Genomic DNA, 113,916 nt, shown 5'->3' on the forward strand with positions numbered 1-113,916 from the left:
GCCATTGCCGACGCGGCGTCGCCGCGGCGGACGCCACGATCAGGCCCAGCGCCCAGATCGCGCCGCGATGCGTGTTCACACCGTTGGTGGCCTGCATCATCGCCGCCTCGGCCTCGCGGCCGGCCACGCCCAGCGCCGCGCGCAGGGCCGCCGCATCCGCCTCCCCGGCCGCGGCGGTCGCGATCGCGGCGAAGCCCGGTTCCAGTGCCAGCGCCGAGGTCGTCATCAAGGCGTGATCCATATCGCGATGCGCGCCGGTCGTCGTCCGATCCACCAGCCCCGGCTTGGGCGTGAGATCGAGTTCGTCGCGCAGCGCGGCCACGGCCATGCCGGCCAGATCCAGTGCCGATGAGCGCGACCCGGCAGCGCCGGCGGCATCGAAATCCAGACGCCGCATCACCAGCTCCTGAAGCGCGGCGGCGGATCGTAGAGCCCGCCCGACCAGTCGACCAGGTCGGCGATGCTGGAGGCGGCGAGCTGCGACCGCGTGGCCTCGGCGCGCGCCACGCCCAGATCCTCGGGCAGGCGGATCTTGTCCTGCTGGCGCAGCCGCGCGCTGACCCGCGGATCGGCCGACCGCCCCAGCGGGGTGACCCCGGCCACGGCCGCGATCATCGCGCGCCGCTCTTCCAGCGATTCGGCCTTGTACAGATACGCCAGCCCTTCTTCGGTGAGCAAATGGGTAGTGTCGTCGCCGTAGACCATGACCGGGGCCACCGCCAGATGGGCTTTCTCGGCGACTTTCACCGCATCGAGCTGGTCGACGAACGTCGGTTTCAGGCCGGCCTGGAAGGTCTCGACCATCTGCACCACCAGCTTGCGGCCGCGGCCGAGCTTGTCGTCCGGCGCCGCGAGATGGGCCCAGGCCGGTGTGGCGTGTCGCCGGCCGCGGGCATCGCTGCCCAGATTCGGCGCCCCGCCGAAGCCGGACACGCGCGACTCGGTCACGGTCGAGGAATTGCCGTCGGGGTCGATCTGCAGCGTGGCGCCGATGAACATGTCGGCCGCGTACTGGCCGGCGAGCTGACAGAACGCGCGGTTGGATCGCAGCGAGCCATCGGCACCGGTAAAGAACACGTCGGGCCGGGCCGCGACATAGCGCTCCATGCCGAGTTCGGTGCCAAAGCAGTGCACGGACTCGACCCAACCCGATTCGATCGCCGGGATGAGCGTCGGATGCGGGTTCAGCACCCAGTTCTTCGCGATGCGCCCGCGCAGGCCGAGCTTTTCGCCGAAGGTGGGCAGCAACAGCTCGATGGCGGCGGTATTGAAGCCGATGCCATGGTTGAGCGAAGTCACGCCATGCTCGGCATAGATGCCCTTGATGGCCATCATCGCCATGAAGATCTGCACCGGCGTGATGTTGCGCGGGTCGCGCGTGAACAGCGGCTCGATGTAGAACGGCCGGTCGGCCTCGACCACGATATCGACCCAGGAGCCCGGGATATCCACCCGGTCGAGATCCGATACGTCGTCGACGATCTCGTTGGCCTGGGCGATCACGATACCGTCAGAGAACGCCGCGGCCTCGACCAGCGCGGGCGTATCCTCGGTCGACGGGCCGGTATAGAGATTGCCCTGGCGGTCGGCCTTGAAGGCCGCGGTGAGCACCACGCGCGGCGTGAGATCGACGAACAGCCGGGCGTACAGCTCGATGTAGGTATGGATGGCGCCGACCTCGATCGTGCCGTCCATCATGAGCGCGCCGATGCGGTGGCTCTGGGTGCCGGAGAAGGCGAAATCCAGTTTTTTCGCGATGCCCTTTTCGAACACCGCCAGATGCTCCGGCCGGCCCACGCTCGGCTGGATCATGTGCAGGTTGTTCACGCGCGCCGGGTCGAGCTCGGCCAACGCGCGCGACAGGAAATCGGCCTGTTTCTGGTTGTTGCCTTCCGCGATGATGCGGTCGCCCGAGCGGATGCAGGCGTAGAGAATATCGGCGATGGCCTCGCGCCGGGCCAGCTTGCCCTCGAGGTGGCCGGCGGCCGCCGCCAGGCGCTCGGCCTTGTCCTCACCGCGGGTGTTCCAGTTGCGTGTATCGTTGTTTTGAATCATGCCACCGCATCGCCTGAGCCGGGATGGCCGACGATAGAATCGGCCCAGCGGTCGATCAATCAAGCTCGCGTTAGCTTCGTTAACGTCGGGCAAAGCCCAGCGCCGGTCGCCGCGCATGCCGCGGTCACCGCCCCGGGTCTGGAGGAGCCATCATTTGAGCGGCAGCGACGAAATCACCCTGCGCAAGCTGGAGATCTTTCTGGTCTTCATGCGCGAACGCAATCTCGCCCGGGCCGCCGAGGCCCTGGGGCTGTCGAGTGTGTCGGTACACAAGGCAATTCATTCGCTGGAGACCGCCGTCGGCGCGCCATTGTTCGCCCATCGCGGCCGGGCGCCGGAACCGCTGGCCTCGGCCACCGTGCTGGAATCCCACGCCGCCGACATCATCGACGGCATCCAGCGCAGCGTGGACGCCACGCGCCAGGCCGCGGGCATCTCGCCCCGCACCTTCCGGATCGGCTCGCTGTATTCGCTGACCATCGAGGTGGTGCCGCGCATCATCACCGCCATCCAGACCTCGCTGCCGGGTTGCAACATCGAACTGGTGCTGGGCTCGAATACCGATCTCGAGGACAAGCTCGCCGCCGGCGAGGTCGATGCCGCGGTCATGTGCGTACACGATATGGACAGCTCGCGCAGCCGGCGCGTCATTGCCCTGTTCGGGGACGAAATGTATCTGGCCAGCCGGAAGGACGACGCGCCCTCGCGGACCCCGGTGGATCTGCGCGACTGGGCGGATCGGTCGTTCGTGATGCTGTCGCAGGAATTCTCTTCCGGCCGCGATGCCTACCGCATGTTCGACCAGGCCGGGGTGACGCCGAAGGTCGCGCTGCGCGCCAACGACATCTTTTCGCTGTCGTCGCTGGTACGCGGCGGCGTCGGCCTGGCCCTGCTGCCCGGCCGCATCGGCCAGCTCTACCCCGGCGCCCTGCAATACTCGCGCGTGCGCCGCGAGCAACGCGTGTCCCAGACTCTCGGTCTGTGCTATCTCGCCTCGCGCGCCGAGGACGAGGCGATCGTGGCGCTCGAGGCCGCGGCGCGCAGCGCCACGGCCCAGCCCCGGCCAGCCTGACGTGGCGCGGCGATGCGGGGTGCCGTTAAGCGCGTCGCCGTCAACGAAATTCGTCTGTTCCCGAAAATCCTGCGATGGCGCGCACCCGCGCTCGACACGCAGCGACCCGTGTCACGCGCGAAGCAGGGCCGGGCTGTGCCGACCACGCGAAACAAGCCCGCATGGCGCGCTCGCCGGCGGTTCTTGCGGCGATCACGCGGCAACGCCCGAGCGGGCCGCACTGGCCTTCGCTCCGAAGCTATGGCTTCATATGCGGCGTTTCGCATCCCAGTCGAGTCGCGCCCATGTTCGATAAACCCCGTGTTGGTCTTGCCGGTGATCCGGACAGCTCGTGGCGGCTCGTCGCCGATGTCGGCGGCACCAATGCGCGCTTCGCCCTGGCCGACGACTACGGCGCGCTACAGGGTCAGGAGACGCTGCGCTGCGAGGATTTTTCCGGCCTGGCCGAGGCCACCCGACATTATCTGTCGAACCGCAATGTGGGCAGCATTCGCGCGGCCGCGGTGGCCGTCGCGACCGCCGTCTACGAAGACCATGTCGCGTTCACCAACTCGCCGTGGTCATTCTCGATCCGGGACCTGGGTCGCCAGCTCGGGGTCAAGGATTTTCACGTCGTCAACGACTTTACCGCACTCGCGCTGTCGATCCCGCGACTGGATCGCGAGTGGCTGGTACCGGTGACACCGCATGGCGGGGGGACACCGAACGCGCCGCGCGCGGTGATCGGCCCGGGCACCGGGCTGGGTGTGTCGGGCGTTTTCCACTTCGGTGGCCGATGGCGCGCTCTCGACAGCGAGGGCGGCCATGTCACGCTCGCCCCCGCCGATGCGCGTGAAGTCGAATTGCTGGGCATTCTCACCCGGCAGTTCGATCATGTGTCGGCCGAGCGCGTGCTTTCGGGGCCGGGGCTGGTCAATCTGTATCGCGCCAACTGCGAGCTCGACGGCGTGGATGCCGAGGCGCTGGAACCGTCGGACATCACCGAGCGCGGCCTCGCCGGGGAATGTGCCATCTGCGTGAAGGTGCTCGACGACTTCTGCGCCATGCTGGGCACGGCTGCCGGAAATCTGGTGCTCACCCTGGGCGCGCGCGGCGGGGCCTATATCGGCGGTGGCATCGCGCCGCGGCTGCAGCCGTTTCTGGCGCAAAGCCGTTTCCGCGAGCGGTTCGAAGCGCACGGGCGGCTGTCCGAGTACCTTGCCGATGTCCCCTGCTACATCGTGACGGCCAAATATCCGGCGCTGGAAGGCGCGCTGGCCGCCCTCGACGACTTGTAGCCGACCCCGAATAAAATACCTGGAAACAAAAAGTTAAGTTATTTCGGCTTGACTGTGGGCACGGTCCCAGAATGGTCTATTAGACCTTCGTTCCGTTGTGATCCCCGAACGTTTGCTCGATCCTTGAACAAATGCGTCCGCTGTGGCGCACGCGTCAATCGTAGCCAAACGAACACGCCGTGGCCCCAAGGGCCGGATACGGTATCAGGGAGGAGCCCATGAGGAACCAGAGTATTTTGCGCAAGAGCGTCACAATCGGCCTGTCGGTCGCGGCCATGACGGTCGGTGGTGTGGCCCTGGCCGCACCCAACAAGGGCAGTGTCAGCGTGCTGAACTGGTGGACATCGGGCTCCGAGGCCAAGTCCATGAATGTTCTGCAGCAGATGATGGCCGACAATGGCTACAAGATGATCAACGACGCCGTCTCTGGCGGCGGCGGCTCCAACGCCCGTACCGTGCTCAAGTCGCGCATCCAATCGAACAACCTGCCGGGCGCGGCCCAGATCAAGGGTCCGGAAATTCAGCAGTGGTGCACCACCGGCCTGACGATGAACATCGACAAGGTCGCCAAGCAGCAGCACTGGTCCAAGATCCTGCCCGGCCCCGTGGCCAAGGGCATGCAGTGCAACGGTCACTATGTGGCCGTACCGTTCAACCTGCATCGCATCAACTGGCTGTGGATCAACAAGTCGGTGATGGAAAAGGCCGGCGCCCAGATGCCGACCGACTGGGATTCGCTGGTGGCCGCGCTCAAGAAGCTGAAATCGGCGGGTATCACCCCGATCGCCGGCGGCGGCGACACCTGGCAGGTGGCGACCGAGTTCGATGCCATCGCGATCGCCACCGGCGGCGCCGACTTCTATCGCAAGGCTTTCGTCGACCTCGACCAGAGTGCGCTGTCCGGCGACACCATGGCCAAGGTCTTCAAGCGTCTGCGTACGATCGAGCAGTACGAGGATCCGAACGGTCAGGGGCTGTCGTGGAACCATGACACCGGCGAAGTGGTCCAGGGCAAGGCCGCGATGCAGATCATGGGCGACTGGGCCAAGGGCGAAATCACCAACGACAACGCCACACCGGGCAAGGAAATCGCCTGCATGGCGTTCCCGGGGGAACACAACGGCTTCGTTTACAACACCGACTCGTTCGAGATGTTCAAGAGCTCGCACTCGGACAAGAATGCCCAGTACGCGTTCGCGCGCACGGCGTTGTCGCCGAAGTTCCAGCGCCGGTTCAACATGGCCAAGGGCTCGATTCCGGTGCGTGAGGGCGTCTCGCTCAAGGGCTTCGATGCCTGTGCGAAGCAGTCCAAGAAGGACTTCACCGCCGCCGAGAAGAACAATGCGCTCGTGCCGAGCTTCTCGCAGGACATGGCCGAGAACGGCGCGGTCAAGGGCGCCATCTTCGACGTCATCGCCAAGTTCTACAACGACAAGAGCATGACGCCGGAAGCGGCAGCCAAGGCCATGGCGAGCCAGGCCAAGCAGGCCAAGATGATGTCCCAGATGTAGTAGCGGGCGGCATCCTCCGCCTTCCTTCAAGCCGGCGCCTGGGCGCCGGCTTTTCTCTGATGCGCCGACAAGCACAACGGATAATCCTACATGGCTGAATCATCGCCTCGGGCCGCCCGGGCCGCGGCCACGCCGTGGCGACGCCGGCTCGACCGCTGGCTGCCCAAGTTTTCGCTGCTACCCAGCGGTCTTGCTTCGCTGATCTTCGTCTATGGCTTCATTGCCTGGACGATCTGGCTGTCGCTGACCAGCTCGAGCCTTCTCCCCACCAACAACTTCGCGGGCCTGCGCGAATACAAGGTACTGTTTCAGCTCGATATCTGGTGGGTATCGGTGATCAATCTGGCGATCTTCGGCATTCTCTATGTCGCGATCTGTCTGGCTATCGGCCTCTTTCTGGCCATCATGCTCGATCAGAAGATCCGCGCCGAAGGCTGGTTGCGCACGATCTATCTCTATCCGCTGGCCCTGTCGCTGATCGTGACCGGTGTCGTCTGGAAATGGCTGCTCAATCCGAGTCTCGGTCTGCAGCATGTGGTGCAGTCACTGGGCTGGACGGGTTTTTCCTTCGATTGGCTGGTGAATCCGAACATGGCGATCTATACCGTGGTGATCGCCGCGGTCTGGCAGGCGTCGGGCTTTGTCACCGCCCTGTTCCTGGCCGGCCTGCGCGGTATCGACAGTTCCATAATCAAGGCGGCCCAGATCGATGGCGCCAGTCTTCCGCGCGTGTATTTCTCGATCATCATCCCGAGTCTGCGGCCGGTGTTCTTCTCGGCAATCATTCTGCTGGTCAGCCTCGCCATCAAGAGCTTTGACCTGGTCATCGCCCTGACCGGCGGTGGCCCCGGCTACTCGACCTGGCTGCCCGCCATTTTCATGTACAACTTCGGCTTCAATCGGGGCCAGATCGGCCTGGGTGCGGCCGCCGCAACACTCATGATGGCCGCCGTTGCGCTCGCCATGCTGCCAATGCTCATTGCCGAACTGAAGGAGCGCCGTGATGGCCGGACCCACTGAAGACGGCATTCAGCGTGGCGGGCCGATCGCCCGCGCGCTGGTCTACGCCGTGCTGATTTTCGCGGCCCTCTATTTTCTGATGCCGCTGTACGTGATGCTGACGACGTCGTTCAAGACACTGCCGCAGATCAGCCACGGTAACCTGTTCGCCCTGCCATCGCCGTTCTCGACCGAAGGCTGGACGGCCGCCTGGTCCAATGCCTGTACCGGCGCCGACTGCTCCGGCCTGCACGGCTACTTCTGGAACTCCGTACGCTTTACGATCCCGGCCGTGGCGTTGTCGACCCTGTTCGGCGCGATCAACGGCTATGTCCTGACCAAGTGGCGCTTCAAGGGCTCCGAACTGGCATTCGGCCTGCTTCTGGGCGGCACCTTCGTGCCTTTCCAGATGTTCCTGCTGCCGATGGCCGGCGTACTCGGCAAGATCGGGCTGGCGAATTCCCTGACCGGCCTGGCGCTGGTGCATACCGTCTACGGTATCGCTTTCACGACCCTGTTCTGTCGCAATTACTACGTCACCATCCCGGACGAGCTGGTCAAGGCGGCGCGCATCGACGGCGCCGGCTTCGTGTCGACCTTCTTCTATGTGATCCTGCCGATCTCGACACCCATTCTCATGGTTTGCGTGATCTGGCAGTTCACCCAGATCTGGAACGACTTCCTGTTCGGCGTGGTGTTCACCTCGGGCAGCGAGCATCCGATCACAGTGGCGCTCAACAACCTGGTCAACACCTCGTCGACCGGGGTCAAGCGCTACAACGTGGACATGGCCGGCGCGATCATCACCGCCCTGCCCACGCTTATCGTGTACGTGGTGGCCGGGCGCTACTTCATGCGCGGGCTGACTGCGGGCGCAGTGAAAGGCTGACGCCAGTTCAAATCGGGGGCGGGCCAGCCGCGCGGCCGCATGGGCGACCGCGCGCATCCCGCGAACCAACGCCATAACGAGAAGCGAATTACATGGCTGTACTGAAAATCGATAACGTATCCAAGACCTTTGGCGAAACCCGTGTCCTCGAAGACATCAACATCGCCATGGCCGAGGGCGAATTCCTGATCCTGGTCGGCCCGTCCGGCTGCGGCAAATCCACGCTGCTGAACATGATCGCCGGCCTGGAGACCATCAGTTCCGGCACGATCACGCTGGACGGCACACCAGTCAACGATCGCAGCCCGCGCGAGCGCGACATCGCCATGGTGTTCCAGTTCTATGCGCTGTATCCGAACATGAACGTGCGCAAGAACATCGAGTTCGGCCTGAAAATGCGCGGCGTCGACAAGACCGAGCGGGGCAAGACGGTCGAACGCGTGGCCAAGATGCTGCAGATCGAGAACCTCCTCGACCGCAAGCCGGCCCAGCTATCCGGCGGGCAGCGCCAGCGCGTGGCCATCGGCCGCGCCCTGGCCCGCGACCCGGCGCTGTTCCTGTTCGACGAACCGCTGTCCAACCTCGACGCCAAGTTGCGTGTCGAAATGCGCACCGAGCTCAAGCAACTCCATCAGCGCCTGAAGACCGCCATGGTCTACGTAACCCACGATCAGATTGAGGCCATGACGCTGGGCGACCGGATTGCGGTGATGAACGAAGGCCGCGTGCAGCAACTCGGCACACCGCACGAGATCTACGACAATCCGGCCAATCGCTATGTCGCCGGTTTCATCGGCTCGCCGGCGATGAACTTCATCGAGTGCGAGTTCTCGGGCGGCGAGAACGGCACAATCCGGTTAACCTCTGGACAGGCCAGCATTGACCTCATGCTGCCACAAGCCGCCGCGAGCCGGCTTGCGGCGCACGGGCAGTCAAGGGTCATCATGGGCATGCGACCGGAGCATCTGGCACCGGCCGAGCCCAGCGAAGAGAACGCGCTGACCTGCCGCATCGAGATCGTGGAACCGACCGGGCCGGATACCTATCTGCTCACCCATATCAACGACATCGAGGTCACCGCGCGCTGCACGCCATCGGCGGCACCGGAAGTCGGCGCGAATATGGCCCTGTCGTTCGATACCGCGCGTGCCGTATTCTTCGACTGCGACAGCGACGAGCGGATCGCCTAGCAGGCTACCCCGGCAGCAAAAAAGCCGGGCTCGAGCCCGGCTTTTTTTCTTACCTGCCATGCGTTGGCGGGCGGTTCCGCGCCGAGGCGGCCCGCCACGGCGTCAACGCCCGAGCCGCGCGGCGCGCTCCGCGGCTGCACGGGTTGGCGACTGACCTGTCGGCTCATCCCCGGTCGCCGGCTTGGCGAGCCAACTGCCGCCGACGCAGGGAATGCTGGGCAGCTTGAGATAATCCGGCGCGCTCTGCTCGGTGATGCCGCCCGTCGGGCAGAAGCGGACATCCGGAAACACGGCCGCATACGCCTTGATTGCGGAAGGGCCGCCGATCACCGACGCCGGAAACAGCTTGACCTGCTGCCAGCCCTGGCGCACCAGATGGGCAACCTCGCTGACCGTCTGCGCCCCCGGCAGATAGGGCAGATCCGCCTCGCGGCAGACCGCGCCGACATCGTCGGCAATGCCCGGCGAAACGATGAACTGGGCACCGGCATCCAGTGCTTCGTGCGCCTGCGCCGCGGTCCACACGGTGCCCACGCCGAGGCATAGATCAGGCACGGCCTGGGCGATCGCACGCACGGCATCGAGTGCGACCTGGGTGCGCCGCGTGATCTCGATCGTCTTCAAGCCGCCGTCGTACAAATCGCGCGCCATGGCGACCGCGTCATCGACCGAATGGATGGTGACCACCGGGATCACCGGCGACATTTTCATGATGGCGAGTGTATCGGCCATGGTTACCTCTTGATTATCGACGGATCGCGTTCAGTCATGGAGCACCGGACCGGCGCCTTCTTCGGCCGGCGCGGCATGGTGGCGAAACAGCGCGAACAGCTCGCGACCGAAACCGTATTCGGTCGGCGGCGGATCGGCGAAGGAGACCGGCTCGCGGGCGTCGAGTTCGGCCTGATCGACCTGCACCGACAACTCGCCCGTCTCGCTGTCCACGACCACCATGTCGCCGTCCCGGATTCGGCCGATGGCCCCGCCGAGCTTCGCTTCAGGGGTGACCTGAATCGCCGCCGGCACCTTGCCCGAGGCGCCCGACATGCGCCCATCGGTAACCAGGGCGACCTGATAACCACGCTGCAGCAGCACCGACAGGCTCGGCGTCAGCTTGTGCAGTTCGGGCATGCCGTTGGCCCGCGGGCCCTGGTACGGCACCACCACCACCACGTCCTTGTTCAGCTCATTGGCCTTGAACGCGTCGAGCACCGCCTGCTGGGTTGAAAACACCTGTGCCGGCGCCTCGATACGGCGATATTTCTTGTCCACCGCCGAGGTCTTGATGATGGCGCGGCCCAGATTGCCATCCAGTACGTTGATGCCCCCGGTCGACGCAAACGGGGTGTCGACCGTGCGCATGACGTCTTCGTCGTGGCTGGTCATCGCACCCTCGCGCCAGGCGAGTTCGCCATTGTCCAGGAACGGTTCACGCGTGTAATTGTGCAGGCCGTAGCCCTCGACCGTCATGACGTCGTCATGCAGCAGGCCGGCATCGAGCAGACTGCGAATCATCAACTGAATGCCGCCCGCGGCGCGCATATGGTTGACGTCCGCGACCCCGTTCGGGTAGACACGGGCCAACAGCGGCACCGCCGATGACAATTCCGAGAAATCGTCCCAGTTGATCTTGATGCCGGCGGCGCGTGCCACCGCCACATAGTGCATGGTGTGGTTGGTCGATCCGCCCGAGGACAACAATCCGACCAGGCCATTGACCAGGGATTTCTCGTCCACGATGTCGCACATCCGCCGGGCCTGGCCGTCGTCGGGCACGGAGGCCATCTCCACGGCGCGCCGGGCGGCCGCTTCGGTCAGCGCATGGCGCAGCGGCGTACCGGGGTTGATGAAAGACGTTCCGGTCAGATGCAGGCCCATGAACTCCATCATGAGCTGGTTCGAATTGGCCGTGCCATAAAAGGTGCAGGTGCCCGGCGAGTGATAGGCCATGGATTCGGCCTTGAGCAGCTCGTCGCGGCCGATCTCGCCCTGGGCGAAACGCTCGCGAACCTTGGCCTTGACCGGGTTCGACATCCCCGAAGTCATGGGTCCGGCCGGCGCGAAGATCACCGGCAGATGACCGAAGGCCAGGCTGCCGATCAGCAGCCCGGGCACGATCTTGTCGCAGACACCGAGGCAGATGGCGGCGTCGAACATGTTGTGCGTCAGAGCCACGCCGGTGGCCAACGCGATGACATCGCGCGAGAACAGGCTGAGCTCCATGCCGGGCTGGCCCTGGGTCACGCCGTCGCACATGGCCGGCGTACCGCCGGCGAACTGTGCCACGCCGCCCGCGTCCCAGGCGGCTTTCTTGATGATATCCGGAAAATCCACGAACGGCTGGTGGGCCGAGAGCATCTCGTTGTAGGCCGAGACGATGCCGACATTGGGCCGGACATCCGAGGCCAGCGCGTCCTTGTCCGGCGCGCCACAGGCGGCAAAGCCGTGGGCCAGATTCGAGCACGACATGGTGCCGCGGTGCGGGCCATGCCGCCCGGCTTCGTTCATGCGTGCGAGATAATCCGCACGGGAATCGCGACTGCGCTCGATGATGCGCTGAGTGACGTCGTGGATGACGGGATTGAGTGCCATGACAGCCTCCGCTCACGGGAGCCCGGCGATAACGCCGGGCGTTTCATTCATTCAGCCCAGTGTGCCTGGGCCACGGGGCGCTCGAGATGCAAGACGCCGCGCACGGGCAGTTCGGCCACCGGGCCGGCCGCCCGGGCGCGTTCGAACACGCGGCGCTTCTCGTCGCCGAAGATCAGAAGATCGATGCTGCGGGCATCGGTCAGGTACGCCAGACTCAGGGACAACCGGGCCGGCGGGCCGACGCTGGGCGCCACGCAGGGCGCCGTCGAGTCGAGACAGGTCTGGATGTCGGGCGCTTGCGGGAACAGCGAGGCGGTGTGCCCGTCGTCTCCCATGCCGAGCAATACCACATCGAGCGGCCGCGGCACGTCGGTCAAGGAAGCCGCGACCGCGTCGAGCGCTTCGCCAGGCGTATCGGTCGGGCGATACAGCCCCACGAACCGCGCCTCGGCCGCCGGCCCGGCCAACAGCGTCTGCCGAACCAGTCGTTCGTTGCTCTGCTCGTCGTCGACCGGCACCCAGCGCTCGTCGGAGGGGACAATCGTCACTCGCGACCAGGCCAGTGCCTCGGCCGAAAGAAACGCGAACAGCTCTTTCGGCGAACTGCCGCCACAGACCACCAGGCTGGCCGCGCCGCGCTCGGCGATTGCGTCGCGCAGGCGTGCGGCAATCGATGCCGCGAGCTTGCGTGCCGCCTCGGTCCGGCTGGGATATTGCGTCAACTCGGCCATGGGAACGGTCCCTCTCGTGGATTGCATTCAGCGCGGGTCTCGACCTGTGCGCGCCCATACGGCGCGGGGACGATCAGCTATCGTGCCACCGCCGTCCATCGCGATCGAGCAATACGAAGGCATCGGTCGGACCCCAGCTGCCGGCCATGTATTCCTGGGCTTCGACCTGTTCCAGACGCCAGCTCTCCAGAATCCGGTCGATCCACTGCCAGCCGGCCTCGACCTCGTCGCGGCGCATGAACAACGCCGGGTTGCCGCGCAGGACTTCCATCAACAAGCGCTCGTAGGCGTCCGGATAAGCCACTTCGAACGCCTGGCTGAAGCTCAGGTTGAGCGGCAGGCTACGCATGCGGAAACCACCGGGGCCCGGTTCCTTGGTCATGATCGACATCTCCACGCCCTCCTCCGGCTGCAGCCGCAGCACGAGGCGATTGGGCTGGAGCGGTTCCTCGCCGAAGATCGAGTGCGGCACCGGCTTGAACTCGAACACGATCTGCGACGACTTGCGCGCCATGCGCTTGCCCGTGCGCAGATAGAAAGGCACGCCCTGCCAGCGCCAGTTGTCGATCTCGGCCTTGATCGCGACGAACGTCTCGGCCGTGGCCTCATCCGCGGGCGCCTGGGCCTTCTTGTTCGCGCTGCCGTAGGCCGGCACCGCCTTGCCGTCGATCATGCCGGCCGCGTATTGCCCGCGCGCCGTGACCTTGTGCACATCCTGCGGCGTAATGGGCTTGAGCGAGCGCAGCACCTTGATCTTTTCGTTGCGCACATCGTCGTGGTTCATGCTCGCCGGCGGCTCCATCGCCGTCAGGCACAGCAGTTGCAGCATGTGGTTCTGCACCATGTCGCGCAGCGCGCCGGTCTGCTCATAGAACTCGAAGCGCTCGTCCACGCCCAGGCTCTCGGCGACGGTGATCTGCACATTGTCCACCGCCTGTCGGCCCCACACCGGCTCGAACAAGGAGTTGCCGAAACGCAGGGCGATCAGGTTCTGGACCGTTTCCTTGCCCAGATAATGATCGATACGATAGATCTGCGATTCGTCGAACCGCGCGCCCACCGCATTGTTGATATCGCGCGCCGATTCGTAATCGTGGCCCACCGGCTTTTCCAGCACGATCCGGGCTCTTGCATCCACCAGCCCGGCATCGGCCACGCCATTGGCGATCTTGCCGAACAGACTGGGCGCGGTGGCCAGATAGAACGTACGAATACGGCCATCGTGGTCGAACCGCTCGGCGAATGCCGTCCAGCCGGCCGCGTCGTCTACGTCGAGTCGCACATGGGCCAGGCGATCATGGAAACGCGAGAACACATCCTCATCGATTTCATTATCCGGGAGATGCTCTTCGAGCACCTTGCGAACCCACGCGGCGTAGTCCTCGTCGCTCATCTCCTGGCGCGATACCGCAATAATGCGACTATCGTCCGAGAACTGCTCGTCGTGGTCGCGGTGATACAGCGCCGGCAGCAGCTTTCGCCGCGCCAGATCACCCGTACCGCCGAATATCACCAGGTCGAACGGATCCACGGGTACGAATTCGGCGGCCATTGTCTCTCTCTTTCTCGCTAACCAATTCAACTCCCGAGTATAACCGCTTCGCCTGGCTCTGTGGCGCGGGCGAACCGCCCCGCGAGCTTTTCACAGCATTAAAAAAGCCCGGCCATCCCGAGGGATGGACCGGGCCGTTGGGCCGTTGCGCGACTAGAAGCTGTAGTAGAAGCGGATACGGTTGTCGTAGAAGTTCGGCGCGTGGTCGAACTTGGTGATGCCCAGATTGTCCCCGATCTTCAGGCCGGCGAGCTGCTTGGAGATGCCGCCCAGGTCGTAGGTCATGCCGATGCCGATACCCTGACTCTTCTGGTTCCGATACTGGGTGCCGGTGAACGAGTCGGGGCTACCGTTGCGCCCATCGCCGATCTGACCATTATTGCCGTTGCTCGCGCCGCTGAAGTAGAAGTCATGCGAGTGACCATACTTGGCTTCATACTGCACGTAGCGTGCATACATCGAGAAGTTGTCGGTCGGGGTGAAGTCGATGCGCGCACCGGCGGCCCAACCCGGGCCCTGCTCCTGGATACCGTCATTCATGGTGTCGGTGTAGATCACGCCCGACAGATCGGTGTACGGATGCAGGAGCTGGCCGTGGTTGAACGAGTTATTGTGCTCCGGCGAGAAATTGGCGAAGACCGAGAAGCCGACCATGCCGCTATCCACACCCAACTTCAGACCGTAGATCTGGCTGTTGATGCCCTGCGGGATGCGGCTCTTGTCCGCATTATAGGCCGCAACCACCTGGGCGCGGACATACGGCGCCCAGGCCGTGGCCCCCGAACCCATCGTCGGCGCCATGTAACCGACCTCGCCGTAGTCGGCCGACTCGGTCTGCTGGAAGTCATAGTGGTAGTACTGCCCGACAACCTGGCCGCCGTTGGACATCACGTTGCGATAGGAGGTACCCAGTGACCAGAAGCCGCTGACGTTGTCGAAATACCGGTTCGCCTTGACGAAGCCATCCGGAGGATTGCCGCGCGGCTCACGCCGCGTGATCTTGGCACCGAAGACCTGCCACTCGGGCTGGTCCATGGCGGACGCATCCAGGCCGAAGAACGGCAGATACTGATTGGTCTCGTAGGTGGCGTTCTGCGACACGCTGGACTGATTGATCTGTGGGCCGGTGTTGCCTTCGGTCTTGGCGGAACCGCCGCCAGTGAACGACATCCGCGTCATGGTATCCAGCGGACGCCAGACCGCGCTCACGCCCTGCATGGCACGCGGCAGGAAGGTGAACTGATCGGCACCGGCCAACGGCGTGTTGATCAGCTGACGGCCGCCACGAAGCTGGAACCCGTACGCATTGAACTGCAGGTAGCCCTGGGTAATCGCGTCCACGGATCCGCATGCCAGATTACAGTTCAGCTTGGTGCCGGCGGCGTTGTTGCCGTAGAGCGCGCCTTCATAGACGAACTCGCCACCCGCGGAAAAGCCGTACAGACGCCCCGTCGTAATACCGATCTGCGCGCCGAAGTTGGTGTTCTCCGTATTGTAGTTATCTCCGGTCTTTGGTTGCCCCGGGTACGGCTGGTTGGTGTCATGCCAGCGACGGAAGTCGTAGAAGCCGATGCGGCCGTGCACTTGCGAACCTTCCACGACCTGCTTCTGGAACATCTCCGGAAAACTGAGCGTCGACGTGTCGTTGCTCGAGTTGCTGGTCTGTGCCTGCGCGGCACCGGCGCACACGAGTGCGGTGGTACCGAGCAGCAATGTCGTATAACGACTTACGCGGCTGTTGAGCGCGGCGCGCCCTTGTATTTTTTGCTTGCCCACAGTGGTTTCTCCTGATTGGCTAGTTTTACGCTATTCGCGGAAGCTATCCGCGCCCCTTCGATAACCGCCGGTCCACAGGCTCTTATCTCGAGCCATCCAGTCCGGCGGACTGGTTCTTTCCATGTTTTCCAAGATCTCATCCGCCGCACCGGCCGACCGGGCCCCGACACGCGCGATCATTCGGTCGCGCGTGTCGATACGGCTTCGGGGACGGATATCACTCGGATCAATCAAGCTTTTCGACCGTGTCTTGCGTCCCCGTAACCTTCGCACTCGCCGGCTTGTTGCCAATTCGCCCCGGCCCGGCGCGATCCAGACCCGCTCGACGCTGTCGCAGCAAGTCCTTGTTGAGCGGATCATAACGTTCAGCCGGCTCATTACCCATTCGCGAAAAGTCGAACATATCGCGCTGCCGGGCCGACTTTCGATGCCAAATTCGCCCATTCGCTGTCGCCCATCCAGGGCGCGCCGCGCCCATCGTAAGCCCCGTTCGCGGCCGCTCACGCAGCACGGGCGCGCACATTCAACAGCGCCTTGGCCGCGGGCTCATCGACGATCAGCCGATCAATCACGCCACTATTGAGCACGGCGTGGATCGCCGGCCCCTTGTCAGCGCCGCCGGTTACCGCGACGATCTCGCGCTCGGCCAGCTCGGCCAGCGACAGGCCGATCGTGCGTTCGTTGATCACCATGGGGATGGGCCGCCCGTTGCAGTCCAGGAAATGCCCGACCAGCTCGCCCACGGCGCCTGCCTCGACCAGCTCCGCCAGCTGGCGCTCGCCCAGCAAACCGCGCTCTTCCATGAACATGGGCTGATCCAGGGCCATGGCACCGATGCCGACCACGCCGAGATCAATCGCCCGGGCCCGGGCGAGGGCATCGGCGACACTGCGCTGGGCCATCAGTACGTTGCGGTCCTCGATACTGTCGGCGATGAACGGCACCGGCAGGAAAAACCCCTGCCCGCCGGTTTTCTCGGCCAACCGATAGACCACATCGAACGGATTGATCGCCGATTGCTGGGTCAGACTGCCCATGAGCGAGACGATGGCCAGGTGGGGAAGCCCCTCACGGGGCAGTTGACGCGTCATCTCGGCCAGCGAACGGCCCCACGACACACCCAGCGACGACACCTCGCCACTCGCGATGCGCCCATGCACGTAGCGCGCCGCCGCCGAGCCGAGCGCGCCCACGTTGCCGTGGCGATCATTGGGATCCTCCACGTCGGGCACGACCAGGCACTGGCTCAGGCCGAAATACTCGGCGATACGATCCTCATAGGAGACCAGGCGCTGGGGCGAGCGATCGATATAGACGTGAACATAGCCCGCCTGATGGGCCTCGCCGATCAGGCGATGAACCTTGGCGCGCGACAACGACAGTCGATCGGCGATTTCAGCCTGGGTATACCCGCCGATGTAAGACAACCAGGCGACATAGATCGCCAGATCATCGGTTTGCCGGTCAGCCATGAACGATGCCGATGAAATAATTTTCAACAATTGAGAAAAATTATTTCAGCGACGACAACGCTGTCATTGCGACCATGGTTGTAGTCGCGGGCCACCGCTCAACAATCAAGTCGAATCATGGCCTTACGGGCCAACCTCAAAGCGGCGTGCGAGCCCGGCCGGCAAATTGCCGACGCTGGCCCGTTGATCGCGCAGCAGGCACCGAATCATGGGCAATAAAAAAGGGATCAGGCGCGGCCTGATCCCTTCGACATGGTGGAGCCGGGCGGAATCGAACCGCCGACCTTCGCATTGCGAACGCGACGCTCTCCCAACTGAGCTACGGCCCCACGAAACCGTCTGTTGCCTCGCAACGAGCGGCGTATGATAGCAGGCTTATGGCGATTGCCAACCCCTGACACGCCACTTCGTTGGCAATCGACCCGCTATCGCCGGGCCCGGCGTTCAATCCGGGGGGCTCAGGCCTGGCGCTTGGCCCCTTCGGGCACCCGGCCTTCGAGGGCGTCGGTCAGGAAATCATATGCATGCTGGACGCTATTGGCCTGGTAGAACAGCCGCATATCCGCATCGGCAATCAAGCCGAGTTCGCGGAACACATCGAAATCGATCAGGCGCCGCCAGAAATCGTGGCCGTAAAGCACGACCGGGATTCGCGGCTGTTTGCCGGTCTGGATCAGGGTCAGCATCTCGAACAGCTCGTCCATGGTGCCGAAGCCGCCCGGGAAGATGATCAGGGCCTTGGCAAGATTCATGAACCAGAACTTGCGCATGAAGAAGTAGTGGAAGTTGAAGTTCAGGCGCTCGTGCACCCAGGCGTTGGTGCCCTGCTCGTGCGGCAGCTCGATGTTGAGCCCCATCGACAGTTCCGGATTGACATCCGCTGCGCCGCGATTGGCCGCTTCCATGATGCCCGGCCCGCCACCGGTACAGACATAGTAGTGCTCGCCGCTGGCGTGCTCGTCCATGGTCCAGCGCATCATGCGGCGGGCCAGTTCACGCGCCTCGGCATAGTAGTCGGCGGTATCGGCCACCCGATCGTGCTCGTGCGGACGCAGCCGCGCCGAGCCCCAGAAGATCAGACCGTTATGCACGTCCAGTTGCATCAGCCGGGTACGCGGCTCGATGTACTCGGACAGGATCCGGAGCGGACGGGCTTCCTCGCCCAACATGAAATCCGGATCGGTGTAGGCGTTCGACATTCAGACCTCGGGATGATTCAGATCACGCCGGTTCGCGGCAAACGCGCGAGTATATCAGCGCAGACGTGGTCTGCCGGGCGATGGAATGAAATCCATCAAACAATGGTTGAAATGTTCAAGGCAGACCTCATTACAACCTCAAAGCGATGGCCGTACGCGGTGCGGCACGACTCACCCGTCTTCACAAAGGAAAGTCGACCATGCGAATGGACAAACTCACGAGCAAGCTCCAACAGGCCCTGGCCGATGCCCAGAGTCTGGCCGTGGGGCGCGACCATAACGAAATACAACCCCAGCATTTGCTGCTGGCGCTACTCGATGCCGAGGGGGGCACGGTTCGTCCATTGCTCGACGGCGCGGGGCTCAACGTACGCGAGATCCGCAATCAGGTCCTCAAGAGCCTCGACAACCTGCCGACAATCAGCGAGGCCACGGGCGAGGTCAATCCGAGCCAGGCCTTGATGCGCGTGCTCAACCTGTCGGACAAGCTGGCGCAGAAGCGAGGCGACTCGTTCATCTCCAGCGAGCTGGCCATTCTCGCCATGCTCGAGGACAAATCCGAAACCGGCAAGATTCTCAAGAACGCCGGCGCGACCCGCGACAATCTCACGGCGCAGATCGACAAGATCCGCGGCGGCGAACAGGTGGACGACCCGAACGCCGAGGAACAACGCGGCGCGCTCGACAAGTACACCACCGATCTCACCGAGCGGGCGGAACAGGGCAAGCTCGATCCGGTGATCGGTCGCGACGAGGAGATCCGGCGCGTGATCCAGGTGCTGTCGCGCCGCACCAAGAACAACCCGACGCTGGTCGGCGACCCGGGCGTGGGCAAGACCGCGATCGTGGAGGGCCTGGCCCAGCGCATCGTCAACGGCGAAGTGCCGGAGTCGCTGCGCGACAAGCGCGTGCTCGTGCTCGACCTCGCGGCCATGATCGCCGGCGCCAAGTATCGCGGCGAATTCGAGGATCGGCTCAAGGGCGTGCTGGCCGATCTGGCCAAGCAGGAAGGCCGCATCATCCTGTTCATCGACGAGATTCATACGCTGGTCGGCGCCGGCAAGGCCGAGGGCGCCATGGACGCCGGCAACATGCTCAAGCCGGCGCTGGCGCGCGGCGAACTGCACTGCATCGGCGCGACCACGCTCAATGAGTATCGCGAGAACATCGAAAAGGATGCGGCCCTGGAACGCCGTTTCCAGAAAGTGCTGGTCGACGAGCCGGATCTGGAGGACACCATCGCCATTCTGCGCGGCCTGAAGGAGCGCTACGAGGTGCATCACGGCGTGGACATCACCGACGGCGCGATCATTGCCGCGGCCAAGCTGTCCCAGCGCTACATCACCGATCGCAAGCTGCCGGACAAGGCGATCGACCTGATCGACGAAGCGGCCTCCAAGATCCGTATCGAGATCGACTCCAAACCGGAAGCGCTCGACCGGCTCGACCGGCGCCTGATCCAGCTCAAGATCGAGAAACAGGCCCTGTCCAAGGAGTCGGACGAGGGCTCCAGGGCACGGCTGGAAAAGCTCGACGATGAAATCGACGAGCTGGAACGCGAATACTCGGATCTCGAGGAGATATGGAAGGCCGAGAAAGCCAGCGTGGCGGGTGCCGCCAACAAGCGTGAGGAACTGGACCAGGCCAAGCGTGAACTGGAGGCCGCACAACGCGCCGGCGACTACGAGCGCATGGCCGAGCTGCAGTACGGCAAGATTCCGCAGCTGCAGCGCGAACTCGAGGAAGCGCAGGCCGCCGAGGAGAAGCCGGCGGACCACAAGCTGCTGCGCAACAATGTGACCGACGAGGAAGTCGCCGAAATCGTCTCGCGCTGGACCGGCATCCCGGTGTCGCGCATGCTCGAAGGCGAGCGCGACAAGCTGCTGCGCATGGAGGATTCCCTGCATGAGCGGGTCATCGGCCAGGACGAGGCCGTGGCCGCGGTGTCAGACGCGATCCGGCGCTCGCGATCCGGCCTGTCGGACCCGAATCGACCGATCGGCTCGTTCCTGTTCCTCGGCCCGACGGGCGTGGGCAAGACCGAGTTGTGCAAGGCGATTGCGAATTTCCTGTTCGATACCGACAACGCCATGGTGCGCATCGACATGTCGGAATTCATGGAAAAGCACTCGGTGGCGCGGCTCATCGGGGCCCCGCCCGGTTACGTCGGCTACGAGCAAGGTGGTTATCTGACCGAGGCAGTACGGCGCAAACCGTATTCCGTGATCCTGCTCGACGAGGTGGAAAAAGCCCATCACGACGTATTCAACATCCTGTTGCAGGTGCTGGACGACGGCCGGCTCACGGACGGCCAGGGCCGGACCGTGGATTTCCGCAACACGGTGATCGTGATGACGTCCAACCTCGGCAGCCAGCTGATTCAGGAACTGGCCGACTCGGGCTACGACACGATGAAGGAATCGGTCATGGAAGTAGTCGCTCAGCACTTCCGGCCGGAATTCATCAACCGCATCGACGAATCGGTGGTGTTCCATCCGCTGGCGGCACCCGAGATTCGGCAGATCGCGCGCATCCAGATGCGCGAATTGGAGCAGCGCATGGCCGAACGCGAGCTTACGCTGGAAATCAGCGACGCCGCGCTCGACCGGCTCGCCGAAGCCGGCTTCGATCCGGTCTACGGTGCCCGGCCGCTCAAGCGTTCGATTCAGACGCTGGTCGAAAATCCGCTGGCCAAGCGGATTCTGGCCGGCGAGTTCGTCGCCGGAGATATCGTGCGGGTCGATCTGAAAAGCGAGGACAGCCCCGACCTCGCCTTCGCCAAGGCGGCCTGATGCCGCCACCCGGCGGGCCGCCAGCCAGGCCCGCGGCATGCGCCGCGGGCCTTTTTCATGGCGACAGGCGGTCAATGCCCGGGTTGATTATCGCGGTGGCGCCCCACAGCGTCAGGCCATCAATTTGTATCGAACACAACAGGATTGACCATGCATAATGTGACGGCCAATGGCGCGACGATTCCCGCAATCGGCTTCGGCACCTTCGAGCTTGAGCCCAAGGACGCCGAGGCGATGGTTGAACATGCACTCGCGGTGGGTTATCGCCACATCGATACCGCCCAGGTCTACAAGAACGAAGAAGCCGTGGGCCGCGGCATCAAGAATTCCGGCGTCGCCCGTGAAGACATCTTCCTGACCACCAAGGTCTGGACCGACCGCTACACCGACGGCGAGTTCCAGAAGTCGGTCGCTGAAAGCCTTGAACGGCTCGATACCGATTATCTCGACCTGCTGCTGCTGCACTGGCCGAACCCGGATGTCTCGCTCAAGGAGACGCTGGCCGCACTCAACGAAGTGCAGGACAAGGGCCTGGTGCGCAACATCGGCATCAGCAACTTCACCCGTGCCCAGATCCATGAGGCAGCGGAACTCTCGGCCAAGCCGCTGGCCACCAATCAGGTCGAGTATCACCCCTATCTCGATCAAAAGCCGGTGCTGGATGCACTGTCCGAGCATGGCATTTCGCTGACCGCCTACTGCCCGCTGGCCCGCGGCGAGGTCTTCAAGGACCCGACGCTGGAACGCATCGGCAAGCGATACGGCAAGAATGCCGGCCAGGTGGCCCTGCGCTGGCTGGTCCAGCAGGACAATGTGATCGCCCTGCCCCGCTCATCCAACCCGGCGCACGTGGCCGCCAACTTCGAGGTCTTCGATTTCGAGCTCACCGAGGAAGAGATGAGCGAGATCAGCAAGCTGCATTCCGAGGACGGCCGAATGATCAATCCGTCGTTCGCGCCGGCCTGGGACAACGCGGCCTGATTCTCGCCAGACGATCCCCTTGTAAGCCGCGCTCGGCGAGCGCGGCTTTTTCATGGCCGCTCTTGATTATGTACAAAATTATGTACAAATTTCAGCCAAAGTCTTGACAGTGCGATTGCTCGCGAACCTGAAGCGACAGCGCCTTGATCTTCCTTCTTATTTGCGCTCATTCGCGTGCATTTGCGGACAAAATGCGCTTGCTTAGTCAGCCAACTGAGTGTCGTACATAATCAAGTGGCCGCTTATCGATATCGTCGGCGGCCGGGCCGGAATCAGGCGGCGCCAACCCGGGCATGCGCCAGCGCAAGTGCGACCTCGGCCGAGGTCCGGCCGCTGCGTTCGGCCTCGGCAAAGATCTCGTCGAGCGTCGTCTCGATCCCGGCCACGCGGCCCGCGACGCGCTGGCTGTCATAGCCGGCGGGATCGATCTCGTCGGCCACGTTGATCAACCCGCCGGCATTGATGACGAAATCCGGCGCGTAGACGATGCCGCGCGCCGCCAGCCGGGCCGCATCGGCGTCGGTAGCCAGCTGGTTGTTGGCCGCGCCGGCGATCACGCGGGCCCGAATGGCGGGGATACTTCGTTCGTTGAGCACCGCGCCAATGCCGCAGGGCGCGAACACATCCACGTCCGCAGTGGTGATCTCGTCGTTTGCGATGATGGCCGCCCCGGCGCCACGCGCGCGCTCGATCGCCGCTTCGTCGATGTCCGAGGCCCACACCTCGGCCCCTCGGGCGATCAAACGCTCGATGACGCCGAAGCCGACATGGCCGCAACCTTGCACGGCAACCTTCAGGCTGCGGAAATCAGCGGGCATGCCGGCAGCCCGCAGCGCCGAGCGCATGCCGTTGATCACGCCCTGCGCCGTATGCGGCGACGGATCCCCCGAACCGCCGTCATCCAGACCGCGACCCACCGCGAACCGGGTGACATCGTTGAGCCGCGCGATGTCCGACTCGCTCATGCCCATGTCTTCGGTTGCGATGTAGCGCCCGCCGACGCGCTCGATGCAATCGGCCAGCGCATGCATGCCCGCCGCGCGATCGGCCGGGAACGGGCCCATGACCACCGCCTTGGCGCCGCCACACGACAATCCCGCGCAGGCTGCCTTGTAGGTCATGGCCTCGGACAGGCGCAACACGTCGGTCAAGGCCTGGGCCTCGTCGTCGTACGTCCGGATACGCACGCCGCCGAGCCCCGGCCCCAGCGCGGTGGAATGAATCGCAATGATGGCGCGCAATCCGGTCGCCGGATCATGAAAGAAACAGACCTGTTCGTGGCCGGCCGCGACCATCGATGAAAAAACCGTCACCCGTTGTCCTCGACGCTTTGTAAACGGTCGAGTCTGACGCCAGCGCCCGCGGCTGTCGATTCGCGGCTTGCAGCGACTGTCGACGATCGCGATACTCACGTTGTTATTCATGCGATGCACGCGACCCGAATCGAAAGTCAGGGTCGTCAGGGGGCTGGGTCATGCAACGATTACGCATTCTGCTTTGCGTTGGCGCGCTGAGCTTTGCCGGCATGGCGTTGGCCCAGACGCATGACGGCCAGGCGACGGCCGGTAATCCCTCGGCCGCCCAGGCAAGTGGAAACGCCAGCGCCAGCGCGTCCGGCGCTGGCGGCGATGCCGGAACCAACATCGCGTCGAGCGCCGCAACCGGCAACCCGTCGGCCGCTCAGACATCCAGCGCGGGGACGGCGAGTTCGCAGGCGGTGGATGTCGAGCTCAACAAGATGACGACAGTCGCCAATGCATGCCGGGCCTATCTCGTCACCCAGAACCTGACCAACCGCTCGTTCGATTCGTTCAAGCTGGACGTGGTGATGTTCGACAACAACGGCATCGTAGCCAAGCGTCTCGCGGTCCAGTTGGGGCCGATGCCGGCCGGCAAGACCAGCCTCAAGGTGTTCGACATCCCCGGGCTCACCTGCCAGAAGATCGGGCAATTGCTGCTCAACAATGTGCTGCAGTGCACGGTGGATACCGGCAAGGGCCCGCCGCAAAAGCGTGACGACTGCCTGTCCCTGATTTCTGTGTCGCAGCGCGGTCGCGTACCGTTCATCGAGTAGCCGGCCCGGGCGCCACGGAGTAGACAAGTGCTGCAAAATCTAGTCGAACTGCTCAACCACCTTAACGACAAACTGCTTGTCGGCGGCCCGGTGGTGATTCTTCTGGCGCTGATGTCGATCGTCGCGATCACGATCATCGTGGCCAAGCTGATGCAGTTCCGCGCCGCCGGGATCAGCGACTTCCGCTCGGCGCGCGAGGCACTCTCGCTCTACCGAACCGGCAATGCGCCCGCGGCGCTGGCCGCGACGCGGCGCTCGCGCAGCCCGGTGGCCCGGGTGGCCCGGCGCACGCTGGAACTCAAGGCGCGTCAGGGCCTGCCCGAATCGCGGCTGCGCGAAGAGATCATGCAATACGGCGCTGATATCCTCGAGGAACTCCGCTCGCATCTGCGCACGCTCGAAGTCATCGCATCGCTCTCGCCGCTGCTCGGTCTGTTCGGCACCGTGCTCGGCATGATCGAGGCATTCCAGGCGCTCCAGGCCGCGGGCAACCAGGTCAATCCGGCGCTACTCTCCGGCGGCATCTGGCAGGCGCTTCTGACCACCGCCGTCGGTCTCGGCGTGGCGATGCCGGTCATGGTCGCGGTCAACTGGTTCGAACGCCTTGTCGATCGCCAGGCCCAGGAGATGGATAGCATCGTCACGCGTCTTTTCATACTCGATCCGTCGCAGCCCGATACCGAACCGGATATCGATACCGATGAACCCTTCGTCTACCGTCGCCCCGTCATTTAGCAGCGCCGGCCGGCGCCGTCGCGCCCGGCTGATCGGCCTGACACCGCTGATCGATGTGGTGTTCATCCTGCTGCTGTTCTTCATGCTCGCCTATAACTTCACCGACGAGCATCGGATCACGCTGGATACCGCCGCGGGAAGCGCGCATGCCCACGGCATCGAAGGCGCCCTGCTGGTCGAGGTACGCACGGACGGCGTCCGCTTCGCGGGCCACTATATGCCGATGAAAACGCTGATCGCCCGGGTGACAGCGGCGCGGCGCGGGCACCCGGACCGCCGCGTGCTGGTCCGATCGGCCAACGGCGTCACGCTACAGCACACTGTGCGTGTGCTGGATGCGCTATCGCAGGCCGGCGTCCAGCATATTTCGCTGATGGACGCCACGCCCGGAACCGACGGGCACCCGTCCTGATGCGTTTTCAGCGCCCCCGTCGCTCGACCTCCATGGCCGCACGGCTGGACGACGCGGTATTGCCACTGACCAATGTGGTTTTCCTGCTGCTGATTTTCTTCATGCTCGCCGGCCAACTGGCCACTCCCTCGCCACTGGGCGTCAAGCCGCCCCACTCGACCAGCCCGACCCCCGTGGACCAACGGGGCATCGAAGTGTCGCTGGCGGCCGACGGCCGCGTGGCACTCGATGACCAGCCGATTCAGGATGACGCGCTGGAAAAAGCGGTCCGGCAACGGCTGCAACGGCGGCCGAACACGCCGATCCGCCTGCGCGCCGACGCTGGCCTGGCCACGAGTCGCGTCGTGAAGATGATGCACGTCTTGCGGGCGGCCGGTGCCCATCGCCTGCGGCTCGTGACCCAGTCAACCCGCGGATAATGCGGATTTCCCGCCGGCAATGGCTGATCGCGATCGGCTGGGCGACGCTGCTTCACATGCTGGTGATCGCACTGCTGATCTGGTCACCATCCCCACCGACACCCTCGTCGAAAACCTCGCGCGGCGTGACAGTGTCACTCGACAAGCTGGACACCACGCCGCCCAGCATCGAGGACATGCCGATCGAGCAACTGCACGACAACAGCCACGAAGCCGGCGGCACGAACAGCGCATCGGCGTCATCCGCGCCAACGGCGACCGACAGCGGCACCGCACCGGACGCGCCGATCGAAGCCGCCAAGCCGGTCACGCCGGCCATCGGCGATGCGCCGAGCGATCAGACCGAGGCCGCCGCCGCGGCGGAACCGAGCCCGCCCGAAGCGACGGCGGAGGCGCCGGAAGTGGCCGCGGCGCCGGCTTCACAGGCATCCGGGGCCGGCCCGAGCGATGCCACCGGGCCGCCCGCGATCGCGCCCGCCCTATCGGTGACACCACAGCAGACGCTTTCGGATACCGCACCGGCGCAGCAAGTCACGGCGCGCGATGCCACCCAGCCCGCCGGGGCCAGCCGCCAGGGTGCCTACGGCAACCGCGAGCAGGCCACCGATGCCTACATTGCCAAGCTACGCGCGTGGCTGGGTCGGCATAAGCATTATCCGGACCAGGCAAGACAGAACCATACGCAAGGCACGGTCAAACTCTTCCTCGCCATCGATGCTGATGGCAAGGTGCTGGAAAGCCGGATTGCCGCCTCCTCCGGATCGCCGGCGCTGGATGCCGCCGCCCGCCGGATGCTGGCGGCCTCGCGCCCATTGCCGCCGATGCCGGCCGCCGCGCAGCGCAATCGACTGGAACTCATCATCCCGATCGTGTTCAAGCTGCATTAGTTGCCGTTGCACGCGGCGTCGCGCGGCGCGCCCAGATCAGGTCAGGCAATGCGCGGGGCGCCGGCCTCGATCAGTCCAGGGGCCGGCACCGCAAAGCCGTATGGCGCGCGCGCTATCGATGAGCGGGGCCGACAGCCCGAACCAGGGCCGGCGGCATGTGACCCATGACGCGCGGCGTTACCAGGGCACGAGCTCGACGCGACGGTTCTTGGCGCGACCTGCCGCGGTGGCGTTGCTCGCGCTCGGCGCCGCATAACTCACGCCCACGGGTTTGAGCCGCGCAGGGTCGATGCCGTGTTGCTGGACCAGGGCCTGGACCACGGCCTTCGCCCGACGTTCCGACAGGGCCTGGTTATAGGCGAAACTGCCCCGGTTGTCGGTATGGCCGACCACCAACAGCCGGAGCTTGGGCTTGTTCTCGAGGAGCTTGGCGATCTGAGCCACCATCGAGCGCGATTCCGGCTTGATACGGTCGCTGTCGGTACCGAAGAATATACCGTGCAGCGCGACATGGCCGGCTTGCGTGAGCTGGCGCGCCATTTCGGCCGCGTCGACCGAGATCGCCCCCACTTCACGCGGTTGCGAGCGCGCCACATCGAACTGGACCGCCAGCCCGGCGTCGTCCGGCGCGATCTGCAGGGCAACGTATTCATCGCCGCTGGCACTGGGCCGCCGCATTGCACGATAAACCTGGCCGGCCAGCGGCCCGTCGAAATGCGCGGGGGCAGCGCGATAACCGGGAGAGACCTTCTGGAAATGGGGCCCGCAGGTCGCGCCGTGGCAGGAAAACAACGGCTCGAACCCGGCCTGGGTCAGTCGCTGCGCCAGCGTGGCCGCCAGCGCCTTGGCCGAGCCCGCGCCGGGCACGACGAACGTCCGCCGCATGGCCGTACCGTCGACGGTACGCACGGCGGAAATGTTGCCGGGGATGCCGCCGAGCTGAACGATTCGACCCACGATCAACGGATAGGTTTTTTTCGAACGGGTCGAGGCCAGTGTCCTGGCGCTGGCGGGCATGGACACCGGCAGATCGAGCACCGGTTGGCTGGCCGCCGCATTGCATGGTGGGCCCGCGACAACAGCGAGGACCGACAACACAACAGCCAGTCCGACGATGCCGCGCCAACGCCGGCCCCGATATGTTCGCGATCGCTCCATGGCTTATCACTATAAGACCTGGCACCCCGGAAACAAAGCGCATGGCGGCAAGCCGGCCCGTGGCCGTTTCGCAGGGATACGATCGTAGCGCCCGCCAACCCGATTCCCGCCGATCGCTTCGCGATAGAAAAAGCCGGCCCGCAGGCCGGCTGTCTCTTCGCGGAATCTACAGTTCTAACTTACGCGCTCGATGACGGTCGCAATGCCCTGCCCCATGCCGATGCACATGGTTGCCAGGCCCAGCGTGCCGCCCTTGTCCTCCAGGATGTGGGCGAGCGCGCCGGTAATGCGCGCGCCGGACGTGCCCAGTGGATGGCCGAGCGCAATCGCGCCGCCACGCACATTGATCACGTCCTGGCGATCGGCGATGCCCAGCTCGTTGAGCACCGCCAGGCTCTGGGCGGCGAACGCTTCGTTGAGCTCGATATAATCGATATCGGCCAGGCTCACGCCCGCACGCTTGAGCGCCTTCTGCGTCGCCGGCACCGGGCCACGGCCCATCACCGACGGGTCGCAACCGGCCACCGCCATGCCGCGGATCCGCGCCATCGGCGTCATGCCGAGCGACTTCGCCTTGGCAGCCGACATGACCAGTACCGCGGCCGCGCCGTCGGAGATCGCCGAGGAGTTGCCGGCGGTGACCGTGCCCCCGCGGGGATTGAACGCCGGGCGCAGTGAAGCCAGCGCCTCCAGATTGGCATCCGCCCGCACGACTTCGTCGGCGTCGCACATCTTGAGATGGCCGTTCTCGTTCACCCCGCGCACGGGCACGATCTCGTCGGCGAACTCGCCGTCGACGTTGGCCCGATACGCCCGCTGGTGGCTTCGCAGCGCGAATTCGTCCTGCGCCTTGCGTTCGATCCGGTGGATGTTGGCCAGCATCTCGGCGGTCAGGCCCATCATGGCGGCCGGCCTGGCGACATACTTCGACAGCTGCGGCGCGATATCCACGTTGTAGTCCATGGGCACGTGCCCCATGTGCTCGACGCCGCCGCAGAGGTAGACGCCATCGATGCCGGCCGCGATGGCACCGACCGCGGTATGGATCGACTGCATGGATGAACCGCACAACCGGTTCACGGTCTGGCCGGCGACGGCATGTGGCAGGCCGGCCAGCAGCGCGGCGTTGCGGCCGATGTTCAGGCCCTGTTCCCTGGTCTGCTGAACACAGCCCCAGATGACGTCCTCGATCTCGTTCGGGTCGAGGTTGTTGCGCCGGACCAGCGCTTTCATCAGTTCGGCCGAGAGTTCTTCGGCGCGGGTGTCGCGAAACATGCCGCCCTTCGAGCGGCCCATCGCAGTGCGCACCGCGTCGACGATCACGACTTCGTTGCTGCCATTGGCTTGCATGATGATGTTCTCCAGATAGGGATTGGCTGACGTGGCTGCGTCTCGCGCGCTACGACATCCGGTAATAGGTTTCGTTGTTTGCCGCCATTTCGCGCATGCGCTCGGTCGGCTGGTAGAGCTTGCCCAGCCGCGCGTACCGGTCGGCCTTGTCGCACACCGCGGCCAGGCCCTGGGCATCGGCGTATTTGAGTGCGCCGCCGCGGAACGGCGGGAAACCCAGCCCCATGATCAATCCCATGTCGACTTCGTTCGGCGTCTCGGCGATGCCTTCTTCCAGCGCCCGGGCGGCCTCGATGATCATCGGGATCATCATCCGGTCGACGATCTCGTCGGGCTCGAAATCCTGGTTGTCGCGCTGGATCGAGGCGATCAGCTCGTAGGCTTCCGGATCCTCGGATCGCTTCGGCTTGCCTTTCTTGTCTTTCTCATACTTGTAATAGCCGGAACCGGTCTTCTGGCCCAGGCGGTTGTTCTCGACCATCACGTCCAGCGACGACTTCTCCTCGGCCTTCATGCGATCCGGATAACCGGCGGCCAGCACTTCCTCGACGTGCTGCGAGGTGTCCATGCCGACCACGTCGGACAGATAGGCCGGGCCCATCGGCCAGCCGAACTTCTCCATCACCTTGTCGATCTTGGCGAAATCGGCGCCGTCGGCGATCAACTGCTGGAAGCCGAAGAAGTAGGGAAACAGAATACGGTTGACCAGAAAGCCCGGGCAGTCGTTGACCACGATCGGCGTCTTGCCGAGCTTGTGCGCCAGATTGACCACCGTGGCCACGGCTTCCTCGGAGGATGCCTTGCCCCGGATCACCTCGACCAGCGGCATTCGATGCACCGGGTTGAAGAAATGCATGCCGAGGAAATTCTCGGGCCGCTTCAGCGCCGTGGCCAGCTCGTCGATCGAGATGCTCGACGTGTTCGAGGCCAGGATCGTGTGGTCCGACACCTTTTCCTCGGTCTCGGCCAACACGCTCTTCTTGATCTTCGGGTTCTCGACCACGGCCTCGATCACTGCGTCGACGTGATCGAACTCGGCATAGGACAGCGTCGGCCGGATACGCGACATGCCCCGGGCCATCTCGCGGTTGTCCAGCTTGCCGCGCTCCACGCCCTTGGCGAAGTGCTTGGCCGCTTCTTCCAGGCCCTGGTCGATGGCGTCTTCCTTGATGTCCTTCATCAGGGTAGCGACACCCTTGTAGGCCGACTGGTAGGCAATACCGCCGCCCATGATGCCGGCGCCGAGCACGGCCGCCTGATTCACTTCGTGGGCGATCTTGCCGTACTTCTTGCCCTTCTTCTTGATCAGCTGATCGTTCAGGAACAGCTGGATCAGCGCGGCCGCCTCGGGGCTCTTGGCCACCTTGATAAAGCCTTCGCTTTCGACCCTGAGCGCCTCATCGCGGCTCATGTGCGCGGCCTGCGCCATGCGCTGGATCGCCTCGATCGGGGCGGGGTAGTTGCCCTGGGTCTGGCCCATGACATAGCCCTTCGAGGTCTCGAAGACCATCGCGGCTTCGGTCGGGTTGAGCTTGAGCGCGCCGGTCTTGTCCGCCTTGCGGGCCTGCCAGTCGAATTCACCTTCGATCGCCTTGGCCAGCAGGTCGCGCGCGGCGGCCTCCAGATCGTCGTCGGCCACCACGGCATCGACCATGCCGGCCGCCAGCGCCTTGTTCGCATCGCGGTTCTTGCCGTCGGCGATCCATTCGATCGCATTGTCGGCACCGATCAGGCGCGGCGCGCGCACGGTGCCGCCGAAGCCAGGGTAGATGCCCAGCCGCGTCTCCGGGAAACCGAGCTGGGCCGACTGGCCCATCACGCGATAATCCGTGGACAGACACATTTCCAGGCCACCGCCGAGTGCCAGGCCATTGATCGCGGTCACGCTCGGAAAATCCAGATCCTCGATCGTGTTGAAGACCGACACCGATTCCGCCATGCCGGCCCTGAGTTCGTCCTCGGGCTTCTGGAAACGCGCGCCGAACTCCATGATGTCGGCGCCGACAATGAACGCCGGCTTCGCGGACGTCACCAGCAACCCATTGATATTCGAGGCGCCCGCCAAGGCCTGGCCCGCCTCGCCGAGTTCGGCCATCGTGGCTTCGTCGAACTTGTTGACCGACTCGTCCCGGGCGTCGAAACACAGTACGGCGATCCCGTCATCGACTGTGACCGTGAGTTTGGATCCTTCATACAACATGGATTACACGCTCCAATAAACGAATGAAGACACCGGGCGGCAGCGCCCTGGGGTCTGGTTGTCGTGAAAACCTGGCTCAATACGCTAGCGTATTGTCAACCGTGCCACAACGGCATTCGCACTTTTAGTAACGCGTCTTACCGCCGCTGCGGTGGCGCGCGCCATGCGAGCGACCGCCGCTTTTTGACACTCATCGGCGAGCATGATTATCTAGCGCTTCATCCGCTGGATTATGGGCGTTTTTTACCATGGCGCGTTCGAAGAAGAATCCAATCACGCAGATCCGCAGCGACATCGATTCGCTGCGACGCAACTACACCGGGGCGCTGACGTCGGCCAACAAGGCGATCTACGACGGCATCGAGCAGCTCGCCGAACACGAGTTGTCCGCGATCAGGACGCACTACGAACAGGCGCTGACCAGCCTGCAGACACTCAAGCACGGCGGAGCGCCGCGCGATCTCGCGATGGCCCAGGTGCAGTTGCTGCAGGACACGATGGATCGCATCCTGTCGAACGCGCGTCAGAGTCTGTCGATTCTCGAGACCACGCGGCGCGAAGTCTCGACCCAGATTCGCGAGAATCTCAGCGGCACCGACACCCGGGCCGAGCAGATGAGCGAGGCCGCCCAGCAGGCGGCGGCGCGCGCGGCCGAAAAAGCGCGCACGGAGGCGAGCCGCTACGCACAACCCATAAAGGAAACAGTGGATCAGACGCTGGACCCGGCCAAAGCCAGCGTCCGCGCGGCGGCTGACAACATCGGCGACAGCGCGCCTGACGCAGCGGCAACCGCCGCCAGTGCGAGCGCCAGCAGCGCCACGGCCGGCCGCAGCACGGCCCGAAAACGCACCCGTTCGCCCCAGGGCAAGACCCGCAAGAGCGCGGCATCGTCCTCGACCCGCCAATCGACGACTGCGCGCGCCGGTACCTCGGCCAGCGGTACGCAATCGAGGACCAGGGCCGCCTCCGCGACCGGCAGCAAGACGAAGTCGGGGACGACCAAGTCGTCCACGTCGAAATCGTCGTCGTCCAAGGCTGCCTCGGGCAAGACGTCCAGCGCCAAGACGTCGACCCGCAAGAGTTCGCCCAAGAAGACGAGCGCCAAGCGCGCCAGCGCGGGCACGTCCGCCAGCGGTGCCAAGAAGACCACCAAGCGCGCCGGCAGCAGCGCCAAGACCACGGGCACGAAAAAAAGCACGTCGAGCACCCAATCGGAGGGGAAGCGCGCGAAGTCCGCGAGCCGCAAGACCTCGGCCACGAAGCGTTCCACGCCCGCGTCCAAGAAGACCCCGTCGCCGAGTAGCAACGGTTCGTCGAATGACGCATCCGGCTCCAGCAGCGGCAGCGGATCGGAATCCTCCAGCACCTGATCCGCCGGCTCGAGTGCTGATGGGGCCGCTCACCAGGAGCGGCCTTTTTATTGGATGCTCGCTGCGTCCCACGGTGCGCTGAATTCACGCCATGCTCGATCTCAACGACAGTTCCCAGCTCCTTCGGCTGCTCGCCGAGCCGACCCGGCTGCGCCTGTTGCTGCTGCTCGGGCACGAGCCGCTGAGCGTGGCCGAATTGACGGCGGTCACGCAGCTTACGCAGAGCCGGATTTCGAGCCATCTGGCCCGGCTGCGCGAGGCCGGCCTGGTGGTTGATGGCGGCCTGGGCGGCGGCAATCGTTACACCGTCGATGCCACACGCTGGCCGCGCGATCTGCGCCCGCTCTGGGGCCTGCTGTCCGAGCGCATCGACGACGCCCAGCTGGCCCAGGACCGCGAGCGCGCCACCGAGATCGTGCGTCGCCGCACCAACCGCGGCAGCTGGGCCGAATCGGTGGCCGGCCGCATGGAACGCCAGTATTCACCCGGCCGGACCTGGGAAGCGGTCAGCCGCTCGATGATCGAGCTGCTTGACCTGGGCGACGTCCTGGATGTGGGCTCCGGGGACGGCGTGCTGGCCGAACTGCTCAGCCCCCGCGCGCGACACTTCACCTGTCTCGACCTGAGTGCGGCCGTGATCGACGCCGCGCGCCACCGGCTGGCCGAGCAGCCCAATGTGGGTTTCGAGATCGGCGACATGCATGCCCTGCCCTGGGCGGACGGCGTATTCGATCAGGTGTTTATGCTGCACGCCTTGAGCTATAGTGCGCGTCCCGCGACAGCGCTCGGGGAAGGGGCCCGCGTGCTGCGCCCCGGCGGGCGGCTGGTGGTCGCCACCATCGCGCAACACGAACACGAGGCCACGGTGGCCGCCTACGATCACGTCAATCTCGGCTTCACCCCGGCCCAGATCCGGGCCTGGCTCGAGCAGGCAGGCCTGACGGTTCGTGACTGCGCGGCGCGCAGTCGAGAACGCCAGCCGCCGTATTTTCGCCTGATTACCGCCAGTGCCGACAAGTCATGAGTGCATCCCGTACCCGCCGCCGCCATCTTCGCCTGATCATGGGTCTGGTCTGGGTGGTCGTACTGGCCGGTCTCATCGTCTGGGTCTGGCAACAGGGCCTGACCGTACGCGAGATCATGCGGTTGATCTACGATTACGTGGTGAACAACCCGGTCGCGCCGGTAGTCTACATCCTCATCTATGCGCTGCGGCCCCTGACCTTCTTTCCCGCCATGTGGCTGACCATCGCCGGGGGCAGTCTGTTCGGCTTCATTCCGGGGCTGATCTTCGGCCTGCTCGGCGAAAACGCGTCCGCGCAGACCGCCTATCTGCTGGCCCGGTTCTTCCGCCGGGATGTGGACGGGGACGAGCACTCGGACCGCAACCCACGCATCGCCGCTTTCCGGCGCCTGCTCGTCGAACAGGCGTTTCCCACCGTGCTCGTGCTGCGCGCGTCGTTTCTGCCCTTCGATCTGGTCAACTATGCATGCGGGCTGCTGCGGGTGCCGTGGCTGTCGTACACCGCCGGCAGCGTGCTCGGCATGCTGCCGCCGATGGTTACCTTCGTATCGTTCGGTGCCACCGTGAACCTGCCCAAGCTGCTCAAGCGCAAAAGTTTCTCGCCCGAGCAGTTGATCGACAGTACCCAGCTGATGATTTCGGCCGGGCTGGTGGTGGTTAGCGCGATTATCGCGTTTATCGCCTATCGCCGCCGCAAGGCCCTGGCCGCAAAGGCTGCACGGGACACGAATTGACCCCCCGCATGGGCTTTTGTAACGTCTTTTATCGTTATCGTATCGAGGGATAGCCGTGCGTCATCTGCTCGGCCTGGCTGCCGGCCTGGTCATTCTCTGGCTCCTGCTTTCGGGGCACTATGCGCCGCTCACGCTGGCGCTCGGCGCGGCGTCCTGTGTCTTCACCGTCGCCCTCTGCCGGCGATTGCGGCTGATCGACGCCGAATCGGTGCCACTCGACCTGTTGCCGCGGCTGCCCGGCTACGCGGCCTGGCTCGGGGTCCAGATCCTGCGTTCGAACCTCGATGTCGCCCGGCGTCTACTGATCGGCCGCCGTGCGATCTCGCCGGCGACGGTGGTCATCGACACGCACCCCCTGGCCCCACTCGGTCAGGCGATCCTCGCCAATTCCATCACCCTGACGCCGGGCACGGTTACCGTGGGCCTGGAAAACGGCGAGGCGATCGTGCATGCCCTGACCCGGGAGGGCGCCGCGGAGATCGAGGCCGGCACCATGGCCGGTCGGGTCGCCCGGCTGGAAGGCGGGCCAGACTAGTGTCCGACCGCGCCGATACCCTTTACGATTGCAGCGCCTGCCGGGCGCGAACCGACGTCACCCGACACTGATGTTCATCGCGGGACTTGCAGGCGTGGCCGTGACCATGGTCCTGGTATTGATACGTGTACTGGCCGGGCCGACCGTCTATGACCGCATCCTGGCCATCAATCTGTTCGGTACCAAGACCGTGCTGCTGATCGCGATACTGGGCTTTTTCACCGGGCGCCCGGAGTTTCTCGATCTGGCACTGACCTACGCCCTGATCAATTTCATCGGCACCGTGGCCGTACTCAAGTTCATGCAGTACGGCGATCTCGGCTGGGCCGGCGACAAGACGGATCAATCCGATGTGTAAACGGTTCGCCCCAACGGCGCAAGGGCTGACATGCTGAACGGAATCGCCGATATCGCGAGCTGGGTATTGATTGTGGCCGGTTCGCTGGCCTGCGTGATCAGCGGTTTCGGCATGCTGCGCATGCCCGATCTGTTCACCCGGATCCATGCCGCCTCGGTGGCGGATACCGGCGGCATGCTGCTGGTATTGACCGGCTTGATGGTACAGGCCGGCCTCGGGCTGACCACCGCCAAGCTGGTGCTGATTGTCTTTTTCCTGTTGATCACCAGCCCGACGGCGACCCATGCCCTGGCCCGCGCCGCGCGCCACGACGGCGTCCGGGCGGACTGCGACAGGGAAGATGCCGGATGACCACCGAGATCCTGCTCAATTACGGGCTGCTGGTGTTTCTGGTGACGGTGGCCCTGGCGCTGGCGGCCATGCGGCATCTGTTCCCGGTGGCCATGCTGACCGGGCTCTACAGCCTGTTGTCGGCCAGCCTGTTCACGCTGCTCGACGCGCCCGACGTCGCCCTCACCGAGGCGGCCGTGGGCGCGGGTGTGACCACGGTGCTGTTTCTGGCCACCTTCGGCCTGACCCGGGCGCGCGAGAAGCCGGTCAAGGCCTCGCGCCAGATCATTGGCCTGGTGGTGACCCTCACCACCGGCGCCACGCTGGTCTATGCCAGCCTCGACATGCCCCACTTCGGCGCCGCCGACACGCCGGTACAGACGCATCCGCTGCGGCATAAGTACCTGGTGGCCGAACAGCACGAGATCGACGTGCCGAACACGGTCACGGCGGTGCTCGGCAGCTACCGCGGCTACGACACCCTCGGCGAAACCGCCGTGGTATTCACCGCCGGCCTCGGGGTGCTGCTCCTGCTCGGCCGCAGCCGGCGCGCCCCCCGTTCGGACAAGGCGTAGTCATGCGCGAGCACACCGTGCTGCGGGTGGTCGCGCAGCTCATCATCCCGCCGATCCTGATCTTTGCGCTCTACGTGCAGTTCCACGGCGACTACAGCCCGGGCGGCGGGTTCCAGGCGGGGGTGATCTTCGCCAGCGCCATCATCCTCTACGGCCTGATCTTCGGCGTGGAGGCCGCGCGCGCTGCCATCCCGCCGGCCGCACTGCGCATCGGCGCGTCTCTGGGCGTATTGATCTACGGCGGCACGGGGATAGCCACCATGCTGGCCGGCGGCAACTTCCTGGACTACGATCAACTCGCCCACGATCCCGTGCACGGCCAGCACTACGGGTTGCTGATCGTGGAATTCGGCGTCGGGCTGACCGTCGCCAGCATCATGATCGCGATCTTCTACGTATTCGCCGGGCGTGGCCGGGTACGGGAGTCCGACGAATGACCGCGTTTTTCACCGACACCGTGCCCGGGTTGTTCAACTACTGGGTCGTCATCGCCTTGATGATGATCGGCTTCTATACCGTCATCGCACACGACAACCTGGTCAAAAAGCTGATCGGGCTCAATGTGTTTCAGACCTCGGTGTTCATCCTGTACATCAGCATGGGCAAGATTCACGGCGCCACCGCCCCCATTCTCCTCGACGCTCCCCGGGGCGACCATGCGGTCTATGCCCACCCGCTGCCGCAGGTGCTGATCCTCACTGCGATCGTGGTGGGCGTATCCACCACCGCGCTCGGGCTGGCGCTGATCGTACGCATCCACGAGGCCTACGGATCGATCGAGGAAGACGATGTCCTGGCCGCCGATTTTGCCACCCAGGACATCGAGCAGGCCGAGGAAGCGGCGCGATCCCGCGCCGCCCGGGCCGCCGAACCCCATGCCCCGACCGGTCGCGACGACGGCGCCGAACCCGAGGAACGCCGGCCGCAATGATCGACCCTCTTCTATCCCAGCTGCCGATCCTGGTCGTGGTCGTGCCGCTGCTCGCGGTGCCCGTGGTCGTGCTCGCGCACCGCGCCGGCGCCGCCTGGATGCTCTATCTGGTGGCGACCTGGCTGGTCTTCGCCATGGCCTGCGCCCTGTTCGTACGGGTGCGCGCCGACGGGCCGATCGATTACGCCATCGGCGGCTGGGCGCCGCCCTTCGGGATCGAACTGGTGGTCGATGCCTTCAATGCGGTGGTACTGCTGCTGGTGGCGGGCATGGCCGCGGCCAGCGCGGTCTATGCCCGTTCCAGCCTCGCCCGCGAGATCGAGCGCGAGCGCCTGTATCTCGTCTATGCGTTGCTGCTCGCCTGTCTGGCCGGGCTGATCGGCATCACGGTCACGGGCGATGCCTTCAACCTGTTCGTGTTTCTCGAGATTTCCTCGTTGTCGTCCTATGCGCTGATCGCCATGGGCGCCCGGCGGCGCGCGTTGCTGTCGGCGTTCCAGTATCTGATCATGGGCACGGTGGGCGGCACGTTCCTGCTGATCGGCATTGGACTCGCCTACATGATGACCGGCACCCTGAACATGGCCGATCTCGCCCAGCGCCTGCCGGCCGTTTACGACACGCGCACCGCCCAGGCGGCGCTGGCATTCATCGTGGTCGGTCTGAGCCTGAAGGCCGCGCTGTTTCCGGCCCATATCTGGCTGCCCAACGCCTATACCTATGCCCCGTCTCCGGTGACGGCGTTCATTGCCGCCACCAGTACCAAGGTGGCGGTATATGCCCTGATGCGGTTCGTGTTCACCGTGTTCGGCGCGGGCTACGCCTTCGGCCAGCTGCCGTTGAACCAGGTGCTGCTCGGGCTGTCCGCGATCGCGATGATCGCGGCGTCGGTGGCCGCCATATTCCAGACCGACGTCAAGCGGTTGCTGGCCTGGTCGAGCATCGCGCAGATGGGCTACATCGTGACCGGGTTCGCGCTGGCCAGTGCCGCCGGGTTGTCGGCATCGCTGGTGCATATCGTCAACCACGGGCTGATCAAGGGTGCGCTGTTCATGGCGGTGGGGGCGATGGCCTGGCGTACACGCACGACGTCGATCAATGATCTGGCCGGCCTGGGCCCGGCGATGCCGCTGACCTCGGCCGCTTTCGTGGTCGGCGGGCTGAGCCTGATCGGGGTGCCGGCCACCGCCGGTTTCATCAGCAAGTGGGCCCTGCTCTCCGCGCTGATCGCCGCGGGCCACTACGGGCTCGCCGCTCTGGTACTGGCGGCGTCGCTGCTGGCCGTGATCTATATCGGCAAGGTGGTCGAGGCGCTGTATTTCCGGCCCCGCGATGCGCACGCACCGCCACTCGAGCGCGGCGAGGCGCCGATCGCCATGCAGATCGCGACCTGGAGCCTGATCGCGCTCAATATCGCGATCGGGCTGCACGCGACGCCGGAACTCGACGCCACACGGCGCGCCGCCGCCGCACTGCTGGGCGGTGGCGCATGAGCGGGCTCTGGCTGGCTGCACTCGTCGCCTGGCCGGCGTTCATGGCGCTGGCGGTGGCCGCCGCCGGGCGCTGGCCGAATCTGCGCGAAGGGGTGAGTATCGCCACCGGGGTGGCGCTGCTGATCGGCGCCATCTGCCTGATCGGGCCGATCGGCGCCGGCCAGCGGCCGAGCGTCACCCTGTTCTCGATTCTGCCGGGGCTGGATTTCACCTTCACGCTGGAGCCGCTCGGCCTGGTCTTCGCGCTGGTCGCGGCCACGCTCTGGCCGTTGACCACGTTCTACGCGGCCGGCTACATGCGCGGCAATCGCGAGGCGCACCAGACGCGTTTCTTCGTCTGTTTCGCGCTGGCGATCTCGGCGGCGATCGGCATCGCCTTCGCGGGCAACCTGCTCACGTTATTCGTGTTCTACGAGATGATGACGCTGGTCACCTATCCGCTGGTCACCCACCACGGGGATGCCGAGTCGCGTGTCGGCGGGCGGATCTATCTCGGCATTCTGCTGACCACGTCGATCGGCCTGTTCCTGCCGGCGATCGTGATCACCTACCTGCTCGCCGGCACGCTGGATTTCACGCACGGCGGCATTCTCGCCGACACCGGCCTCGGTCCGAAGGGCGCGATGGCACTGTATGCGCTGTTCGTATTCGGTATCGGCAAGGCCGCGGTCATGCCGGTGCATCGCTGGCTGCCCTCGGCGATGGTGGCGCCGACACCGGTTTCGGCCCTGTTGCACGCGGTGGCCGTGGTCAAGGCGGGCGTGTTCACCGTGCTCAAGATCACGGTCTATATCTTTGGCCTGGACTATGCGCTCAAGACCAGCGCGACCGAGCCGTTCCTGTGGCTGGCGTCGATCACCATCATCCTGGCCTCGGTGATCGCGATCTACTGCGACAATCTCAAGAAGCGGCTGGCCTACTCCACCATCGGCCAGCTGTCGTACATCGTGCTGGGCAGCGCGCTGGCGACCAAGCTCGGCGCGGTCAGCGGCTCGTTGCATATCATCACCCATGCCTTCGGCAAGATCACTCTGTTCTTCTGCGCCGGCGCGATCTACACCGCCGCGCATCGCAAATACGTCAGCCAGTTGAACGGGCTGGGGCGCGCCATGCCGCTGACCTTCACCGCGTTCACCATCGCGGCGCTGTCGTTGATCGGCCTGCCGCCGATGGGGGGCGCCTGGAGCAAGTGGTTTCTGATGAGCGGTTCCGCCGGCATCGAGGAATATGCGTTTCTGGGCGTGCTGGCCCTGTCCTCACTGCTCAACATCATCTACCTGCTCGATATCCCGGCGCGCGCCTTCTTCCTGCGCGGCGACAACATCCCCGAGACCATCACCGAAGCGCCGGCCGCCTGCGTCATTCCGCTTTGCCTGACGGCGGCCGGCTGCATCGTGTTGTTCTTTGCCGCCCACCCGATCATCGATTTCGTCGACACGGCACTCGGAGCCGGCGCATGAACAAACGAAATCCCCGGCCCGGTCTGTTCGAGCGAGCGGCGGTAATCAACGCGATCATCGGCGTGCTGGCCCTGTCCTGCCTGACGTTGCTGATCGCGGAATGGTTCTACGCCAAGCATCCGCATTTCGGCTTCGACGGCTGGTTCGGCTTCTATCCGCTGGTCGGCTTCGCCGCCTATTGCTTCATTGTGCTCTCGGCCCGGGCCCTGCGCCCGCTGCTGCGCCGGGGCGAGAACTACTACGGCGAAGCCGATCCGGACGAAGCCGATCTCGAGGACAGCATCGGCCGGGAGCACGACCATGACTGAATGGCTGGGCCACGCCATCGCCAGCCCGGCCCTTCTGCTGATGGCCGCCGGGCTGGTGCTGGCGGCCACACCGCGCCTGTTCCAGAGCATATGGCTGCTCGCGGTGCCGGCGCTCGCCCTGGTGCTGCTGTGGGCGTTGCCGGCGGGGGCACACGGTCAGATTTCGCTGTTCGGCTTCGATCTGACCCTGCTGCGTGTCGACGGCCTGTCGCGCCTCTGGGCGACGATCTTCATCATCGGCTCGTTTCTGACCGGGCTCTATGCCCTGCACGTCGACGATCGGGTGCAGCATGTCGCCTCGCTGGTGTATGCCGGCGCCGCCGTGGGCGCGGTACTGGCGGGCGACCTGGTCACGCTGTTCATTTTCTGGGAAGCCACGGCGATCTCGTCTGTCTTTCTGATCTGGGCACGACGCAGCGTGCGCGCCCATATCGTCGGCCTGCGCTACCTGGTCATCCAGGTGGTGTCCGGCCTGCTGTTGATGGTCGGCACGATCATCCACTATCGCCAGACCGGATCGACCGCCTTCGATCATCTCGGGCTCGACGTGGCCGGCGGCTGGCTGATCTTTCTCGCCTTCGGTATCAAGGCGGCCTTTCCGCTGCTGCACAACTGGGTGCAGGATGCCTATCCCGAGTCCACGCCGACCGGCACGGTCGTGTTGTCGATCTATACCACCAAGCTGGCGATCTACGCGCTGGCACGCGGCTATGCCGGCACCGAGATGCTGATCACGATCGGCGCCGTAATGACGATCTTCCCGATCTTCTTCGCCGTGATCGAAAACGACCTGCGCCGGGTGCTGGCCTACAGCCTCAACAACCAGCTCGGTTTCATGGTCGTGGGCATCGGCATCGGCACGCCCCTGGCGCTCGACGGGGCGGCCGCGCACGCCTTCGCGCATATCCTCTACAAGGGCCTGCTGTTCATGAGCATGGGCGCGGTGCTCTACCGTGTGGGCACGGTCAAGGCCAGCGAACTCGGCGGCCTGTACAAATCCATGCCCTGGACCGCGGGGTTCTGCATCGTCGGCTCGATGTCGATCTCGGCGTTTCCGTTGTTCTCCGGCTTCGTCACCAAATCCATGATCCTGAGCGCGGCCGCCGCGCAGCACCACTGGATCGCCTGGAGCGCCCTGCTGGTCGCCTCGGCCGGCGTGCTCGACCATTCGGGCATCAAGGTACCGTTCTTCTCGTTCTTTGCCCACGACGCCGGTTATCGCGTCAAGGAAGCGCCGTTCAACATGCTGGCAGCGATGGCGATCACGGCGGCCCTGTGCATCGGCATCGGCGTCTACCCGGCCCCGTTGTACGCGATCCTGCCGTTCGACGTGGACTATTCGCCGTACACGACGGCACACGTGGTCAACCAGTTGCAGTTGCTGCTGTTCGCGGCACTGGCCTTCGTCGTGCTGTTCCGGGGTGGCCTGTACCCGCCCGAGGTCCGCGGGCTGAACATCGACACCGACTGGCTCTACCGGCGCGCGCTGCCGGTCACCGTATCGGCGACCCGGTTCGCGCTGATGCGGCTGCGCGATCAGGCCGGCCGAATCGGCACCGCCGGGATCGGCGGCGCGCGCCAACGCCTGCAACAGGCGTTCGGCGCCCGCGGCGTGATGGCCCGCACCTGGACAACCGGCGTCATGCTGCTCTGGGTGACCGCCCTGCTGGCGCTCTATCTGCTGCTGTACTACGCGTAGGGCCTGCGCCCGCGCGTGCAGCCGTGCGACGGGCCGACGGCGTGCCGGGTCAGCTGTCGAACGTGCGCCACAGGCACTGATCGCCGCTGGCCCTGGCCAGCATGTCGAGATATTTCTCGTGGGCGGCGTGCTCGTCGTCGCTGGCACGCTGCACGCGCGGGCGGCGGCCCGCATCGAGATACGTCGCCAGGCCGGCGCTGGCGATCTGCTGGCCTTCGCTGTCGTCCTCGGCGGCAAGCGCGATATCGATCTGGCCGCCGGTCATGCGCAGATACACATCCGCCAGCAATTGGGCGTCCAGCAGCGCGCCGTGCAGCTCGCGGTTCGAGTTATCGATCTCGAATCGCTTGCACAGCGCATCCAGACTGTTGCGCTGGCCGGGGAACATCTGGCGCGCCTCGACCAGCGTGTCGATGATCGGGCTGACCTCTTCCAGCTTCCGGTGCTGCGGATCGAAATCCGACAGTTCCTTGTTCAGGAAGGCGAGATCGAACGGCGCATTGTGGATGATCAGTTCCGCATCGGCCAGATACGCGGCCAGGCGGTCGCCGATCTCGGCGAAACGGGGCTTGTCGGCCAGAAATTCCAGCGTGATACCGTGCACGTCGATCGCGCCCTGGTCGATCTCGCGATCCGGGTGTAGATAGATGTGCAGGTCGTTACCGGTCAGCCGCCGGCTGACCATTTCCACGCAACCGATCTCGATGATGCGATGCCCGGCCTGCGGATCCATCCCGGTCGTTTCCGTATCGAGCACAATCTGTCGCATCGTTTTCTCCCGCTGCTGTTGTTGGCACTAGGGGCGCGAGGCCATGGACCGGACCGCCGATCCACCCGAGAGCGCGGATCAACATAGCCCTCGGGCATGATCGGCTTCGGCGGGACCGGCGCCAGCCGGCGCTCATCCGCGATCGCTCGCGAACGGGATGAACACGACCCGATGCCGGATCAGCCGGATACGGCCATTTCATCGATACCGCGATTGGCCAGCGCATCCGCTGCCTCGTTGCCGGGATCGCCCGCGTGGCCCTTGACCCAGTGCCATTCGATCTCGTGACGCTGGCAGGCTTCGTCGAGCGCACGCCAGAGTTCGGCGTTCTTGACCGGCTTCCGGGCCGCTGTCTTCCAGCCGTTGTTTTTCCAGTTGCGCATCCATTGGGTAATGCCCTGGCGCACATAGTTGGAATCGGTATACAGCTCGACGCGACACGGGCGCGACAAGGCGTTGAGGGCCTCGATCGCGGCCATGAGCTCCATGCGATTGTTGGTCGTTCTCGGTTCGCCGCCGCACAGCTCGCGGTTGCGCTCGCCGTAGGACAACAACGCGCCCCAGCCACCGGGCCCCGGATTGCCGCGACAGGCTCCGTCCGTATAGATGGTCACAGTCTTGGTCATGAACGCGATGGTAGCCCAGCAGCCGGGCCGGGCGCCAAGTCGCGTTCACGCTGGCGCGCCAACAGGCGCCGGCCGGACGGCGGGATGCGTCGCATGGCACGCCGACGCGCCACGATCGCATAAGCCGGCGCCGCCCAGGCCAGCGGCGCCAGCCAGCGCGAATCCGCGCCCGCCTGCCACCGGCGGCCGAGCCAGGGAAACGCCGGCCCGTAGCGCCAGCAGTCCGTGGGCTCGAAGTCCAGCAGACGCAGCCAATCCGCCAGGCGCGCGGCACGCGGCGGAATCGAGCGCGGCAGGAAACGGGTGTGAGCGCGGCGAAGCCCCTGGGTCTGGGCCCAGGGCGAAAGCGGGTTGAACACCAGGCAGACCAGCTGGCCGCGCGGACTCAGAACGCGCACGCACTCCCGAATCAGCGCCGGCGGCTCCGCGCACAACTCGAGCCCGTGAACCAGAATCAGGGCATCGACACTGCCGCTGGCCCAGGGTAGATTCTGGCCATCGATGCGTATATCGACATCCGGACCGGGGGCGACATCCGCCCGCCACAGGCGCAGCGTTCCCACGCGCTCGCAGGCTTCCGGCGCGATGGTGGGGGCGCCGATCTGGATGCAACGATAACCCGTGAGGCCGGGCAGCACGTCGGCCAGTAACGCCGTCTCCTGCTCGCGCCACGGCTCGGCGACGGGCGATTCGAACCAGGCCCGCGCGGCCCGCGCATCATCGGCGACGAATCGAAACAATTGATTTTGCCTCAGGCCGTTGGCAACATTCGGCGATGCTTGAAGTCAACGCTGTACCCGCGCTGTCGGACAATTATATCTGGATCATCGCGGCCGGCGATAGCCGGACCGTGGCCGTGGTCGATCCCGGCGCGGCCCAACCGGTGGCCGATCATCTCGCGACATATGGGCTCGAAGTGGGCGCGTATCTGATCACGCATCACCACGGCGATCACGTCGGCGGCCTGGCGCGGCTGCTGGCCGCGCATCCGGCGCCGGTCTACGGGCCGGCCGGGGAAGCCGACAAGATCGGGCACATCGACCACCGGGTCAGCGGCGGCGATCGTTTCACGCTGGATTTTCTCGGCGCGACATTCGAGGTCATTGACGTGCCTGGCCATACGCTCGGTCACATCGCGTACGTGAGCCAGGATATATTACTGGCGGGCGACGCCCTGTTTCGCGCCGGCTGCGGTCGTGTGTTCGAGGGCACACACGAGCAGATGCAGCGCTCGCTGGCTCGCCTGAAGGCGCTGCCGGACAATACGCGCGTCTACGGGGGCCACGAATACACGCAGAAGAACCTGGCCTTTGCGCAGACGGTCGAGCCGGACAACCCGGCGATCGCGGCCGCGATCGCGGCGGTCGACGCGCTCAGGGCCGAGGGCCGGCCCAGCCTGCCGGGGTCGCTGGCCGAGGAAAAGCGAATCAACCCCTTCCTGCGCTGGGATGACGAAGGTGTCCGGGCGGCGGCAAGCCAGCATGCCGGGCGGCGGCTTGAGGCAGCGGGGGACATTTTTGGGGCTTTGCGCGACTGGAAAGATGCGATCTGATAACTCTTGTGCGCGGCTCGGGCCGCGCTTGCGACCCAACATGGTTCGACCGATACTGGGCTGCCTGTTCATGGCCGGCATCGTCAGTGGCTGCGCGACGACGCCGCATGGCGATGCCGGCACGAACCCGGCCCAGGCGGGCGACCAGCCTTCCACGGTGCCTGCCGCGGCCGCCGGGACGTTGAAAAAAACCGCCGATCAAGGTCATGACAACGACAAGACCACGACCTATGAAGCCCCGGTCGCACGCAAGAATTACGTGCCACACAAATGGCCGGCGCCCACCCAGGACCTGTGGTCGAAGATCCGCACCGGCTTCAAGCTCGACCCCAACGACCAGCGTCGGTCGGTGCGCGTGTGGACACAGTATTATGCGACCCACACCAGCCACCTGAGCCACGCGCTGCGGCGCGCGAAGCCGTTTCTGTGGCATGTGGTGCACCAGGTCGAAAAACGCGGCATGCCGACCGAGATCGCCCTGCTGCCGATCGTGGAGAGCGGCTACAACCCGTCGGCCAAGTCCTATGTCGGCGCCAGCGGCCTGTGGCAGTTCATGCCGGGAACCGCTGATCACATGAGCCTGCCGCGCGACTGGTGGTACGACGGCCGCGACGACCCGATTGCCTCGACCGAGGCCGCGTTGAATTACCTGCAATCGCTGCATCAGCGTTACGACGGCGACTGGCTGCTGGCGCTGGCGGCATACAATGCCGGGCCGGGCCGCGTGGACGACGCCATTGCCGAGGCGCGGGCGCACAACAAGCCCACCGACTACTGGGATCTGGATCTGCCGGATGAAACCACCCAGTACGTGCCGCAACTGCTCGCCCTGCGCCGGATCATGATGACGCCAGCGCGCTTTGGCGTGAACTGGCCCACCCTGGCCAACGCGCCGCGCACCCGCGTGGTGAAGCTGCCCGGCCAGACCTCGATGAAAGTCGCCGCGCACATGCTCGGTATTTCCGAGAAAAAACTGCGCCGGCTCAATCCCGGCATGCGGCGCTGGGCCAGCGAACCGGGCGGCCACGATAAACTGCTCGTGCCGGCGGCCAAGGCCTCGGCGTTTCGTAGCAAGCTCGCCCGCATCAACCCGAGCCACCTGATCGATCATCGTACCCACGTGGTCCGGCGCGGGGACTCGCTGAGCCGGCTGGCGCAGACCTACGGCGTCAGCGTGGCCGCACTGCGCCAGGCCAACAATCTGCACAGCAATCGCATCCGTATCGGCCAGTCGCTGACCGTGCCGCACCCCGGCTCGCATGAGTCGGCGCCGCCGGCCGAACCGACCCAGACCTACGTGGTGCAGTCCGGTGATACGCTCTGGCACATCGCCCGCCGCTACAGCGTCAGCGTGGCGAGCCTCAAGCGCGCCAACGGCGCCTCCGTGGCGACCCTGCGACCGGGGCAGAAGATCCGCATCCCCGGCTCGGCCAAGCCGCCGGCACCGAGCACGGTCGTGGTCCACTCGGGTGACTCGCTGTGGTCGATCGCCCAGGCCAACAATGTAACGGTCAAGCAGCTGCGCCGCTGGAACCGCATGGACAAGGGCACGCCGCTCCAACCGGGCTCCACCATCGCGGTGGATGGCCCCGCCCCGCTGCCGAGTTACTACGAGGTGGAACCGGGCGACTCGCTGTGGTCGATCGCGAATCGCTTCTCGATGCAGGTCAACACGCTGCGCAGCCTCAACGACATGAATTCGGGCGCGACCATTCAGCCCGGCGAACGGCTGCGTCTGCAGCCCGAGGTATCCGGCTGATATCCCGGCCCGGTACGATAGCCATACAACACGAATCCAGGAGAAGGCATGGGGTTTCTTGACGGCAAAAAAGCCTTGATCACGGGCTTGGCCAGCGAACGATCGATCGCCTACGGCATCGCCAGCGCGATGCGCGAACAGGGCGCGGAGCTGGTGCTGACCTATCAGGGCGACAAACTCAAGCCGCGTGTGGAAAAGATGGGCGAGGCGCTGGGCGCCGTGGCCGTGCTGCCCCTCGATGTCGCCGAGGATGCGCAGATCGAGGCGCTGTTCACCGCGCTCGGCAACCATTGGGACCGCCTGGACATCCTCGTCCATGCCATCGGCTTCGCGCCGCGCGAAGCGCTGTCCGGCGGCTATCTGGACAGCATTTCGCGGGATGCCTCGCGTATCGCGCACGACATCAGCGCCTACAGCTTCGCGGCACTGGCCAAGGCGGCCCGCCCGATGCTGTCGGACAAGGCCTCGCTGATCACCCTGACGTATCTCGGCAGCGACCGCGTCATGCCGGGCTACAACGTGATGGGCCCGGCCAAGGCCAGCCTGGAGTCCAACATGCGCTTCATCGCCGCCGATCTGGGCCCGCGGGGCATACGGGTCAACGCCATTTCCGCCGGGCCGATCAAGACCCTGGCGGCCTCGGGCATCAGTGGCTTCCGCACGATGCTGAATTACGCGCGCGACAGCGCCGCACTCAAGCGCAACGTCACCCAGGAAGAAATCGGTAACGCCGCGGCCTTCCTCGGCTCCGATCTCGCCTCGGGCATTACCGGCGAGGTCATTTACGTGGACGCCGGCTACCGCGTCATGGGCATGAGCCGGCTCGACGAGCAATAGCCTGGCGCGACGACATCGCCCGACTCGAAAAGGCCGCATCACGAGGATGCGGCCTTTTTTCGTTACGGGACCGGAAGGCGTTTGCTGCTGATCCCGCGACGCGCCGACCGCGACACCAGCGCGGCCGCGCTGGCGCGCGTCAGTTCATCGCGCTCTTGTGAATCTCGACGTCCGCACGCTTGCGCAGATAATGATCGAGCGCGCTGTATTCGAGACTGGCGTTATAGCCGCTCTGCTGCTGCGCAATCTGCTTGCGCTGGGGACCACCGCCGCCCGGCTTGGAACCGCCGCTTTCCACGCGGCTCGCCAGGACGGCGACCAGCGCCGCCTGGCCGCTTTCGGTGGACACGACCCGGTACTGCGCGCTGCCGGATTTGTTGCCGAACGAAATATCGAAAGCGGCAGTGAGTACCGACGGATCGAGCTTATTGTCATGCCGCCCGACGAAACCAGGCTGCGTCAGCTTGGCCCCCCGGGTGTCCTTCGCAATCTGCGCCAACGACTTGCCCTGCCGTGCCTGCGCCATCGCCTGCTGAGCCGCCTTCTCCGCCCGCCGCTGGCTCTCCTGCGCCACGAGACGCTGGCGGATCTTGTCGCGAACCTCGGCCAACGGCTTGCGTTGCGCGCCCTGATGGTCGGCCACCCGCAGCACGACATGCCGCTGCTGGCCCAGGTCGATCACCTTGCTGTTGAGGTGATCCTTGAGCACGGCATCCGAAAACGCCGCCTTGCGCACAGCGGCATACTGACCCAGCCCGGACCCACCATTGTGGCGAGTGATCCAGCCCGTGTGCCGAACCGTGAGACCGAGCTTGTCGGATATCGTCTTCAGCCCGTTGGGGGCCTGATAGGCGAGGTCGTCCAGCGTATCCGACTTCTTGCGGAACGCCTTCGCCCGCGCCTTGCGGGTCGCCATCGCCTTCAGACGCGCCTGCATCGCCGGATTATTGAAATCCGGCGTCTTGGCCGGCGTGATCGACGTGGCACGCAGCACGTACCACGCCTGATCACCACGGACCGGGCCCGACAACGCGCCCTGCTTTAGACCGAACAGCGCCGCGCCCACGGCGTCCGGCAAGGCCGACTTCGTCTGCGTATCGATCTGCTGGAAACGGGCGCCATCGGTCGCTGCGGCGATCTGTTTCAGCGACTGTCCCTTTTTCGCCGCCGCGATCACCGCCTGCACCGTCTGACGGGCCTTGGCGTCATCCTTGCCGATCGGGATACGGATCTCGTCCGCACTGCGCTTGGCCGGCGTGCCGAGCTCGTTCTTGTGTGCCTGATAAAGCTGCTTCAGCGTCGCCTGATCCGGTTTCGGCGGCGACAGCTTGTCCGCATCCAGCGAAACATAGGCCAACTTGACCCGTGGCGGGCGCATGAACTGTTTCGGGTGCTTGTCGTAATACGACTGGATCGCCTTGTCGTCGACGGTCACCTGATCGCTATAGGCCGAAGAATCGACCGTGAGCACTTGCACTTTACGCTGCTCGTTCGCCCGTCGGTAAGCGACATCGACTTCCGCTGGCGCGGCAAACGCGCTGGCAGCCACGATCTCGCGCACCTGATCGCCCACCATGCTCTGACGCAGCCTCGCTTCGTACTGGGCCGGCGGTACGCCGGCCTGTGAGAGCAACGCCTTGTAGCGCTGGGCCGAGAACTTCCCGTTCTCCTGGAACTGCGGATTGCTCCGGATCTCCGCCAGCAGATTGGCATCGGTCACGCGATAACCCCTGGCTTTCGCGTAATGCGTCATGACCGCCTGGTCGATCATGTTGTCGAGCACGTTCTGGCGCACCTGGTCGCGCGGAAACATGCTGGAATCGAAATGGTTGCCCATCATCTGGCGCAATCGCTGATAGCGCTGGTTGACGGCCTGCCGCAACTGCGAATGCGTGATTTTGGCGCCGTCGGCGCTGGCCACTACCGGATCAGCCGACGGTGTGAAGTAGGAGCCGATGCCCCAGACCCCGAACACAACCGCGATCACGGCTACGACAATATATGCCAAGGGCCCACTGGCCCCATCTCGAATCTTCTGCAGCATAGGTAATTCGGCTCGTCGGACGGATACGATGACCGGCTCGCGCCGGCAATCCCGGCATTGTGCCTACTGCGAGGGATTTGCGCATCCGCGCGCCGTTGCGCTCGACTTCGTTCGCCATGGCCAGCACACGCGAGGCCATACCCTTCCAGTAGCGGCCCGTGCCGGGCGCAAAAAAAAGGCGCTCCGTAAGAGCGCCTTTCGAGGTCTGATCGGCATGGCCGAGTGGCAGACTTATGGCGGAGCGGACGGGACTCGAACCCGCGACCTCCGGCGTGACAGGCCGGCATTCTAACCAGCTGAACTACCGCTCCATTGACTTATTGTCTGGTGGGTGCTGACGGATTCGAACCGCCGACATTCGCCTTGTAAGGGCGACGCTCTACCAACTGAGCTAAGCACCCTTCCAAGGTGTCGAGGACATCCTCATCACCCTGCGAAGACGCGCTAGTTTACAGCATCCTTAAGAGCTTTACCAGCCTTAAATCCAGGCGTTTTACCCGCCGGGATCTGGATCGACTGACCGGTCTTGGGATTACGGCCCTGGCGAGCGGCACGCTCGCGCACGGAGAAGACACCAAAGCCTACCAGCGAGACCTTGTCGCCTTTTTTCAGAGCGTCGGTGACCGAGTCGATCATGGCGTCGACGGCGCGCGAAGCATCGGCCTTGGAAAGATCCGCGTCCGCGGCGACGGCATCGACGAGTTCAGTTTTATTCATAACTAAGCATCCCCTTAAGGAGTGAGAGAGTTTCGACCGGTCCATCCATCGAACCCGCCGTTCACGCTGGCCCAGCCGCGCGTTCACTGCAAGTGCTTCGGGCATGGCCACGGTCGCGGCGCTGCCCGACCGCAAGCGGGCTTTATACCAAGGCCCCGATTCCAGCGTCAATAAAGGGTTAGCGCGGGAATCGGGGCGCAAGCATACGGCCTGGTTCAATGCGGGCGCACTTCGCCCCCATCCGACTTGCGCTGGCCCTCCGCTGGCGCCTCGTCGGCAGCCAGTGGCTGCGGCTGACGCGTAAGCGCGATTTCCAGCACTTCATCGATCGTGCGAACCGGCCGGATGTCCAGACGGTTCTTGATGTTGGCAGGGATCTCGGCGAGATCCTTCGTGTTTTCGTGCGGAATGACCACGATCTTGATGCCACCGCGATGCGCCGCAAGCAGCTTCTCCTTGAGCCCGCCGATCGGCAGTACGTCGCCGCGCAGCGTGATTTCGCCGGTCATGGCGACGTCCGCACGCACCGGAATCCGGGCCAGCGCGGAGATCATCGCGGTGCACATCCCGATCCCCGCCGAGGGGCCATCCTTGGGCGTGGCGCCCTCGGGGACATGCACGTGAAGGTCCGCCTTCTGCATGAAATCGCGCTCGATTCCGAGCGTTCCCGCGCGCGAGCGGATCACCGTGAGCGCGGCCTGGATCGACTCCTGCATCACGTCGCCGAGCGATCCGGTATGCGTGGCCTTGCCCTTGCCGGGCACCGCCGCCGACTCGATGGTCAGCAGTTCGCCGCCGACCTCGGTCCAGGCCAGCCCGGTGACCTGACCGACGCTGTCGTGCTCCTCGGCCCGCCCGTAACGGAACTTCGGCACGCCCAGGTACTTGTCGAGATTGCGCCTGGAGACCTGTACGTGATCGCGCGATTTCTCGCTGATCAACTCCTTGACCACCTTGCGACAGATCTTGGAGATATCGCGCTCGAGATTACGCACCCCGGCCTCGCGCGTGTAGCGCCGGATGATCTCGGTAATGGCATTATCCGAAACAGCCAGCTCGGACGCCTCCAGCCCGTTCTCCTTCATCGCCTTGGGCAACAGATAGCGCTCACCGATATTGAGCTTCTCATCCTCGGTGTAGCCCGAAAGCCGGATGACTTCCATCCGATCCAGCAGCGGCTCCGGGATGTTCATGGTGTTGGCGGTGCACACGAACATCACCTGCGACAGGTCGTAGTCGACTTCGAGATAATGGTCGCCGAAGGTGTTGTTCTGCTCCGGGTCGAGCACTTCGAGCAGGGCCGAGGCCGGGTCACCGCGGAAGTCGTTGGCCATCTTGTCCACTTCGTCAAGCAGGAACAACGGGTTACGCACCCCGACCTTGGCCATGTTCTGAATAATCTTGCCCGGAAGCGAGCCAATATAGGTTCGCCGATGACCACGGATCTCGGCCTCGTCGCGCACGCCACCCAGGCTCATGCGCACGAACTCGCGATTCGTGGCCCGGGCAATGGAGCGGCCGAGCGAAGTCTTGCCGACGCCGGGCGGGCCGACCAGACACAGAATCGGGCCCTTGATCTTCTTCACCCGGCTCTGCACCGCCAGGTTCTCGATGATGCGCTCCTTGATGCGTTCCAGGCCGTAGTGGTCGGCGTCGAGCGTCTCCTGTGCCTTGGTCAGGTCGATCTTGGTACGGCTGCGCTTTTTCCACGGGATGTCGACCATCCAGTCGAGGTAATTGCGCACTACCGTCGCCTCAGCCGACATGGGCGACATGCTCTTGAGCTTGTTGAACTCGTTGTTGACCTTCTTCTTGACTTCCTTGGGGAAGCCGGCCTTTTCGATCTTCTCTTCCAGTTCGTCCAGATCGTTGGGCGCTTCGTCGATCTCGCCCAGCTCTTTCTGGATGGCCTTCATCTGCTCGTTGAGATAGTACTCGCGCTGCGACTTCTCCATCTGCTGCTTCACGCGGCCGCGGATCTTCTTCTCGATCTGCAGTACCTCGATCTCGGCATCGGTCTTGGCCACCACATGCTCGAGACGCTGCCGCGGGTCGGCGATCTCCAGCACGTCCTGGCGCTCGTCGAGCTTGAGATTGAGATGCGCGGCGATGGTATCGGCCAGCCGGCCGGCCGAGTCCATGCTCGACAGCGACGGCAGCAGCTCGGCCGGCACTTTCTTGTTGAGCTTGGTGTAGGACTCGAAGGTCGCGACCGCGGAACGCATGAGCGCGTCCAGCTCGGCCGATTCCTCCTCCTCATCATCGATAGCGGTATGGCTCGCGACCAGGCTGCCACCGGCCGCGTGCAGATCGGACAGACGCGCGCGATTGCCGCCTTCGACCAGCACCTTGACCGTGCCATCGGGCAGCTTGAGCAATTGCAGGATGGAGGCCAGCGTACCGACCTCGTAGATGTCGTCCGCGCCCGGATCATCGATATCCGCGGCCTTCTGGGCGACGAGCAGAATCTTCTTGTCCTCGGCCATGGCCGCTTCAAGCGCGGTGATGGACTTCTCCCGGCCCACGAACAGCGGAATCGCCATATGCGGGAACACGACCACGTCGCGCAGGGGAAGAACGGGTACCAAGGCGTTGTCAGCCATGCGGGCCCTCGCTGATATAAAGCGGCCGGCGAGGGGAGGCCGGCCACTGTGAATTTGCATTGATGGTGTGGCCGGCCCGCGCGTTTTCAATCGCCCGGGCCGGCGGCACGTTTCAATGTCTAGCTGCTAGGCACCGGCACGCTCGGCCTCGGCGTTTTCGTAGACGATGTAGGGCTGGGCATCGCCATTGACCACGGCGTCGTCGACGACAACCTTCGACACATTTTCCATCGCCGGCAGTTCGTACATCACGTCGAGCAGTATCGACTCGAGAATCGTACGCAGGCCGCGCGCGCCGGTCTTGCGCTCCATCGCCCGATGCGCGATCGCCTTGAGCGCGTCCTCACGCAGCTCCAGCTCGCAGTTCTCCATCTCGAACAGCTTGGCGTACTGCTTGGTGAGCGCATTCTTGGGCTCGCGCAGGATCGAGATGAGCGCCGTCTCGTCCAGCTCCTCGAGCGTGGCGACCACCGGCAGACGACCGACGAACTCCGGAATCAGGCCGTACTTGACCAGATCTTCGGGCTCGACCGTCTTCAGCATCGCACCCAGGCTTCGCTTGTCGGCCTGCCCCTTGACCTCGGCCGAGAAGCCGATGCCCGAGCGCCCTTCGCGCTGCTGGATGGTCTGGTCCAGGCCGGCGAAGGCCCCGCCACAGATGAACAGAATGCCCGAGGTGTCGACCTGCAGGAATTCCTGCTGCGGATGCTTGCGCCCGCCCTGCGGCGGAATCGAGGCGGTGGTGCCCTCGATCAGCTTCAGCAGCGCCTGCTGCACGCCCTCGCCGGAGACGTCGCGCGTGATCGACGGGTTCTCCGACTTGCGCGAAATCTTGTCGATCTCGTCGATATAGACAATGCCGCGTTGGGCCTTGTCCACGTCGTAGTCGCACTTCTGCAGCAGCTTCTGGATGATGTTCTCGACATCCTCGCCCACGTAACCCGCCTCGGTCAGCGTGGTGGCGTCGGCAATCGCGAATGGCACATCCAGCATGCGCGCCAGCGTCTCGGCCAGCAGTGTCTTGCCGCAGCCGGTCGGGCCGATCATCAGAATATTCGATTTCTGCAGCTCGACCTCGTCCTCGGCCGCCTCGGCATTCAACCGCTTGTAGTGGTTGTACACCGCCACGGCAAGAATCTTCTTGGCCGATTCCTGGCCGATGACATAGTCATCGAGCACGCGCCGGATTTCCTGGGGGCTCGGCAGGCCTTTCTTGGCCGGCTTGCTCGCCAGTTCCTCGCGCATGATGTCGTTGCACAGATCCACGCATTCATCGCAGATGAACACGGAGGGGCCGGCAATCAGCTTGCGAACCTCGTGTTCGCTCTTGCCGCAGAACGAGCAATGCAGCGTCCGGCCGGAGTTCTCCTTGGCGCCGCTTTCGTTGTTGCCGTTGTCTGCCATGGGTCGTGACCTCGTTGAGGTGAGCCTGTCGAGTTGCCTTACATATGACATACCCGACAAATATTTGTCACGTTACCGAGCGCCGCTGTTGACGAACGGCGCTCGGCATCTAACGTGGGATGGCTTAGCCGGACTTCTCGGCCAAGGCCGCACGCGAGGTGAGCACGTCGTCGATGACGCCGTATTCCACCGCTTCGCTGGCGCTCATGAAGAAATCGCGCTCGGTATCGCGCTGGATCTTGTCCAGTGGTTGGCCGGTGTGATCGGCCAGAATCTGGTTCAGCCGCTCGCGGGCATGCATGATCTCGCGGGCATGGATCTCGATATCCGATTGCTGGCCCTGAAAACCGCCGGAGGGCTGATGCATCATCACCCGCGAATGCGGCAGCGAGTAGCGCTTGCCCGCCGCACCCGCAGCCATCAGCACCGCGCCCATGCTCGCGGCCTGGCCGAGGCACATCGTGGCCACGTCGGGCTTGATGAACTGCATCGTGTCGTAGATCGACAGACCCGCGGTCACCGCCCCGCCCGGCGAGTTGATGTACAGCTGGATGTCCTTGTCCGGGTTGTCCGACTCAAGGAACAACAGCTGCGCGACGATCAGATTGGCCATGTGATCGTCGACTGGGCCGACACAGAAGATCACCCGCTCCTTGAGCAGGCGCGAGTAGATATCGAAAGACCGCTCGCCACGAGCCGTCTGTTCGATGACCATCGGAATCAGACCCAGGCTCTGGGTCTGCATGCTGTCATGTTCTGCCATAACGATTCGCTTTCCTTGCGTTGGCAGACAGGGCCGGGAATCAGCCCTGCTGCCGATTGGCATTGAGAAGCTCGTCGAGCTCCGTGTCCTTTTCGGTGATGGTGGCATGGGCCAGCAGATCATCGACCACCTGCTGCTCCATGACCATCGCCTGCAGACCCTGCATCAGTTGCGGGTTCTGCTGATAGTAGTTCTTCACCGCCTCGGCCTGGTCACCGTAACCGGCCGCGATCTCGTCCATCTTCTCGGCGACCTTGTCCTGGTCCAGCTCGAGTTCCTTCTCCGAGATCACTTCGGCAATCAGCAGGCCGAGCGCGACGCGCTTGGTCGCCTGTTCACGCAGTGCGTCGTCGGGCAGCAGTTGCTTGGCCTGCTCCTCGTTGCCCTGCATCTCCTCGGGCATGCGTTGCATCGCTTCCTTGCGCATGCGATCGATTTCCTGGGCCACCATCGACTCGGGCACATCGATCGGGTTCGCCTCGTGCAGCGCATCCATGGTCTGGGTCTTCACGCTGGTATCGATGGCGTGCTTGACCTCCTGCTCCAGCGACTCGCGAATCTTGTCGCGCAGCGCCTCCACGGTGCCTTCCTCGATGCCCATCTGCTTGATGAACGCTTCGTCCACTTCCGCGGGTTTGGCTTCCTTGACGGCCTTGACGGTCACGTCGAAGGTCGCGGTCTTGCCCGCCAGATCCTCGGCGCCGTAGTCCTCCGGGAAGGCCACGTCGACCTGGAATTCCTCGCCCGGCTTGCGGCAGACCATCGCACGCTCCATGTCGGGCAGGAACTGTTCCTCGCCCAGCGTGATCTCGATATCGTTGCCGGTGCCGCCTTCGAAGGCTTCACCATCGATGCGGCCGACGTAATCGACCACGACCTGATCGCCATCGGCCGATTCGCGCTCGACCTCTTCCCAGCTCTTGTTCTGGTCCCGAATGCGCTCGAGCGTCTTGTCGACCTCGGCATCGGTCACTTCAGTAACCGGCTTTTCGACCGTGATCGAATCCAGGCCCTTGAGCTCGATCTCGGGATAGACCTCGATATTGGCCGTAAACGACAGCGGGCCATCTTCCTCGAAGGCATCCAGCTCGATCTCCGGCTGGCCCGCCGGGTTGAGCTCGGACTTCTCGACCGCTTCCGGATAGGTGCTCTGGATCAGCTCGCTGACCGCTTCCTGGCGTGCCTGGGCACCGTAGCGCTGATACAGCACCTTCACAGGCGCCTTGCCCGGACGAAACCCCGGGATCCGCGCATGCTGGCCCACCCGCTTGACCTTCTCATCCACCGCGGTGTTCACGCGGTCGGCCGGGATCTGGACCTTCAGACGCCGTTTCAGGCCACCGGGGTTTTCTACGGAGACGTCCATCAACTACCTCGAATCGATTCTGTTTTGAGCGTATGAACGGGCAGTGCGCCGACACGCACCGCCCGGTTGACCGGCCAGTATAGCAACCCGGCCCAAACCGGGCTTGCCCGGTCCGGTTTTTTTATTCAGTGGCGCGCCGGCGGCGCCATGAATTCAGGGCCGACCGGGTCAGTGACGTGTGTGTCGACGATTCGGCCGATCTCTTCGCGCGCGTCCCGGTCCAGATGCCATCCTGGCACATTGACCACGGCATCCATTTGATCCGGCGTACGCGCGCCCCACAGGGCGAACGCATGGTCGTATTGATCGAGCACCCAGCGGATCGCCAGATCCAGCACCCGCTTGTTGTAGTGCTCCTGCGCGAACTTGTCGAGCGCAGCCACCGCGGCCAGGTACTGATCGAAGCGCGGCTGCTGGAATTTTGGATCGCTGTTGCGCAGATCGTCGCCCGGGAATTCGCGATCCGCGTGCATCCGGCCCGATAACAGACCGCGGCAGAGCGCACCGTAAGCCAGCAAGCGCGTATCGTGCTCGCGCACCCAGGGCAGTACGTCCTGGTCGATCTGGCGCTCGAACAGGTTGTACGGGTTCTGCGCCACATCGATCGGCGCGACCTCCGAGAACGCGTCCATCTGCTCGGGCGAGAAATTCGACACGCCGATCGCGCGAATCTTGCCGGCCGCCTTGACCTCTGCCAGCGCCTCCGCGGTTTCACGCGGGTCGACCCGCGGATCCGGCCAGTGCACCTGCAACAGGTCGATCACGTCCGTTCGCAAGCGACGCAGGGAATCGTCCACTTCCTTGAAGATGCGCTGCTTGGTCGCATTGCGCTGCACGCCGCCATCATCGTCCCATTCCAGCGCGCATTTCGTGGCAATCACGACCTGATCGCGAATCCTGCCTTTATCAACGGCCTTGCCGACGATCTCTTCGGACCGACCGAAGCCATACACCGGCGCGGTATCGATGAGCGTCACGCCCCGGTCGGGCGCGCTCTGAATCGTACGAATGGACTCGGCCTCGTCCGTGCCGCCCCATTTCCAGCCGCCGATCGCCCAGGTGCCCAGACCGATCCGCGATGCCGACAACCCTTCGCTGTTGATCTCGCGTGTTTCCAACACTCATCTCCTCAATAGCGTAACGATCAGGAGATGGGATCGGTCGCGCCGCATTCAAGCGCACACAACCCTCTCGGCCAGGAGCGAGCCCCAAAAAAAAACGCCGGCAAGAAAACTCGCCGGCGTTTTTCAGGAATTGGTGGGCCGTGTAAGACTCGAACTTACAACCAATTGATTAAGAGTCAACTGCTCTACCATTGAGCTAACGGCCCATATCGCATCAGACAGTGGGGTGGACGATGGGACTCGAACCCACGACGACTGGAATCACAATCCAGGGCTCTACCAACTGAGCTACGCCCACCATCGCCTGATATCGCGATGACAGCGCATCCTCATCGCGAGTTGCGTATTCTAGCGGCGTTGTCCTGTTTGTACAACGCTTGTGTCGCTCGCCTGGCAACGCAGCTTGCACGGGCTGCATGCAACGGCAACAGCCTCTAGTGCCGATGCCGGGCGACTGGCACAATGGGCGCCGCCTTCGCGCTGTTTCGCGCCCGTAGCTCAGGGGATAGAGCAACGGCCTTCTAAGCCGTTGGTCGCTGGTTCGAATCCAGCCGGGCGCGCCATTGCCAGGGCTCGTCGAAGGCGGGCCCTGGCAATGGCCTATCCAACTCATATTCGAACCAGCGACAGATGAATAAGCATGGTTCGACGGATGCGCAGCGCGCATCCGAACGGGGCGGTTTCAACCGCACCGGCCCGAAGGGTGAGCCGGCACAGCCGGCGAATAATCCAGCCGGGCGCGTCAGTTTTACCGTTCAAATTAAAAGACCAAAGCCGGGTCACGGCCGCTAGCGCCCTCACGCGACACCTCGCCCCCAGCGAGTGAAAACGGGTTACAGCGGGCGCTCGAATAGTTTCAGGCAACCGCCGGCCCTTCGGGTCGCGCGAGGCGGCATGGGCCGCCCCGCGGTTGGCGAGCTGGTAACTACTATTGCTTGAAGTGGGCCCGCAGCGCCGCCGCGGCGGGTTTGCCGTCGGCCGTTTTCACCCCGTCCAGCCAGCCGGCAACTTCGTTCAGATGCGAGCCGATCCAGCGGTCGGCGACCTGCTGGTGATCCTGATTCTTGTAGCTCGACTCATAGACCCACTGGCTCTGCGTGTCCGAGTCGACCTGGAACTGCCGGAAGAAACGCGTCAGGTTCGGATCGCGCTTGACGAATTCGGAGCTGGCCAGCGTCAGCACCTGGCTGTGGCCGCCATGCGGGCCCCAGAGGCTTTTCGGATCCTTGAGAATCTGCATGTCCAGCGCGACTGTCATCCAGTGCGGCTGCCAGCCACAGAACACGATCGGCTTGTGGTGGTCGATGGCCCGCTTGGCCTCGGCGAGCATGGCGGCGGTGCTGCTATGGGCCATATGCCAGTCGCCCAGACCGTAGGTATTATTCTTGATGGCTTTTTCGACGATATTATTGGCGCCGCTACCGGGCTCGATGCAGTGCACGGTGGAATTGAATTTATCGGCGTACTGAGCGAGCTGACGATCGCTGGTCAGCCCCTGCTTGACCATGAATTTCGGCACCGCGAAACCCGAAGTGGCACCGGTGAGGTTTTCGCCGAGCTTCACGATCTTGCCCTTCTTGACATAGGGCATGAAGCTGGAAGCCTGCCCTGGCGACCAGGCCGACAGATTCACGTCCACCCGCCCCTGCGACAGACTGAGATAGACGATCGGCGCGCTGGCCTTGACGAACTTCACGTCGTAGCCGAGCGGCTTGAGTATCTCGCCGACCACCTGGCTCTTGATCGTCACCCCCGGCCACGGCGGCATACCAATTCTGACCGTCTCGCCCGATCCCGACTGTGCGGCCAGCGCCAGCGGCGAACAGGCCAGCATCGCGGCCGTAACCAGCAATAGCCCCGCGATACCGCGATTCATGAATCGTTTATTCATCGTCGACTCCTTTTCTCGTTTTTTGATACGAACAGTTCACGGCCGGTCATCCGCCTTCCAGACCAACCGGAGCTCGTTGCAAGTCAGAACCTATCCAACCATAGCCGACCGACGCGGCGCGCGTTCGCGCCGGCCCGGCTTCGGCGACGCGGGCGGATCGAACGGGTACGCGCGATAAGCACGGCCGGCAAGTTCGGCCACGTCTGCTGACCCAGCCCATGCCCGACGCGTTCAGGCTTCGGTGACCGGCGTGCGTTCCAGCCCCTGGAATTCGACGAAGGCCTGCATCCGCTCCCACAGCCGGTCGCCGTAGACATAGTCGCCGTCGCCGGCCGCATCTGGGGCTGCAATATGTGCGTCGACCGCCGGCTCGAAGAAGAACGGGATCGAATGTCGCGAACGGCTGCCGCCGACGATACGGTGCTCGGTGGCCTGGATGCGCCCGCCCGACCAGTCGGCCAGCAATCGTCCGAAGTTGACCACCAGCGCATTCTCGCGCGGCGGCACGTTCTCCCAGGCGCCGTCCGGCGTGCGCACCTGCAGCCCGCCGACCCGGTCCTGCCAGAGCAATGTAATGAAACCGTTGTCGCAGTGCGGCACGCCGACCAGCCAGCGCCGCGTATCGCCGTGGCCATCGACCGCGGGCATCGCATCCAGCGTCTCGGCCGGACGTTCGGGATAATGGATCAGCCGCAGCGTCGAGTTGCCGTGATCGAATGGCCGCAGCAGCCTGTCGCGGTCGATGGCCAGGCCTTCGGCCAGCGCGCCGGCAATCACGCCGCCCAGGGTTTCCATGGCACGGTAGTAAGTCGCCACATCGCCCGCCCAGCCGGGCAGCGCCGATTCCGATGGCCGCGGCGTCGGCTCGCGCAGCGGGTCGCCGCTTTGCGTATCGGCGCGCTCGGGGTGGGCGATGTCCGGACCGAGGTCAATGCCTTCCTTCCAGGTTGGGTCTTCGTCCTGGGGCGGAAAGTAGCCACGGTAGACATTGCGGTTGGCGGCCACGAACTTGTGCCGGGCGAGCTGCTGCTTGTGGGTTTCGTCCAGCTCGAAGAAGCGCAGCAGCCGGGCGTGGATGTCGTCGGCGAGATGCAACTGGGCCGGCGCGATACCGACGGTCATGAAGCCGGAATCGCAGGCCGCGTCGACGATGGCGGCGATCGTCCCGCCCCGCCCGGACTGGTCGGCCAGCAGCGGCGTCAGATCGATATGGGGGATCAGGGTCTGGCTCATGGGGTTCGCATCGGGCTTGTGCCGCGACCCGCTGTAGCCGGGACGCAGCGATGGATGGAGCGCGCGCTTCAGCGATCCAGCAGGCGCGCATCGAAGGGGTAGTCGGACAGCAGTTCGACCTCGCCATCGTCGCGGATATAGAGCTGTTCTTCGAGTTTGACGCCCTCGCCGCCATCCTCGTGGCCGATAAAGCTTTCCACGCACAGGGTCATGCCGGGCTGCATCACGCCGTCGTAGCCCTTGTCATCGATATCCTCGCGATGAACGATGTAGGGATATTCGCCGGTCATGCCCACGCCATGGGCGAGCGCGAAGTAGCGGCGAGCCTTGTAGGCCGGCGGGATCTGCCAGGCTCGCTCGGCATATTCCTTGAACGATACGCCGGGCGCGATGCCGGCCATGTTGGTCTGGATCTGATCGTAGGCCATGCGATACAGATCCCGTTGCGCGGCCGTGGCCGGCTGGTCGCCGCAGAGGAAGGTGCGCGAGAAATCCGCGTAGTAGCCGTAGCGACCGACCACGTCGGTATCCAGCGCCACCAGCTCGCCGGCCTGCATCACCCGGTCCGAGCATTCCTGGAACCAGGGGTTGGTGCGCGGCCCGGAATTCATCAGCCGGGTTTCGACGTAGTCGGCGTCGGTGGCGATGATGTGCTGGTGCAGATTCGACCAGACCTCGTTCTCGGTCGCCCCCGGCCGGATCGCGGCTTCGAGCTTGCGCACGCCGGTCTCGACCGCGCGCAGCGAGCTGCGGATCATCTTGATCTCGTTGGGCACCTTGATCGCCCGTGCCCGCTCCAGCGGCACCTGGGCGTCACAGATCCGCCAACCGCGCTCGACCAGGGCGAAGGCCGCATGCGAGGTCGCGCTCTCGATGGCGACAAAATCGCCGTCGCTTCCGCCGCAGTCGCGCACCAGGCGGTCGATCTCGTCGGCCCAGGCCTGGGTGGTCTGCTTGAGGTGGTCGTCGCAGAAATAGTACGAGATCGCGGTGGCCGGCCGGATCTCGTCGACCGTCGGCAGATGGGCGGCCAAATGCTCACAGCCGGAGAACTCGAACAGCACGACCGGCCCTTCCGCGGGCACGAAGGCATAGCGCGCCGGGTTGCGGGCCGAATAGATCTGCATATTGCGCGAGCCGGTGGCGTAGCGCACATGGGTCGGGTCGAACAGTACCGCCGCCACGATGTCCCGCGCCTTGAGCTGGGCCCGGGTCGCGGCCAGCCGGTCGCGCAGGATCTGCTCGATCTCGGCAGTCTTGGGCTCGCATAGCGCCGGGTCATGGGTCGGCGGCAGAATATCGTCGTACTGTAGAGCCGTCGTGGTCATATCGTCTCGTCGTTTAGGGCCATGGCGGGCCGGTATATTGATACTGCGGGCGGTCGCTCAGTCCAGCAGCCCGTCGGCGCGTTCGACGCGCTCGCGTTCGGCCTGGATATGCGCTTCGGAGACGCGCCCGTAGAGCTGGCGGGTGCGCTCGAGCCGACCGACCACACCCGGCTGCTGCGAATAAGCAAAGATGGCGGTATGCCGCTCGCGCTCGCCGCCGACCTCGGTCACGCGATGCAGCGAATAACGGCCCTTGAACAATTGCAGATCGCCCGGCTCCAGGCGCAGCGTCTTGGGCGTGTCGGTATCCTCGCCGCGGATCACCGCGCCCACGCGGCCATAGTTCTCGCCGGCCGACGAGCGGATATTCGGGCAGTACTGGAACTCGCCGCCGATGTCCGGCTTTTCGGTCATCATGGTGACGATGTATTCATTGGTGTCGTAATGCCACGGCTGGCAGGTGCCCGGCGGCAACACGTTCTGCACCAGCCCGGCGAAGGGGTCGGCATACTCGAAGACTTCCGCCTCGCCGATACAGGCCGCGACCAGCCGCTTCATGGCCGGCGAGACATAAAGCTGCTGGATGACCATATCCGCCGGAATCATGTCGCGGGTCACGAAGCCGCTGGTGCGATCCATGAAGATGCGCCGCGGATCGCTCTCGTCCAGGCTCGGATCGTCGCGGGTGAACCAGGCATTGACCCGGGCACTGGAATAGAAGGTCTTTTGCGCCAGCTGACGGCCCTCGGCACGTGCCCGTGCCAGCGCATCGGCGCGCATGAAGCCACGCAACACCGCGCAACCGTCGGCGTCCAGATCGGCGCGCACGCGCTCGATTACCTCCTGCATGCGCGGGCCGGCGAAATCCTCGAGCGGATAGCGCTCGGTATCCACCAGATCGCTCAGATCGGTCCGTTCGGCATCGGCCAGGACCACGGCTGCTTCGCTCATGCTTTCCTCTCTCGATCATGCGCTGTAAATCCGTCGGCCGGCGCCGCCGCAATGACCCGGCGTGCCGACCTGACTTATGCTGAGAGCCATCGATCGATTTGAGAAACGAGTTATTCCAATGGAATCCATCGGTGAGCCTCATGGATCGCCGGCAGCGGTGCTCGACAGCGACCTGCTCGCCGCCTTCGTGGCGGTTGCCGAAACCGGCGGCTTCACCTCGGCCGGTCAGTACCTGCACAAGACGCAGTCCACGGTCAGCCTGCGAATCCGCACGCTCGAGACCCGACTCAACACGCAGCTGCTGCACCGCACCAGCCGCCAGCTGGCCCTGACCGCCAACGGCCAGACTTTTCTGGTCTACGCCCGGCGCCTGTTGCAACTGCAGCGCGAGGCCGTCAGTGCGGTCGGGCCGTCCGCCCAGCCGACCACGCTCCGTTTCGGCCTGCCCGAGGACTACGCGGAAACCTGGCTGCCGCAGGTGCTGCGCACTTTCGCAGCCTCGCATCCAGCGGTCCGCCCGCATATTCATTGCCGCATGTCGACCGAACTCATCGAACAACTCGAGGCCGGCGCGCTGGATCTCGTGCTCACGGTGCGGCACTCGGCGGCCAGCACCGCCCGACGCGTGGGCACCGAAACCCTGGTCTGGGCCGCCCACCGCGATTTCGAACTCGTTCCCGACCAGCCGGTACCGCTGGCGCTGTTCCCCGAGCAATGCGCCTACCGCCGCCGGGCGCTGGAAGCCCTCACGCGTATCGGCCGAACATGGCAGATCGACTATACGAGCCAGAGCCCGACCGGCCTGCGTGTGGCGGTCGATCTGGGCCACGCGGTGACGATCACCGGCCGGCGCACCCTGCCGCCGGGCTGGCACACACTGGGTGAAGAGGCCGGCCTGCCGCCGTTACCGGAGGCGGTACTGGAGATCCATCGTTCCCCGAGCGTCCAGCATCCGGCCTTCGATGCGTTTACGGCCCTGGTCGAACAGACCCTCGACGCAGCGGCGGCCGAGCCGGGCGCTACCGGTTGATCGCGAGTCGAGCCTCAGTGGAAGAAAACCGTCCTCGAATGAACGCCAATAAACGAAAATAATTCGCTTATGTCGGCCGTATCGACTTCCTCGGCATCGAGCCGCTGCGCGACATGCGGGATGCCGAGCACGAGCGACACCCCGGCGATGGCCACGATCACCCGTTCGATGAACAACAACTCATTCGTGATGGCGAAACCCGAGGCGATGGACACCGCGCCGCACACCGCCTGCATCGCGGCAAAGGCGCGCGGTGCGCCGAAGCCGTCCAACGGCACGCCGGGCTCGAAACGGCCGCCGTCGAAGAAACGGTCCGGACCCATGCTGATGCGCTCGCCGAGCGCGGCATCCGACCCGCAGCGCTCGTGTTTGCTTTCGGTTTTGCAGTCGCCCCGCCGGTATGGCGCCCCGGGTTCGACGCACAGCGCGCGATAAATGTCCGGGCGGCAAGACCGCGCAGGCCGGCACGTCGGCGTCGGGGCCCAGGCCGATCGCCACGTTGTCGTATATCGCCGCCCAGACCCCCTGGCGCTCCAACCGGACGTCCAGTGCTTGCTGCGCGAAAACCCAGCTCTTTCGACGCCACCAACGGCGCACAGTCGGGCACAACCGCTTGACGCACCACCGCGGCGGCCCGTAAGCCGATCAGCTGGCCGTTGGCGCCGGCCGGTCGGATCGCTATACCGGGTCAGGGGCCGCCGGAACAGTGCGCGCGGCCAGCGCCTGCGACACTACTTGCCGAGATGGTGCTGTTTCACCCAGTCTTCGGCGACAGTTTCCGGATCGTCGTGCTTCACGCTCACGCGTTGGTTCATACGCTGGAGGTCTTCGGTGGTCAGCTGCGCCGATACGGCATTCAGCGCCTTGCGGATCGTCGGCGTGAGTATCGCCTTGCGGGCGACCGGCAGGATGTTCTGCGCGGGCACGAGGTTCTTGTTGTCCTTGAGCAGGACCCAGCCGCGATCCGAAATCACGCCCTGGGTGGTGAACATGCGTGCCACGTCGATCGCACCGCTGGCCAGTGCGCTCTGGGTGAGCGGTCCGCCGGCATCCAGCGCGCGGAAGTTCTTGAACTGCACGCCGTAGACCTGCTTCAGGCCCGGTACGCCGACATAACGCGTCTTGGCCTCGGGCGGGCCGCCGAACGTGAGCTGGCCGGCCACCGGCTTGAGGTCGCCAATCGTCTTGAGATGATATTTGCGGGCGGTGGCCGGCGTGACGACCAGGCCGTCCTTGTCCTGTGCCGACGAGGCCTTCAGGGCGACGATGCCCTTGGGCAGGTTCTGTCGCAGCGCCTTGAGTACCGCGGCCTGCTTGTGCGCCTCGGACTTGCCGTTGGTGAGAAAGCCCAACAGCGCGCCCGAATATTCCGGCAAAACATCCAGCTCACCGGATTTCAGCGCCGGGAACACGACTTCGCGCGAGCCCAGATTGAGCCGTTTCTTCACCGCCACGCCGCGCGCTTCCAGTACATCGGTATAGATATTGGCGAGAATCAGCTGCTCGGTGAAGTTGGTCGAGCCCACCACCACCGGTTTGCTGGCCGCCGAAGCCTCACCGGCGATGAACCCGGTCGCCAGCGCACAGGCCAGCAGGAGTGACAGTTTCTTCATGCGTTGTTTTTCCATTCGTGTGAATGCCCCCGATCGATCATGACAGATGCGTGACGCCATGCCACACCCTCAGCGCACCAGCCCCGGCGACTGCACCAGTTTCTGCAGACCGGCCAGACTGGCCTCGGTCAGCACGGCGAGCATGGCCACCACGATCGCGCCGCCGACCACCTGGGCGAGTTGTTGTTGGGCCAGACCGTCGATGAGATAACGCCCGAGGCCCCCGAGGCCGACATACGCCGCGAGCGTGGCGGTGGACATGACCTGTACGGCCGAGGTTCGAACGCCGGCCATGATCAACGGCAGCGCGATCGGCAGTTCGACCTGCCACAGGCGTTGCCAACGGGTCAGGCCCAGCGCGGCCGCCGATTGCCGCACCGCCGGATCGACCGACTGCATGCCGACATAGCTGTTGGTGACCATCGGCGGAATGGCGAGCGCGACCAGCGCCACGAGCACCGGGATCACACCGAAGCCTACCAGCAGGAACATCAGAATGATCAACCCGAACGACGGAATCGCGCGGCCGATATTGGCGATGTTGATCGCGATGAGCCCGCCCCGGCCGTAGTGGCCGAGCCCGATGCCGACCGGCAGCGCGAGCGCCGCGGCGATCACGGTCGAGACCGCGACATAATAAATGTGCTGGCCGATCCGATGCGGCAGGCCGTCCACGCCCTGCCAGTGCGCCGGGTCGACAAACCAGTGCCAGACCTGGCCGACGATATTCGCGCTGCCGCCTTCCAGGCCCAGCGCCGACGCCGAGCCCACCACCAGACAGGACAGCGCCGCCACCAGCGTGAGACGCCATACCACGCCCGCGCCGCTCATGCGCGCCGCCCTCGGTTCCAGGGCGTGATCAGCCACAACAGCCCGGCGAGCGACAGATCGACCGCCACCGCCAGCGCGATCGAGAGCACGAAGCCCACCAGCAGCGGCGTCGTGAAATGCAGGGTGAAACCGGAGATGAACAGCCGGCCGAGCCCGCCCTGCCCGATCAGCGCGGTCACCGTGACCAGGCCGATGGTGGTGATGGCCGCGATGCGCAGCCCGGCCATGATCACCGGCAGCGCGATCGGCAGTTCGACGGTCAGCAACTGACGCGTGCGCGAATACCCCAGCGCCCTGGCGGCCTCGCGCACGTCGAAGGGCACACCCCGCAGACCCTCCACGATATTGCGGAACAGGATCAGCAGCGTATAGATCGTCAATCCGATCAGCGATGTCGCCATCGACAGCCCGGTGAACGGAATCAGCAGGATGAACAACGCCAGCGAGGGCACGGTGAACAATATCCCGGTCACCGCCAGTGACGGGCCGTACAGGCGGGGCCAGCGGATCGCGGCCAGCGCCAGCGGAAAGGCGATGGCGAACCCGAACAAGAGCGCCAGGCCGGTCAGCTCCACGTGCTGGATGAGCTGGGCCAGGATGTCGTCGGCGTGGCGGCCGATCCAGTCCCAGCGGATCAACACAGCGCCCGGTTCAGGCTCGATTGATCGAGCAGGCCGTCGAAGCGGCCGGCTTCGTCCAGACGCGCCACCACGCCAAGTTGGGAGAGCACTAGCACACCGAGCGCGGCGCGCAGCGTATCCGCAGCCGACACGGTCGCATCGAACCGCTCGACCGCACGCCCCGTATCCTGGCGATAGGCCTCGAGGCGATGCCAACCGGCGATGCGGCGCTCGCCATCCAACACGAGCACCCAGTCCGTGCCGGCCCTGTGGGCCGCCGTCGCGGCGGCCTCGGCATCGGCATCGGGCGCGACGACCGGCGCCTCGACCGGTGTGGCCCGGCCGGCGGTAATCAATGACAAGCGCTTGAGCTGGGGCTCGGCACCGAGAAAATCCACCACGAAGTCGCTTTGCGGCGACGCCAGCAGCGCATCCGGGGTGGCGAACTGGGCCAGGTGCCCGCCCTCGCCGAACACCGCGATGCGATCGCCCAGGCGAATGGCTTCGTCGATGTCGTGGGTGACGAAGACGATGGTCTTGCCGAGGCGTTCCTGCAGCGCCAGGAATTCGTCCTGCAGCCGCTTGCGCACGATCGGGTCGACCGCGGCGAACGGCTCGTCCATGAGCATGATCGGCGGATCGGCCGCCAGCGCGCGGGCCACGCCCACGCGCTGCTGCTGCCCGCCGGAGAGCTGGTGCGGATAGCGCGCGACCATGTCGGCGTCCAGCCCGACCGTGTCGATCAGTTCGTCCACGCGTGCGGCAATACGTTTCTTGTCCCACCCGAGCAGGCGCGGCACGGTCGCGATGTTGTCGCCGATCGTGCGGTGCGGGAACAGCCCGGAATGCTGCATGACGTACCCCATGCCACGACGCAGATCGGTGAGGCTACGCGAGCGAACATCCTGACCGTCGACCGCGATGGTGCCTTCGCTGGCTTCATCCAGCCGGTTGATCATGCGCAACGAGGTGGTCTTGCCACAGCCCGACGGGCCGACCAACACGGTGAGCTCGCCGGTGGCCATGGTCAGGTCGAGCGAATCGACCGCGACCGTGCCATCCGGAAATCGTTTGGTGACAGAAGAGAATTCGATCAAGAGGCGATCCGGACAAAAGCAGACAGTCGAAATTGGAATCGAGGCGCGCGCGGTGCAGCCGCTATCGACATACGCGGTTTCATAGTCATAAGGATGCAGTCAATCGTCGCCGATTCCGGCCAGGCGTTCCAGTGCGCGGCGATCCAGGCAGCGATAAGCGAATGCCGGCCGGCCGATCTGGCCGTAGGCGAAGGTCTCGTCGAGGATGTCGCAGGACACCAGATACCGCAGATACTTGCGTACCGATACCCGGGACATGCCGGTGCGTTCGGTGACTGCCTCGGTGGCGAAACTCTCGGGGCCGACCACCAGCAGCGCGGCCGCGATCTGGGCCAGCGTTCGCGCGGTCAGCCCCTTGGGCAGCTCGTCGGCACGCAGGCTCGGGCGCGAGCGGGTCCGGAACAACGCATCCAGCGCGCGTTGATCGACCGGCCCGGCCAGATCCTTGAGCGCGTGACGGCGCCGGCGCGCGGCATCGATCGCGTCGGCGAACCGCTCGAAGGTGAAGGGTTTGATGAGATAATCCGTCACGCCCAGACGCCGGGCCGCGCGTACGGTTTGTGGTTCGCTGGCGGCGGTGATGAGCACGATATCCACCTCGGGCCGGTGCGCGTAGAGCCATTCCGCCACCTCCAGTCCGCTGCGACGACCGAGGTATACATCGAGCAGCACCAGATCGATCGTTTCCCGTTCCAGCACGGCCAGGGCGCTGACCACATCGCTGCAGCGGCTGATCAGGCGCATGCCCGCCACGCGCGCCAGATAGGCGGCGTTGAGCTGGCCGACCATCGGGTCATCCTCGACAATCAGCACGTTCATGCCGCCCCCCGGTATGGGCAAGTGATCTCGACCAGTGTGCCGCGATCGGGTTCGGAATAGATCGCGAGCGAGCCGTCGAGCGCCGCCAGCCGGGTTTCCACCAGATGCAGCCCGAGGCCGCGTTGTGCCCCCTTGGACGACACTCCGGCCTCGCGGGCGCGATCGAGCAGTTCGGCGGCCATGCCGTGGCCGTTGTCCTGCACGGCCACGGCCAGCGTATCGGCCTCCAGCGCCAGGGTGAGCGCCACCACCGGCGCCGCGCACCCGGCCGTCGCCTCGAAGGCATTGTCGAGCACGTTGCCGATAATCGTCACCAGGCCGTGCAGATCGTAATCGGCCGCGGCGGGCGGAATGACCGAGTCGACCGCGATGCGCAGATCGATCGCCTGTTCGCGGGCTTCGCTCTGCTTGCCGATCAGGAAACCGGCCAGAATCGGCTCGGCCACCCGCTCGACCAGCGATTCGGTGGCCGCCTCGCGCAAGTCCACCAACTCGCGTACGTAACCGGACAGCGTGGCCGTATCGCCCGCCTGGGTGAGCCCCAGGATCACGTGCAGCTTGTTCTTGAAATCGTGCGTGGTCGCCCGCAGCGCCCGGGCATAGCGGCGCACCCCGGTCAACTCCTCGCCGAGACGCTGCAATTCACGGCTGTCGCGGAAGGTGACCACACTGCCGGCCGCGGATGTCGTGCCCATGGGCCGCAGGCTGCCCAGAAAACGCCGGCCGCCAATCTCCAGATCGAGATCGACGTTCTGGCCCCGCCGCCCGGCGTTGCGCCGCGGCTCGTCCATCATATCGCCCACCGCCGGGCCACGCGCCGCCGCGGCCTCCAGCAGCCGCCGTGCCGCCGGATTGACCAGCCGTACCCGGCCGGTTGCGTCGCGCACGATCACGCCTTCGTGCATGGCATCAAGCACGGCGCGATGCTCGGCCACCAGGTGCGCGATATCGTCGGGCTCCATGCCCATCAACCGGCGTTTGATGGTCGCCGCAAGCCAGGCCGCGCCCCCGCCGCCGAGCGCGAGCACCAAACCGAGCCAGGCCAGCAACCGCGAGCGCGAATCGCCGCGCAGCGGCGCCAGGCGCGATTGCGTCACGCCGACCGACACCGCGCCGACCACCCGGCCCGCGGCGCTAAGCACCGGGGCGAATCCGCGCACGCTCTGGCCCAGCGTGCCCTCGGCCACCGACACATAATGCCGCCCGGTCAGCGCCGGGCCTTCGTCGCCACCGCGAAAATGATGCCCGATGCGCGCCGGGTCGGGATGCGTCAACCGCTGCGCCCGGGTATCCATGACGACGATGAAATCGACGCCAAGCCGCCTGCGCAGTCTTTCAATGCGCTGCTGAATGGCCGCGTTCGGATCGTAGTCATGCGGCGCCGACAACGCGTTCACCACCATCGGCATGTCGGCCACCGTCATCGCGACGTTCTCGACGCGCTGGCCCTGCACGCGCTCCACCGTGCGCGTCAGCTGGCTGCTGAACAGACACCAGGCCAGCACCAGCGACGACAGAATCATCGCGAATGCGAGACAGGCCGTCAGCGCCGCGAGGCTGATACCCCGCCGCCTGCCCGGCTGCGCCGGGGTCGCGACGTTCGACGAAGGTGTCATTTCCGCCGGTCCTTTCCTGCGCCCACCGACGGCGGCTCGCTTTCTAAAGTTTCAAAACGATTGTTCAAGTTGCGAAACCCTCCCCCTGCGCCGGTCTTCTCCTAATCTGGCTTCGCAGCCGATCCCGCGGACGGCGCGCCACACGGCGCGATCCCGGGCACGCCCACCCTAAACGAGGAGACAATAATGAGCGATACCACAGTCACCGGGGCGGCGCGAACCGCTCCGCGCCTTCGGAACACCCTTGCCGAATCCCGAATCTTCGGGCTCACGCCGCCCATCTTCGCGTTGTTTTTCGCGATCATGATCGCGGCGATGGCCACCGATGTCCTGCCGCAGAGCATGATCGGCGCGTTCATCGTGATCATGCTGTTCGGCGAACTGTTCGGCCACATCGGCGACCGGCTGCCCATCGTACGCAGCTATCTCGGCGGCGGTGCGATTCTGGCGATATTCTCGGCCGCCACGCTGGTGTATCTGCACTGGCTGCCCGCGGATGTGGCGGACAACGTCGCCACGTTCATGAAAAACGGCGGCTTTCTCAACTTCTACATCGCCGCGTTGATCACCGGCAGCATTCTCGGCATGGACTCGCATATTCTGGTCAAGGTGGGCGTACGTTTCGCCCTGCCCCTGATCAGCGCCGTGGTCTTCGCCGCGCTGTTCGCCGTGATCGCGGGCTGGTGCCTGGGCTTTTCCATGCAGGACGCCGTCGTCGTCATCACCCTGCCGATCATGGGCGGCGGCATGGGAGCCGGCGCGGTGCCCATGAGCCAGATCTACGAGCAACTGCTGGGCCAGCCGGCCAGCTACTACATATCGATTCTGGTACCGGCGCTGGCGCTCGGCAACGTCTTCGCGATCATCATCGCCGGCTTGCTCAACGGGCTCGGCAACCGCTTTCCCGGCCTCACCGGCAGCGGCCAGATGATGCCGGGCGTGCATATCAGCGAGGCCCAGAGCCAACCCAGCCTCGATAAACTGGGCGTCGGTCTGGTGGCAGCACTCAGCTTCTATGTCGCCGGCCAGATCCTGGGCCACTTCATCCCGCTACACCCCTACGCCCTGATGATCATCCTGGTGGCGTCGGTCAAGGTCGGCGGGCTCATGCCCGAGCCCCTCAACGACTCGGCCGCCCAGTGGTTCCAGTTCGTCGCCCGCAACTGGACCTTCGCGCTGCTGTTCGGCATCGGCATCGCCTATACCGATCTCGGCCAGGTCATCGACGCCATCTCGATCACCTACGTCCTGATCGTATTCGCCGTGGTCGCCGGGGCTGCGGTGGGCGCCGGTCTGGTCGGACGATTGATGGGTTTCTACCCGATCGAGTCGGCCATCACCGCCGGACTGTGCATGGCCAACATGGGTGGCACCGGCGACGTCGCCGTACTCTCGGCCGCCAACCGCATGCAGCTGATGCCGTTCGCACAGATTTCCTCGCGCCTGGGCGGCGCGTTGATCCTGTTGCTCACCAGCCTGATCGTGCCGTTGCTGTTCGGCGGACGGTAAGGCAAATCCGGCGCCCATGCCAGGAGGGCTTACCGTTGCGACCGGCTCGGATCATGAGCGCGGCTGGTCAAGGTCCGCCGTATCTGCATGCGCCAGACGCCCAGTGCCACCCCGCCCGTTGCCAGGCCCCAGAACGGCGCACCGATCCCGGCGATATGGATACCGGAGGCGGTGACCAGGAAGGTCAGCGCCGCCGCGTCGCGGTCACGCGCCTCCTGCATCGCCGCCGCCAGCGAACCAGCCATGGCCGGCAACAGCGCGAGCCCCGCCAGAATCGCGACCAACGATGCCGGTAACGCCTGTAGCCCGGTGGCGATGGAGCCGCCGAACACGCCGGCCAGTGCATATGCCAGCCCCGCGGCCACCGTCGCCAGATAGCGTCGCGCCGGGTCTTCATGTGCGTCGTCGGTCAAACAGATTCCGGCGGTGATCGCGGCCAGGCAGAGCACGAACCCGCCAACCGGCGCCAGCAGCAGCGTCATCGCGCCGGTGACAACCAGAATCACCGAGACGGGCGGCCGGTAGCCGGCGTTTTCGAGCATCGCCACGCCCGGCGCGTTCTGCGATGCCATAGTGACCACGAACAGCGGCACGCCGATACCGAGCCATGACGATAGCGAAAACACCGGGGCTACGAAGGTGGGTGTCGCGATCACACCGTGAAACCCGGTGATCGCAAGATGACCATCGAGATAAGCCGCCGTGACACCCGCCACCAGCATCGCCAACACCGCATAGCGTGGCGCCATACGCCGGCACAGCAGCCAGGCGGAAAGCGCGGCCGCCATGATCCAGCCATCGTTGCTGCCGGTGGTGAACGCGCCGAGCCCGAATTCCAGCAATACACCGGCCAGCATCGCCGAGGCCAGTGAACGCGGCACGCGCGCCATCAGCCGCGCGAACACACCGGTCACGCCGCATATGAGCGTCAACGCCCCGCAGAACATGAACGCTGCGATCGCTTCGCCGAGCGAATGCCCGTGCAGCCCGACCACCAGCAACGCCGCGCCGGGCGTCGACCAGGCCGTGAGAATCGGCTGGCGATACCACAACGACAAGCCGAGCGTGCTCGCCGCCATGCTCCAGCCCAGCACCGTCATCCAGCTGCCGACGACCGCCGCGGAGGCGCCGGCGGCTTCGAACGCCTGCACCACGATGATTGCCGCCCCGGTATAGCCGACCAGCACGGCCACAAGGCCAGCGGTCGTCGGCGGCAGCACCCTCGATATGGAAAAACCCTCGTTCATGTTCGATCATCGCGGCCGGATTTCGTGCGTTATAACGCACGATCACATATCGAATCCAGCACGAATCGCACTTAGTATCATGCGGCGACATCCCGAGACGCCCGTGCCATGACCGCTCCCCCACCTGTCGCGCCATCGATCGGCAGCCGCCTTCGAGAATTACGCCGCCGTTCCGGCCTCAGCCTCGACGGTGCCGCCGCACGCACCGGTATCAGCAAGGCCATGCTCGGCCAGATCGAACGCGCGGAATCCAGCCCGACGATCGCCACGCTCTGGAAGATCGCCACCGGCCTGGACGTCTCGTTATCCTTCTTTCTGTCCAGCACCCCCGATGCCGGCACCGACCGGCACCATCGGCCGAGCCCCGACGGCTGGCATGAAGACAGCGCGGGCATGCGCACCCGAGCGCTGCTGCCCTACGACGCGGCACTTGGCTTTGAAATGTTCGAGGTCGAGTTCGCAGCCGGGGCGTCCAGCGTTTCCAGTCCACACACGGCCGGCACCATCGAGGATGTCGTCATGCTGGACGGCGGATTGGAAGTGGAAGTCGACGGCCAAAAACATGAACTCGCCGCCGGCGACGTGCTGCAATTCGCGGCCGACCGGCCGCATCGTTACCACAACCCCGGGGCCGGCCCGGCGCGGGCGCATGATCTGATTCATTATCCGCGCTGATATACGGCGCCGTGCCCTGAACAAGGCGCATTCGCGCTTCTTCAGCGAGCCACGTCCAATACTCGGCAATAAAATCCACCCATGATCGATCCACCATGGGTGCGCGGATCGCGTAGCACTCGAGCCAGATCGACAACCAACGCGCCGCCCGTAGCCGCGCGGCGCTGTACGATCCGGATTAGGCGGTCGTCCGGATTACCGGGTTTCAGTCGGTCGAGCCGCCAGTTCCTGGGCCTCGACCTGAACAACCCGGCGGGCTTACACACCCAGCCAACAAGAGCTACGTCATCTGGTCGCCGGTCGCGGGCGTTAACTGCGGCGTGTTCGTCGTCACCGGCCTGGGCGCAGACAAGTCCGAGTTCTTTCACGATGGCACGGCCAGACAGACAGATCGACTTCCAACTCACGCTGCAGCACGTGGACGACGACCGCAAAGCCACGCTTAGCACTCTGCAGCCGGCCGCCATGCCCGGTCGCGCAGCCGGTGGCTGTTGTGGCTGAATTACGCCGCGACGGCCGACAAGCGCAGCCCGAGCGCGTGCGTGACCTTCATGATCGTGTCGAAGCTGGGGTTGCCGGAAGCCGAGAGCGCCCGATACAAGCTCTCCCGCGACAAGCCCGTGTCCCGTGCCACACCCGCCATGCTCTGTGCCCGTGCAATATCGCCCAACGCCTTGGCGATGAAGCCTACATCGCCCTCGGACTCCTCAATGCAGGCATTCAAATAGGCCGCCATCTCGTCGCGCGTGCGCAGATGCTCGGCCACATCGTAATCGTACAACTCTACTTTGTTACTCATGTCCGCCTCCATGCCGACGCATTAAATCGATCCTGACATCCATTGCGCCTTCTCGATATCTTGCCTTTGGGTCGATTTGTCACCACCACACAAGAGAATGATGAGCACCTCCGCCCGAACCGTGTAATACACTCGATATCCCGGCCCCACGGTGAGCTTCAGCTCCCTGACACCGCCTTTCAAATGGCGATGCCGGCCCGGATTGCCCTCGGCCAAACGCTCGATTCGAGCCTGAATGCGAGCCCGACCGGCCCTGTCCTTCAGTCCGTCGAGCCAGCTTCGGAATTCGGGCGTCGCCTTAATCTCCATGGGTCAAATGTAGCCCGTGGGCTACATTCTTTCAATAGCTGTACCGCGGTCCCGCACTGTGTCTATTGAAACCCACGCTCGCACCGCCGACGCGTCGGACACCCACTTGGGCAATCGCTACGGTAATCTCCCCATTTTCCACGCGCCTGGACGGCTGGGCAGCCGTATCTTCACCATTCCATGTCGCCTGGATATTGCGGCAACCCATCAGCGATCACATACCACGGCTGTTTGGATTTCACATAGAGATGAAATTCCGGCTGTAGCCCACTCGCCTCATCGAGGCTGCACGCTTTGACGCATACAAAGCGGGGCTCGTCATCGAACACCGTCAGAATCGGGCTCGCGCAGGTCGCGCATGAAAAGCGCCGTACCGGCCGACCGGAATCGCCGGTAACGACGTATTCCTTCATATGCCCTGTACACGAAACCGAATCGGCCGGCACATAAATCTCGGCCGCGAACGGTCCGCCGGTTTCTTTCTGGCAATCTGTGCAGTGGCAATAGAAGGTGTGGACCGGTGCTTGAGTAATGCGGTAGTGCACACTGCCGCAGAGGCATCGGCCGCTGGCATGGGGCTTGGTCATGGCGCTTCGATCTATTCGTCTGTCCGAGTTGTGAACGTAGCATTCGCCCCGGCGGAGCCGCTTATTTCGAGGCTGAGGGTGGCATCCACCGAGTAGCTCGGCGCGCCATGCTCGGAACGAGACCTGCCCGATTTACACAGTCGCCAATTGCAGCCGCACAACCGCAGACTGGCGCCAATTCATTGCTTTCCGGCCTGTCGTCGCTCTCGTAAACGTTTGACCTTGGCTTGCTGGCCACACTCGGCCATGCTGCACCAGCGTCGTTTGCCATTACGCGAGTAATCAAGAAATAGCCATTGACACGGGTCGTTGGCACAAACCTTCAGTCGATTCATCTTATCTTCGTTGCACAGCAGATCGAGCGCGTTCGTCGCGATCTCCCACAATGGAACTCTGACAAAGTCGTCAGTGGCTTGCCAACGCAGGCGTGCACACCGATGGCCATCCGGGATGTCCAATACTCGATGCTGAATCGCTTCGCGAACCAAGCAATCGAGGTGCGCAATTGCAGCCTCCTGCGATGTGGGCCGCCCAAGTATCGACAAAAAAAGTGAACGCAGTCGATCGCGTAGCGCGATGGCCTCGTCGAACGCTTCACTCGCCCGAGCGGCATTACGCTGCATTTCCACCCACAGCCGCGCACGGATATCAGAAGAAAGCAATCCCGCACGACAGCATATGTCGACGACCTGTTGATAGTCGGTGAGATAATCCAGTTCGGATTCAGTTCCCGGATCGTCCACGGTGTTAACGAAATCCAGTACCGGATCCTCACCGACCAGAGGAAGGTCTTCGACGCCCATAATGCCCTGACATGATCGTTGAATGCGCAGTTTCCCGATTACGCGGTCTACGTAAAAGAATTCCGGGGCGTAACCATCGGTCAAGCTTTGGCAAGCTTACGCTCCAGACCACCGCCGCACCCGACATGAGCCAGAAACTGGCCGGCTCATGCAGACATGCTATCGCCAGCGCCATGGAAACCGGCCATTCCAGGCGAACCACCCAGGCCACGCTTACCGTTTCGAGTAAAGGCAACCCACGCAACAACAATAGTGTGGCAAGCGCATAGGTCGCTCCGAGAACGGACGCATCGCACCACCCCGCGTAATGCTTCGGAAGCATATCGTGGCCCAGCGTCAATCCCAGCATAAGCGACACAGCCAGCGCCGAGATAGCCGTACAAAACAAAAGCGGCTTGGCATGGGCCGTCGACAAGCTGTATCGATGAAACCGGCAGCCTATCCATAACGTCCGCGCAGCAACGACACTAACAATCGCCCACAGCAAGCCGTCGATGCGCGGCTCGTTTACCAACTGCGACCAAGCCAGCGCGATTGCCGTAATCGCTACCAATACGCGCAAAGACCGCCTCCAGTCGCGCAGTGACAATGCATCGCTTTGTATCCAGAACGGCAATAAGCCATAAATCAGCATGGCCAGGCCGACGGGGGCTTTCGCAACGGCTGCGAAAATGCCGTAGCTCTGCAATACAAATATCGGGCCCATGAACAAGCCCGGGATCAAGGTCGACCCCAGCAGGCCAGCCCGAGCGGGCCGGTCCCGGATAAGTCCGAAACCGAGTAACACGAGCAACGCCACACTGCGGGCAACCACCATACCCAGCGGGCTTGCGCCGTCACGAAAAGCCAGCACGGCCATCACCGGATTGGCGGCGTAGGCACAGACCGCGATCGCTACCAGACAACAACCCCAAAATAACGGATGTGGGTGCCGCGTTCGCCTGCCGCGCAAAAGCAACGGCTCACCGCTGGCCAGCATACGGCTTACCCCGACCATCCCGAGACCGATCGTATCCGGGCTCTGATCGCTATGCTCACCACGCCCGGCCCCTGATCGTTTTCCGACAAACACTCTGCCTTCCCTGTCTTTAGCAGACATACGCCTGATTCCTGTATTTATATGTATACCGGAATCATGCTATGAGTGCTACACGATCGATGGCGGACAACCGCTCTATATAAAGCAGGGGATTCGCTCTCCGAACAAATACAGACCGCCCAGCGCCTGTTTTGTGCATTGGTTGAACCGAGCTGTTCTCACTCAAGAGGCTGTTCGTCGGCGTGATCAGGAACACCGACAAGCGAGCTTTGGTTCGGCCAGCAACGAGGGATTGCCGACGCCGCGGTCGAACCGAGCGTCTTATCAAATCCGCGACGCCGGCCATAAAAAACCCGCGCGAGGCGGGCTCTTGTTTGGCTGAGGAAAAGTGATTGCTCGCGGCTCCGCCACTCGGCCCTCCGGGTCCAGCCGGGCAAGCTCGACTGTCTTCGCGCGCTGCGCGCTCGTCGAACCGAGGGGTTCGAACCAGATACTCATCCCCAGCAAAACCCCAAAGACCGCCTTCGATCAATTAATACGGGTAATACGGGACCGCTGTAGCTCGGATTATTCGCGGCTTCGCCGCTCACCCCTTCGGGGCCGCCGTCGCTTCGCTCCAGCGTTCTCGCGGCCTACGGCCGCTCGTCGAACCGAGGGGCTCGAACCAGATACTCATCCCCAGCCAGACCAAAAAAAAGCCCGCCGGAAGGCGGGCTTTTGGTCTGGCTGGGGATGAGGGATTCGAACCCCCACTGACGGAGTCAGAGTCCGTAGTCCTACCATTAGACGAATCCCCAGTAACCTGGAGTGGCTGGCTGCGTATTGTAACGCAGCCAGCCGGCAGCCGTCGCTAGCGCTTGGAGTACTGCGGCGACTTGCGGGCCTTGTGCAGGCCGACCTTCTTACGCTCGACCTTGCGGGCGTCGCGGGTCAGATAACCGGCCGCGCGCAGCGCGGGGCGCATGCCTTCGTCGTAGTCGACCAGGGCGCGCGCCAGACCGTGGCGGATGGCGCCGGCCTGACCATTCGGGCCGCCGCCGTTGACGGTAACGGTGATGTCGAAGCGGTCGGTCGACTCGGTGGCTTCCAGCGCCTGGCGCACGATCATGCGCGAGGTCGGCCGGCCGAAGTATTCGTCCAGCGTCTTCTTGTTGACCGTGATCTGACCGGAGCCCGGCTTGATGAACACGCGGGCGGAAGCGGTCTTGCGGCGGCCGGTGCCGTACGACTGTTCGGTTGCCATGTCTTAAATCTCCAGCGTCTGCGGCTGCTGTGCGGTGTGCGGGTGGTCGGCGCTCGGATAGACACGCAGCTTGCGGAACATCTGGCGGCCGAGCGGCCCCTTCGGCAGCATGCCCTTGACGGCGTGCTCAATGACCCGCTCGGGATGGCTGGCCATCTGCTTGCCGAGCGTGATCTCCTTCAGGTTGCCGACATACCCGGTGAACCGGTAGTACTTCTTCTGCTCGGCTTTCTTGCCCGTCGTCTTCACATTCGAGGCGTTGATCACCACGATGTGGTCGCCGACATCCATGTGCGGCGTATATTCGGGCTTGTGCTTGCCGCGCAGGCGAAAAGCGATCTCGGAGGCCAGTCGACCGAGCGTCTTGTCGGTCGCGTCCACGACGTACCAGTCGCCGGGCACCTCATCTTTCTTCGCGGAAAACGTCTTCATTGCAACTCTTATACCGTAGGAGGTCGCAAGCCGTAGCGGGAGACCAGCGACCCGGGCTGCGAAAGCGCGCAATTCTATATCTGTCTCGGGGTTTTTGCAATGCCCTTTGACGCGGAACTCGAATCGCCGCCGTCGGCTTCAGTCCAGCGCGCGGACGATGTGATCGACCGACTGGCGCTGGGACCTGGGGCGCCGCTGGGCATAACCGTACCAGACCAGCCCGACGCAGTATTCCCCCGATTGCGCGCCAAGCAGTTCGAGGAATGCGGCTTCGCGCGTGACCGCCCCGCTCGCCCACTTGGTGCCGACGCCCGCGCTGTGCAGGTAGAGCATGAGATTCTCGACCGCGCAGGCACAGGCGGCGTAGTCCTCGCGCGCGGTGATCGGGTCGTCACTGGGACAACAGTTGACGGCCAGCCAGCCGGGCATGCTCTGCCACCGCTCGCGCTTGGCTTCGGCCACGTCCGGGCCGCGGCTGGCCGCCAGTAGGCGGCTGTTGAGCTCGATGATACCGGCCTTGGTGCGCTCGCCGATGAGATAGAAGCGCCAGGGTTCGGTGCGGTGATGATTCGGCGCCCAGCGCGCAAGCTCGATCGCCTCGTAAATCAGTGCGGCCTCGGGCACCTGGCCCGGCTTGAACCGGTCGATCGTGCGCCGGCCGCGGATAAGCGCGGCGGCATCCGCCGGCGAGACCGGGCTGTCTGTCAGTGTTGCGCGATCCGCCATGGCCTCAGTTACCCTTGGCACGGCTCGAGCCGAGCTTGTCGTTGGCCTGGGCGATGCGATCGAGAATACGGTTCGCGAGATTCTTCTGCATTTCATTCAGCAATTGGTCGCGCTCGCCCTCGGACGACAACCGCTGGGTGTCCGACACGCTGTAGTCGCGCGTGGCCGATAGCGTTTCGCCCGACAGCTGCTTGGCGCCATGGACGCTGTAATTGAAGACCACCCGGGTCGTGAGCGCGTACTCCGCCGCATACCCGTCGACCGGGCTCACCGAGACGATACGCTGGCTGTTGCCGACGCTCACGATGTCGATTTGGGCCGGGGCATCGGCGTCGCCGAGCAGATGCTGGCGGCGCAAACGCTGTTTGAGCGCGGTCACGACCGGCGGATCCCCCACCTGATAGGCATTGCTGTATGACACGCGCATCGACGAGATGCCTTTGGGCAACGGCGAAGCGCCCTGCATGTGGAAGCCGCAGCCCGCAAGCGAAAGCAGCGCCAGCATGACGCTCGCCCGGGCGGCGCGAGCGCGAATGGTGGCGGATAAGCAAACGTGACCCATTATTCGTGCTCTCTGCTTGGGCGATCCATCGCGGCTCAGACCACCAGATTGACCAGCTTGCCGGGCACGACGATGGTTTTCTTCAGGTCCCTGCCCTCGATATGACGCACCACGTTGGGCTCGGCCAGCGCGGTCTCGGCCACTGTATCGCGATCGGCATCGGCCGGCACTTCGATACGGGCGCGGACCTTGCCGTTGACCTGCACCACCAGCGTGAGCGTATCGCGCACCAGCGCGGCCTCGTCGGCGACCGGCCAGGCCGCGTCCAGCAGCAGCCCGTCACGGCCGAGCGCGCGCCAGAGCACATCGCATACGTGCGGCGTGATGGGCGCGAGCATGCGCACGATCGCCTCCAGGGCTTCCTGGCGCACGGCCTGCAGCTCGGGCTCGGGCGCGTCGTCGACCCGGCCCAGCGCGTTGGCCAGTTCCATGATCGCCGCGATCGCCGTATTGAAGGTATAGCGCCGGCCGACGTCGTCGCCCACCTTGGCGATGGTCTCGTGCAGTTTGCGGCGCAACTCGCCGGCCTCACCCGTCGCCGCGGTGGCTGGCGCCACCACGCCAGCCTCGACATGCGCGGCCACCAGCCGCCACAGCCGGTGCAGGAAGCGATGCGCGCCTTCCACCCCGGCATCCGACCATTCCAGCGACTGGTCCGGCGGGGCCGCGAACATGGAAAACAAACGCATGGTATCGGCGCCGTAGGTTTCGATCAGCGCCTGGGGATCGACCGTGTTGCCCTTGGACTTTGACATCTTGGCGCCGTCTTTCAGCACCATGCCCTGGGTGAGCAGCGCCTTGAACGGCTCGTCGGCCTTCGCCAGCCCGACGTCACGCATCAGCTTCTGGAAGAAACGCGCGTACAGCAGATGCAGGATCGCGTGCTCGATGCCGCCGATGTATTGATCGACCGGCATCCAGTAATGCGCCCGGTCGTCGATCATCGCATCGGCGTCCGGGCAGGTGAAGCGGGCGAAATACCAGGACGATTCCATGAAGGTGTCGAAGGTATCGGTCTCGCGCCTGGCATCCTTGCCGCATTTCGGACACGTGGTGTTCACGAATTCCGGCATGTTCGGCAGCGGTGAACCGGCGCCTTCGGGCGTGACATCCTCGGGCAGCACCACCGGCAGATCTGCTTCCGGCACCGGCACCGCGCCGCAGTCGTCGCAATGAATGATCGGGATCGGCGCGCCCCAGTAGCGCTGACGCGACAGACCCCAGTCTCGCAGTCGATACTGGGTCTTGCGCCGCGCTGCGCCGCGTGCTTCCAGCCGGTCCGCGATGTCGTTGAACGCCGTCTCGAAATCCTTGCCGTTATCCTCGCCCGAGTTGACCAGCCCGCCCTTGTCAACGAAGGCGGCCGCGGTCACGTCCCCCGGCGCCCCGGATTCGTCGGCGATCACCGACACGATCGGCAGGTCATAGGCGCGGGCGAATTCCCAGTCGCGCTGGTCGTGGGCCGGCACGCTCATGACCGCGCCGGTGCCGTAACCCATCAACACAAAATTGGCGGCGAAGATCGGCAGTTTCTCGCCCGACAGCGGGTGAATAGCCTCGACCGGCAGCCGATAGCCTTTCTTGTCGCGTGTTTCCAGCCCGGCCTCGGCGGTACCGCCGGCCCGGCATTCCTCGACGAAGGCCGCCAGTTCGGCATCGGTATCGGCGGCGGCCGCGACCAGCGGGTGGTCGGCGGCGAGCGCCATGTAGGTCGCGCCGTGCAGCGTATCGGGGCGCGTGGTGTAAACGGTCAGCGGTTCGTCCTGGCCGGCAACCGAGAAATCGATCTCCAGGCCGGTCGAGCGGCCGATCCAGTTGGCCTGCATGGTCTTGACCGCGTCCGGCCAGCCGTCGAGCTTGTCCAGGTCGTCCAGCAGTTCGTCGGCATAATCGGTGATGCGCGCGAACCACTGCGGGATCGCGCGCTGCTCGACGATCGCGCCCGAGCGCCAGCCGCGCCCGTCCACCACCTGCTCATTGGCGAGCACGGTCTGGTCGACCGGGTCCCAGTTGACCACCGATTCGCGGCGATAGACCAGGCCCTGCTCGAACAGCTTAGTGAACAGCCACTGCTCCCAGCGATAATAGGACGGGTCGCAGGTGGCGATCTCGCGCGACCAGTCGTAGGCGAAACCGAGCTGCTTGAGCTGCTCGCGCATGGCGGCGATGTTGTCGCGCGTCCATTTCGCCGGCGGCACGCCGTTCTTGATCGCCGCGTTCTCCGCCGGCAGACCGAAGGCATCCCAGCCCATCGGCTGCAGCACGTTCTTGCCGCACATGCGGTGGTAACGCGCGATCACGTCGCCGATGGTGTAATTGCGCACGTGCCCCATATGCAGCTTGCCGCTGGGATAGGGGAACATCGACAGGCAATAGAACTTCTCGCGGTCGTCGCGGGCCACGCGAAAAGCGTCGGCTTCGTCCCAGCGGTGCTGGACGTCGGCCTCGATGTCGGCGAAACGGTAGCTGCGATCCATCGGTCCTACGTGAGTCAGTTGCAGAGCAGCGCAAGTGTAATGTCTTGGCCGGCACCTGTCCGCCCCACCCAGCCTTGCCCGCCTGTTTTTCAGACTCTTTCGCGCAACGCGCGGCGTCTTTCCGCCGGCCGTCGGCGACGTGACGCCTGCCAGCGCAGACCGGCGCTGGCCAGCAGGGCGAGCAGCACGACGCCCGCACTCGCCCACCACAACGGGCGGTTGCCATGGACCACATAGGGCGTGGCGCCCGCGCGCGGCGCAAGCTCGCCGATCAAACGGGCGCCCTGATCGACCGGCGCCGCGTGTAGCACCCGACCGTCGAAGCCGATGATCGCGCTGATGCCGGTGTTGGCGGCACGCACCAGCGGCCGGCCCGTCTCCAGGGCCCGCATGCGGGCGATTTCCAGATGCTGCGCGAGTGCCGTGGTCCCGGCGAACCGGCCGTCGTTGGTCGCATTGACCAGCAGCCCGGCCCCCGGCAGTTCACGGCGGATATCGCGCCCGAACACGTCCTCGAAGGAGATCGAGACCCCGAGCGCGATGCCGTGGACCCGAATCGGCGGCTGGTCGGGCGCCCCGGCAACCGTGCGCCCGCCCGGCCCCGCCACCCACCGGGCAAGCCACGAAGGGCCCGGCATCGTTTCCGCGAATGGCACCCGGCGACGCTTGTCGTAGCGTCCCTGACCGATGCCGAGCGCCAGCAAGCTGTTGTACCGACGCCCGCCATGATCCGCGGGCCAGAACAGCCCCGCCAGCACCATCTGGCCGCGTTTTGTCGCGCCCGCGTTCAACCGCGACAGATAGCCGTCAATTCGCGCCGCCGAGGCCGGGATCGCCACCTCCGGCCAGACCACCAGGTCCGCGTTCGTGCGCCGTGTCATGGCGCGATAGCGGCGTAGCGCCGGCCCGAGCGTGGCCGGGCGCCATCGGCCGGCCTGGGCGATGTTGCCCTGGATCACCGCCACGCGCAGTGTCTTGTGCAGCGGCCGGGTCCAGTGGGCCGGCGACGGCACGGACCACACCACCAGCGGCAGGATCGCGATCAGCACGAGCGCCACCAGGCGCGCGAACAGTGTGCCGGTATACAACAGCCAGAGCACACCGGCGGCGATCATCAAGGCAGCGCTCAGCCCGTGCACGCCGACCATCGGCGCGAGACCGTTGAGCGGCGCCGCAATGGTGATATAACCCAGCGACAGCCAGGGGAAACCGGAAAACAGCCAGCCGCGCAGCAGTTCGGCGAAGCACCACGCGCCCGGGACCGCGGCCAGCGCCCAGAGCGTCGGCGCCAGCCGATGGGTGGCGCCGGCGACGGCCCCCACCAGCGCCGGGAAACAGGCCAGATAAGCCACCAGACACGCAACGCTCAGACCGGCGAGCGCTGCGCCGTTATGCCCATGCACCGCGACATACACCCAGTAGATGCCGGTGCCGAAATGCGCCGCGCCGAACACAAAGCCACGCCAGGCCGCCCGGCCCGGCCCGACCGGGCGCCACAGCGCAATCAGCCCGACCAGCGCCACGAGGGTGACGGGATACAGATTCCAGGGCGCGAAGCCGAGCGTGGCCAGGCCGCCGAGTGCGGCCGGGATCAATAAATCGACAACGCAACGAAGGCCCGGGGTCGGCTGCTGTTTCACGGCAGGCCGGCGCACACGCCACGCAGGCCCGACCTGGGGCCCGCGCCAGGCAAAAAAGCGACCGCCGGCCGCGGCGGGCCCCGGTCAAGGCGAGGCACACCGAACGGCGCGGTCTTGTATGGAACGGCAACAGACATCACGGCCATGCCCGCCCCGGCCCGCCGCCTACTCCGGGGCCTCGGGCAACACCGTCATCTGGAACAGATGAATCCGGCGCGAATCGGCGCGCTGCACGTTGAACTGGAAGCGGTCGATGATGGTGGTTTCACCGCGCTTGGGCATATGCCCGAACTCGTGCATGACCAGGCCGCCGAGGGTATCGAACTCGTCGTCCGAGAACGCGGTGCCGAAGTAGCGATTGAATTCGTCGATCGGCGTCAGCGCATTGACCTGATATCGATTCTTCTCCTGACGAAGAATATTCGCGCCCTCGGTCTGGTCGTATTCGTCATCGATCTCGCCGACGATCTGCTCGAGCGCATCCTCGATGGTGACCAACCCGGCCACACCGCCGTATTCATCCACCACCACCGCCATGTGGTTGCGCGAGGCCTTGAATTCCTTGAGCAGCACATTTACCCGCTTGGCTTCCGGCACATACACCGCCCGGCGCAGCACAGTGGTGAGATCGAAGGCTTTATCCGCGCCGTCCGACTCGGTCAGGCTCAGCATGTCCTTGGCCAGCAGGATGCCCACCACCTCGTCGCGCGATTCGCCGATCACCGGAAAACGCGAATGGCCGGATTCGGTGGCCACCGACAGGATCTCGGCGGCGTCCGCATCCGAGTCGATCACCACCATCTGGGAGCGCGGCACCATGATGTCGCGCACCTGGAGTTCGGAAACCTTGAGCACGCCCTGCATCATCCACAGGGCATCGACGTCGAGCAGCGCGTTCTCCTGGGCTTCGCGCAGCACCTCGATCAGTTCATCGCGATCGCGTGGCGGGCCCGCCAGGCTCATGCCGATCTGGCGCAGCCAGCCCCGACTGGACTGATCGCTGTCGTCGTCGTCGCTCATGGTAAACGCGGCCCGAGCCGCCTCCTCAAATCCGTGTTGTGTGATCGCCGGCCGCTATCCGCGCCTGGCGATGGCTAGGCCGCGTATGGGTCGTTATGGCCCAGCCGCGCCATGACGCGGCGCTCGGCCGCTTCCATGATATCGGCCTCATCGTCGCCGATATGGTCAAAGCCCAGCAAGTGGAAGCCCCCGTGAACGACCATGTGCAGCAGATGCGCCTCGATGGTCTTGCCCTGCGCGGCGGCCTCCCGGGCCACCACGGGCGTGCAGATCACCAGATCGCCGAGCGCGAAGAAACCGGGCAGTCGGGCATCGGCCGGAAACGATAGCACGTTGGTGGCATGCGGCTTGTCGCGAAAGCGGCCGTTCAACTCGGCGGACTCGGCCTCGTCGACCAGGCGCACATCCACGCTGACCTCATCGTGCTCGCGCTCGATGCCCGCCTCGTCCAGCACGGCCGCCACGGCGTCGATCAATGCCTGCTCGTCGTATTCGGCCCGTACACCGGGCGCGGCGACGAGATTGAAATCGATCACCGTCAGCCGGCCCCGCCGTCGTTCTCGGCATCCCGCTCGTAGGCCGCCACGATGCGCTGGACCAGCGGGTGGCGCACCACATCGCGGCCGACGAACCGGGTCACGCTGATGTTGTCGATCCCCGAGAGCAACCCGACCGCATGCGACAGCCCCGACTGCTTCGACGGTGGCAGGTCGATCTGGGTCATGTCGCCGGTGACCACCGCGGTCGAGCCGAAGCCGATGCGGGTGAGAAACATCTTCATCTGCGCGACGGTGGTGTTCTGTGCCTCGTCGAGAATGATGAAGGCCTCGTTGAGCGTGCGCCCGCGCATATAGGCCAGCGGCGCGACCTCGATCACCTGGCGCTCGATCAGCCGGCTGACCCGGTCGAAGCCGAGCATTTCGTAGAGCGCATCGTAAAGCGGGCGCAGGTAAGGGTCGATCTTCTGCGCCAGATCGCCTGGCAGGAAACCGAGATTCTCGCCGGCCTCGACCGCCGGGCGCACCAGCATCAGCCGGCGTACCCGCTCGGATTCCAGCGCATCGACCGCGGCGGCCACGGCCAGATAGGTCTTGCCGGTGCCGGCCGGGCCGATGCCGAAGTTGAGATCGTTGTCGGCCATGCGCGCCATATAGCGGCGCTGGTTCGGACCCCGCCCGCGCACGAGCCCGGTGCGCGTCTTGATCATCACCTCGCGCGGCGATTCGTCGTCGCCCGAGGCGACCGCGGCCGCATCCTCGCGCTCCTGTTCCGCGGTACGCGCGACGACGTGGACGCGATCGGTCGCGATCGGCCCGCCGGCGGTGGCGGCATAGAGCTCATTGAGCGTATCGATCGCCGCCTCGGCGGCGCCGTTCGCCCCGTCGACCTGGAACAGATGGCCGCGGTTGTGCACCGCCACGTTCAGGGTCTTTTCGATCAGGCGCAGATGCTCGTCCTGCGGTCCACACAAATGCGCAAGCCGTTCCATGTCGAGCGGCTCGAGCTCCAGTGTCCTTCTTACGGTGTTGTCGGCCAAATTGCCTCGGCGTGGTTGCGGCGCATGGGGACGATCGCGGGATCACTCGATCGCGGCCAGCCCCGGGGGCGGATCCGCGGTCGCGACCGCCGACTCTGTCATCTTTATGCGGCCACGCAGCGAATTATCCAAGGCCTCGGTGATCTCGATTTCGACGAAATGGCCGGCCATGCGTGGATGGCCCTCGAAATTCACCCAGCGATTGGAGTCGGTGCGTCCGGCCATCTGGCCGCCACCGCGCTTGGATTCGCGCTCGACCAGCACACGCTGGGTGGTGCCCACCATGTTCGCCATGTACTGACGATTGAAGTCGGCGATGCGATCCTGCAGGCGCTTGAGCCGGGCTTTCTTGACGTCGCGTGGTTCGTCGTCAGCCATGTCGACCGCCGGCGTGCCCGGGCGCGGGCTGTAGACGAAGGAAAACGCCGCGTCGAAGCCGATCTGTTCGACCAGATCCATGGTCGCCTCGAATTCGGCCTCGCCCTCGCCCGGGTGGCCGACGATGATGTCGGTCGACAGGCTGATATCGGGCCGCACCTCGCGCAGGCGCGCAATACGCTCCTTGAAGTGCTCGACCGTGTAACCGCGGTTCATGGCCTCGAGCACCGCATTGGAGCCGGACTGCACCGGCAGGTGCAGATAGTTGGCGAGCTTCGGCACGCGGGCATAGGCCTCGATCAGCGCGTCGGAGAATTCCAGCGGATGGCTGGTGGTATAGCGGATGCGCTCGATGCCGTCGATCTCGGCCACGAACTCGACCAGCATCGCCAGATCGCAGATCGAGCCGTCTTCCATCGGCCCGCGATAGCCGTTGACGTTCTGGCCCAGCAGTGTGATTTCCTTCACGCCCTGCGCCGCCAGCTCGGCGACTTCCAGTATCACGTCGTCGAACGGCCGCGAGATTTCCTCGCCGCGCGTGTAGGGCACGACACAGAAGCTGCAATACTTGGAGCAGCCTTCCATGATCGACACGAACGCGGTTGCACCTTCGGCGCGCGCCGGCGGCAGGTGATCGAACTTGTCGATTTCGGGGAAGGCGATATCGACGATACCGGCACCGTTATCCGCAATATCGTCCAGCAACTGCGGCAACCGGTGCAGTGTCTGCGGGCCGAAAACCATATCCACAAACGGCGCGCGCTCGCGAATGGCGTGGCCTTCCTGCGAGGCGACACAGCCGCCCACGCCGATTACGAGATCCGGATTCGCGTCTTTCAACGGCTTCCAGCGGCCGAGCTGCGAAAACACCTTCTCCTGCGCCTTCTCGCGGATCGAGCAGGTGTTGAGCAGGATGATGTCGGCCTCTTCGGGCGTGCCCACGCGGGTTGCGCCGCGGTTCCTGGCCAGCACGTCGACCATCTTGGCCGAGTCGTACTCGTTCATCTGGCAGCCCCAGGTGGCCACGAACACCTTCGGCGCGCTGTTGTTGTCCACCGTTTCCGACATCGCGATCGAACCGTTGGTTGAGATCGAGGATTGACCGCTCAGTTTAACCCATTCGGCCGGTCATGCCGTAGCGCCGTATTTCGGCCCGGCGCATGCGTCGCCGCAGCGCCTGATAGGCGCGCCCGGCGCGATCGGCGGCAACGCGCGACAGCTGGACCGCCGGTTGCTCGATCGTGCGATACGCCAGATCGCTGACCACGAAACACAGCACAAACGTCAAGATCAGCAGCCAGCCCAGCGGCATCCGCCCGGCGAAGCCGTGCAGCATTGCCAGCAACACGATCGGATGGAACAGATACAGACTGTAGGAAATCCGCCCCAGATACTGACAGGGCGATGTTTCGAGCACACGCCGGAAACCCGGCTCGGCCGCGGCCATCATCGGCCAGTCGTAGGGCATCATCGTCGCCAGCCCGATGATATGCAGCGCCTTGCCGCCGTAGACATAGAGCGTGAAGGTCAGCACCCCAAGCAGAATCCGGGTACGCCCCGGCAGCCGGCCGTACGCGGCGAACAGGCTCTCGCGATGATGCGCGAGGCTCGCGCCGATGGCGAAAGCCAGCATGTAGTGCACCGTCAGCACATAGGCGGTCAGGCCGCCGTGGGCGGCAAAGCCGGCGATATTCATGCTCTCGCGCACCGCTGGCTGGCGCAGCACCACCATCGTCGCGCTGGCCACCACGAACGGCATGAGCGCGGCCCACCAGCGCATGCGGCGCACCATGAGCAAGATGAGCGGAAACACCAGCGAGATCCGCATCTCGTGCACCAGCGTCCAGATCGTGAAGTCGTAGCGATCGGCGTTGAACTGGCCGATGAACAACAGATGCTCGCCGATCGAGGGCCAGGTCACCGGCCACGACCAGAACTTGTTGATCCAGCTGTTAAAGCCATCCAGGGTATCGCCCGACACCGCATACGCGCCGATGATGCCGAGCACGATCGCGGCCAGATAGGGCACGTACAGCCGCACGACCCGCTTGGCCACATACGCCGGCATCGACAACTTCGCGCGTGCGAGCAGCAGATACAGCACGAAACCGCTGAGTACGAAGAACAGCACCACCGCGGCATGGCCCTGAAAGAGCACGTCCACCGGTGTCTGTTTGGCGATGCGGGTCCAGTGAAAAAAACGATCGTAGATCGCATCCTGCTGGCCCCGCATGACCATGAACAGATGGCCGATGATCACACTGCAGGCCGCCAGCCCGCGGAGCGAATCGAACGCATGGATGCGTGACGAGGAACGGGACATGAACGAATCTCGATTGGCCGCGGCGCGGCCTGTCCGATGCCTGCTCGATGTAACGGCGTCCACGGCCGCCTGGTTCCATAATGCGTCGTGATGGAACCGATCGCGCTCATCGTCGTTGATTCTTGAATCACGCCGAACCGTGACCGAGCGCGCTATGAACGAGGCCCTATGATCGAGCCCGGCATGATCGAAGCCGAGATCCCGCATTTGCGGCGCTATGCGCGTGCGCTGCTGCGGGATCGAGAAGCCGCCGACGACCTGGTGCAGGACACGCTAGAGCGTGCCTGGCGCAAGCGTCATCTCTGGCGCCCGCACGGCCGGCTGCGCGGCTGGCTGTTCCGGGTGCTGTATCGGCTGTATCTGGACGGCCACCCCGCGCCCACGCGCGACCGCGACAAGCTGATCGCGCTCGATACGCTCGGGCTCGACCCGCGCGACCGCAGCGCCTCGAACGGCCTGAGGCTGCACTGTCGCGACGTGCTGGCCGCGATGGACCGCCTGTCGCCCGAGCATCGCGCCATACTGATGCTGGCCGCGCTCGAACAGCCCAGCTATCGCGATGGCGCGCGCATGCTCGGTATTCGCGTCGGCACCTTCCGCTCGCGCCTGTCGCGGGCACGTCAGCGGCTCAACGAACTGATGCAGGCCGACGAAGGCCCGCCCTGCGTGGCGGCCGCACGGGGATGAGCGCAACCGCCGTGGCGATCGACTACGAACAATGCGTGATGTACTACCGCACCGGCCGTCGCATCACCGGCGCCGCGGCGATCGAACGCTATCTGACCGCCAACCCGCGCATCGCCGAGCGCGCCGCGCGCGACGCCGAGCACGACCTGGCGCTCGCGCAGCGCTACGATCCGGTGCTCGACGAACCCATCCCGCCGCGCCTGTTGCACGGCCACAATGCCTCACCCGCAAGCTGGCTGGCGGGCGCCGGCCTGGTCGCGGTGATCGGCCTGTCGGCCGCTGGCGGCTGGTGGCTGCGCGGGCTGGCGTCGGCATCCGCGCCGCCGGGCGTCGTACCGGACACGTTCGGCCAGCAGGTCGCGCGTCTGGCCGACCGCCAGCCCGCGCTCAACACGGCCGCGCGCAGCCCCAACCGACCGGCGCATCCCGATCTGTCGCGCGCGGGCTACCACTTTAACGATCGACACGTCGTCACCACAGCGGGCGGCGAGTCGCTCACCGCCTATGAATATCGGAATGCGGCCGGCAAACGGGTGACGATCTATACACGCCCGCAGTCCGGCACCACGCAGGCCGCACCCGACATGATCTCGCCCTCCGGCGTTGCCCTGGCCCGCTGGCAGGCGCGGGGGCGCGATTATGCGCTGACCGGCAATCTGCCACCCGCCGCACTCAACGAGCTGGCCGAGATCGCGGCGCACCCCGGCAGCAATGCCCGGGCCAATGACCAGGCCGGCGATCGTGCGCCGATCTCCCCGACCATCAAGCGACCGCGGCAGCAGGCGCCCGCTGCCGTCGGACAACCGATCGAGCGCAGCACTCCGCCACGCCAGCAACCCGCCAGCGGACTCTGAGCTTTCCCGCCACCAACCCCTGGCAATACGGCAACGCCGCCTTGGCGCCGGATTGATTCAGATCAAGCGCGGGTCTCGACAGCGACCTATCGTGGCGCTATTGCGGTTCACCCGCTTATGACAGGAGGTGCGTCATGACGACATCGGCACTCACCGAAGAGGTCCAGGTCGAGGCCTTCTTCGATTCGGCCACGAATACGATCAGCTATATCGTCAACGACCCCGCAACCGACCACTGCGCGATCATCGATTCCGTGCTCGATTACGAGCCCAATGCCGCGCGCATCAGTCATGACAACGCCCAACGCATCGTCGATGCCGTACGCGAACGGGGCCTCGCCGTGGACTGGCTGCTGGAAACCCACGCCCACGCCGATCATCTGTCGGCCGCGCCATGGATCCAGCAGCAGGTGGGTGGCAAACTCGCCATCGGAGAACACATCCGGACCGTGCAGGAAGTATTCGGCAAGATCTTCAACGCCGGCACCGAATTCGCGCGCGATGGCAGCCAGTTCGATCAGCTGTTCGCGGACGGCGTCGAATATACGATCGGCTCGATAACGGCCCGGGCCATCCATACGCCCGGCCATACCCCGGCCTGCATGAGCCACATCATCGGCGACGCGGTGTTCGTGGGCGACACCCTGTTCATGCCCGACTACGGCACCGCGCGCTGTGACTTCCCCGGCGGCGATGCACGCACGCTGTATCGCTCGATCCGGAAGTTGATGGCCCTGCCCGACGAAACCCGCGTATTCCTGTGCCACGACTATCTGCCCGAGGGACGGCGCGAATACCGCTGGCAAACGACCGTGGGCGAACAGCGGCACCACAATATCCATGTGCATGAAGGCGTGATCGAAGACGCATTCGTCGCCATGCGCGAGGCGCGCGACGCCACGCTCGGCATGCCGCGGCTGATCCTGCCCTCGGTTCAGGTCAACATGCGGGCCGGCCATCTGCCGCCAGCGGAATCCAACGGCGTGCACTACCTGAAAATTCCGCTGGATACCTTGTAGTCTGGGGCCGCAGGCTTTGCGCTGTCGGCCGAAACCGCCGGCAGCGCTCCTATCGTTGCAACCGACAGAGCACCCGGAGTGCACCATGTCCGATTATCCGAATGATCTGAAGAACGCCCGCCGCTTCGGCGCCGATATCGTGACCGCGGGGCAACCGAGCCGGGCACAACTCGTGGCCGCGGGCCAGGCCGGGGTCAAGACCGTGATCAACCTGCGCCCGGCCGGCGAATTCGGCGAATTCGACGAAGCCCGCGTGGTGGCCGATGCCGGCATGCGTTACGTCAATATCCCGGTTGCGGTGGCGGATGACATCGACGATCGCCATGCTCGCGACCTCGACGACGCCCTCGCCGCGGCCGGCGGCACGCCGGCGCTCGTGCACTGTGCCAGCAGCAATCGCGTCGGCGCGCTCATGGCCTACCGCGCCCGCCATCTGCACGGTGAGAGCGCCGAGCACGCCCTCGACATCGGCCTGAGCACCGGCCTGGACCCACAATCACCGCTGTACGAGGCCACGCGAAACAAGCTCCGGTGACAGCGCCGGGCGGCACTTGCAAGCATGGGGGCAGCATCGATGCGCGCCTCAGGCGAGCCGCAGATGGCGCCAGAACCGCGCCTCGGCGGGCGCTGCGCGCGGATCGACCTGCTCCACGATCCGGCCGGCTTCGATCACGGCGATCTCGTCCACATAACGCAGCACCGACGGCCGATGCGTGATCACGAGCGTCGTCCGCGCGGTCATCAATGGCGACAACGCCGCCAGCACATCGGCCTCGGATCGGGCATCGAGCCCCTCGGTGGGCTCGTCCAGGATCAGGATCGGCGCGTCTTTCAGCACGGCGCGGGCAATCGCGAGCCGGCGCGCCTCGCCGCCGGACAGGCGCGCGCCGGCCTCACCGATGAATGTATCCAGCCCCTGCGGCATGGCCGCCACCCGCGTTGTCAGGCCGACCTGCGCCAGGGCCGCCTGCATTTGGTCCGTGCTCGCCTCGGGCCGGGCGATACGCAGATTATCGGCCACGCTGGCATTGAACAGATGCGTGTGCTGGCTGACCACGGCACACCAGCCGCGCACCGTCCCGGCCGTATAGCGCTCGATCGCCGTACCGCCGATTTCCACCCGTCCGGCCTGATACGGCCAGAACCGCAGGATCGCGTTCACGACGCTGGTCTTGCCGGCACCGCTGGCGCCGACCAGCCCCAGCGTGCGGCCGGGGGTGAGCGTGAGATTCACGCCGTCCAGCGCCCATGACGCGGCCTCGTCGTAGCGCAGCGATACCCCACGCAGTACGATATCGAAGCGCTCGGGCGGCGCGGCATCGGCCGGCGGATCCGACACGGCCGGCTCGGCGTCCATGATCTCGAAGATCCGCCGGGCCGCGGCGCGCGTCTCGGCCAGCGCACGAAACGCCGCCGGCAAGGGGGCCACGGCTTCGAAGCTCGCCATGACCAGAAACACGAGCATGGCCAGTGCCGGGCCGTCGATTGCGGCCCGCCCGACCAGCGGTATCGCCGCGACCAGGGCAATCCAGAGCGTCGCACGGGCGATGCCGGCCGATGCCGCGTCGGCGACCGCCTCGCGCCAGGCGTCGCGTCGTTGCACCGTCAGCAGCCGGCGCGACAGGCCACGGATGCGCCCAGCCTGGCGTGCGGTGGCCTGATACACCCAGAGTTCGCCCAGGCCGCGAATACTGTCGGCGCCGGTCGCGCGCAGGTCCGCCAGCACGCGGCGGCGCTCGGCCCCGCCCGCGCGGCTCAGCCGATAGGCAGCCCAGGGCAGCACGAAGCCGGCCGCGAGCAGGCCAATCGCATTGACCAGCGCCACCGCCGGGCTGAACCAGGCGGCGAAGCCATTGACCAGCACGATGCTGGCCGCGGCCGCCAGGCTCGGCGCGATCACGCGCAGATAGAAATTGTCGAGCGTGTCGATATCCGCGCGCATGCGGCTGAGCAGATCGCCACCGCGATAGCGTTGCAGGCCGGCCGGCGCCAGCGGTTCGAGCCCGGCATAGAAGGTCACGCGCAGCCGCGCCAGCAGTCGCAGCGTGGCATCGTGCGTCACCAGGCGCTCGAGATATCGCCCCATCGCCCGTACGATCGCCAGCCCGCGGATACCGGCCGCCGGCGCGAAATAATTGATCGTGCCGAGCCCGAGACCGGCCAGCGCCATACCGGTGATGAACCACCCGGCGAGCGCCATGAGCGCGACGTTGGCCAGCACCACGGCCGTGGTGAGCCCGATACCGAGCCACAGCATGCCGCGATAGGGCCATGCCAGTGCCAGCAGCCGGCGCCAGTCGTTCACGACCGAACCCCGCCGAAGGCATCGTCGGCGCGGTACAACGACCAGAGCCGCGCATAGCCGGCGTTGGCGGCCATCAGCGCGTCGTGCCGGCCGCGCTCCACGATCGCGCCCTCGGCCAGCAGCAGGATCTCGTCGGCCTCGCGCACCGTATCCAACCGATGGGCGATGATCAGCAGCATGCGATCCGCGGCCAGCCGCGCCACGGCGTCGGTGATCGCCGCTTCGCTGGCCGGATCGAGACTGGCGCTCGGCTCGTCGAGCACCACCAGCGCCGCGTCCTTGAGAAAAGCCCGCGCCAGCGCAATGCGCTGGATCTGCCCACCGGACAGGCCCTGGCCACGATCGCCGATCACGGTCTCGTAACCGTCGGGCAAGGCCTGGATGAAGGCGTCGGCATTGGCCTGGCGGGCGGCCCGCGCCACCTCGGCGTCATCGGCCTCGACCCGGCCGAGCCGGATATTGTCGGCGAGGGTGCCGTGGAACAGCGTCGGGCGCTGGGGCACCCAGGCGACCTGCTGCAGCCAGACGCCGCGCGCCAGACTCGCGAGATCCACGCCGTCGACCCGGATAGCGCCGGCCTGCGGCCGCAGGAAGCCCAGCAGCAGATGCGCCAGCGTGGTCTTGCCGGCCCCGCTGGGGCCGACCAGGGCAATGCGCTTGCCGCGGCGCAGCGCGAGATCCACGCCGCTGAACACCGGCGCGCCGTCGGCATAGGCGAACGCCAGATCGCGACATTCGATGCGTTCGGGGCGCGAGATCGCCTCAGCCGCCGCGCGGCTGGCCGTGTCTTCGGGGCGCTGCCGCGCGAAGATCTCGATCAACCCCTCGGCAGCACCGATCGCTTCCATGCGCGCGTGATACTGCGCGCCCATGTCGCGCAGCGGGCGATAGAACTCGGGCGCGAGCAGCAGCACGAACAGCCCGGGCCAGAACGCCATCTCGCCGTAATACAGCCGGAAGCCGATATACACCGCGACCATGGCGATGCCGAGCGTGGTCAGGAACTCGAGGATGAGCGACGACACGAAGGCCAGCCGCAGCACCGCCAGCGTCTCACGCCGATAGCCTTCCGACAGGGCAGCCACGGCACCCAGTTCGCGCCGGCTGGCGCCGAACAGCTTGAGCGTGGTCAGGCCTTCGATGGCGTCGAAGAAATGCGCGCTCAGGCGTGCGAGTCGGCGCCACTGGCGCTGGTTGAGCGCTTCCGTGCCCTTGCCGATCAGGACCATGAACAACGGCACCAGGGGAGCCGTAACCAACAGGATCAGCCCCGAAACCCAGTCGTTCGGAAAGATCACCAGCAACAGCACGACCGGCAGCATCGCCGCCAGCATCATCTGCGGCAGATAATCGCGGTAGTAGCGGTCCATGGCCTCGGTCGCATCGGCCAGCAGATGCGAGATCGTGCCGCTGCGCGCGCCGCGCGCCCAGTCGGGCCCGAGTGCGATGCAGTGCTCGAACAGGGCGTCGCGCAGGCGATGCTTGATCCGGGCCGCGCCTTCGAATGCCAGCCCGTCGCGCAGTATGCCCGTCAACACGCGGGCCGCGAATACACCGAGCAGACGCCACAACCAGGGCATGACCGCGGCCAGCCCCTGCCCGTCTATGGCCACGGCATTGATGATCAGCGCCAGCAGCCAGGCCTGGGCGATCAATAGCGGTGCATCGATCAACCCGACCGCGACCGCACCGAACAACAACGACCGCTGACCGGCCAGGTGCGCGCGCAGCCATCCTTCCGTGCCGCGCCGCGTGCTGTTCGAAGTATTGGCCGACATTGGCAACTGACGCCTCGTGCCGCGCTCCGCGGCTCAGCGGCGCGACTTCGGCGCCGCCCGCTCGGCGCGCGCCAGGCCCACCACGAGCGTGACCGCGAACAGGAACACCACGCCCGCCATCAGCCACAGACCGGGGCCCAGGCCGCCGAAGAACTGTGCGATGAGAACCAGCCCCGCGACCGGCGGCGCGAGAAATGCAGCGGCCAGCGCCACCGGCCACCAGGCCCAGCCGCGTCGGCCCTGCAATTCGGGACGCGCCCGGCCCATCAGTGGTGACCGTAGCCGGTCAGCTTGGATATGCGGGCCCGGAACACCCAGATCTGATACCAGTTGTAGATCAACATCACCGGCAGGAAGCCGCCCATGGCCATGGTGAACGTCACCAGCGACACCGACGGGCTGGCCGCGTCGTAGATCGTCCATGTGTTGGGCACCAGCCAGGGCAGCATGGTGAACATCATCGCCAGCCACATGATGGCGATGGCCGCGTTCAGCCACAGAATGGCGAACAGATCGCGACCGAGGCGTGACGAACGCCGCATGCGAACCACGGCATAGACCACCGCCAGCGCCACCAGCCCCCAGACCCAGAAATAGGGCCCCAGCCACTTGTCCGCCGCCCAGGGGAATTTCAGCAGGCTCCAGACCACGGTCACCACCACGGCCACGAGCGAGGCATAGAACGAACGATCGACCCAGTGCGCGGCATGCCGACGGATCGCCTCGGTACGCTCGAACCGGGCCCGGATGAACAGGCTGCCGGCCAGCGATGCCGCCACCACCGCGCCCACGCCGGTCCACAGACTGAACGGGCTGATGAAACGAAACATGCCGCCGGCATAGGTCGGCACGTTGCCATCGGTGAGCGGATAGCCTTCGAGCACCGCGCCCATCGCCATGCCGGCAAAGAACAGCGTGGTGAGGCTGGCCACACCGAACAGGCCATCCCAGAGATGCGCACTGCGCTCGGAATGATGCCGGAACTCGAGCGCGATGGCGCGCATCATGATGCTCCACAGCACGATGATCAGCGGCAGCATCAGATAGTGGAAGGCCGAGCCGTAAACCAGCGGGAAGGTGCCGAACAACACGCCGCCGGCGACCACCAGCCAGGTTTCGTTGGCATCCCAGGTGCCGGCCATGGCGGCCATGATGCCGCCGCGCTCATCCGGGTCCCGCACGAACAGCGAAAACACCCCGGCGCCCAGGTCCGCCCCGTCGAGCATGATGTAAAGCAGCAGACTGAAACCCAGCGCGAACCACCACGCATAGATTACGAACAGGTGCAGTTCTCCGATATCCGCAGGCATGACGTCTTTCCTCTACGGCCGTTCGTAGGCCGGGCGCGCGTCGTCAGCGCCCGGATGGGATTCGAGATGCCCGATCGCTTCGTCCCCGCCGCGTAGCACCGGCGCTTCGAGGTCGGGGCCCTGGCGGATCACCTTGGCCATGAAGTACCAGGTGAAAAACCACACCACGAGCTCAAAGATAATGAAGCCGACCAGCCAGATGGCAGCCTCGACCACGGTCATGCGGCTCACCCCCTGTTCGATGCGCATCATGCCATCGACCAGCCAGGGCTGGCGCGCGACCTCGCGCGTCCACCAGCCGGTCCATATCGCCAGAAACGGCAGGAACGCGCTGAATACGGCTGTCCGCAGGAACCACCGGCGCGCGCGACCAGTGGCCGAGAACAGGCGTCGGGTATAAACCATCCAGACGCCCCAGAACGCCACCAGCACGAGGAAGAAACCGATCGCCAGCATCACACGGAAGGCGTAGAACGGAACCCACACCGGCGGCCGGTCGGCCTTGGGGGTCTGATCCAGACCCGGAACCTTGCCGCTCCAGGTATGCGTCTCGATCAGGCTGAGCGCGTGCGGTATGGTGATCGCCCAGCGGTTTTCGCCGGCCGCGTCGTCCGGCCAGGCCACGATGTGCCAACCCGTGTTCACGCTGCCGTCCGGCGCGTAGGTATGATAATGGCCTTCCATCGCGGCCAGCGCAGCAGGCTGGTGCTCGGCGACTACCTGCCCGAGATCGTCGCCCAGATACACCTGCAGCGGAGCGACCAGGGCCGCCGCCACCAACGCGTAGGCCAGCGGGCGGCTGAATACACTCTCGTGCCGTTTGTGGAGCAAATGCCAGGCACTGACGCCGATCACCACGAACAGTGCCAGTTCCACCGCGGCCACCCACATATGGGCGAATGACGGCAGAAAATTGGGATTGAAAATCGCCGCGCCCCAGTCGGTGACGTGGAATATGCCGTCACGCAACTCGACGCCGGTCGGCGTCTGCATCCAGGCGTTCGCATTCATGATCCAGAACGCCGACACCGTCGACGACAGCATCACGTTGAAGGTCGCGAACAGATGCATGCGCCGGCTGATCTTGCCCCAGCCGAAGATCATCAGGCCGATGAAGCCGGCCTCGTACATGAAGGCGGTGATCGTTTCGTAGCCGAGCACGTTGCCGAAGTAAGGCCCGGCGGCCTGGGAGAACGGACCATACAGAATGCCGAACGCCATCTCCATGGTGACGCCGGTCGCCACGCCGGCGCCGAAATTGATGATGAACAGTTTTTCGAAGAACCGGGTCAGCCGGTACCACATGTCGTCGTCGGTTCTCAGCCAGCGCCATTCGGCGAAGAACAGCAGCAGCGCCATGCCGATGGTCAGCGGCGGGTAGAGAAAGTGCATGCTCGCCACCCACGCAAAATCCAGACGGGACAGCATGATCGCGGTTGCACTTTCCATGTCGCATCAACCTTTTCTAGCGGTTTCACCGAATGCGAATAATACCATAGTCGTAGACCGAACGGTCGCGACACAGGGTCGCAGGCACCGGCCATCATCGCGGCAAGCGACCTCAGAACCGATTGAGCGGGATTTTCAGATACGAGTGTCCATCGTCCTCGGGTTCGGGCAAATGCCCGCCGCGCGTGTTGACCTGCAACGCAGCCAGCATCAAAGCCGGCAGCGGCAGCGTGGCGTCGCGCGCCTCGCGCATGGCAACGTACGCGTCCTCGTCGGGCGCGTCACGCAGATGGTTGTTGCGCGCCCGTTGCTCGGCCACGGTCGACTCCCAGCGCGCCTCGCGCCCCCCGGGCCGGTAATCGTGGCCCACGAACAGGCGCGTGGCATCCGGCAGTTCGAGAATGCGCTGTATCGAGCGGTACAACGTGCGCGCGTCGCCGCCGGGGAAATCCGCCCGCGCGGTACCGCTGTCGGGCATGAACAGAGTGTCGTGCACGAACGCCGCATCGCCGATCACATAGGTGATCGAAGCCAGCGTGTGGCCGGGCGAGAACATGACGCGGCCTTCCAGAGCCCCCACATTGAACGCATCGCCATCGGCGAACAGCCGGTCCCACTGCCGGCCATCGGTCGCGTAGCCGGCACCGAAGTTGTAGATCGTCTGCCACAGTTTCTGCACTTCGACGACCTTCTCGCCGATCGCGCGCGGCGCCCCGTAGCGCTCACCCAGAAGCACGCCGGCCGAGAAATGATCGGCATGAGGATGAGTATCCAGAATCCAGTCCACGGTCAAGCCGCGCGCCGCGATGAAGGCAGTCATCGCGTCGACGGATTCAGTGGAGGTTCGCGCCGACGCCTCGTCGTAATTCCAGACCGGGTCGATGATGGCACATCGAGCCGTTGTCGGATCGATCACGACGTATTGCACGCTGCCGGTCTTGTCATCGTGGAAGCCTGCGACTTCCGGGCTGGCCTTGGCCATTGAACGCTCCTCGATCATGGAGAATATGATGTCGCACGACCCGCGGGTCGCCGGCTGCATATGCCTTTTACTTATTTGCATATACTTTTTATTTAATTTATACCCTCGGGGGTATGCTTTCAACCATCAGGAGCGGAGCATGAGCGACCACGATGAAAACCAGAAAAAACACCGCGTGGTGGTCGCCGGGGGCGGCACGGCGGGCATTCCAGTGGCCGCAGCCCTGCTGCGCGCCGATGCCGATCTCGACGTGGCCATCGTCGAACCGAGCGAAACACACTATTACCAGCCCGGCTGGACACTGGTCGGCGGCGGCGACATGCGCGCCGAGGACACGCGCGCGCGCACCGCGGATGTCATGCCGAATCGCGCCACCTGGATCAAGGACGCGGTGGCCGGCTTCGATCCCGATCACAATCGCCTGACGCTGGGGTCCGGAACCACACTGGCATACGACTACCTCGTAGTCGCCATGGGCCTGCAGATCGACTGGGACGCGATCGAGGGGCTGACCGACACCCTGGGCGCCAACGGCGTGACCTCGAACTATCGCTATGACCTGGCGCCCTATACGCACGAGCTGGCGACAAGCCTGGGCGAAGGCGCCCACGCCCTGTTCACCCAGCCCGCGATGCCGATCAAATGCGCCGGCGCGCCCCAGAAGGCGCTGTATCTGACCGCCGACACCCTGCGCCGGCGCGGGGTGAAGGCGAGCATCGACTTCTACAACCAGGGCGGCGCCATGTTCGGCGTCCCCGCCTACGCGCGCGAACTGGACAAGGTTATCGCCGGCTACGGCGCCACACCCCGGTTCGGCCATAACCTGGTGGCCGTGGACGGTCCCGCACAGCAGGCGACGTTCGATACCGGGGGCAGTACGGTCACCGCCGATTTCGACATGCTGCACGTGGTGCCGCCGCAGTCCGCGCCCGATGTCATCAAGAACAGCCCGCTGGCCGGCGAGGCCGGCTGGGTAACGGTCGACAAGAACCGGCTCACGCATACGCGCTACGACAACGTCTTCGCGCTGGGCGACTGCACCGACACGCCCAATGCCAAGACCATGGCCGCCGTACGCCGGCAGTTCCCGGTGGTGGTCTCGGCGCTGCGCAAGGCCATGGGTGCCGCGGCCACCGCCCAGGAATACGACGGCTACGGCGCCTGCCCGCTGACGGTCGCCCACGGCCGGATGTTGTTGGCCGAGTTCCGCTACGGCGGCGAAGTCGTATCGAGCTTTCCGCTCGATCCAACCCAGCCGCGCCGGATTTACTGGCCACTCAAGACGCGCTTCTTCCCATGGCTGTATTGGCACGTAATGCTTCAGGGCAAGCCGTGGTCTCTGCCGAAACCCAAGCGGCGTGCCGACCTGACCGCCTGACCATCACACAAGAGGATCGCCGTGCTGACCCCCATCACGAACTTTACCCCCGGCATCGCGCTCGGCGGCGGACTGCTCATCGGCGCCGGCGCCGTCCTGCTCATGGCCGGGCTGGGCCGCATCGCCGGCATCTCGGGCATGGTCCACGGCCTGTTTTCGGGCCAACCCGGCCATGGCTGGCGGGCCAGCTTCCTCGTCGGGCTGGTCGCCGGAGCCGGGGTCTATGTGGCGCTCTGGCCCGGCGATATCCCGGTTCGCCATGGGTTTCCGGTATGGCTGCTGATACTCGCCGGGTTATTGGTGGGCGCCGGCACCCGACTCGGCTCGGGCTGCACCAGCGGCCACGGCGTCTGCGGCATCGCCCGCCGGTCGAAGCGTTCGCTCACGGCCACGACCGTGTTCATGGCCTGCGGCATCATCACCGCCATCATACTGCGTCACGGCCTGGGGGTATCGTCATGAAACAGCACCTGATCGCGATCGCGGCGGGCCTGGTCTTCGGCTTCGGACTCTGCCTGTCGCATATGGCGGACCCGGACAAGGTCCTGGCATTCCTGGATCTGGCCGGCGGCTGGGACCCGAGCCTGGCGCTGGTGATGGGGGGCGCGCTGCTGGTGACCTTCCCGGCGTTTGCCGTCTTGCGCGGCTGGCGCCGCCCGTGGGCGGACACGGCCATGCACTGGCCGACCGCGACCGATATCGACCACCGGCTGGTGCTGGGCGCAGCGCTGTTCGGCATCGGCTGGGGGCTGGGCGGTTACTGCCCCGGCCCGGCATTGGCGGCACTCACCTTCAACCCGCACGAAGCATTGATCTTCGTGGCCGCGCTGGTCATCGGCGGCCATGTCGCCGGCTGGCTGGCACGTTGAGGCCGGCGGCGCTCAACCGTAGCGCGCGAGCAGTTCGGTGGCGTACTTGAGCCGCTGGCGGGCATCCTCGGCGTCCAGCCCATGACAGTTCAACTCATGCTCGATCACGCAGGACAGCATGTTGTAGAAGGTCCGGTCCAGCGCCTTGCGCGCCGCCGACATCTGGACGGCGATATCCTCGCATTCGGCATCGCGCTCGATCATCGTCTGCAGACCACGCACCTGACCCTCGATCCGCTTGAGCCGGCGCACGAGCGCCGCCTTGTTGGATTCCCACTCCGGGTCGTTCGCGGTATCTGCCAGATCGGTCATTGCTAGCTCCGACGTTGCGCAACGGGCCTCAGCCGCAGGGCTCGGGCGCCGCGGCCCTAGAACGGAATATCGTCGTCCAGATCGTCATCGAAGCCGGGATCGCCGCCGGCCGGCTGCGGCCGCTGGTACTGCGGCGCGCCGCCCTGGTTACTACTCTGCCCACCACCCTGGCCGCCGCCGTAATTCTGGCCGCTACCCTGGCTACCGCCCTGGCTGCGCTGCCCCCCGCCGCCGAACGGCGCGCTGCCGCCCTGGCCGGCACCGCGGGAATCGAGCATCTGCATCTCGTTGGCCACGATTTCGGTGGTGTACTGATCGACACCGTCCTTGTTCTGCCACTTGCGCGTCTGGATCCGGCCCTCGACATAGACCTTGGAGCCCTTGCGCAGATACTCGCCGGCCACTTCCGCCAGGCGCGCGAAAAACACCACGCGATGCCATTCGGTGCGTTCCTGCATTTCACCGGACGACTTGTCGCGCCAGCTTTCGGAGGTCGCGACATTGACGTTGGTGACCGCCGTACCGCCCGCGGTATAGCGCGTTTCCGGATCGGCCCCGAGGTTACCGATAATAATGGCCTTGTTGACGCCTCGACTTGCCATGACAGGACTCCGTACGTGTGCCGTATTACGCGATGCAAAGATTCGATCGGCGTCGATTCTACATGGCGCCGGCAATTCGTGATGCCCGACTCGGCGCAACACGCGCCACCGCGTCGTTCACGACCCGACCCGGGCCACGCGCTGCGCCAGGGACGGCCGATCGCTCAGGACGCGGTCGCCGCAGTGTGCGTGCTGAAGGGTTCGAAGGCTTCGGTACCCACGACCTTGCCGTCGTACTTGATATAGGCCACGCCGTCCTCGGGCACCACCACGGCCTCGAACACGCCGTCGATGGCTTCGATCTCGCCCGCCAGCCGGCGCGCCGCGTCGTCGTCGACATCGCCGACATGCACCATGAACGTCCGCGCGAAACGCGGCTTGGGCATGGTCGCGGCCACGAGCAGCCAGACCAGCGCGGCCAGCGCGCAGAAACCGAACACGCCGGCGTCACCGCCGACACTGTAGGTCCAGCCCCCGACCGCACCGCCCACGAAAATGCCGAAGAACTGCGCACTGGAATACACGCCGAGTGCGGTGCCCTTGGCATCGGCCGGTGCGACCTTGGAAATCAGCGACGGCAGCGTCGCCTCCATGACGTTGAAGGCGGTGAAGAACACGACCATCATCACGATCAGTTCGGCCAGGCTGGCATGGTAGAACGTCAGGATGACCTGGCTGACCAGCAGCGCGGCGATCGAGCCCACGAACACCGGCTTCATCTGCCGCTTGGCCTCGGCGACGATGATCACCGGCAGCATGAGCGCCACCGAGACCGCGAGCACCGGCAAATAGACGACCCACTGGTAGTCCTCGTGCACGCCGCCGACGTTATGCAGCAGCCGCGGCAGCACGATGAAGCTCGCCGTCAGGATCGTGTGCAGGGTAAAGATCGCAAAATCCAGCCGCAGCAGTTCACCGTTGGTGAGTACACGCTTGAACAGCGCCGGCACCGCCTCGGCGTCGCGATGCGAGCGGGCCGCCTTGGGCTCGGGGGTCGCGCCGTAAAGCACGAACAGACCCAGCAGCGACAACAGCGCCGTGAACCAGAAGATGCCCGGCACGCCGACCCAGCCGCTGATCAGCGGGCCGAGCACCATCGCCACGGCAAAGGCCAGGCCGATGCTGATGCCGATCATGGCCATGGCCTTGGTGCGGGTTTCCTCGCGCGTCAGGTCGGCATTGAGCGCCAGAATGGTCGAGCCGACCGCGCCCGATCCCTGCAGGATGCGGCCGAAAATGACGCCGTAGATCGAGGTCGACAACGCCGCCACCACGCTGCCGATGGCCAGAATCACCAGGCCGCCGGCGATGATGTGCTTGCGGCCGAAACGATCGGAGGCAAAGCCGAGCGGAATCTGCAGCAAGGCCTGGGTCAGCCCGTAGGCGCCCAGCGCCAGACCCACCAGGATCGGCGTCGAGCCGGTGAGCTGCTTCGAATAGAAGGTGAACACCGGATAGATCATGAACAGGCCGAGCATCCGCAAGGAAAAGATGCTCGCCAGCGCCATGGCCGCGCGTTTTTCGAACTGGTTCATACGTCGCCCGTGGTTTGGCCGCGCCGCCGATTCCCGATCCCCCTCGGGAGGCCTCGCGGCACGGTTGGCATTCGGACCGTGGCGCGTCGTGCCCAACGCGTCCGGCGACTGAGGCGCGTCGGCGCCCCCTGGGCCGCGAAAGATAGCACAGCGTCGGGGTTGCCCGAATTACGACGCGCTTGCCGCACTGGGTATACTCAGCGGTTGACCTTGTCCGATGCAGCCATTAATGGAAAGTCATATCCGCATCCGCGGCGCGCGGACGCACAATCTCGCCAACATCAACGTCGACCTGCCCCGCGATCAGCTGATCGTGATCACCGGCCTGTCCGGTTCGGGCAAGTCGTCGCTCGCCTTCGACACGATCTATGCCGAGGGCCAGCGGCGTTACGTCGAATCGTTGTCGGCGTATGCCCGCCAGTTCCTGTCGATGATGGAAAAACCGGACCTGGATTCCATCGAGGGGCTGTCGCCGGCGATCTCGATCGAGCAGAAGTCGACCTCGCACAACCCGCGCTCGACGGTGGGCACGGTTACCGAAATCCACGATTACCTGCGCCTGTTGTTCGCGCGCGCCGGCACACCCTTCTGCCCGCACCACGACGAGCCGCTGGCGGCCCAGAGCGTGTCGGAAATGGTCGACCAGACGCTGACCAAGGCGGCCGAATCGGCCTGGATGCTGCTCGCCCCGGTGATCCGCTCGCGCAAGGGCGAGCATCGCGAGATCTTCGAGCAGATGCGCGGCCAGGGCTTCGTGCGCATGCGGGTCGACGGCGAGGTCATCGAGCTCGACGAGAACGTGCCCGAACTCGATCCGAAGAAGAAACACGACCTGGAAGTCGTGGTCGATCGCTTCAAGGTACGCGACGGCATCCAGCAGCGCCTGGCCGAGTCGTTCGAGACCGCGCTGCGCCTGTCGGAAGGCATCGCCTGGATCATGCCCTGGCGCGGCGATGGCGAGCCCGAGGTGTTCTCCTCGCAGTTCGCCTGCCCGGTCTGCGGTTATTCCATCAACGACATGGAACCGCGGATGTTTTCCTTCAACTCGCCGCATGGCGCCTGCCCGACCTGCGACGGCCTGGGCTCGCAGAGCGTGTTCGACGTGGATCGGGTGATCACCGACGACACGCTGAGCCTGGCCGGCGGCGCGGTACGCGGCTGGGATCGGCGCAACCCGTATTTCTTCGGCCTGATCGAGTCGCTGGCCGAAACCTATGGCTTCGATGTGGACACGCCCTGGCGCGATTTGCCGGACCAGGCCCGCAAGGTGATCCTGAACGGCTCCGGCGGCCAGAAGATCGAGTTCCGCTACGTCAATGCGCGCGGCCGCACCCGCGTGCGCAAGCATGCCTTCGAGGGCGTGCTCGACAACATGCAACGCCGCTATGCCGAGACGGATTCGCTGGCGGTACGCGAGGAACTGGCCAAGTATCTGTCGGACAAGGCCTGCCCGACCTGCGACGGCGCGCGTCTGAATGAGGCGGCACGGCATGTCCGGGTGGCCGACAAGACCCTGCCCGAGATCAACGCGGCCAGCATTTCCGGCGCCTACGAAATCGTCGAGAATCTCGACATTCCGGGCCATCGCGCCGAAATCGCCGCGCCGATCCTCAAGGAAGTGAACCAGCGGCTGAAGTTCCTGTTGGACGTTGGCCTCAATTACCTGACGCTGTCACGATCCGCCGAGACGCTATCCGGCGGCGAAGCCCAGCGTATTCGCCTGGCCAGCCAGATCGGCGCCGGTCTGGTGGGCGTGATGTACGTACTGGACGAACCGTCCATCGGCCTGCATCAGCGCGACAACCGCCGCCTGCTGAATACGCTGGAGCGCCTGCGCGATCTCGGCAATACCGTGATCGTGGTCGAGCACGACGAGGACGCCATCCGCGAGGCCGACTACGTGGTCGACATGGGCCCGGGCGCGGGCGATCACGGCGGCCAGCTCATCGCCCAGGGCACGGCGGCCGAGATTGCCGCGCACCCGGATTCGCTGACCGGCCAGTATCTGTCGTCCCGGCTGACCATTCCGATTCCGGAAAAACGCATTGCCTACGACAGTCAACGCCAGATCCGGATTCGCGGCGCGCGCGGCAACAATCTCAAGAACGTGGATGCCGCATTCTGCATGGGCCAGCTCACCTGCGTGACCGGCGTGTCCGGCTCGGGCAAGTCGACGCTGATCAACGAGACCCTGTTTCCGGCCGCCGCGCGTCAGGTCAATCGGGCCGTGGCGCGCGCCGCGCCGGTGACCGCGATCGACGGCCTGGAGCATCTGGACAAGGTCATCGATATCAACCAGGCGCCGATCGGGCGCACACCGCGCTCCAATCCGGCCACCTATACCGGCCTGTTCGGCACCATCCGCGAGCTGTTCGCCAACACCCCGGAAGCCCGGGCCCGCGGTTACAAGCCGGGGCGGTTTTCGTTCAACGTCAAGGGCGGGCGCTGCGAAACCTGTCAGGGCGACGGCGTGATCAAGGTGGAAATGCATTTCCTGCCGGATATCTACGTCACCTGCGAGACCTGCCACGGCGCGCGCTACAACCGCGAAACGCTGGAAGTCCATTACAAGGGCAAAACCATCGCCGAGGTACTGGACATGCGGGTCGAGGCAGCCGCCGAGTTCTTCGCCCCGGTGCCGAGCCTCAAGCGCAAGCTGGATACGCTGATCGACGTCGGTCTGTCCTACGTCAAGCTGGGCCAGAACGCGACCACGCTGTCAGGCGGCGAGGCCCAGCGCATCAAGCTCGCCCGCGAGCTGTCCAAGCGCGATACCGGCCGCACGCTCTATCTGCTGGACGAACCGACCACCGGCCTGCACTTCCACGACATCAAGCATTTGCTGGAGGTCCTGCTGCGCCTGCGCGAGGCCGGCAACGCCGTGGTCGTGATCGAGCACAATCTGGATGTGATCAAGACCGCCGACTGGCTGATCGACCTCGGCCCCGAAGGCGGCGCGGGCGGCGGCGAGATCATCGCCACCGGCACGCCGGAGGATGTGGCCGAGGTTGCGGCATCGCACACCGGACAGTTCCTCAAACCCATGCTGGGCGATACACGGCCCGGCACCGGCCACAACACCGCCGGCGACAAGCGCGACCTGGCGCTGCCGCCGAAAAAACAGAAGAAAACCCGAAAGTCGCCCGGCCGGCCGAAAAACAACGCCACCGCCAGCTGACGCGGGCCGTCATCCGCTGCCGGCCGCAGGCGCCGGCGGCGGAATCGCGTCGGGCCGACTCGCGGCGGAAAACTGCAGCTTCACCCGATATGGGTCTGGTGCATGCGGCCCCGCCCGATATCAGCGGGCCGACCAGATCAGCGTCGCCATCCGACCGGTTGCGCCGTCGCGTCGGTAGGAATAGAAACGCTCCGGCGCCGCCACCGTGCACAGCCCGCCCCCGAACACGCGTGTGACGCCCGCGCATGCAAGCCGCAACCGGGCCAGCCCGTAAATATCAGCTAGATATTTACCCGCTTTCGCCTTTGGCGCAAACATGCGCGCGGATTCGGCATGCCGACAGACGAAAGCCTGGCGCACATCGGCGCCGACCTCGAAGTTTTCCGGGCCGATCGCCGGGCCCATCCAGGCCAGCAGATCGCCCGGCTCTGCCGCCATCGCGGCAACGGTGGCTTCCAGCACGCCGGCCGCCAACCCGCGCCATCCCGCATGCGCGGCGGCCCAACACGTGCCGCGCGTATCACATAGCACCACCGGCAGACAGTCGGCGGTGAGCACGGCCGGCACGCGGTTGGCGCGGGAGGTCACGGCGGCGTCCGCCGGGCCGGCATGACCGGCATCCAGATCGGCCACCGTGGTGCCATGGACCTGTGCCAGCCAGGACGGCTCGGCCGGCAGTGCAAGTGCGGTGGCCAGGCGCGCGCGATTGTCGTTCACGGCGCGCGCCGCATCGTCGGTATGCGCGCCGAGGTTGAGGCTGGCGAACGGTGCGGCGCTCGCCCCGCCGGTGCGCAAGGTGGTTCCGGCACGAATATGACCGGGGGCGGGCCAGTCCGCAGCCAGGAAATCGCGCATCGGGTTCACTGGCCGTGCTCCGCCGCGTCCGCGGCCAGGGCGGCGAGCAGACGCTCGAAATCGGCCGGCCGCGGCGCGCTCCATTGCATGGCCTCGCCGGTTGCCGGGTGGGTCAGGCCCAGGGTCGCCGCATGCAGGGCCTGACGGCGAAACCCGCGCAGCGCCTCGGCAAACCCGTCGCTGGACCCCCGGGGCACGCTGAGCCGGCGGCCATAAACCGGATCGCCCAGCAGCGGATAACGAGCGTACGCCAGATGCACGCGGATCTGGTGCGTGCGCCCGGTCTCGAGCTGGCAGCGAATATGGGTATGGGCGCGATAGCGCGTGATCACACGGTAGTGGGTCACCGCCTCCCGTCCGGCCTCGCGCACGGCCATCTTCTTGCGATCCACCGGGTGGCGGTCGATGGGCGCATCGACATGTCCGCCGGCCGTCATCACGCCCACCGCCACGGCTTCGTACTCGCGCTTGACCGTGCGCTCGGCCAGATCGTCGACCAACTGCTTGTGCGCGGCAAAGGTCTTGGCCACCACGAGGATGCCGGAGGTGTCCTTATCCAGCCGGTGCACGATGCCGGCGCGCGGCAGCGCCGCCAACGACGCGTCGTGGGCCACCAGGGCGTTCTGCAGCGTGCCGTCGCGATTGCCGGCGCCCGGATGCATGACCAGCCCGGCCGGCTTGTTGAGCACCAGGATCGCGTCGTCCTCGTGGATGATGTCGAGCGCGATGCGCTCCGGCGCCACCTCGGCGTCGTGCGGCTCGTCCGGCACGGCGAGGCGCACGATCTCGCCGCCGGCCACCGCGGTCTTGGGCGCCGGCGAGGCGCCGTCGACCGTCAGGTCACCACCGGTCAGCCACTGCTTGAGCCGCGAACGCGAATAGTCGGGCAACAGCTCGGCGAGCGTCTTGTCCAGACGCGTGCCGGCATATTCGGCGGGAATGGTCAGCTCGATGCGCGCATCGGCAGCGTGGTTATTCATGGTCAGCCCCGTCATGCCGGCTCAAGCGGCAGCCGGCGCGGGGCCGCGGTTCGCATTCGTATGACTCATTCGCGGGTTCATAGGTATACTTCGGCCTTGTTTTGCATATCAAAAACGCGCGGTTGTCACGCGCTTCGGGGCTCGCATGCGAAAAATCGTTCTCGCGCTGGGCGTGATCGTCACCTTGGTGATGGCCGGCTGCGCCTCCGACAAGGGGATCGACGAAACCGGTTACAGCAAGAAACCACTGACCGACCGCCAGGGGCACAAGCTCAAATCGGCGGACGCGAAGCGGCTCTACAAGTCGGCGCGTGATTTTCTCATGCACGGGCAGCCCAGCCAGGCGCTGCCATTGTACGCGGAGGTGAGCGCCCGGTTCCCGTTTTCCAAATATGCGCCACAATCGGAGCTGGAAACGGTCACCGCGCACTACGACGCGCATGACTACGACCAGGCCGTGGACGCCGCCGATCGCTTTATCAAGCAGCATCCGCGCAATCCGCACATCGACTACGTCTACTACATGCGCGGGCTGTCGAACTATGCGCGCAACAATCCGGGCCTGCTGGGCTCGAATCCGGACAAGCGCAACGTCCAGTATCTCAAGCAGGCATTCAACGATTTCAGCCTGCTGCTGAAGAACTATCCGAACAGCGATTACGCCAAGGATGCGCAGCTGCACATGATCAATATCCGCAATCGTGTCGCAGCGCACGACCTGCATATCGCGGAGTACTACTACAAACGCCGCGCCTACGTGGCCTCCAGCCGCCGCGCCGCGGGCATCGTCAAGCACTATCAGGGTTCGGACTCGGTGCCGCGCGCACTGGAGATCCTGGAGCAATCCTACGCCAAGCTGAACCTGCCCGATCTGGCAGAGGACACCCGCGCCGTTCTGCAGGTCTCTTATCCGAACTACCTGCTCCATCGCAAGGAATTCTATCGCCAGCAGGCCGGCGACAAGCCGGACTACAAACTGCCGGACATGGGCGCCCCGCCGGCCGTCGGCAAGAAATCGGCCAATGGCGACGGCTCCTCCAGCAAGCAGGATAGCGCTAACGGCTGACACGCTAAGCTCGGCACGTAAAAAAGGCCGCGCCGGTTATCCCGCGCGGCCTTTTTTTGGCCTGATCGGCGCTCGCGTCTACAGGTCGCCGTAGACCGCGGTAATCGGATAGCGGCGGTCGCGGCCGAAGGCGCGATGGGTCACCTTCGGCCCGGGGGCCGCCTGGCGGCGCTTGTATTCATTACGCCGGATCAACCCCGCGGCCTGGCGCACGTCGTCTTCGGCAAAGCCGCGCGCGACGATATCCTCGATCGAGGCACCGTCCTCGACATAGGCCTCGATGATCGGATCGAGCACATCGTATTCCGGCAGCGTGTCGGTATCGGCCTGATCGTCGCGCAGCTCGGCCGAGGGCGGGCGCGTGATCACGCGCGCCGGGATGACTTCGCCGCGGGTGTTGCGGAATTTCGCCAACCGGTAGACCCAGGTCTTGTAGACATCCTTGAGCGGTGCGAACCCGCCGCACATGTCGCCGTACAGCGTGGCATAGCCGACCGCCATCTCCGACTTGTTGCCGGTGGCCAGCACGACATGCCCGAACTTGTTCGACATCGACATCAACAACGCGCCGCGGATGCGCGACTGCAGATTCTCCTCCGCGGTGTCGGCCGCCCGATCGCCGAAGATGGGGCCGAGCGTTTCCAGCAGCGCGGCAAATCCCTGCTCGATCGGCACTTCGTCGTAGCGGGCGCCCATGCGCTCGGCCTGGTCGGCGGCATCCACATTGCTGATGTCGGCGGTATAGCGCGACGGCATCGACACGGCCCAGACCCGATCGCCACCCAGCGCATCGGCGGCCACGGCCAGCGCAAGTGCCGAATCGATGCCGCCGGAGGAACCGATCAACGCGCCGGGAAAACCGTTGCGATCGACATAATCGCGCGTCGCACGCACCAGCGCATCGTAGATCAAGGCTTCGGAGCTCGGCAGCTCGGCAATCTCGCCGCGGGCGTTGACCGGCGACCAATCGACGCCGAACACACCGGCCTCGAAGGCCGGCGCGCGCGCGATGATCCGCCCTTGGGCATCAACTGCGCAGGAGCGCCCGTCGAAAACCAGTTCGTCCTGGCCGCCGACGCTGTTGATATAACAGATCGCCAGACCGTTGGCCTGCGCCCGCCGGGCCAGCAACGTCTCGCGCTCGCTCTGTTTGTCGACATGAAATGGCGAGGCATTGAGATTGACCAGAATGTCGGCGCCGGCTGCCGCGGCTTGCGCCGTCGGGCCTTCTTCCCAGAGATCCTCGCAGATCGTTACGCCGACCCGATGGCCGGCCAGGTCAAACACACAGGCGGCATCGCCGGGCTCGTAGTGACGACGATCATCGAACACGCCGTAATTCGGCAGACACTGCTTGCGATAATTCCCGATGCGTTCACCGTCACGCACCACCAGCGCCGCGTTGTAAATCGCACCGTCCACATACTCGGGATACCCGATCACGACGGTAATGCCCGAAAGCTCACGGGTCAGCCGCTCGATCGCGGCGTCGATCGCCGCCGGCAGCCCGCGGCGCAGCAGCAGATCGTCCGGCGGATAACCGAGCAGCGCCAGCTCGGGCGTGACCACGATATCCGCCCCGTCGCGATCGCGCGCGGTCTCGGCGGCCTCGATGATCTGGCGGGCATTGCCGTCGATGTCCCCGACCCATACATTGAGCTGGGCCATGGCCACGCGTAGCGAAGAATCGCTCATTGTCAGTCCTCTATCCCTCGGTGGGTTCGGGGACGGCATCCCCGCTGTCGCCGGCATGTTTGGGCAGATTGTCCGCGATATCAAGCACGCGCTGGTTGTAGAACAGGTGCGCGACCGGTTTCACCGCATCGGGCAGGCGCCCGCCGGCGGCGTCGCGAAAGCGTTCGTTGGGGATTACGATCTCCCCGCGCCGGTTGCGCCCGTGCATCAATCGGCCGCAGTGGGAGCAGTGGTAGCGCCACATGCGCCGGCCGGCCAACCGATGCCCGATCAGCGTCGCATCGTCCGAGACCGTGCGTTTGACCGATTCATTGGGCCAGGCGCTGGCCGACAGGAGTTCCACCCCGTAGAGCTTGCGACAGCTCTCACAGTGGCAGAACGTGCTGCGGCTCGGTGCGCCGCGCGCAACGAGGCGGGTCGCACCGCAGTCGCAGGATAATTCGTAGACGGTCGCCAAGGAAAAAGCTCCGTATGGGCATCGGACCGCGCAGGTCTGGGGCCCACCGGCGCGGCGTCGCCCCGGCACAATACCGGGCCCGCCGATCCGTACCGAAATAACAGGCCGCATATTCTACCGATCACTGCGTGCCGTGGGTGCAACAGCATGTCGGGCGTTACCCGTCGATCGCTTAGTTTTTTTAAGACATTTGTCCGCAGATCGACGCAGATAAACGCAGATGCGGTTTAATTTTCGTGGCATGGATGATCCGAGACGCTAATCGGCGACCGAGCCGGCCGGAACCGATAGGTGGAAAATTCATCAACGACCGAAGCTTGCAAGGGCTATCGCGCCCGCGACCGATCCGGCGCTCTCACTGATCAACCGCGATCTGCGTGCATCTGCGTCGATCTGCGGACCGTTTCGTGTTCTTGGCGGAACGAAGCCCGGCAAAGTCGTGTAAGTCGGATAATCCGACATGGACGCAAATCCGCGAGTGGGGTGCGGTCGGCCTGTAGATCGTCGTCGAAGAAATCTGGTCCGCGAATGACGCCAATGGCGGTCCGGAATTCTCGAAATGGCTG

Annotated in this window: 105 protein-coding genes and 7 tRNA genes; 42 read left to right on the forward strand and 70 right to left on the reverse strand. The window is 65.1% G+C overall.

Annotation, left to right across the window (positions count from 1 at the left end):
* Both ACS8YF_RS06045 and mdcA read right to left on the reverse strand, forming a co-directional pair.
* The coding region (locus ACS8YF_RS06045; protein ID WP_440849328.1) for a triphosphoribosyl-dephospho-CoA synthase at positions 1–397 on the reverse strand (397 nt) is incomplete at its 3' end.
* Positions 397–2,055, reverse strand: a complete 1,659-nt coding sequence (mdcA, locus tag ACS8YF_RS06050) for a malonate decarboxylase subunit alpha (RefSeq protein WP_440849329.1) — start codon at positions 2,053–2,055, stop codon at positions 397–399. The genes ACS8YF_RS06045 and mdcA, both read right to left, overlap by 1 nt.
* Before the next feature lie 154 nt (positions 2,056–2,209).
* On the opposite strand from mdcA, the gene ACS8YF_RS06055 reads away from it, so the two are divergent.
* The 6 genes from ACS8YF_RS06055 (at position 2,210) to ACS8YF_RS06080 (ending at position 8,993) form a co-directional block, all read left to right on the forward strand.
* Positions 2,210–3,127, forward strand: a complete 918-nt coding sequence (locus tag ACS8YF_RS06055) for a LysR family transcriptional regulator (protein WP_440849330.1) — start codon at positions 2,210–2,212, stop codon at positions 3,125–3,127.
* Between the two features lie 284 nt (positions 3,128–3,411).
* Positions 3,412–4,404: a glucokinase gene (gene glk / locus ACS8YF_RS06060; protein ID WP_440849331.1), complete on the forward strand. Its 993-nt coding sequence runs from the start codon at positions 3,412–3,414 to the stop codon at positions 4,402–4,404.
* Positions 4,405–4,622: 218 nt separating this feature from the next.
* Positions 4,623–5,915, forward strand: coding sequence for an ABC transporter substrate-binding protein (locus ACS8YF_RS06065; RefSeq protein WP_440849332.1), 1,293 nt, complete (start codon positions 4,623–4,625; stop codon positions 5,913–5,915).
* Positions 5,916–6,005: 90 nt separating this feature from the next.
* On the forward strand, positions 6,006–6,935 hold the full coding sequence (locus ACS8YF_RS06070; protein WP_440849333.1) for a carbohydrate ABC transporter permease: 930 nt from the start codon (positions 6,006–6,008) through the stop codon (positions 6,933–6,935).
* A complete protein-coding gene (locus tag ACS8YF_RS06075) occupies positions 6,919–7,803 on the forward strand; it encodes a carbohydrate ABC transporter permease (protein WP_440849334.1) in 885 nt (294 codons plus the stop codon). The genes ACS8YF_RS06070 and ACS8YF_RS06075 overlap by 17 nt, the downstream gene beginning before the upstream one ends.
* 92 nt (positions 7,804–7,895) lie before the next feature.
* Positions 7,896–8,993 carry an ABC transporter ATP-binding protein gene (locus ACS8YF_RS06080; protein ID WP_440849335.1) on the forward strand — a complete coding sequence of 366 codons (1,098 nt, stop codon included), beginning with the start codon at positions 7,896–7,898 and terminating at the stop codon, positions 8,991–8,993.
* Between the two features lie 102 nt (positions 8,994–9,095).
* Here the strand turns inward: ACS8YF_RS06080 and ACS8YF_RS06085 are convergent, their stop codons facing one another.
* The 8 genes from ACS8YF_RS06085 to ACS8YF_RS06120 form a co-directional block, all read right to left on the reverse strand.
* The gene (locus ACS8YF_RS06085; protein WP_440849336.1) at positions 9,096–9,725 is read right to left on the reverse strand and encodes a bifunctional 4-hydroxy-2-oxoglutarate aldolase/2-dehydro-3-deoxy-phosphogluconate aldolase; all 630 of its coding nucleotides are present in this window, start codon (positions 9,723–9,725) and stop codon (positions 9,096–9,098) included.
* Between the two features lie 30 nt (positions 9,726–9,755).
* A complete protein-coding gene (gene edd / locus ACS8YF_RS06090) occupies positions 9,756–11,585 on the reverse strand; it encodes a phosphogluconate dehydratase (protein ID WP_440849337.1) in 1,830 nt (609 codons plus the stop codon).
* Positions 11,586–11,632: 47 nt separating this feature from the next.
* Positions 11,633–12,316 carry a 6-phosphogluconolactonase gene (gene pgl, locus ACS8YF_RS06095; protein WP_440849338.1) on the reverse strand — a complete coding sequence of 228 codons (684 nt, stop codon included), beginning with the start codon at positions 12,314–12,316 and terminating at the stop codon, positions 11,633–11,635.
* A gap of 73 nt (positions 12,317–12,389) precedes the next feature.
* Positions 12,390–13,868, reverse strand: a complete 1,479-nt coding sequence (gene zwf / locus ACS8YF_RS06100; RefSeq protein ID WP_440849339.1) for a glucose-6-phosphate dehydrogenase — start codon at positions 13,866–13,868, stop codon at positions 12,390–12,392.
* A 153-nt stretch (positions 13,869–14,021) separates the two neighbouring features.
* Positions 14,022–15,644, reverse strand: a complete 1,623-nt coding sequence (locus tag ACS8YF_RS06105; RefSeq protein ID WP_440849340.1) for a hypothetical protein — start codon at positions 15,642–15,644, stop codon at positions 14,022–14,024.
* 500 nt (positions 15,645–16,144) lie between these two features.
* Complete coding sequence (locus tag ACS8YF_RS06110) at positions 16,145–17,116, reverse strand: sugar-binding transcriptional regulator (RefSeq protein ID WP_440849341.1); 972 nt, start codon at positions 17,114–17,116, stop codon at positions 16,145–16,147.
* Between the two features lie 253 nt (positions 17,117–17,369).
* A tRNA-Ala gene (locus tag ACS8YF_RS06115) sits at positions 17,370–17,445 on the reverse strand.
* A 129-nt stretch (positions 17,446–17,574) separates the two neighbouring features.
* Positions 17,575–18,315, reverse strand: coding sequence for an LOG family protein (locus ACS8YF_RS06120; RefSeq protein ID WP_440849342.1), 741 nt, complete (start codon positions 18,313–18,315; stop codon positions 17,575–17,577).
* 206 nt (positions 18,316–18,521) lie between these two features.
* On the opposite strand from ACS8YF_RS06120, the gene clpB reads away from it, so the two are divergent.
* Positions 18,522–21,107 (forward strand): ATP-dependent chaperone ClpB, encoded by a 2,586-nt coding sequence (gene clpB, locus ACS8YF_RS06125; RefSeq protein ID WP_440849439.1) that lies wholly within the window; start codon positions 18,522–18,524, stop codon positions 21,105–21,107.
* Positions 21,108–21,257: 150 nt separating this feature from the next.
* Positions 21,258–22,088 carry an aldo/keto reductase gene (locus tag ACS8YF_RS06130; protein ID WP_440849343.1) on the forward strand — a complete coding sequence of 277 codons (831 nt, stop codon included), beginning with the start codon at positions 21,258–21,260 and terminating at the stop codon, positions 22,086–22,088.
* 272 nt (positions 22,089–22,360) lie between these two features.
* On the opposite strand, the gene ACS8YF_RS06135 is transcribed toward ACS8YF_RS06130, so the two are convergent.
* On the reverse strand, positions 22,361–23,401 hold the full coding sequence (locus ACS8YF_RS06135) for a Glu/Leu/Phe/Val dehydrogenase dimerization domain-containing protein (RefSeq protein ID WP_440849344.1): 1,041 nt from the start codon (positions 23,399–23,401) through the stop codon (positions 22,361–22,363).
* A 161-nt stretch (positions 23,402–23,562) separates the two neighbouring features.
* On the opposite strand from ACS8YF_RS06135, the gene ACS8YF_RS06140 reads away from it, so the two are divergent.
* The 5 genes from ACS8YF_RS06140 to ACS8YF_RS06160 are packed head-to-tail and all read left to right on the forward strand — an operon-like array spanning position 23,563 to position 26,615.
* On the forward strand, positions 23,563–24,162 hold the full coding sequence (locus ACS8YF_RS06140; protein ID WP_440849345.1) for a Tat pathway signal sequence domain protein: 600 nt from the start codon (positions 23,563–23,565) through the stop codon (positions 24,160–24,162).
* A gap of 27 nt (positions 24,163–24,189) precedes the next feature.
* Positions 24,190–24,897, forward strand: a complete 708-nt coding sequence (locus tag ACS8YF_RS06145) for a MotA/TolQ/ExbB proton channel family protein (protein WP_440849346.1) — start codon at positions 24,190–24,192, stop codon at positions 24,895–24,897.
* On the forward strand, positions 24,863–25,309 hold the full coding sequence (locus ACS8YF_RS06150; RefSeq protein WP_440849347.1) for an ExbD/TolR family protein: 447 nt from the start codon (positions 24,863–24,865) through the stop codon (positions 25,307–25,309). The genes ACS8YF_RS06145 and ACS8YF_RS06150 overlap by 35 nt, the downstream gene beginning before the upstream one ends.
* On the forward strand, positions 25,309–25,728 hold the full coding sequence (locus tag ACS8YF_RS06155) for an ExbD/TolR family protein (RefSeq protein WP_440849348.1): 420 nt from the start codon (positions 25,309–25,311) through the stop codon (positions 25,726–25,728). The genes ACS8YF_RS06150 and ACS8YF_RS06155 overlap by 1 nt, the downstream gene beginning before the upstream one ends.
* Complete coding sequence (locus tag ACS8YF_RS06160) at positions 25,728–26,615, forward strand: energy transducer TonB (protein WP_440849349.1); 888 nt, start codon at positions 25,728–25,730, stop codon at positions 26,613–26,615. The genes ACS8YF_RS06155 and ACS8YF_RS06160 overlap by 1 nt, the downstream gene beginning before the upstream one ends.
* A 177-nt stretch (positions 26,616–26,792) precedes the next feature.
* Here ACS8YF_RS06160 and ACS8YF_RS06165 read toward each other — a convergent pair whose 3' ends face one another.
* The 3 genes from ACS8YF_RS06165 to fadB all read right to left on the reverse strand — a co-directional run bounded on the left by ACS8YF_RS06165 (position 26,793) and on the right by fadB (position 31,323).
* Entirely contained in the window at positions 26,793–27,713 is a 921-nt protein-coding gene (locus tag ACS8YF_RS06165) for an OmpA family protein (RefSeq protein WP_440849350.1), read from the reverse strand.
* Positions 27,714–27,947: 234 nt separating this feature from the next.
* Positions 27,948–29,123, reverse strand: coding sequence for an acetyl-CoA C-acyltransferase FadA (gene fadA / locus ACS8YF_RS06170; RefSeq protein ID WP_440849351.1), 1,176 nt, complete (start codon positions 29,121–29,123; stop codon positions 27,948–27,950).
* Positions 29,124–29,172: 49 nt separating this feature from the next.
* Positions 29,173–31,323, reverse strand: a complete 2,151-nt coding sequence (gene fadB / locus ACS8YF_RS06175; RefSeq protein ID WP_440849352.1) for a fatty acid oxidation complex subunit alpha FadB — start codon at positions 31,321–31,323, stop codon at positions 29,173–29,175.
* 248 nt (positions 31,324–31,571) lie between these two features.
* Between fadB and ACS8YF_RS06180 the strand changes: the two genes are divergently transcribed.
* The 13 genes from ACS8YF_RS06180 (at position 31,572) to ACS8YF_RS06240 (ending at position 42,140) form a co-directional block, all read left to right on the forward strand.
* Positions 31,572–32,693, forward strand: coding sequence for a phasin family protein (locus ACS8YF_RS06180; protein ID WP_440849353.1), 1,122 nt, complete (start codon positions 31,572–31,574; stop codon positions 32,691–32,693).
* Positions 32,694–32,784: 91 nt separating this feature from the next.
* Entirely contained in the window at positions 32,785–33,717 is a 933-nt protein-coding gene (locus ACS8YF_RS06185; protein WP_440849354.1) for a metalloregulator ArsR/SmtB family transcription factor, read from the forward strand.
* Positions 33,714–34,451, forward strand: a complete 738-nt coding sequence (locus ACS8YF_RS06190; RefSeq protein WP_440849355.1) for a TVP38/TMEM64 family protein — start codon at positions 33,714–33,716, stop codon at positions 34,449–34,451. The genes ACS8YF_RS06185 and ACS8YF_RS06190 overlap by 4 nt, the downstream gene beginning before the upstream one ends.
* Before the next feature lie 55 nt (positions 34,452–34,506).
* The gene (locus ACS8YF_RS06195; RefSeq protein ID WP_440849356.1) at positions 34,507–34,986 is read left to right on the forward strand and encodes a Na+/H+ antiporter subunit E; all 480 of its coding nucleotides are present in this window, start codon (positions 34,507–34,509) and stop codon (positions 34,984–34,986) included.
* A gap of 70 nt (positions 34,987–35,056) precedes the next feature.
* Positions 35,057–35,344 carry a monovalent cation/H+ antiporter complex subunit F gene (locus tag ACS8YF_RS06200; RefSeq protein WP_440849357.1) on the forward strand — a complete coding sequence of 96 codons (288 nt, stop codon included), beginning with the start codon at positions 35,057–35,059 and terminating at the stop codon, positions 35,342–35,344.
* Between the two features lie 30 nt (positions 35,345–35,374).
* Positions 35,375–35,695: a monovalent cation/H(+) antiporter subunit G gene (mnhG, locus tag ACS8YF_RS06205; protein ID WP_440849358.1), complete on the forward strand. Its 321-nt coding sequence runs from the start codon at positions 35,375–35,377 to the stop codon at positions 35,693–35,695.
* Positions 35,692–36,249: a DUF4040 domain-containing protein gene (locus ACS8YF_RS06210; RefSeq protein ID WP_440849359.1), complete on the forward strand. Its 558-nt coding sequence runs from the start codon at positions 35,692–35,694 to the stop codon at positions 36,247–36,249. Before mnhG ends, ACS8YF_RS06210 begins: the two co-directional genes overlap by 4 nt.
* A gap of 2 nt (positions 36,250–36,251) precedes the next feature.
* Positions 36,252–36,686, forward strand: a complete 435-nt coding sequence (locus ACS8YF_RS06215; RefSeq protein ID WP_440849360.1) for a Na(+)/H(+) antiporter subunit B — start codon at positions 36,252–36,254, stop codon at positions 36,684–36,686.
* Positions 36,683–37,180 (forward strand): cation:proton antiporter subunit C, encoded by a 498-nt coding sequence (locus ACS8YF_RS06220; protein WP_440849361.1) that lies wholly within the window; start codon positions 36,683–36,685, stop codon positions 37,178–37,180. Before ACS8YF_RS06215 ends, ACS8YF_RS06220 begins: the two co-directional genes overlap by 4 nt.
* Complete coding sequence (locus ACS8YF_RS06225) at positions 37,177–38,673, forward strand: monovalent cation/H+ antiporter subunit D family protein (protein WP_440849362.1); 1,497 nt, start codon at positions 37,177–37,179, stop codon at positions 38,671–38,673. Before ACS8YF_RS06220 ends, ACS8YF_RS06225 begins: the two co-directional genes overlap by 4 nt.
* A complete protein-coding gene (locus ACS8YF_RS06230) occupies positions 38,670–40,133 on the forward strand; it encodes a proton-conducting transporter transmembrane domain-containing protein (protein WP_440849363.1) in 1,464 nt (487 codons plus the stop codon). Before ACS8YF_RS06225 ends, ACS8YF_RS06230 begins: the two co-directional genes overlap by 4 nt.
* Positions 40,130–40,441, forward strand: a complete 312-nt coding sequence (locus tag ACS8YF_RS06235) for a hypothetical protein (RefSeq protein ID WP_440849364.1) — start codon at positions 40,130–40,132, stop codon at positions 40,439–40,441. The genes ACS8YF_RS06230 and ACS8YF_RS06235 overlap by 4 nt, the downstream gene beginning before the upstream one ends.
* Positions 40,434–42,140, forward strand: coding sequence for a Na(+)/H(+) antiporter subunit D (locus ACS8YF_RS06240; RefSeq protein ID WP_440849365.1), 1,707 nt, complete (start codon positions 40,434–40,436; stop codon positions 42,138–42,140). Before ACS8YF_RS06235 ends, ACS8YF_RS06240 begins: the two co-directional genes overlap by 8 nt.
* Before the next feature lie 49 nt (positions 42,141–42,189).
* On the opposite strand, the gene dnaQ is transcribed toward ACS8YF_RS06240, so the two are convergent.
* The 3 genes from dnaQ to ACS8YF_RS06255 form a co-directional block, all read right to left on the reverse strand.
* Complete coding sequence (gene dnaQ / locus ACS8YF_RS06245) at positions 42,190–42,909, reverse strand: DNA polymerase III subunit epsilon (RefSeq protein ID WP_440849366.1); 720 nt, start codon at positions 42,907–42,909, stop codon at positions 42,190–42,192.
* Positions 42,910–43,088: 179 nt separating this feature from the next.
* Positions 43,089–43,535: a ribonuclease HI gene (gene rnhA, locus ACS8YF_RS06250; RefSeq protein ID WP_440849367.1), complete on the reverse strand. Its 447-nt coding sequence runs from the start codon at positions 43,533–43,535 to the stop codon at positions 43,089–43,091.
* On the reverse strand, positions 43,532–44,275 hold the full coding sequence (locus ACS8YF_RS06255) for a class I SAM-dependent methyltransferase (RefSeq protein ID WP_440849368.1): 744 nt from the start codon (positions 44,273–44,275) through the stop codon (positions 43,532–43,534). The genes rnhA and ACS8YF_RS06255 overlap by 4 nt, the downstream gene beginning before the upstream one ends.
* A 35-nt stretch (positions 44,276–44,310) precedes the next feature.
* Here ACS8YF_RS06255 and gloB point away from each other — a divergent pair, with 35 nt between their 5' ends.
* Genes gloB through ACS8YF_RS06270 form a run of 3 tightly spaced genes read left to right on the forward strand, consistent with a single transcriptional unit; the run spans position 44,311 to position 47,683 of the window.
* The gene (gene gloB / locus ACS8YF_RS06260) at positions 44,311–45,087 is read left to right on the forward strand and encodes a hydroxyacylglutathione hydrolase (RefSeq protein WP_440849369.1); all 777 of its coding nucleotides are present in this window, start codon (positions 44,311–44,313) and stop codon (positions 45,085–45,087) included.
* 40 nt (positions 45,088–45,127) lie between these two features.
* Positions 45,128–46,846: a LysM peptidoglycan-binding domain-containing protein gene (locus ACS8YF_RS06265; protein ID WP_440849370.1), complete on the forward strand. Its 1,719-nt coding sequence runs from the start codon at positions 45,128–45,130 to the stop codon at positions 46,844–46,846.
* Positions 46,847–46,894: 48 nt separating this feature from the next.
* Positions 46,895–47,683, forward strand: coding sequence for an enoyl-ACP reductase FabI (locus ACS8YF_RS06270; protein ID WP_440849371.1), 789 nt, complete (start codon positions 46,895–46,897; stop codon positions 47,681–47,683).
* Positions 47,684–47,822: 139 nt separating this feature from the next.
* Here ACS8YF_RS06270 and ACS8YF_RS06275 read toward each other — a convergent pair whose 3' ends face one another.
* From ACS8YF_RS06275 to ACS8YF_RS06325, 11 genes are all read right to left on the reverse strand, one after another.
* Positions 47,823–49,727, reverse strand: a complete 1,905-nt coding sequence (locus ACS8YF_RS06275) for a SurA N-terminal domain-containing protein (RefSeq protein WP_440849372.1) — start codon at positions 49,725–49,727, stop codon at positions 47,823–47,825.
* 234 nt (positions 49,728–49,961) lie between these two features.
* A tRNA-Asp gene (locus ACS8YF_RS06280) sits at positions 49,962–50,038 on the reverse strand.
* Positions 50,039–50,052: 14 nt separating this feature from the next.
* Positions 50,053–50,128, reverse strand: a tRNA-Val gene (locus tag ACS8YF_RS06285).
* Between the two features lie 43 nt (positions 50,129–50,171).
* Positions 50,172–50,444, reverse strand: a complete 273-nt coding sequence (locus tag ACS8YF_RS06290; RefSeq protein ID WP_037335328.1) for an HU family DNA-binding protein — start codon at positions 50,442–50,444, stop codon at positions 50,172–50,174.
* A gap of 215 nt (positions 50,445–50,659) precedes the next feature.
* The gene (gene lon, locus ACS8YF_RS06295) at positions 50,660–53,047 is read right to left on the reverse strand and encodes an endopeptidase La (protein ID WP_440849373.1); all 2,388 of its coding nucleotides are present in this window, start codon (positions 53,045–53,047) and stop codon (positions 50,660–50,662) included.
* A 126-nt stretch (positions 53,048–53,173) separates the two neighbouring features.
* Positions 53,174–54,451, reverse strand: a complete 1,278-nt coding sequence (clpX, locus tag ACS8YF_RS06300) for an ATP-dependent Clp protease ATP-binding subunit ClpX (protein WP_440849374.1) — start codon at positions 54,449–54,451, stop codon at positions 53,174–53,176.
* Positions 54,452–54,575: 124 nt separating this feature from the next.
* Positions 54,576–55,214, reverse strand: a complete 639-nt coding sequence (gene clpP / locus ACS8YF_RS06305; RefSeq protein WP_440849375.1) for an ATP-dependent Clp endopeptidase proteolytic subunit ClpP — start codon at positions 55,212–55,214, stop codon at positions 54,576–54,578.
* A gap of 40 nt (positions 55,215–55,254) precedes the next feature.
* Entirely contained in the window at positions 55,255–56,580 is a 1,326-nt protein-coding gene (gene tig / locus ACS8YF_RS06310) for a trigger factor (protein WP_440849376.1), read from the reverse strand.
* Between the two features lie 125 nt (positions 56,581–56,705).
* Positions 56,706–57,698 carry an aldo/keto reductase gene (locus ACS8YF_RS06315; RefSeq protein ID WP_440849377.1) on the reverse strand — a complete coding sequence of 331 codons (993 nt, stop codon included), beginning with the start codon at positions 57,696–57,698 and terminating at the stop codon, positions 56,706–56,708.
* A gap of 137 nt (positions 57,699–57,835) precedes the next feature.
* Positions 57,836–57,910: transfer RNA gene (locus ACS8YF_RS06320), tRNA-Lys, on the reverse strand.
* A gap of 16 nt (positions 57,911–57,926) precedes the next feature.
* Positions 57,927–58,002 (reverse strand) — tRNA-His (locus tag ACS8YF_RS06325).
* Between the two features lie 189 nt (positions 58,003–58,191).
* Here ACS8YF_RS06325 and ACS8YF_RS06330 point away from each other — a divergent pair.
* Positions 58,192–58,267: transfer RNA gene (locus ACS8YF_RS06330), tRNA-Arg, on the forward strand.
* 365 nt (positions 58,268–58,632) lie between these two features.
* On the opposite strand, the gene ACS8YF_RS06335 is transcribed toward ACS8YF_RS06330, so the two are convergent.
* The 4 genes from ACS8YF_RS06335 to ACS8YF_RS06350 all read right to left on the reverse strand — a co-directional run bounded on the left by ACS8YF_RS06335 (position 58,633) and on the right by ACS8YF_RS06350 (position 63,107).
* The gene (locus ACS8YF_RS06335; RefSeq protein ID WP_440849378.1) at positions 58,633–59,595 is read right to left on the reverse strand and encodes a glycine betaine ABC transporter substrate-binding protein; all 963 of its coding nucleotides are present in this window, start codon (positions 59,593–59,595) and stop codon (positions 58,633–58,635) included.
* Positions 59,596–59,826: 231 nt separating this feature from the next.
* Positions 59,827–60,828, reverse strand: coding sequence for a 2OG-Fe(II) oxygenase family protein (locus tag ACS8YF_RS06340; RefSeq protein ID WP_440849379.1), 1,002 nt, complete (start codon positions 60,826–60,828; stop codon positions 59,827–59,829).
* Between the two features lie 68 nt (positions 60,829–60,896).
* Positions 60,897–62,156: a M24 family metallopeptidase gene (locus ACS8YF_RS06345; protein ID WP_440849380.1), complete on the reverse strand. Its 1,260-nt coding sequence runs from the start codon at positions 62,154–62,156 to the stop codon at positions 60,897–60,899.
* Positions 62,157–62,213: 57 nt separating this feature from the next.
* Positions 62,214–63,107: a HalD/BesD family halogenase gene (locus tag ACS8YF_RS06350; RefSeq protein WP_440849381.1), complete on the reverse strand. Its 894-nt coding sequence runs from the start codon at positions 63,105–63,107 to the stop codon at positions 62,214–62,216.
* Positions 63,108–63,225: 118 nt separating this feature from the next.
* Here ACS8YF_RS06350 and ACS8YF_RS06355 point away from each other — a divergent pair, with 118 nt between their 5' ends.
* Positions 63,226–64,137 carry a LysR family transcriptional regulator gene (locus ACS8YF_RS06355; protein WP_440849382.1) on the forward strand — a complete coding sequence of 304 codons (912 nt, stop codon included), beginning with the start codon at positions 63,226–63,228 and terminating at the stop codon, positions 64,135–64,137.
* 14 nt (positions 64,138–64,151) lie between these two features.
* Here the strand turns inward: ACS8YF_RS06355 and ACS8YF_RS06360 are convergent, their stop codons facing one another.
* The 7 genes from ACS8YF_RS06360 to ACS8YF_RS06390 form a co-directional block, all read right to left on the reverse strand.
* A complete protein-coding gene (locus ACS8YF_RS06360) occupies positions 64,152–64,460 on the reverse strand; it encodes a hypothetical protein (RefSeq protein WP_440849383.1) in 309 nt (102 codons plus the stop codon).
* A gap of 408 nt (positions 64,461–64,868) precedes the next feature.
* A complete protein-coding gene (locus ACS8YF_RS06365) occupies positions 64,869–65,750 on the reverse strand; it encodes an ABC transporter substrate-binding protein (protein WP_440849384.1) in 882 nt (293 codons plus the stop codon).
* Between the two features lie 69 nt (positions 65,751–65,819).
* Positions 65,820–66,581 (reverse strand): ABC transporter permease, encoded by a 762-nt coding sequence (locus ACS8YF_RS06370; protein WP_440849385.1) that lies wholly within the window; start codon positions 66,579–66,581, stop codon positions 65,820–65,822.
* Positions 66,578–67,222, reverse strand: a complete 645-nt coding sequence (locus tag ACS8YF_RS06375; RefSeq protein WP_109994038.1) for an ABC transporter permease — start codon at positions 67,220–67,222, stop codon at positions 66,578–66,580. The genes ACS8YF_RS06370 and ACS8YF_RS06375 overlap by 4 nt, the downstream gene beginning before the upstream one ends.
* Positions 67,216–68,298: an ABC transporter ATP-binding protein gene (locus ACS8YF_RS06380; protein WP_440849386.1), complete on the reverse strand. Its 1,083-nt coding sequence runs from the start codon at positions 68,296–68,298 to the stop codon at positions 67,216–67,218. Before ACS8YF_RS06380 ends, ACS8YF_RS06375 begins: the two co-directional genes overlap by 7 nt.
* 99 nt (positions 68,299–68,397) lie before the next feature.
* Positions 68,398–69,117, reverse strand: coding sequence for a response regulator (locus tag ACS8YF_RS06385; protein WP_440849387.1), 720 nt, complete (start codon positions 69,115–69,117; stop codon positions 68,398–68,400).
* Positions 69,114–70,733, reverse strand: coding sequence for an ATP-binding protein (locus ACS8YF_RS06390; protein ID WP_440849388.1), 1,620 nt, complete (start codon positions 70,731–70,733; stop codon positions 69,114–69,116). The genes ACS8YF_RS06385 and ACS8YF_RS06390 overlap by 4 nt, the downstream gene beginning before the upstream one ends.
* Before the next feature lie 186 nt (positions 70,734–70,919).
* On the opposite strand from ACS8YF_RS06390, the gene ACS8YF_RS06395 reads away from it, so the two are divergent.
* Positions 70,920–72,242, forward strand: coding sequence for a 2-hydroxycarboxylate transporter family protein (locus ACS8YF_RS06395; protein ID WP_440849389.1), 1,323 nt, complete (start codon positions 70,920–70,922; stop codon positions 72,240–72,242).
* 29 nt (positions 72,243–72,271) lie between these two features.
* Here the strand turns inward: ACS8YF_RS06395 and ACS8YF_RS06400 are convergent, their stop codons facing one another.
* Complete coding sequence (locus tag ACS8YF_RS06400) at positions 72,272–73,489, reverse strand: benzoate/H(+) symporter BenE family transporter (RefSeq protein ID WP_440849390.1); 1,218 nt, start codon at positions 73,487–73,489, stop codon at positions 72,272–72,274.
* Positions 73,490–73,597: 108 nt separating this feature from the next.
* On the opposite strand from ACS8YF_RS06400, the gene ACS8YF_RS06405 reads away from it, so the two are divergent.
* Positions 73,598–74,164: a helix-turn-helix domain-containing protein gene (locus ACS8YF_RS06405; RefSeq protein WP_440849391.1), complete on the forward strand. Its 567-nt coding sequence runs from the start codon at positions 73,598–73,600 to the stop codon at positions 74,162–74,164.
* Between the two features lie 502 nt (positions 74,165–74,666).
* Here the strand turns inward: ACS8YF_RS06405 and ACS8YF_RS06410 are convergent.
* From ACS8YF_RS06410 to ACS8YF_RS06490, 17 genes are all read right to left on the reverse strand, one after another.
* On the reverse strand, positions 74,667–74,963 hold the full coding sequence (locus ACS8YF_RS06410; protein WP_440849392.1) for an addiction module antidote protein: 297 nt from the start codon (positions 74,961–74,963) through the stop codon (positions 74,667–74,669).
* Between the two features lie 21 nt (positions 74,964–74,984).
* Positions 74,985–75,272, reverse strand: coding sequence for a type II toxin-antitoxin system RelE/ParE family toxin (locus tag ACS8YF_RS06415; protein ID WP_440849393.1), 288 nt, complete (start codon positions 75,270–75,272; stop codon positions 74,985–74,987).
* A gap of 170 nt (positions 75,273–75,442) precedes the next feature.
* Positions 75,443–75,859 (reverse strand): GFA family protein, encoded by a 417-nt coding sequence (locus tag ACS8YF_RS06420; protein WP_440849394.1) that lies wholly within the window; start codon positions 75,857–75,859, stop codon positions 75,443–75,445.
* A 179-nt stretch (positions 75,860–76,038) separates the two neighbouring features.
* Complete coding sequence (locus tag ACS8YF_RS06425) at positions 76,039–76,662, reverse strand: CGNR zinc finger domain-containing protein (RefSeq protein ID WP_440849395.1); 624 nt, start codon at positions 76,660–76,662, stop codon at positions 76,039–76,041.
* Positions 76,631–77,761, reverse strand: a complete 1,131-nt coding sequence (locus ACS8YF_RS06430; RefSeq protein ID WP_440849396.1) for a hypothetical protein — start codon at positions 77,759–77,761, stop codon at positions 76,631–76,633. The genes ACS8YF_RS06425 and ACS8YF_RS06430 overlap by 32 nt, the downstream gene beginning before the upstream one ends.
* 663 nt (positions 77,762–78,424) lie before the next feature.
* Positions 78,425–78,498 (reverse strand) — tRNA-Gln (locus tag ACS8YF_RS06435).
* A 53-nt stretch (positions 78,499–78,551) separates the two neighbouring features.
* Positions 78,552–78,944: a 30S ribosomal protein S9 gene (rpsI, locus tag ACS8YF_RS06440; RefSeq protein ID WP_440849397.1), complete on the reverse strand. Its 393-nt coding sequence runs from the start codon at positions 78,942–78,944 to the stop codon at positions 78,552–78,554.
* A 3-nt stretch (positions 78,945–78,947) separates the two neighbouring features.
* Positions 78,948–79,376, reverse strand: coding sequence for a 50S ribosomal protein L13 (gene rplM / locus ACS8YF_RS06445; RefSeq protein WP_109994030.1), 429 nt, complete (start codon positions 79,374–79,376; stop codon positions 78,948–78,950).
* 138 nt (positions 79,377–79,514) lie between these two features.
* Positions 79,515–80,102, reverse strand: a complete 588-nt coding sequence (locus tag ACS8YF_RS06450; protein ID WP_440849398.1) for a nitroreductase family protein — start codon at positions 80,100–80,102, stop codon at positions 79,515–79,517.
* Positions 80,103–80,106: 4 nt separating this feature from the next.
* Positions 80,107–80,607, reverse strand: coding sequence for an LPS-assembly lipoprotein LptE (locus ACS8YF_RS06455; protein WP_440849399.1), 501 nt, complete (start codon positions 80,605–80,607; stop codon positions 80,107–80,109).
* Between the two features lie 92 nt (positions 80,608–80,699).
* Entirely contained in the window at positions 80,700–83,141 is a 2,442-nt protein-coding gene (gene leuS / locus ACS8YF_RS06460) for a leucine--tRNA ligase (RefSeq protein WP_440849400.1), read from the reverse strand.
* Between the two features lie 89 nt (positions 83,142–83,230).
* A complete protein-coding gene (lnt, locus tag ACS8YF_RS06465) occupies positions 83,231–84,781 on the reverse strand; it encodes an apolipoprotein N-acyltransferase (RefSeq protein ID WP_440849401.1) in 1,551 nt (516 codons plus the stop codon).
* Positions 84,782–84,946: 165 nt separating this feature from the next.
* Positions 84,947–85,801, reverse strand: coding sequence for an HlyC/CorC family transporter (locus tag ACS8YF_RS06470; protein WP_109994025.1), 855 nt, complete (start codon positions 85,799–85,801; stop codon positions 84,947–84,949).
* 74 nt (positions 85,802–85,875) lie between these two features.
* On the reverse strand, positions 85,876–86,337 hold the full coding sequence (ybeY, locus tag ACS8YF_RS06475) for an rRNA maturation RNase YbeY (protein ID WP_440849402.1): 462 nt from the start codon (positions 86,335–86,337) through the stop codon (positions 85,876–85,878).
* 2 nt (positions 86,338–86,339) lie between these two features.
* Positions 86,340–87,338: a PhoH family protein gene (locus tag ACS8YF_RS06480; RefSeq protein ID WP_440849403.1), complete on the reverse strand. Its 999-nt coding sequence runs from the start codon at positions 87,336–87,338 to the stop codon at positions 86,340–86,342.
* Positions 87,339–87,380: 42 nt separating this feature from the next.
* Positions 87,381–88,784: a tRNA (N6-isopentenyl adenosine(37)-C2)-methylthiotransferase MiaB gene (gene miaB / locus ACS8YF_RS06485; RefSeq protein ID WP_440849404.1), complete on the reverse strand. Its 1,404-nt coding sequence runs from the start codon at positions 88,782–88,784 to the stop codon at positions 87,381–87,383.
* A gap of 43 nt (positions 88,785–88,827) precedes the next feature.
* The gene (locus ACS8YF_RS06490; protein ID WP_440849405.1) at positions 88,828–90,039 is read right to left on the reverse strand and encodes an acyltransferase family protein; all 1,212 of its coding nucleotides are present in this window, start codon (positions 90,037–90,039) and stop codon (positions 88,828–88,830) included.
* Positions 90,040–90,207: 168 nt separating this feature from the next.
* Between ACS8YF_RS06490 and ACS8YF_RS06495 the strand changes: the two genes are divergently transcribed.
* The 4 genes from ACS8YF_RS06495 to ACS8YF_RS06510 all read left to right on the forward strand — a co-directional run bounded on the left by ACS8YF_RS06495 (position 90,208) and on the right by ACS8YF_RS06510 (position 93,134).
* Positions 90,208–90,726, forward strand: a complete 519-nt coding sequence (locus ACS8YF_RS06495; protein ID WP_440849406.1) for an RNA polymerase sigma factor — start codon at positions 90,208–90,210, stop codon at positions 90,724–90,726.
* On the forward strand, positions 90,723–91,580 hold the full coding sequence (locus ACS8YF_RS06500) for a hypothetical protein (RefSeq protein WP_440849407.1): 858 nt from the start codon (positions 90,723–90,725) through the stop codon (positions 91,578–91,580). The genes ACS8YF_RS06495 and ACS8YF_RS06500 overlap by 4 nt, the downstream gene beginning before the upstream one ends.
* Before the next feature lie 134 nt (positions 91,581–91,714).
* Complete coding sequence (locus ACS8YF_RS06505) at positions 91,715–92,599, forward strand: MBL fold metallo-hydrolase (protein ID WP_440849408.1); 885 nt, start codon at positions 91,715–91,717, stop codon at positions 92,597–92,599.
* An 85-nt stretch (positions 92,600–92,684) separates the two neighbouring features.
* Positions 92,685–93,134: a protein tyrosine phosphatase family protein gene (locus ACS8YF_RS06510; RefSeq protein ID WP_440849409.1), complete on the forward strand. Its 450-nt coding sequence runs from the start codon at positions 92,685–92,687 to the stop codon at positions 93,132–93,134.
* 48 nt (positions 93,135–93,182) lie between these two features.
* Here ACS8YF_RS06510 and cydC read toward each other — a convergent pair whose 3' ends face one another.
* The 6 genes from cydC to ACS8YF_RS06540 all read right to left on the reverse strand — a co-directional run bounded on the left by cydC (position 93,183) and on the right by ACS8YF_RS06540 (position 100,423).
* Positions 93,183–94,904 (reverse strand): thiol reductant ABC exporter subunit CydC, encoded by a 1,722-nt coding sequence (gene cydC / locus ACS8YF_RS06515; RefSeq protein ID WP_440849410.1) that lies wholly within the window; start codon positions 94,902–94,904, stop codon positions 93,183–93,185.
* Positions 94,901–96,682 (reverse strand): thiol reductant ABC exporter subunit CydD, encoded by a 1,782-nt coding sequence (gene cydD / locus ACS8YF_RS06520; RefSeq protein WP_440849411.1) that lies wholly within the window; start codon positions 96,680–96,682, stop codon positions 94,901–94,903. The genes cydC and cydD overlap by 4 nt, the downstream gene beginning before the upstream one ends.
* A gap of 33 nt (positions 96,683–96,715) precedes the next feature.
* Complete coding sequence (locus tag ACS8YF_RS06525) at positions 96,716–96,949, reverse strand: hypothetical protein (protein WP_440849412.1); 234 nt, start codon at positions 96,947–96,949, stop codon at positions 96,716–96,718.
* Positions 96,949–97,992 (reverse strand): cytochrome d ubiquinol oxidase subunit II, encoded by a 1,044-nt coding sequence (locus ACS8YF_RS06530; RefSeq protein ID WP_440849413.1) that lies wholly within the window; start codon positions 97,990–97,992, stop codon positions 96,949–96,951. Before ACS8YF_RS06530 ends, ACS8YF_RS06525 begins: the two co-directional genes overlap by 1 nt.
* Before the next feature lie 12 nt (positions 97,993–98,004).
* Entirely contained in the window at positions 98,005–99,441 is a 1,437-nt protein-coding gene (locus ACS8YF_RS06535) for a cytochrome ubiquinol oxidase subunit I (RefSeq protein ID WP_440849414.1), read from the reverse strand.
* 112 nt (positions 99,442–99,553) lie between these two features.
* Complete coding sequence (locus ACS8YF_RS06540) at positions 99,554–100,423, reverse strand: MBL fold metallo-hydrolase (protein ID WP_440849415.1); 870 nt, start codon at positions 100,421–100,423, stop codon at positions 99,554–99,556.
* Positions 100,424–100,562: 139 nt separating this feature from the next.
* On the opposite strand from ACS8YF_RS06540, the gene ACS8YF_RS06545 reads away from it, so the two are divergent.
* Genes ACS8YF_RS06545 through ACS8YF_RS06555 form a run of 3 tightly spaced genes read left to right on the forward strand, consistent with a single transcriptional unit; the run spans position 100,563 to position 102,670 of the window.
* Positions 100,563–101,801, forward strand: a complete 1,239-nt coding sequence (locus ACS8YF_RS06545) for an NAD(P)/FAD-dependent oxidoreductase (protein ID WP_440849416.1) — start codon at positions 100,563–100,565, stop codon at positions 101,799–101,801.
* Between the two features lie 21 nt (positions 101,802–101,822).
* The gene (locus ACS8YF_RS06550) at positions 101,823–102,263 is read left to right on the forward strand and encodes a YeeE/YedE family protein (protein ID WP_440849417.1); all 441 of its coding nucleotides are present in this window, start codon (positions 101,823–101,825) and stop codon (positions 102,261–102,263) included.
* On the forward strand, positions 102,260–102,670 hold the full coding sequence (locus ACS8YF_RS06555; protein WP_440849418.1) for a DUF6691 family protein: 411 nt from the start codon (positions 102,260–102,262) through the stop codon (positions 102,668–102,670). Before ACS8YF_RS06550 ends, ACS8YF_RS06555 begins: the two co-directional genes overlap by 4 nt.
* Positions 102,671–102,682: 12 nt before the next feature.
* On the opposite strand, the gene ACS8YF_RS06560 is transcribed toward ACS8YF_RS06555, so the two are convergent.
* The 3 genes from ACS8YF_RS06560 to ACS8YF_RS06570 all read right to left on the reverse strand — a co-directional run bounded on the left by ACS8YF_RS06560 (position 102,683) and on the right by ACS8YF_RS06570 (position 105,119).
* Positions 102,683–102,982: a metal-sensitive transcriptional regulator gene (locus tag ACS8YF_RS06560; protein WP_440849419.1), complete on the reverse strand. Its 300-nt coding sequence runs from the start codon at positions 102,980–102,982 to the stop codon at positions 102,683–102,685.
* Positions 102,983–103,038: 56 nt separating this feature from the next.
* Positions 103,039–103,584 (reverse strand): single-stranded DNA-binding protein, encoded by a 546-nt coding sequence (gene ssb, locus ACS8YF_RS06565; RefSeq protein ID WP_440849420.1) that lies wholly within the window; start codon positions 103,582–103,584, stop codon positions 103,039–103,041.
* 164 nt (positions 103,585–103,748) lie between these two features.
* Positions 103,749–105,119 carry an MFS transporter gene (locus tag ACS8YF_RS06570; protein WP_440849421.1) on the reverse strand — a complete coding sequence of 457 codons (1,371 nt, stop codon included), beginning with the start codon at positions 105,117–105,119 and terminating at the stop codon, positions 103,749–103,751.
* Between the two features lie 229 nt (positions 105,120–105,348).
* Here ACS8YF_RS06570 and uvrA point away from each other — a divergent pair, with 229 nt between their 5' ends.
* On the forward strand, positions 105,349–108,297 hold the full coding sequence (gene uvrA / locus ACS8YF_RS06575; protein ID WP_440849422.1) for an excinuclease ABC subunit UvrA: 2,949 nt from the start codon (positions 105,349–105,351) through the stop codon (positions 108,295–108,297).
* A 120-nt stretch (positions 108,298–108,417) separates the two neighbouring features.
* Here the strand turns inward: uvrA and pgeF are convergent, their stop codons facing one another.
* Together pgeF and rluD are read right to left on the reverse strand one after the other, a co-directional pair.
* Complete coding sequence (pgeF, locus tag ACS8YF_RS06580; protein WP_440849440.1) at positions 108,418–109,152, reverse strand: peptidoglycan editing factor PgeF; 735 nt, start codon at positions 109,150–109,152, stop codon at positions 108,418–108,420.
* A 5-nt stretch (positions 109,153–109,157) separates the two neighbouring features.
* Positions 109,158–110,132 (reverse strand): 23S rRNA pseudouridine(1911/1915/1917) synthase RluD, encoded by a 975-nt coding sequence (rluD, locus tag ACS8YF_RS06585; protein ID WP_440849423.1) that lies wholly within the window; start codon positions 110,130–110,132, stop codon positions 109,158–109,160.
* 145 nt (positions 110,133–110,277) lie between these two features.
* Between rluD and ACS8YF_RS06590 the strand changes: the two genes are divergently transcribed.
* Positions 110,278–111,198, forward strand: a complete 921-nt coding sequence (locus tag ACS8YF_RS06590; RefSeq protein WP_440849424.1) for an outer membrane protein assembly factor BamD — start codon at positions 110,278–110,280, stop codon at positions 111,196–111,198.
* Between the two features lie 78 nt (positions 111,199–111,276).
* On the opposite strand, the gene ACS8YF_RS06595 is transcribed toward ACS8YF_RS06590, so the two are convergent.
* Together ACS8YF_RS06595 and ACS8YF_RS06600 are read right to left on the reverse strand one after the other, a co-directional pair.
* Complete coding sequence (locus tag ACS8YF_RS06595; protein WP_440849425.1) at positions 111,277–112,893, reverse strand: NAD+ synthase; 1,617 nt, start codon at positions 112,891–112,893, stop codon at positions 111,277–111,279.
* A gap of 10 nt (positions 112,894–112,903) precedes the next feature.
* Positions 112,904–113,350, reverse strand: coding sequence for a GFA family protein (locus ACS8YF_RS06600; RefSeq protein ID WP_440849426.1), 447 nt, complete (start codon positions 113,348–113,350; stop codon positions 112,904–112,906).
* Positions 113,351–113,916 lie beyond the last annotated feature (566 nt).

It is taken from the genome of Salinisphaera sp. SWV1 (genome assembly GCF_052044155.1).
In the GTDB taxonomy this organism is placed as follows: domain Bacteria; phylum Pseudomonadota; class Gammaproteobacteria; order Nevskiales; family Salinisphaeraceae; genus Salinisphaera.

Bases quoted from the DNA above. Each gene is read 5' to 3' on its own strand.
- clpX (WP_440849374.1), bottom strand. From the start codon at position 54,451: ATGGCAGACAACGGCAACAACGAAAGCGGCGCCAAGGAGAACTCCGGC.
- ACS8YF_RS06075 (WP_440849334.1), top strand. From the start codon at position 6,919: ATGGCCGGACCCACTGAAGACGGCATTCAGCGTGGCGGGCCGATCGCC.
- ACS8YF_RS06455 (WP_440849399.1), bottom strand. From the start codon at position 80,607: ATGCTGGCGCTGCTTTCGCTTGCGGGCTGCGGCTTCCACATGCAGGGC.
- mnhG (WP_440849358.1), top strand. From the start codon at position 35,375: ATGCTGAACGGAATCGCCGATATCGCGAGCTGGGTATTGATTGTGGCC.
- ACS8YF_RS06560 (WP_440849419.1), bottom strand. From the start codon at position 102,982: ATGACCGATCTGGCAGATACCGCGAACGACCCGGAGTGGGAATCCAAC.
- ACS8YF_RS06540 (WP_440849415.1), bottom strand. From the start codon at position 100,423: ATGGCCAAGGCCAGCCCGGAAGTCGCAGGCTTCCACGATGACAAGACC.
- ACS8YF_RS06200 (WP_440849357.1), top strand. From the start codon at position 35,057: ATGTTCATCGCGGGACTTGCAGGCGTGGCCGTGACCATGGTCCTGGTA.
- ACS8YF_RS06510 (WP_440849409.1), top strand. From the start codon at position 92,685: ATGTCCGATTATCCGAATGATCTGAAGAACGCCCGCCGCTTCGGCGCC.
- ACS8YF_RS06335 (WP_440849378.1), bottom strand. From the start codon at position 59,595: ATGAATAAACGATTCATGAATCGCGGTATCGCGGGGCTATTGCTGGTT.
- ACS8YF_RS06065 (WP_440849332.1), top strand. From the start codon at position 4,623: ATGAGGAACCAGAGTATTTTGCGCAAGAGCGTCACAATCGGCCTGTCG.
- ACS8YF_RS06590 (WP_440849424.1), top strand. From the start codon at position 110,278: ATGCGAAAAATCGTTCTCGCGCTGGGCGTGATCGTCACCTTGGTGATG.
- ACS8YF_RS06595 (WP_440849425.1), bottom strand. From the start codon at position 112,893: ATGAGCGATTCTTCGCTACGCGTGGCCATGGCCCAGCTCAATGTATGG.
- ACS8YF_RS06555 (WP_440849418.1), top strand. From the start codon at position 102,260: ATGAAACAGCACCTGATCGCGATCGCGGCGGGCCTGGTCTTCGGCTTC.
- ACS8YF_RS06070 (WP_440849333.1), top strand. From the start codon at position 6,006: ATGGCTGAATCATCGCCTCGGGCCGCCCGGGCCGCGGCCACGCCGTGG.
- rplM (WP_109994030.1), bottom strand. From the start codon at position 79,376: ATGAAGACGTTTTCCGCGAAGAAAGATGAGGTGCCCGGCGACTGGTAC.
- ACS8YF_RS06235 (WP_440849364.1), top strand. From the start codon at position 40,130: ATGAACAAACGAAATCCCCGGCCCGGTCTGTTCGAGCGAGCGGCGGTA.
- mdcA (WP_440849329.1), bottom strand. From the start codon at position 2,055: ATGATTCAAAACAACGATACACGCAACTGGAACACCCGCGGTGAGGAC.
- clpP (WP_440849375.1), bottom strand. From the start codon at position 55,214: ATGGCAGAACATGACAGCATGCAGACCCAGAGCCTGGGTCTGATTCCG.
- ACS8YF_RS06350 (WP_440849381.1), bottom strand. From the start codon at position 63,107: ATGAGCGAAGCAGCCGTGGTCCTGGCCGATGCCGAACGGACCGATCTG.
- rluD (WP_440849423.1), bottom strand. From the start codon at position 110,132: ATGAATAACCACGCTGCCGATGCGCGCATCGAGCTGACCATTCCCGCC.
- ACS8YF_RS06495 (WP_440849406.1), top strand. From the start codon at position 90,208: ATGATCGAGCCCGGCATGATCGAAGCCGAGATCCCGCATTTGCGGCGC.
- ACS8YF_RS06340 (WP_440849379.1), bottom strand. From the start codon at position 60,828: ATGAGCCAGACCCTGATCCCCCATATCGATCTGACGCCGCTGCTGGCC.
- ACS8YF_RS06410 (WP_440849392.1), bottom strand. From the start codon at position 74,963: ATGAGTAACAAAGTAGAGTTGTACGATTACGATGTGGCCGAGCATCTG.
- ACS8YF_RS06525 (WP_440849412.1), bottom strand. From the start codon at position 96,949: ATGGGCCGGGCGCGTCCCGAATTGCAGGGCCGACGCGGCTGGGCCTGG.
- ACS8YF_RS06225 (WP_440849362.1), top strand. From the start codon at position 37,177: ATGATCGACCCTCTTCTATCCCAGCTGCCGATCCTGGTCGTGGTCGTG.
- clpB (WP_440849439.1), top strand. From the start codon at position 18,522: ATGGACAAACTCACGAGCAAGCTCCAACAGGCCCTGGCCGATGCCCAG.
- ACS8YF_RS06545 (WP_440849416.1), top strand. From the start codon at position 100,563: ATGAGCGACCACGATGAAAACCAGAAAAAACACCGCGTGGTGGTCGCC.
- ACS8YF_RS06390 (WP_440849388.1), bottom strand. From the start codon at position 70,733: ATGACACCTTCGTCGAACGTCGCGACCCCGGCGCAGCCGGGCAGGCGG.
- ACS8YF_RS06360 (WP_440849383.1), bottom strand. From the start codon at position 64,460: ATGGGTCCGGACCGTTTCTTCGACGGCGGCCGTTTCGAGCCCGGCGTG.
- ACS8YF_RS06120 (WP_440849342.1), bottom strand. From the start codon at position 18,315: ATGTCGAACGCCTACACCGATCCGGATTTCATGTTGGGCGAGGAAGCC.
- ACS8YF_RS06215 (WP_440849360.1), top strand. From the start codon at position 36,252: ATGCGCGAGCACACCGTGCTGCGGGTGGTCGCGCAGCTCATCATCCCG.
- ACS8YF_RS06160 (WP_440849349.1), top strand. From the start codon at position 25,728: ATGCGGATTTCCCGCCGGCAATGGCTGATCGCGATCGGCTGGGCGACG.
- ACS8YF_RS06490 (WP_440849405.1), bottom strand. From the start codon at position 90,039: ATGTCCCGTTCCTCGTCACGCATCCATGCGTTCGATTCGCTCCGCGGG.
- ACS8YF_RS06570 (WP_440849421.1), bottom strand. From the start codon at position 105,119: ATGAACCAGTTCGAAAAACGCGCGGCCATGGCGCTGGCGAGCATCTTT.
- fadB (WP_440849352.1), bottom strand. From the start codon at position 31,323: ATGTTGTATGAAGGATCCAAACTCACGGTCACAGTCGATGACGGGATC.
- ACS8YF_RS06420 (WP_440849394.1), bottom strand. From the start codon at position 75,859: ATGACCAAGCCCCATGCCAGCGGCCGATGCCTCTGCGGCAGTGTGCAC.
- leuS (WP_440849400.1), bottom strand. From the start codon at position 83,141: ATGGATCGCAGCTACCGTTTCGCCGACATCGAGGCCGACGTCCAGCAC.
- ACS8YF_RS06220 (WP_440849361.1), top strand. From the start codon at position 36,683: ATGACCGCGTTTTTCACCGACACCGTGCCCGGGTTGTTCAACTACTGG.
- tig (WP_440849376.1), bottom strand. From the start codon at position 56,580: ATGGACGTCTCCGTAGAAAACCCCGGTGGCCTGAAACGGCGTCTGAAG.
- ACS8YF_RS06450 (WP_440849398.1), bottom strand. From the start codon at position 80,102: ATGGCGGATCGCGCAACACTGACAGACAGCCCGGTCTCGCCGGCGGAT.
- ACS8YF_RS06535 (WP_440849414.1), bottom strand. From the start codon at position 99,441: ATGGAAAGTGCAACCGCGATCATGCTGTCCCGTCTGGATTTTGCGTGG.
- fadA (WP_440849351.1), bottom strand. From the start codon at position 29,123: ATGCAAGCCAATGGCAGCAACGAAGTCGTGATCGTCGACGCGGTGCGC.
- glk (WP_440849331.1), top strand. From the start codon at position 3,412: ATGTTCGATAAACCCCGTGTTGGTCTTGCCGGTGATCCGGACAGCTCG.
- ACS8YF_RS06470 (WP_109994025.1), bottom strand. From the start codon at position 85,801: ATGAGCGACGACGACGACAGCGATCAGTCCAGTCGGGGCTGGCTGCGC.
- ACS8YF_RS06140 (WP_440849345.1), top strand. From the start codon at position 23,563: ATGCAACGATTACGCATTCTGCTTTGCGTTGGCGCGCTGAGCTTTGCC.
- ACS8YF_RS06080 (WP_440849335.1), top strand. From the start codon at position 7,896: ATGGCTGTACTGAAAATCGATAACGTATCCAAGACCTTTGGCGAAACC.
- ACS8YF_RS06385 (WP_440849387.1), bottom strand. From the start codon at position 69,117: ATGAACGTGCTGATTGTCGAGGATGACCCGATGGTCGGCCAGCTCAAC.
- ACS8YF_RS06345 (WP_440849380.1), bottom strand. From the start codon at position 62,156: ATGACCACGACGGCTCTACAGTACGACGATATTCTGCCGCCGACCCAT.
- ACS8YF_RS06265 (WP_440849370.1), top strand. From the start codon at position 45,128: ATGGTTCGACCGATACTGGGCTGCCTGTTCATGGCCGGCATCGTCAGT.
- ACS8YF_RS06185 (WP_440849354.1), top strand. From the start codon at position 32,785: ATGCTCGATCTCAACGACAGTTCCCAGCTCCTTCGGCTGCTCGCCGAG.
- ACS8YF_RS06365 (WP_440849384.1), bottom strand. From the start codon at position 65,750: ATGAAGAAACTGTCACTCCTGCTGGCCTGTGCGCTGGCGACCGGGTTC.
- ACS8YF_RS06500 (WP_440849407.1), top strand. From the start codon at position 90,723: ATGAGCGCAACCGCCGTGGCGATCGACTACGAACAATGCGTGATGTAC.
- ACS8YF_RS06425 (WP_440849395.1), bottom strand. From the start codon at position 76,662: ATGGGCGTCGAAGACCTTCCTCTGGTCGGTGAGGATCCGGTACTGGAT.
- ACS8YF_RS06240 (WP_440849365.1), top strand. From the start codon at position 40,434: ATGACTGAATGGCTGGGCCACGCCATCGCCAGCCCGGCCCTTCTGCTG.
- rpsI (WP_440849397.1), bottom strand. From the start codon at position 78,944: ATGGCAACCGAACAGTCGTACGGCACCGGCCGCCGCAAGACCGCTTCC.
- ssb (WP_440849420.1), bottom strand. From the start codon at position 103,584: ATGGCAAGTCGAGGCGTCAACAAGGCCATTATTATCGGTAACCTCGGG.
- ACS8YF_RS06505 (WP_440849408.1), top strand. From the start codon at position 91,715: ATGACGACATCGGCACTCACCGAAGAGGTCCAGGTCGAGGCCTTCTTC.
- pgeF (WP_440849440.1), bottom strand. From the start codon at position 109,152: ATGCGCGATTTCCTGGCTGCGGACTGGCCCGCCCCCGGTCATATTCGT.
- ACS8YF_RS06355 (WP_440849382.1), top strand. From the start codon at position 63,226: ATGGAATCCATCGGTGAGCCTCATGGATCGCCGGCAGCGGTGCTCGAC.
- gloB (WP_440849369.1), top strand. From the start codon at position 44,311: ATGCTTGAAGTCAACGCTGTACCCGCGCTGTCGGACAATTATATCTGG.
- rnhA (WP_440849367.1), bottom strand. From the start codon at position 43,535: ATGACCAAGACTGTGACCATCTATACGGACGGAGCCTGTCGCGGCAAT.
- zwf (WP_440849339.1), bottom strand. From the start codon at position 13,868: ATGGCCGCCGAATTCGTACCCGTGGATCCGTTCGACCTGGTGATATTC.
- ACS8YF_RS06190 (WP_440849355.1), top strand. From the start codon at position 33,714: ATGAGTGCATCCCGTACCCGCCGCCGCCATCTTCGCCTGATCATGGGT.
- ACS8YF_RS06370 (WP_440849385.1), bottom strand. From the start codon at position 66,581: ATGAGCGGCGCGGGCGTGGTATGGCGTCTCACGCTGGTGGCGGCGCTG.
- lon (WP_440849373.1), bottom strand. From the start codon at position 53,047: ATGGCTGACAACGCCTTGGTACCCGTTCTTCCCCTGCGCGACGTGGTC.
- uvrA (WP_440849422.1), top strand. From the start codon at position 105,349: ATGGAAAGTCATATCCGCATCCGCGGCGCGCGGACGCACAATCTCGCC.
- ACS8YF_RS06150 (WP_440849347.1), top strand. From the start codon at position 24,863: ATGAACCCTTCGTCTACCGTCGCCCCGTCATTTAGCAGCGCCGGCCGG.
- ACS8YF_RS06085 (WP_440849336.1), bottom strand. From the start codon at position 9,725: ATGGCCGATACACTCGCCATCATGAAAATGTCGCCGGTGATCCCGGTG.
- pgl (WP_440849338.1), bottom strand. From the start codon at position 12,316: ATGGCCGAGTTGACGCAATATCCCAGCCGGACCGAGGCGGCACGCAAG.
- cydD (WP_440849411.1), bottom strand. From the start codon at position 96,682: ATGTCGGCCAATACTTCGAACAGCACGCGGCGCGGCACGGAAGGATGG.
- miaB (WP_440849404.1), bottom strand. From the start codon at position 88,784: ATGTCGGAAACGGTGGACAACAACAGCGCGCCGAAGGTGTTCGTGGCC.
- ACS8YF_RS06415 (WP_440849393.1), bottom strand. From the start codon at position 75,272: ATGGAGATTAAGGCGACGCCCGAATTCCGAAGCTGGCTCGACGGACTG.
- ACS8YF_RS06395 (WP_440849389.1), top strand. From the start codon at position 70,920: ATGAGCGATACCACAGTCACCGGGGCGGCGCGAACCGCTCCGCGCCTT.
- ACS8YF_RS06530 (WP_440849413.1), bottom strand. From the start codon at position 97,992: ATGCCTGCGGATATCGGAGAACTGCACCTGTTCGTAATCTATGCGTGG.
- ACS8YF_RS06110 (WP_440849341.1), bottom strand. From the start codon at position 17,116: ATGGCTGACCGGCAAACCGATGATCTGGCGATCTATGTCGCCTGGTTG.
- ACS8YF_RS06400 (WP_440849390.1), bottom strand. From the start codon at position 73,489: ATGAACGAGGGTTTTTCCATATCGAGGGTGCTGCCGCCGACGACCGCT.
- ACS8YF_RS06275 (WP_440849372.1), bottom strand. From the start codon at position 49,727: ATGCTGCAGAAGATTCGAGATGGGGCCAGTGGGCCCTTGGCATATATT.
- edd (WP_440849337.1), bottom strand. From the start codon at position 11,585: ATGGCACTCAATCCCGTCATCCACGACGTCACTCAGCGCATCATCGAG.
- ACS8YF_RS06180 (WP_440849353.1), top strand. From the start codon at position 31,572: ATGGCGCGTTCGAAGAAGAATCCAATCACGCAGATCCGCAGCGACATC.
- ACS8YF_RS06230 (WP_440849363.1), top strand. From the start codon at position 38,670: ATGAGCGGGCTCTGGCTGGCTGCACTCGTCGCCTGGCCGGCGTTCATG.
- ACS8YF_RS06290 (WP_037335328.1), bottom strand. From the start codon at position 50,444: ATGAATAAAACTGAACTCGTCGATGCCGTCGCCGCGGACGCGGATCTT.
- dnaQ (WP_440849366.1), bottom strand. From the start codon at position 42,909: ATGCGACAGATTGTGCTCGATACGGAAACGACCGGGATGGATCCGCAG.
- ACS8YF_RS06430 (WP_440849396.1), bottom strand. From the start codon at position 77,761: ATGTCTGCTAAAGACAGGGAAGGCAGAGTGTTTGTCGGAAAACGATCA.
- ACS8YF_RS06155 (WP_440849348.1), top strand. From the start codon at position 25,309: ATGCGTTTTCAGCGCCCCCGTCGCTCGACCTCCATGGCCGCACGGCTG.
- ACS8YF_RS06130 (WP_440849343.1), top strand. From the start codon at position 21,258: ATGCATAATGTGACGGCCAATGGCGCGACGATTCCCGCAATCGGCTTC.
- ACS8YF_RS06270 (WP_440849371.1), top strand. From the start codon at position 46,895: ATGGGGTTTCTTGACGGCAAAAAAGCCTTGATCACGGGCTTGGCCAGC.
- ACS8YF_RS06210 (WP_440849359.1), top strand. From the start codon at position 35,692: ATGACCACCGAGATCCTGCTCAATTACGGGCTGCTGGTGTTTCTGGTG.
- ACS8YF_RS06405 (WP_440849391.1), top strand. From the start codon at position 73,598: ATGACCGCTCCCCCACCTGTCGCGCCATCGATCGGCAGCCGCCTTCGA.